This window comes from Dactylosporangium aurantiacum, assembly GCF_000716715.1.
GTDB classification, from domain to species: domain Bacteria; phylum Actinomycetota; class Actinomycetes; order Mycobacteriales; family Micromonosporaceae; genus Dactylosporangium; species Dactylosporangium aurantiacum.
In genome coordinates this window covers 56,191-152,351 of sequence record NZ_JNYJ01000025.1, presented here as the reverse complement: position 1 = coordinate 152,351, position 96,161 = coordinate 56,191, and the positions used below count along the sequence as shown (strand labels likewise).

The window sequence follows — 96,161 nt, the reverse complement described above, 5'->3', positions numbered from 1 at the left end:
CTGGGTGTAGGAGGAGCCGAAGCTGCCGGGGAAGTTGCCGATCGGCATGCTGGCCCGGTAGATCTTGCCGTTGTCACCGGCGAAGAACAGGTACATGTTCTGGCTGTCGCCGATGATCGTCTGGTCGATCGGACCGGTACCGGAGCCGGAGATGCTGCCGGAGAACAGCGTCTGCGGCGCCGACCAGCCGTTGGCGTTCGTCGGGTCCGACGACGTGCGGTAGGAGAACGCGGGGCCGCCCCACTGGTAGGTGAGCACCCAGATGTTCTTCGGCGCGAAGTAGAACAGCGTCGGTGCGACCGCACCGAAGCTCATCCCGTTCTGGCTGGCCGAGCCCATGTCGGACCAGTTGGTGAACAGGCCGAAGTTCATCGACCCCCACGTCGAGCCGGTGTTGTGCGTGGTGGCGTAGACCAGGTGCTTGCCCTGGTAGACGACGTTGGTGAAGTCCTTCAGCGACACCCAGCCGGACTTCGGGTTCGCCAGCGACCCCGTCGAGGTCCAGCTGTACCGCGTCGGCAGGGAGCACGACTGGCCCGGGCTGGTGCTGGTACTGGTACTGGGGCTCGGGCTGGTCGAGCCGGAGCTGCTCGACGCGCTCGGTGAGCCGCCGACGGGGCCGTTGCACGGCGTGCCGTTCAGCGAGAAGTTGGTGGGGATCGGGTTCGAGCCGTTCCAGGAGCCGTTGAACCCGAAGTTGGCGGTGCCGTTGGTGGGGATGCTGCCGTTGTAGTCGGCGTTGGTGACCGTGACCTGCGCGCCGGACTGGGTGACGGTGCCGCTCCAGAGCTGGGTGACGGTCTGCCCGGCGCCGAAGGACCAGGTGAGGTTCCAGCCGTTGACGGCGTCACCGTAGTTGGTGATGACGACGTTGGCGCTGAAGCCGCCCTGCCAGGAGCTGGGGACGGTGTATTCGACGCGGCAGCCGGCGGCCGCCTGGGCGGTGTTCGCGGTCAGCACCGCGGTGGCTCCGGCGGCGGCCAGGGTGGCGGCGCAGGCGGCCACCAGTAAGGGCCGGGAGTGAGGGAGCTGCATAAAGGTCCTCCGAGACGACGGATGTCGGGCGCGCGTCCGGCCCCGCCGCCGCTGACAAGAGACAGACGCAGGCGAATGTTATCGCTCACATGCGGACGAACAAGGCGGCCGTCGACCGTGCATCGTTCCTCCGCAGCTGGGGCATGAAACTTTCCGCGGATCCGGGGGTGTGATCGGTCACAGACGGGATCGCGGCCCTGGCAACCGGTATGCAGGTACAGGTTTATCGTCATGGGATGACGGGATTGCGAACCGGCGAGGTCGCCGAGCGGGCGGGCGTGAACATCCAGACCCTGCGCTACTACGAGCGCCGCGGGCTGCTGCGCGAGCCGTCCCGCTCGACCGGCGGGCACCGGCTCTACCCGCCGGACACCGTCGCCCTGCTCAACGTCATCAAGGCGGCGCAGCGGCTCGGGTTCACCCTCGACGAGGTGGCCGAGCTGCTCGACGCCGGCCGGCGCCGGCACCCGACCACGGACCTGCGGCAGCGGGCGATCCAGAAGATCGCCGAGATCGACGCCAGGATCGCCGACCTCGTCGCGATCCGCGGCACGCTGTCCGACGTCGTCGACGCCCGCTGCGACAGCCTGACCAACTGCACCTGCAGCGACTGCCCCATCCCGTTCCTCACGATCGGCACCGCCGCCCCCGACGCCGGCGGCGACGCATGACGATCATCCGGTCCGTCGTGCTGTTCGTGCTCGCCGCCGTCGCCGAGATCGGCGGTGCGTGGCTGGTCTGGCAGGGTGTCCGGGAGCACCGGGGGCTGCTGTGGATCGGCGCGGGCGTCGCCGCGCTCGGCGCCTACGGCTTCGTCGCCACCCTGCAGCCCGACGCCGACTTCGGCCGGATCCTCGCCGCCTACGGCGGCGTGTTCGTTGCCGGCTCCCTCGGCTGGGCGATGGCCTTCGACCGGTTCCGCCCGGACCGCTACGACCTCGCCGGCGCCGCCATCTGCCTGCTCGGCGTCGCGGTCATCATGTATGCGCCCCGCTCCTGACGTCATTCGCACGGCACGCCGGCATCGGATATTTGCAAGGCATGGCATGGATATTGCGTACGAATGACGACCGCTGTAATTTATGCCCCGTTGTCGATGCGAGGTGGGCGCCGCTGGAGTGCGCCTGGCGTCAGGCCACACGGGGAGGCACCATGGCGTTGGATTCCGCACGGGCGGATACGGGGCACCACCGCAACGCGTCGTCGCGGCCGGTCGTCCGGCTGCCGCTGGACGAGCTGGCCGGCCCGGTGTGCCCGCGCTCCGCCGGCGTCGACGAGGCCCACGCCCGCCTGCTCGCGGAGTCCGTCGAGGCGCTGCCCCCGATCGTCGTCCAGGCCGGCACCCTGCGGATCATCGACGGCATGCACCGCGTGCGGGCCGCCGTGCTCACCGGCCGGTCCGACATCGCGGCCGTGCTGTCCGACGAGAGCGACGACGACGCCTACCTCAGCGCGGTCGCCGCGAACATCGCCCACGGCCTGCCGCTCACCCTGGCCGACCGGCGCGCCGCGGCCGCCCGGGTCGTCGCCATGCACCCCGAATGGTCCGACCGCCGCGTCGCCAAGGCGGTCGGCCTGTCCGGCAAGACCGTCGGCGTGCTGCGCCGCGCCGCAGACGGGCCGGTCGCCGACGTGCGCGTCGGCACCGACGGGCGGGTCCGCCCGATCGACGCCGAACGCGGCCGCCAGATCGCCCTGGAGCTGCTCAGCAGCCGCCCCGAGGCGTCGCTGCGGGAGGTCGCCAGCGCGGCCGGGGTGTCGCCGTCGACGGTGCGCGGGGTCCGCGACCGCATCCGCCGCGGCGAGACCGCCGACGCCCGGCCGGTGCGGGACAACGTGCGGCCCATCAAGCCCCGCGCCGCCGACGACATCGACTGCGGCCGGCTGCTGCACAACCTGTCGCACGACCCGTCGCTGCGCTACACGGAGGTCGGCCGCACCCTGCTGCGGTGGCTGCACAACCAGCCGGCCACCGTCACCGTGGTCGAGGAGCTGCCCCCGCACTGCCTGCCGATCATCGCCCAGCTGACCCGCAAGTACGCGTCCCGCTGGGCCGACTTCGCCGAGCAGGCCGAACGCCGCGCCCGCGTCGAGCCCGCCTGACGCACCGGCGCCGACCGCACCAGCACGCGCCGAAGCCGCACCACACCGCCCCGGGCGTCCGCGCCCGCACCGCCACGCGTCCGGAGGAGAACCGTGCCCGACACCGCAGCCGCCTGGTGGCGCAGCGCCGTCATCTACCAGGTGTACCCGCGCAGCTTCGCCGACGCCGACGGTGACGGCGTCGGCGACCTCAACGGGTTCCGGTCCCGCCTGCCGTACCTGCGTGACCTCGGCGTCGACGCGGTCTGGTTCAGCCCCTGGTACCGCTCGCCGATGGCCGACGGCGGCTACGACGTCGCCGACCACTGCGACATCGACCCGACCCTGGGCACGCTCGCCGACGCCGAGGCGCTCATCCGCGAGGCGCACGCCGCCGGCATCAAGGTGATCATCGACGTGGTGCCCAACCACGCCTCGACCGAGCACCCGTGGTTCCGCGAGGCCCTCGCCGCCGGGCCGGGCTCGCCGGAGCGGGAGCTGTTCTACTTCCGGCCCGGCCGCGGCGAGCACGGCGAGATCGCCCCGAACACGTGGGTGTCGCCGTTCGCCGGCACCACCTGGACCAGGGTCCCGGACGGCGAGTGGTACCTGCACCTGTTCGACAGCTCCCAGCCGGACTTCAACTGGCGCCACCCGAAGGTCATCGAGTACTTCGACGACGTGCTGCGCTTCTGGTTCGACCGGGGCGTCGACGGCATCCGCATCGACTCCGCGCCGCTGGTCGACAAGGACCCGGCCCTGCCCGAGGTCGCCGACGTGCAGGAGCACCCGTACTCCGACCGCGACGACGCGCACGTCGTGTACCGGCGCTGGCGCCGCGTCGCCGAGGAGTACGGCGGCGACCGCGCCCTCATCGGCGAGGTGTGGCTGTACGACCCGGTCCGCTTCGCCAACTACCTGCGCCCCGACGAGATGCACGGCGCGTTCAACTTCGAGTTCCTGTGCAGCGAGTGGGGCGCCGACCGGCTGCGGAAGGTCATCGACGAGACGCTCGCCGCGCACGCCGAGGTCGGCGCCGCGGCCAGCTGGGTGCTCAACAACCACGACGTGACCCGCATCGTCAGCCGGTTCGGCCGGGCCGAGACCGGGTTCAGCGTCGCCACCCGCCGCCACGACACCCCCGTCGACGTCGAGCTCGGCACCCGCCGCGCCCGGGCCGCGATCATGCTCGCCCTGGCCCTGCCCGGCGCGGTCTACCTGTACCAGGGCGAGGAGCTGGGCCTCGGCGAGGTCGAGGACATCCCGTTCGAGCTGCGCACCGACCCGATGTTCCACCGGTCGAACCGGGTCGACCCCGGCCGCGACGGCTGCCGGGTGCCGCTGCCGTGGTCCGGTGACGCGCCACCGTTCGGGTTCAGCCCCGCCGGCGCCGCCCAGCCGTGGCTGCCGCAGCCGCCGGCGTGGAAGGCGTACACGGTGCAGGCGCAGGCCGGCGACCCCGACTCGATGCTGGAGTTCTACCGGCGCATGCTGCGGCTGCGCGCGGCGACCCCCGGCCTCGGCGACGGGCCCCTCGCCTGGCTGGACGCGCCGCCGCCGGTGCTCGCGTTCACCCGCGGCGACGGCTTCGCCTGCGTGGTCAACCTGGGCACGGAGCCGGTGCCGCTGCCGGTGTACCGGGAGCTGATCCTGGCCAGCTCACCGCTGACCGGCGGGCTCCTGCCGGTCGACGCGACCGTGTGGCTGCGGCTCGGTCAGTAGCGCCCGGATCCGGGCCCGGTCCGGCTTGCCGCTGGGCAGCGTCGGCAGGGCGGCCAGCACGTGGTAGCTGCGCGGGGCCATGGAGCGGGGCAGCACGGCGGCGCAGTGCGCCTCCAGCTGCCGCGGCAGGTCGTCGCCGGCACCGGCGGGGACGGTGACCGCGCACGCCAGCCGCAGCCCGTCCGCACCGTCCGGGACGGCCTCCACGAACGCCTGCCCGACGGCGGGGTGCCGCTCGACGCCGCGTTTCACCTCGTTGAGGTTGATCCGGTTGCCGCGGATCTTCACCTCGTCGTCGCGGCGGCCGTCGAAGCGGATCGCGCCGTCGGGGCCGCGGCTGCCGATGTCGCCGCTGCGGTAGTGCCGCACGCCGTGCACCTCGAGGAACGCCCGCCGCTCCTCCTCCGGCCGCTGGTGGTAGCCGGCCATCAGCTGGTCACCGGCGATGAGCAGCTCCCCGGGGCCGTCGGCGGAGCAGGTGCCGTCGGCGTCCAGGAAGCAGATGTGCGAGCCGGGCAGCTCCGGCCCGATCGGGTACGGCGCCGTGCGGCCCGGTTCCCGTTCGCTGATGCGCTGCGCGGTGACGATGACGGTGGTCTCCGTCGGGCCGTACCCGTTGAACACGGTCAGGTTCGGCGCCGCCGCCAGCCACGCCTGCACCGCGCCGGGGTGCACGATCTCGGCGCCGGTGAGCACCATCCGCAGCGCGGTCAGGTCCCGGGCGGCGAGGTCGCCACGCTGGGCGAGCAGGGCGAGGGTCGAGCCGATCGCCGTCATGTGCGTGATGCGCTCACCCTCGACGAGGTCCAGGACCAGCGACGGCGCCATCACCGCCGGTCCCAGGTTCAGCCGCGCCCCGACGGCCAGGGGCACCAGCAGGTCCACGACGGACCCGTCGAAGTGCAGCGGCAGCGTGTTGAGGCACCGCGCGGCGGCGTCGAACCCCAGCGACGGCACGACCGCGGCGACGAACGCGTCGAGCGCGCGGTGCGGGATCCGGACCCCCTTCGGCCGGCCGGTGCTGCCCGACGTGTAGATCATGTACGCGATGCGGTCCGGATCCTCGTGTACCGCCACCGCGGGGGAGCCCGAGGCGACCAGATCCTCGACGGTGACGACGGTGACGCCCTGCCGGCGCAGCGTGTCGGCCCGCCCGGCGGTGCACAGGATCGCCCGCGCGGCACAGTCCTCGAGCAGCCCGATGCGGTGCGCGGCCGGGGCGGTCGGGTCGATCGGCACGTACGCGGCACCGGCCCGCACGATCCCGACCAGCCCGGCGATGACCGCCGCCGTCTTCTCCGCGTGCACCGCGACCACGTCACCGGGGCGCACACCGGCCGCCGCCAGCCCCGCCGCGACGGCGGCGCTGTCGCGGTGCAGCCGCGCGTAGCTGAGCGTGGCGTCGGGCCCCACCAGCGCCACCTGGTCAGGCCGTTCGCGGGCGTGCGCCGTCAGCGCCCGGAGAAATCCGCTCATGCGGGCAGCCGGTCACGGACCAGGGCGGTGAGGCCGTGCAGGCTCTCCAGGGCGGCGAGGTCGGCGGGGTCCTTGCCGAACTCGACGCCGAGGTCCTTCTCCAGCCGGACGGACAGCTCGACCGTCTCCAGGGAGTCGAGGTTCAGCGCCCGCAGCGCGTTGTCGTCGGCGGCGAGATCGGGGGCGACGTCGCGGCCCTTGATGTCGCTGAGGAACCCGATGAGGGTGCCGGTGATCGGGTCGGGGGTTGCCATGGCGGCGGCTCCTGGAAGGTCGGATCGGAGGAAGGAAAAGCTCAGGCCCGGCGCGGCGTGCAGGCGATCCGCAGGCCGGGCACGACCCGGAACGTGCGCCCGTGCGGCACCGGATGCTCGGGGGCGGTCACGGTCAGGTCGCTCAGCCGCCGGCCCAGCGACGTCAGCAGCGTCTCCAGCTCCGCCTGCGCCAGCCCGCTGCCGAGGCAGTGGTGGCGCCCGTAGCCGAAGGTGAGCGGCAGCGGCCCGGCCCGGCCCGGCCGCCACTCGTCCGGGTCGCTGTACACCGCCGGGTCCCGGTTGGCGCTGGCCAGGCACGCCTGCACCGGCGCGCCGCGGGGGATCGTGGTGCCGGCGATCGTGACGTCCTCGGCCGCGTACCGCAGCGTCACGTGCAGCGGCGGCTCGTGCCGCAGCGTCTCCACGACGGTCGCGGTCACCTGCCGCGGCTGGTGCCCCGGCCCGGGCAGCGTCCCGGGGGTCGTGCCGACCCGGGCCAGGAGGTTGACGACGGACGCGCCGGTGGTCTTCGTCGCCGCCGCCATCAGCAGCATCGAGTTGCTGACGATCTCGCCCGTCTCCAGCGGCGCGTCGGCGTCACGCAGCAGCGCGAGCAGGCCACCTCCACTCCCACCGCCACCGTCGCCGGCGAGGTGCCGCTCCAGGTACGCGCGCAGCTCGTCGCGGCTGGCGAGCACCTCGGCGAGCGGGACCGGCGCGTGGTCGACGTAGTCGATGAGCGGCGCCATCAGCCGGTGCAGCAGCCCGGTGTCGGCGGCCGGCAGCCCCAGCACCGCGCAGATCACCCGCATCGGCAGCTCGTGGGCGAGCGTGGCGGGGATCAGGTCGGGGTCGCCGGCGAGGACCTCGTCCAGCAGCTGCTCCACGATCGGGGTGACGGCCCGCTCCGCGTGGGCGCGCACCGCCGGCGGCCGGAACGCGCCGGCCAGGGCGGAGCGCAGCCGGTCGTGCTCGGTCCCGTCGGTGTCCAGCAGCGACCCCCCGAACGTGGGGCGGCTGCGCCGGAACGGGTGGTAGGTGCCGAACTTCGGCGAGCCGAGCACCGCCCGCACGTTGGTGTAGCCGAACACGAAGTACACGCGCAGCTGCGGCGACCAGTGCACGGGCGAGTGCGTGCGGTACCAGTCGTACACCGGCCACGGCCGGGTCTGGAACGTGTGGTCGTCGAAGTCCAGCGGCGGTGCCGTGCCCTGCCCCATGGTGCTCATCCGCGGTGCCCCGGCTCAGCGTGCCCGGCCGAACGCCGGCGGCGCGTCGCGGAACCCCTCGGCGGCCCAGCGAACCAGGTCGTGCACGTGCCACAGCATCGGCTCGGCGAAGCCGTTCCAGCCGGTGTGCTCGTTCCAGCGCAGCATCAGCAGCGCCGAGCCGCCGGAGTGCTGCACGGCCAGCATGTGCCGGGGCCCGCGCAGCCGGGGCTCGGCGAAGGTCACCACGCCCTGCTGCTCGGGCGCCTGGTACGCGAGGCGTTCCCGGCTGAACGAGCGGGCGTTGGCGACCGTGCCGAGGACCGGGTCAGTGACGTAGCTGAACATCGGGAACGCCGCCGCGGTGCCGTACCGGTCGCCGAGGATGTCCTCGCAGTCCCGCGCCGCGACCGCAGAGTCCACATTGGACGCGCGGTGGTTCTGGAAGATCTGCGCCGCCACGTCGAGCACGTCGGCGCGGGTCGGGCCGGCCGGCCGGCGCGGCACGACGACGGGTGCGGGCATCGCCGAGAACCGCACGGAGGACTTCACCGGCAGCGACAGCCGGTTGACGCTGACGGCGTAGACGCCGACCGCCGGCAGGTCCTCCACCGCGCAGATCGCCGCCGCGTACGCGGTGAGCAGGATCGCCGACGGCGGGATCCGGTCCCGCTCGGTGAGCGTGGCCAGCGCGTCGGACAGCTCGGCGGTGCCGAGGAACGCGACGTGGTGCTTGGCGCCGGTCTCGTTGCGCTGCCCGAAGCGGGCGGCGGCCCCGTCGTCCCACGTCCACCCGCCCAGCGCGGTGCGCAGCCGGTGCGCCTGCCGCCGCCACAGCTGCAGTCCGCGCCGGTTCTCCGCCACGCCGTCCGGGGTGTCCTGCGCCGCGGCCGTGTCGACCGGCTGCTCCACCGGCGGCGCGTCCACGAACGGGTCGGCGAGCCCGCCGGCGCGCCCCGCCACGGCGAGGACCACGTCGCGCTGCAGCACCTGGAACCCCCACGCGTCGGTCGCGCTGTGGTCCACGACCAGACCGATCTCGCTCACCGTGCCGCCGTGGCGGAACAGCACGAACCGCGCCGGCCAGTCCTCGCCGATGACGAACGACGTGCCGGCCGCCGCGGTGAACACCGCACCGCCGGCGTCCTCGTCGCTGACGAGCACGACACCGCGCAGGTCGTCGACGGCGAAGACGCGCTGCACGTGCCCGTACGGCGTGGGCGCCCGGTCGATCAGGGTCCGCAGCCCCTCGTGGCGGGCCAGCACGTCACGCACGGCCGCCTCGGCCACCGCGACCGGCACCGCCCGCACCGGCAGCACGATGCTCAGGTTGTCCTCATAGGACGCCGCCTCGTCCGCCGGCACCCAGCGGGTCCACAGCTGCTGCGCCCAGGTGAGGCCGCCGCGGCGCACTTCTTGCGCAGAGCCGGATGCGTGCAACGGTGATCCTCCCCGTAGGACAGCGTGCGCCGGAACGCTAACCAACCGGTCCGGGTGGGCGCAATCGTGTGCGCGATCGTGTGCGTACCGCCGGTATTGACGCACGGCGCCGTGCTCGGCAGGCTGCGTGCTGGTCACCCCAGGGCGTGAACGCCGTCGATCGGTCGGGTCCGCCGGAGGGGGCCACCACGGGGAGGAATATCCGCATGGGCGAACACCGCCTGGCCGTGCTCATCTTCACCAACGAGGGTTTCCGTCAGGTCGACGGCGGCGTCGCCCGGGTCGTGCACGACATCCTCGACCTGCGCGCGGAGGCGGCACAGCTCGCGCACGCGCACGGCGCCGACGTGCGGTGGCACATCGCCGAACGGGCCTCGAACACCGGCTACGACACCGACCGGTGGGCGTACGCGGAACAGCGGTGGCTGCGCGACGGCGACGTCCAGTACCACCGCATGGCCGACCCGCGGGCGCACCCGTGGGAGATGGACCACTTCGAGCACTGCGTCGCCATGGGCGCCGCCAGCGGGCAGGTGATGCTGCGCGTCGCCGAGGAGGCCGACTCGGTGCTGGTGCTCACCGGCATGAGCATGTTCGCGATGGCGACCCGGTTCGTGGTGCGCGCCGCCGACCAGTTCCACATCCCGGCCACGGTCGTGCACCTCACCCACAACCCGGTGCTCAACGCCGGCGGCGACGCGGAGCTGCCCGAGACCTACGCCGACTCCGTCATGGGCCACCTCGCCCGCCACGACGAGCGCGTCACCGTCGGCTGGGAGTCCAGCTGGATGCGCGAGCAGTACCAGCAGGTGTACGGCATCCCCGACGACAAGTTCCTGTTCGCCTACAACGGCATCCGCCAGGACGCGCCGAAGTTCGACCGGATGGACCCGGCCGAGGTCGAGGCGATCCTGCGCTCGCTCGGCGTGCCGCTGGCCCAGGAGCTGGTCATCAGCTGGGGTCGCGGCGTGCCGGAGAAGGGCTTCGAACTGTTCCTGGAGGCGGCGAAGGAGGCGGGCGACGTCTTCCCGGTCGTGCTCAACCCGCGGCCGAACCCCGCGCTGGAGGAGTACCACCGCTCGCTCGGCTCACCCGGCCTGCTGCTGTCCGGCCAGGACGACCGGGTCCTCGCCGCGTTCTGCCAGTGGCGGCTCACCCTCGCCGCCGCGTTCCTGTCCGAGCGGGAGTCCGCGTCCATCACCGGCAACGAGGCGACCCTCATGAACGGCGGCAACGGGCTCGTCGTCATCGGCGTGCCGGCCGGTGTGTACCCGGAGCTCATCGACGACGGCGTCGACGGGGTCATGGCCAAGGAACGGACCGTTGCCGCGGTCGCCGACGCGCTGCGCTCCGTCGTGGCGATGCCGCTGGCCGAACGGGCCCGCATGAGCGCCGCCGCGCTGGAACGCACCCGCCGCACCCGCGACTACCGGACCAACTGGCTGCGGTCGTTCACCGGCATGCTCGACCGGCACTTCACCGTGATCGGCCGATCCGCCGGGCCGCTGACGTAGGGGAGCGGCGCAATCGACATCATCGGCCACGGATTCATCGCCCGCAGCCTGCAGCCGATCGCGCACCGCCACCCGGACACCGTCGTCTTCGCCGCCGGCGTTTCCAGCGTCGGCGCCGTCAGCGAGCAGCAGTTCGCCCGCGAGGCCGACCTGCTGTACCCGGTGCTGCGTGGCTGCGCCGCGCACGGCCGCCGCGTCGTGTACTTCTCCACGTCGTCGGCGAGCATGTACGGCGGGCAGGGCAGCACCGGCCGCGAATCCGACCCCGTCTACCCGCCCGACCCGTACGGGCGGCACAAACTCGCCCTGGAGAGCGTCGTGGCGGCCAGCGGCGCCGAGCACCTGCTGCTGCGCCTGTCGCACACGATCGGCGCCGGCCAGCCGCCGCACCAGCTGCTGCCGGCGCTCGTGCGGCAGATCACGGCCGGCCGGCTGCGGGTGTTCCGCGGCGCGCACCGCGACCTCATCGACGTCGCCGACGTGGTGCGCATCGTCGACGACCTGCTCACCGCCGGGGTCGTCAACGAGGTCGTCAACGTCGCCACCGGCGTCGGCGTGCCCGTGGAGGAGGTGCTCGACCACGTCGAGCGGCGGTTGCGGCCGGGCCGGCCGGTGACCCGCGAGTACGTGGACCGCCCCGGCACGCACGACGTGTCGATCGAGAAGCTGCGCCGGCTCATCCCGGGCGTCGACCGGCTGCGGTTCGGCCCCGACTACTTCCGCGCCGTCATCGACCGCTACCTCGACGCGACGCTCGGCGTGCCGTCCTGACCGTCGTCAACCGTGTGCCGTCGCAACCCTTGAGGGCGGTGCGCCGCCCTCAAGGGTCACGGGCGCAGCTGGCCACGGAGCCGGCCGACCGCCAAGTACAGGGCGGCGGCGCCGAGCAGGCCCAGGTACACCACGGCGATCAGCACCCCCTGGCCGAACGTGCCGAGCGCGACCCCGCGGACCAGCTCGATCGCCTGGTACAGCGGCAGGCACGCGATCAGCGGCCGCAGCGCCGCCGGGTACACCGACAGCGGGTAGAACGTGGTGGCGAACATGAACATCGGCAGCATCACCAGCTGGATGTACTGGAAGTCCTGCCAGTTGCGCAGGAACGTCGTCACGAGCATGCCGGCGCCGCCGAACGCGAACCCGATGAGGGCCGCGGCCGGCACCGCCAGCAGCGCCCACGCCGAGTGCAGCAGCCCCAGCACCGCGCTGGCGGCGAGGAACCCGGTCGCCGCGACCACCGCGCGCAGCACCGCCCAGCCGACCTCGCCGACCGCGACGTCGGCGACGCTGAGCGGGGTCACCAGGACCGACTCGTAGAAGCGTTCGTGCTTGATGCGCAGGAACACCCGGAACGTGGTCTCGCCGACCGCACCGTTCATCGCCGCCGCCGCGAGCAGCCCCGGCGCCACGTACGCCGGGTACGGCACGTCGGAGCCGGCGACCGAGCCGATGACGGCGCCCAGCCCGAACCCGATCGCGAGCAGGTACAGCAACGGCTCGAACAGCTCGAACGCCAGGTTGACCCAGGTGCGGGTGTTCACCAGGAGGTGGCGTTCGAGCAGCAGCGGCGCCCGGGCGCCCGGCCGCCGGCGCCGTGCCGGTGTCGCCGTCGTCATCGCGCAGTCCTTCCTAGGGGTGCAGGACCCGGCGGTACGTGATCCGCCCGGCGATCAGCCCGGCGGCGCACAACACCAGCAGGTAGGCCACGTGACCGGCGGCGCCGAGGAGCGTCGCGGTGCCCTCGTTCAGCGAGCGGCACAGCGTCACGGCGTGCCACAGCGGCAGGAGCTGCGCGACCGGGCGCACCGCCGCGGGCAGCGTGTCCACCGGGAAGAACGTGCCGGAGAACATGTACAGCGGCAGCATCACGAATCGGTACACCTGCGAGATGTTCTCCGGGTTCGGCACGATGATCGAGAACGCGGCCATCGGCGCCGCGAACGCCAGCCCGGTCAGCACTCCGACGGGCACCATCGCCGGCGCCCACGGTGAGCCGGTCACGCCGAGCGCGGCCATCACCGCGACGAAGAAGGTGGCGTTGCACGCGCTGAGCACCCCGACGTACAGCAGGTGGCCGAGGAAGATCTCCGACGGCCGCAGCGGGGTGTTCATCGCGGCCCGGTAGGCGCCGCCGGGCATCGCGGCGAGCCGGACCGCGCCGCCGGAGTCGACGAACGCCGCCTGCATCGCCGCCGCGGCCAGCAGCCCCGGCGCGAAGAAGTGCAGGTACGGCTGGCCGCCGGGCAGCCCGCCGGTGGTGTCGACGATGTGCCCGAGGCCGGCGCCGATCGCGAACAGGAACACCAGCGGGTTGAACACCGCCATCACCAGCGCGCCGCGCCACGTGCGCCGGTGGCGGTGCAGCCAGTAGCGCAGCCCGCGCAGCGACCGGGCGGTCCAGGTCGGGGTGGTCCTTGGGGTGGTGACGTCCGCGGTCATGTCAGTCGACCAGGGTCCGGCCGGTCAGCTTCAGGAACACGTCCTCCAGGGTCGAGCGCCGCACCAGCGTGCCGGCCGGCTCGAGCCCCTGGCCGTGCACCTCGCCGAGCGCCGCCTCGCCGTCGTCGGCGTACACGAGCAGCCGGTCCGGCAGGACCTCCACCCGCGCCGCCGCGCCGCGCAGCTTCTCGCCGGCCGCGGCCAGCTCGGCGCGGGGGAACCGCAGCTCCAGCACCTCGCGGGTGACGTGCGCCTCGATCAGCTCCCGGGGCGAGCCGGCCGCGACGATCCGGCCGCCGTCCATCACGACCAGCCGGTCGCACAGCTGCTCCGCCTCGTCCATGTAGTGCGTGGTGAGCAGCAGTGTGACGCCGCGCTCCTTGAGCTGGAACACCCGGTCCCACAGCAGGTGCCGCGCCTGCGGGTCCAACCCGGTGGTCGGCTCGTCCAGCATCACCAGGTCCGGCTCGTTGACCAGCGCCCGGGCGATCGTGAGCCGGCGGCGCATGCCACCGGACAGCTCCCCGACCTTCGCGCCGGCCTTCTCCGTCAGCTGCACGAACTCCAGCAGCTCCGCCGCGCGCCGCGCGAGGACCGGCTTGGCGATGCCGAAGTAGCGGCCGAAGACGGTGATGTTCTCCCGGACGCTGAGCTCCTGGTCCAGGCAGTCGTCCTGCGGCACCACCCCGAGCCGGGAGCGGATCCAGGCGTCGTCGACGGCCGGGTCGGCGCCCAGGACGCGCAGCACCCCCGAGCTGACCGGCGACGTGCAACCGATCATCCGCATCGTGCTGGACTTCCCGGCGCCGTTCGGGCCGAGGATGCCGAACACCTCGCCGCGGCGCACCTCGAGGTCGATGCCGTCGACGGCGTGCACCTCGGGCGCGCCCTTGCCGCGGTGGGTCTTGCGGAGGTTCTGCGCCCACACCATGGGCTCGTCGTCGGCGACCGCGTTCACTGCCACTCCGGGGTTCTCCTCGGCGCGGCCACGTCCCGGCCGTACGCTCGCCGCTTGCCTTGTGGTGCGCCGGTTTCCGGTGCGGCTGCCGTCACGGCCCGCCCGGTGTACCAGCGCAGCGAGACCCTACAGAGGCCGTGCCCGTTCAGTCGAGGCAGCCGGCGAAGCGCACCGCGCCGTCGTCGAGCACGGCGTCCTGCCACACCCGCAGCCCGTGCCGCAGCTCGTTGCCGGCGCCGACGCTCGCGTTGTCGCCGACCACCACCCCGTCCAGGACGCAGCCGGCGCCGATGCTCGCGCCGGCGCCCACCACGCTGTCGCGCACCTGCGCCCCGGCGCCGATGCGGGCACCGGCCCGCACCAGGCTGCCGTGCACGGCCGCGCCCGGCTCGACGCGGGCGCCCTCACCGATGACCGTGCCGCCGTCCAGCCGCGCGCCGTCGGCGACCGCGCCGGGCATCAGCCGGAACGGCCCTGGCGTGCCGCCGGCCGGGGAGCGCATCACCCCGAGCACCACGTCCGCGGACGCGCGCACCAGCGACTCCGGACGCCCCAGGTCCGACCAGTACCGCGTGCAGACGTACCCGTGCAGGTGCGCGCCGCCGGCCAGCAGCTCCGGGAACACCTCCCGCTCGGTGGAGACCGCCCGGCCGGCCGGGATCGCGTCGATGACCTCGCGCCGGAACACGTACATGGCGCCGTTGACGTACTTGCCGGTGTAGTCCTCGTCGGCCGGCTTCTCCACGAACGCCCGGACCCGGCCGGTGTCGTCGACGGTCACGCTGCCGAACTGCTTCGGATCCGGCACCTCGATCAGCTGCAGCGACACGTCCGCGCCGGCCGCGGCGTGCGCGGCGGCGAACCCGCGCAGGTCCAACGCGGTCAGGATGTCGCCGTTGACGACCAGCACCGACCCACCGTCACCGGGCAGTGCCCCGGCGGCGTGCCGCACCGCGCCGGCGGTGCCGAGCGGCTCCGGCTCGAACCGGTGCTCGACCCGCATCCCGTGCCGCTGACCCAGATACGCGCCGAAGACCTCGGCCTGGTACGCGGTGGCCAGCACCACGCGCTCGACCCCGGCGGCGCGCACCTGCGCGAGCTGGTGCGCCAGGATCGGCACCCCACCGACCGGCAGCAACGGCTTCGGCGTGCGCAGCGTCAACGGTCGCAGCCTGGTGCCGGCCCCGCCGACGAGAATGATCGCCTCGGTGACGCGGTCTGTCACGGCTGCCTCCCCCGATGTGCGCCACCGACATCATCGAAAGGCCCACCACGCGCCGTAAAGCGGTTGCGGCCAACTGAGGAAATTCCGCAGCCGCCCACCACAACCGTTGCCGCCCGCGGCATTGCGGGGGAGAGTATCGGCGGGGCGGTGTGCCCCGGCCGCCGACTGGTGCACGGCCGGGGCGCGCACGGCGCTACTTGTCGCGCGGTGGCTTCGCGGTCGGGTCGAGGCTCTCACCGGGGCGGGGCGCGCCGGTCGGCTTGACGCTCGGGTCGGTGCCGTCGCCGGGCGTGCCCAGGCCGGGCAGCTTCCCGGCCGGGGTCCGCTTGTCACCGGGGCTGCCGTGCCCCGGCGGCAGGGCGGTGGTGCACACCAGGGGCACGCCGGTGGGCACGATGCGCTCGACCGAGCCGGGGGTGCCGCCGGTGATCGCCAGCTGGGCCTGGTTCAGGTAGCCGATGAAGAGCTGCTTGCCGGCGGGGACGGCGGCCGGGTCGAAGATGAACGTGGCCTCGCCTTCGGTGTCGGCGGTGCGGCGCACCACGTCCTCGACGCCGGGGCCGGTGCCGTGCACGAGGGACGGGTCGTCGCCCGGGCCGAGGCAGAACTCGCCGACCTTGATGAGCACCGGGAAGCCCGCCTGCCGCAGCGCCGCCTCCAGGCCCGCCGGGTCCTCGATGTACTGCCGCTTCGTCCAGGTCACCTGCACGGTGCCGTCGGCCTGCTTGTCGACGGCGTAGGCGACGGTCCGCACGTGCACGTCGGCGCCGGTGCTGGACGGCGGGGCGGCCGACGGGTTCGCCAGCGCCGCGACGCCCAGGGCGAGACCGGTGACGGCCACGCTGCCCACCGCCACGGTGACCAGGCGGCGGTGCTGCCGGCGGGAGCGGCCGACCGTCACGATCTGCTCCAGCGGGGTGGACATGGTGACGTCGTCCAGCGCGTCGCGCAGGGTGTCCAGGACGTCGGTGTCGTGTTCGTTCATGACGGATCCTCCAGGGTCTGGGTGACGAGATGCCGGCGCAGCGTCGCGACCGCCCGGGACAGGTGGGCGGTGACGGTGCCCGGGGCCATGCCGAGTGCCTTGGCGGTGGCCGCGGTGTCCAGGTCGAGGAAGACCCGGAACGCGATCACCTCCCGCTGCCGTTGCGGCAGCCGGCGCAGCACCCGCAGCAGCGCCGGGTCGAAGCCGGCCGCGATGCCGGCCGCGTCGCCGGCGGCGGTGTCCGCGGTGTCGTGCTCGCCGTCGAGGGCGACCTCACGCCGCCGCCGGCGCCACCACGAGACCCGCAGGTTCAGCGCGGTCCGCACGATCCAGGCCCGCGGCGCCGGATGCCGGCGGACCTTGGACCAGGACATCCATGCCCGCGTGAACGCCTCGGCGACCAGGTCCTCGGCCAGCTGCCGGTCGCCGACGCCGGCGAGCACCGCCCTGAGGCACCGGTCGCGGTCGGACCGGTAGAACTCGGTGAACTCCAATTGCCGCACGCCCTGGATACGTCGCAGCCACCCGATCCGCTTACGTCATTCTCGCCGGTCCGGCGAAACGGGACGGTCCCGCCCGGCGCGTGGCGCGGGCGGGACCGTGATCGAACCGGGGCGGTGCTCAGCCGACGAGCGCCGGTGCGGCCGGCTCCGGCGCCGCCGCCGGCCGGCGCGCCAGGCGCCCCGGCCACCAGGTGAACCGGCCGAGGTGGACGCTCAACGCCGGGATCAGCAGGCTGCGCACCAGGAACGTGTCGATCAGCACCCCGGCGGCCACGATGACGCCGGTCTGCACCGAAGGGGTCAGCGGCAGGACCGTCAGCGCCGTGAACGTCGCCGCGAGGACCGCGCCGGCGCTGGTGATCACGCCGCCGGTGACGGTGAGGGCGTGCAGGACACCTGCGCGGGTACCGCGCTCGGCGGACTCCTCACGGGCCCGGGTCATCAGGAAGATGGTGTAGTCCACGCCGAGCGCGGTGATGAACAGGAAGGTCTGCAGCGGCAGCGGGCTCCACAGGTCCGGGTGGCCGATCGCGTCGAGGATCAGCCCCGCCGCGCCCAGCGCCGCCGCGTAGGACACCACCACGCTGACCAGCAGCAGCAGCGGCGCGACCAACGAGCGCAGCAGCAGCACCAGCACGACCAGCACCGCGGCCAGGATCAGCGGCATCACCACCACGTTGTCGCGGTCGGTGGTCACGCGGTTGTCCAGCTCGTACGCGGTGTCGCCGCCGACGAGCGCCGCCGCGCCGGGGACGGCGTGCACGGCGCCGCGCAGCCGCTCGACGATGTCCAGGGCCCGCTGCCCGGCGGGGTCGACGGCGAGGACCGCCTCCATGCGCACCCACCGCCGGTCCGCGGACGGCTGCGCGGCGCCGACCTCGGCGACGCCCGGGACCGACCGGGCGGCCGCGGCGACCTGATCGGCGCTGCCGGCCGCGGCGACGACGACGGCGGGTGCGACCACACCGCCGGGGTAGTGCTGCTCGATCAGGCGCTGGCCGGTGACCGAGCCGTACTCCTTGGTGTAGGTCTCGTTGCCGGGCAGGCCGACGCCGAGGCTGCCGATGCCGGCGGTGAGACCGGCCAGCACCAGCGCCGTGCCGATCCAGATCGCCCGCGGCCACCGGCCGACGAAGGCCGCGACGCGGGCCCACACGCCGTGGTCCCGGGCGACGTCGTGGCCGGTGAGCTGCGCGGAGAACCGCGGCACGAACGGCCAGAACACCCACCGCCCGCACAGCACGAGCACCGCCGGCAGCAGCGTCATCGTCGACACCAGGGTCGCCACCACCGCGATCGCGCCGACCGGGCCGAGCCCGTGGGTGGCGGGCAGCCGCGCGGCGAGCAGGCACAGCAGGCCGATCGTCACGGTGGCCGCCGACGCGCTGATCGCGGGCAGCGACCGGCGCAGCGCGACCGCCATCGCCGCGTGGCGGTCCTCGTGGCGGCGCAGCTCCTCGCGGTACCGGGCGATCAGCAGCAGCGCGTAGTCGACGCCGACGCCGACCACCAGGATCGTCATGATGTTCTGGCTCTGCAGGTCGACCGTGAGCGAGGTGTGCCGCACGATCAGGTACACCGTGGCGCTGGCGACCTGACTGGCCACCCCGGCGGTGAGCAGCGGGATGAGCCACAGCACCGGGCTGCGGTAGGTGAGCAGCAGCAGCAACGCGACCGCGGCGACGGTGACCAGCAGCAGCGTCACATCCATGCCGGCGAACGCGTCGGCGAGGTCGGCGTCGCCGCCGGCCGTGCCGGTGAGCGCGGTCCGCAGCCCGTCGGGCGCCCGCGCGGCGAGCAGCTCCTTGACCTTGACGCCGGCCGCGGACTGCTCCTCGGCGGTCCCGGCGAGCGGGAACACCACCAGCACGGCCTTGCCGTCGGCGCTGCGCTCGGGCTCGGCGACCGCGCCGTCCGCGGCGTACCGGGCGAACGCGCTCCGGTCGGCGGCGACCTTCGCCTCGTCGGCGGCGGTGAGGCCGGTATCACGCGCGTAGACGGCGACCGCGACGAGCGCGTCGGAGGTCGGGAACGCGGCCTTCACCCGCTCGGCGGCCCGGTGCGCCTCGGCGGTGTCCGGCAGGGCGCTCAGTGCGGCGTTGTCCTGCACGTCGGTGAGCTTGAGCGCGAGCGGCGTCAGCGCCGACACGAGGATGACCCACAGGGCGAGCATCGCGAACTTGGTGCGGCGACCCGATGGCAGCCGGGCCAGTCGGTGCATGGACATCGCGGTTCCTCCCTGGAACGTGACGGTGCGAGGTCTCGATTACACGTTCGGCGGGGGTGGCCGGTCAGGAGTGACAGGACCCTCGGGTGGGGGGAGCTAGCACCACCAGAGGCGGCTCGGTGCGGCACCTTCGGGGGGCAACGCGGCGTGGCATCCCCATGCCCGGGAGCAGATGATCGTGTCGTCGGGCCGGGTCACGGCCGGTCCGGCGGCGCGTCCCCGGCCGCTCACCACGTGTCGACCGGCCGCCAGCCGCCGGCCGGCCGCTCCGCACGGTCCGCCGCGGCCAGGGTCCGGCCGATCACGGACCGCGTGTCGGCCGGGTCGATCACGTCGTCGATCTCGAACAGGCGGGCGGCGTTGAGGGCCTTCGCGTGCTCGCGGTACTCCTCGGTCATCCGGCGCACCGCGCGCTCCCGCTCGGCCGGGTCCTCGATCGCGTCGAGCTCCTTGCGCCGGCCGAGCCGCACGGCCCCCTCCAGGCCCATCGGACCGAGATGCGCGCCCGGCCAGGCGACGGTCAGCACCGGCTCCTTCGTGCTGCCGCCGAGCATCGCCTGGGCGCCGAGGCCGTACCCGCGGCGCAGGACCACCCCGACCAGCGGCACCCGCAGCCGGGCACCGGCGACGAGCAGGCGCGAGGAGTGCCGCACCAGCGCCGTCTGCTCCGCGGCGGGGCCGACCATCATGCCCGGCGTGTCGACGAGGGAGACGACCGGGAAGCCGTACGCGTCGCACAGCTGCAGGAACCGGGCCGCCTTGTCGGCGCCGTCGCTGGTGATCGCGCCGGCCACGTGCATGGTCTGGTTGGCGATCACGCCGACGGTGCGGCCCTCGATCCGCGCGAGCGCGGTGACCAGCTCCGGGGCGAACCGCTCCCGCAGGAACGTCACCGAGCCGGCGTCGGCCAGGGTGACCACGATCGGCCGCACGTCGTACGCGCGGCGCTCGCCCTCCGGCACCATGCCGCGCAGCACCTGCTGGTCCGCCGCCGTGCCGGGCGGCGCCGTGCCCTGGAAGTAGCCGAGCAGCGTCCTGGCGACGGCGACCGCCTCGGCCTCGTCGCGCACCGCGACGTCCACGACGCCGTTGCGGGTCTGCACGTCGATCGGGCCGATCTCCTCCGGCGTGAACCGGCCCATGCCGCCGCCGGCGATCATCGCGGGTCCGGCCATGCCGAGGTTCGCGTTCGCGGTGGCGACGATGAGATCCGACGACCCAGCGATCACGGCGTTGCCGGCGAAGCAGCGCCCGGCGACGACCGCGATCCGCGGGACCACCCCGGACAGCCGGGCCCACAACGCGAACGTCCGCACGTCGAGCGCGGACACCACCGGGTGGTCGGTGTCGCCCGGCCGCCCGCCGCCGCCCTCGGCGAAGTACACCACCGGCAGCCGGAGCCGCTCGACGAGCCGCAGCAGTCGGTCGGTCTTCTGATGCCCGCGCAGGCCCTGGGTCCCGGCGAGCACCGTCGCGTCGTACGCGAGGACCGCGCACGCCGCGCCGCCGACCGTGGCCGTCCCGGCGACCAGGCCGTCGGCCGGGGTGCGGTCGATGAGCTCGTCGAGCGGTCGGCGCCGCTCCTGCGCGGCGACGGCGAACGCGCCGTACTCGACGAACGAACCGTCGTCGACGAGATCGGCGACGTTCTCGCGGGCCGTGCGCCCACCCCGGGCGTGGCGGGCGGCGACCGCGTCGGGGCGCGCGGCGTCCAGCGTGCGGGCCCGCCGCGCGGCGAGCTCGTCGGATGCGGAGGACTCCATCTGCCGAAGGGTATGGCAGCGGCGGCGGTTCAGCGGTCGTTGAGGGCGGGCACGATCTTGGCGGTGATGTCGCGCAGCCGGGTGACGTCGTCCTGGGTCAGGTGCTCGAAGATGCGCCGGCGGACCTCCGCGACGTGGCCGGGCGCGGCGGCGCGCAGCACGTCCATGCCGGCGTCGGTGAGCGCCGCGATCTGCCCCCGCTTGTCGGTGGCGCAGGCGCGGCGCCGCACCCAGCCGCGCTCCTCGAGGCTGGTGACGGCGTGCGAGAGCCGGGTCGTGGTGGTGCCGACGAGCCGCGCGAGGCTCGTCATCCGCATGGCGTGGTCCGGCTCGTCGCTGAGCGTGGCCAGGATCTGGTAGTACGCGTGCGGGATGCCGGCCTCCTCGCGCAGCTGCCGGTCCAGGGCGGTCGGCAGCAGCATGAGCACCTGCACGAGGTTCATCCACGTGTCGAGCTCGGTGCTGGTCAGCCAGCGTGGCTCGGCGGCGGGTCGGTCGTCGGTCACCAGTCCATCCTCCTCCCGACATGACGACGGTGCTGAGGCGGTCAGGCCGCGGGGCGGACCGGCAGCAGCAGGTGTTCGACCGGCAGCCGGTCGCGGGCGGCGAGCTCCCGACCGGCGAGCGGCGGGTCCAGCCGGAACGCCCCGTCGCGGCGGCCCACCGCCACGACCACCAGCGGCGTCACCCGCGCGGCACCGAGCAGCGCGGCGACCCGGTCCCGGTCGAAGCCGCCCATCTGGTGCACGACCAGGCCCTCGTGCTCGGCCTGCACCGACAGGTGCGCCACCGCCTGCCCGGCGTCGTAGACCGCCCACGGCCGGGCCGTGCCGTCCCCGGTGACCGTCTCGGCGGCCACCACGATCAGTGCGGACGCCGCGTGCGCCCACGCCCGGTTGCCGGCCGTGAGGGTGTCGAGGACCGCGGCGTGCTCGGCGCTGCCGCGGTGCGTGACGGCGAAGCGCCACGGCTGGGTGTTCGACGCGCTGGGCGCCCACCGGGCCGCCTCCAGCAGCGCGGTCACCTGCTGCGGGGTCAGCTCGTGCGCCTGGTCGAAGGCGCGTGGGCTCCACCGCCGGGCCAGCAGCGGATGCAGCGGTACCGACGTGGCCGCGGCCTTATCGACATGCTCCTGCAGGATCGTGATGGTGGTCATGCGGCGACTCCCGGCAGGGCGATGGTGTGGTGGGTGTGGATGACCTTCGCCGACAGGTAGCGGGCGTTGGCCTCGGACAGGTGCACCCCGGTCCGGATCCGGTCGGTGACCTGGACGCCGAGCGCGTCGAGCTGCACCGCCTTGTCCGGGTTGTTGCTCAGCAGGCGGATCCGGTCGACATCCAGTGCCCGCAGCATCTGCGCCGCCGCGGTGTAGTCCCGCTCGTCCTCGCCGCGCCCGAGCGCGACGTTCGCCTCGTACGTGTCCAGGCCGGTGTCCTGCAGCGCGTAGGCGTCGAGCTTGGCGTACAGGCCGATGCCGCGGCCCTCCTGGCGCAGGTACAGCAGGAACCCGCCGACCTCGGCGATCCGCTCGACGGCCTCGCGCAGCTGCGGACCGCAGTCGCAGCGCTGCGAGCCGAACACGTCGCCGGTGAGGCACTCGCTGTGCGGGCGCACCAGCGGGCCGGGCCCGTCGGTGGTGCGCGCGGCGGTGACCGCCGCCCGCCAGTCGCCGAGGCCGAGCGCGAGGTGCTCCAGACCGTCGACGAGGCCGGTGAAGGTGAACACGTCCGCGGTCGTGGCGTAGCCGTCCGGGAACCGCAGCGGCACCGTCACCCGCGTGCGGATCTGCGCCGGCGGCGCGTTGAGTCCGGTCGCCGCACCGATCGAGACCGTCATGCCGACCCCCAAGATTGTTGAACTTTCACGAACTAGCATCGGTCGCCGAGTTTGAAACTTCAACAATCTGGGGTGTGTCCCGCGCCACGGCGGTCCCGGCGCAGGTGCCCGGCGTCACCCGGTGAGCACGGCCGTGAGCATCGACAGGAGCGACTCGTGGGCGAGGCGCAGGTCGCCCAGATCGGCCTTCCCGAACCACGCCACGGCGTCGTGCTCCTCCGGCGCGGCGTTGACGGGTGTGCCGGTCCACCGCTCGACCAGCCAGATCTGCATGTCGAACGCCGCGGTCCGCAGCTCGTGCAGCGGCGGCCCGGGCGGCGCCGGTACGGTGATCGCCAGCTCCTCGCGAAGCTCGCGGACGAGGCTCTCCTGTGGAGCCTCCCCCTCCTCGACATGGCCACCCGGCACGTCCCAGACGTCCGGGTACCAGCGGCGGTCGACGAGGCCGGCCCGCAATGCGTCTTCGCGGAACTTCGCAATCGACGAACGGCAATTCCTATAAGCAAGCTGACCGGCGGGTATGGCGCGCGGTCGAGGCGGTCCCGGTGCAGTACAGCAGCACAAAGACCCAGGTGAACAGGGACAGGAGTCCCGAATTGTGTCCCGGCAGGTGTCCCGGGAACCGGGAAGAGAATGCGGGCTCGCGGATGCACTCCCGATTTCGTGCCACGGTCCGCGGCGCATTGTGGCGGCGGCCGCGCGCCATTCCTACATTCCTTCCGTCGCCGCTACGGGCGACGTGAGGCAAAGGAGAAAACGACGTGAGACGACACCTTCTCCGGCTCGGCGCGGTCGCGCTGGCCGGCCTGCTCAGCGCCGTGGTCATCCCCTCGGGCCCGGCCCACGCCGAGGCGATGTGCGACCGGCCCGTGCCGCCCCCGGCGTGCGGCGACGGCGGCGAGGACGACCCGCCGCCGGCCCCGCAGGACACCCCGGTCCACGGCACCCTCGACACCGTCACCTACATCGGCGGCGCCGTGCGGGTCACCGGCTGGGGCATCGACCAGGACAGCGGCGCCGCGCCGCTGATCGTCGACATCTACATCGACGGCGCCTGGAAGCAGACCATCACCGCCAACACCTACCGCCAGGACGTCGCCGACGCGTACCCGGCCTACGGGGCGTACCGCGGCTTCGATGCCACCGTCCCGGCCGGGCTCGGCACCCACGAGGTGTGCGCCTGGGCGATCAGCGTGGTGCCGGCCGGCGCGCCGAACCCGGGCAACCCGCGGCTGGGCTGCCGGACGTACACCGGCACCCTCGCGGCGCCGAGCAACGTGCGCAACATCTCCTGGGCGGACGACGGCACCACGGTGATCGGGTTCAAGGACAACTCCGTCGAGGAGACGTCCTTCCGGATCACCATCACCCGGCAGTACTGGGAGCCGTACACCGACCCGCGCTGGGGGCAACTGTACCGCGCCTACTACGTCAACCGGGAGATCACGGTGCCGGCGCAGGCGGGTACCGCCGAGGTGACCGCCACGACGGTGACCTCCGGCTCGGACTGCCGCAAGACGGTGGTCGCGGTCTCCGGCTCCTTCCAGAGCGCCCCGGTCTCCACCGGCTGGTGCTGATCCACGGCTGACGAACCGCAGCACAGGACCCGCCGGGAGGCACTGCCCTCCCGGCGGGTCGACCGTTGTCAGGCCGCGGCGGCGCCCGGGCCGGGCAGCAGGTCGACGTCGCCGCCGTGCATCGGCCGGCCGCAGTGCGCGCACCGCAGCTCCACATGGCTGATCTGACCGCACGCGTGATGGCGGTACAGCACCGGCGGGCCGGCCGGACCCGCCAGCCACCTGTCGCCCCAGCCGACCATCACCATCAGCAGGTCGAACAGCTCGGTGCCCTTCTCGGTCAGCACGTACTCGAACCGGGGCCGGCGGTCATAGGGGCGCCGCTCCAGCACCCCGTGCTCGACCAGGTGGTGCAACCGCTCGGTGAGCACCTTGCGGGAGATGCCGAGGTCGGCCTGGAGCTGCTCGAACCGGGTCAGCCCGACGTGCACGTCCCGCAGGATCAGCGGTGACCACGGCTCGCCGACGACGTCGAGCGTCCGGGCGATCGAGCAGGCCATCTCGCCGAAGTTCGTGCGCTGCATGCGGCCAATCTAGCAGTCTGGGTTCCTTCAGGGAACTCTCGGTGGTACGGTCACGGAGTCTCTTGAAGGAACTCGGAAGCGTCACCAACCCCTTGCTGAAGGAGCCCGCCATGCTCGACCCAGACGTCCGCCGCGTCCTGGACGGCGCCCCGATCGCCCACCTCGCCACCGTCCTGCCCGACGGCGCCCCGCACGCCATCCCCGTCTACGTCGGCACCCACGGCGACCACGCCGTCATCTTCACCGGCCCCGGCACCCGCAAAGCCCGCAACCTGCGCCGCGACCCACGCCTCGCGCTGTCCATCGCCCCGGCCGACAACCCCTTCACCCCCGTCGTCATCCGCGGCCGGGTCATCGACTGGCTCACCGGCGACGCGGCGTGGGACGTCATCGACCGGCTCGTCGCCAAGTACACCGACCAGCCGTACCCACGCGGCGAGGAACGCGTCGTGGCCGTCATCGCCCCCGACCACCAGCACGTCGGCGTCGGCTGAACCACCGATGAGCACCGTCTCGGCGCGGTGCCGGGACGGGCCCCGGTCCAACCCGCGCGGCAGGCCGGCCGGCATCGATGTGGATGCCGGCCGGGTCGTGATCCGCTGCCTCAGCAGCAGCCCTTCCAGCTGTTGATCAGCTGGCCGCCGACACCACCCTGGTAGACGCGGCAGTAAGCACCACACTGGTAGTACTGGTAACACTGGCTGCCGCCGCAGCCGGTGTACCGGTACACGCAGTAGCCGGCCGAGTCACCCACGCATGCCGAGGCCTTGGCGGTGGGCAGCAGCGCGGAGAGCATCCGGTCACCGAGACGGTTGAGGGTTCTGGTCACGATCGCGCACTCCCTTCGGTGGTCCGACACCCTGTGGACCGCTGACACGGTCACCCGGGCCACTAACGTTCCGCTAACGGTCGGCCGCCGATCGAGCCGGCGAGGGCGCGGATGCGGTGCCCGGGCGGGATGCCGAGCTCGTCGGCGAGGATGCGGCGCACCTGGCCGTAGGCGGCCAGCGCGGCGGCGGTACGACCCCGGCCGAGGTGCCCGCGCATGAGGTACTCCCAGGCCCGCTCCCGCAACGGCTGGCGCAGCACGAGCGCCTCGGTGACGTCGACGGCCTCGTCGTAGCGGTGCAGGGCGAGCATCGCCTCGGCGAGGTCCTCCTGGGCGCTCATGCGGCGCTCCTCCAGCCCGGCGGCGGCGGTCTGGATCGCCGGGGCGGGGATGTCGCCGCAGGCCGGGCCGCGCCACAGGGCGAGGGCGCGCAGCAGCAGCTCGGCGCGGTGGGCCGCGTGCGGTGCGCCGGTCAGGCGGGCGGCGCCGGCGGTGAGGGTGGTGAAGGCGTCGAGGTCGGTGGTGACGGCGGCGGCGTCCAGCCGGTACCCGGGGGCGCGGGTCTGCAGCGCGGCGGCGCCGGCGCGGCCCAGCTCGCGGCGCAGCGCGCAGATGTGGCCCTGGACCTTCGTGACCGCGGTGACCGGCGGGTCGTCGTCCCAGATGACGTCGACGAGCCGGGGCACGGCGACGACGGCGCCGCGTTCCAGGGCGAGGGCGGCGATGAGGGCGCGCCGGCCGGGCCCGCCGACCGCCGCGGCGCGGCCGTCGACGCGCAGCTCCAGCGGGCCGAGGAGCCCGACGTGGATCACTGCACGGGCTCCATCTGGTAGCCGCCGGCCTGGAGCCGGAACATGTCCGCGTACGTGCCGTCGGCGCGCATCAGCATGGCGTGCGTGCCGTGCTCGGCGATGACGCCGCCGTTGAGCACGGCGATCGCGTCGGCGTCGCGGACCGCGTTGAGCCGGTGCGAGATGAGCAGGCAGGTGCGCCTGCCCCGCAGCGCGGTGAGCCGGCGGTGGATCTCGTGTTCGGCGTACACGTCGAGGCCGGACGACGGCTCGTCGAGGATGAGCAGCTCGGCCCGGTCGCGCAGGGCGGCGCGGGCCAGGGCGAGCCGCTGCCACTGGCCGCCGGACAGCGCCACCCCGTCGTCGGTGTCGCCGGGGTCGTTGAACGTGCGGGTCAGTGGGGTGGCGAAGCCGCGGGGGAGGCGGTCGAGGGCCTCGTCGATGCCGGCCTCGGTGGCCGCGGCGCGCAGCCGCCGGTCGTCGCCGAGGGCGGTGAGGTCGCCGAGGGCGATGTTGTCGGCGGCGCTGAACTCGTACGCCATGCAGTCCTGGAACACGGCGCTCATCCTGGCGCGCAGGGCCGCCGGGTCGACGGTGCCGATGTCCGTGCCGTCCCAGAGGATCGTGCCGCGGGTCGGCGGGTAGAACCCGCACAGCAGTTTGACCACTGTGGACTTTCCGGCGCCGTTGTCCCCGACGAGCGCGAGGGAGTGCCCGGCCGGGACGGTGAAGGACACGCCGCGCAGGATCCACGCGTGCGCCGGGCTGTACCGGAACCACACGTCGCGGAACTCGATGACCGGTGCCCCGGTCGCGGGTGGTGCGGCGGCCGGTGCGGGCGCGGCGGGCGGTGCGGCGGTCACGGCCGTGTAGTGGCGGAACAGTGACAGGCTCTCCCCGGCGGCGGCGAGCTCGGCGACCACGCCGGCGAGGGTGCCCTGCAGCGCGGCGAGGGCGGCGACGAGGACCGACAGGTCGCCGACGGTGCCGTCACCGGCGCAGACGCGGGTGGTGAGGACGGCGAGCGCGGCGACGGACACGGCGCCGGCGAGGACGGCCAGGAGCCCGTCGACGCGCAGTGCCAGCCGGTCGGTGTCGCGCTCGGCGGCCTGCGCGCCGCGCAGCTCGGTGAGCATCCGGTCGCGGAAGAACCCGGCGAGGCCGAAGAGCCGGATCTCCTTGGCGGCGCGCATGTCCAGCAGCAGCTCGGCGTAGAACACCTGCCGGCGCAGGCCGGGGGTGATGCGCACGAGGGTGCGGCTGCGGTGCCGGCCGAGCCGCAGCTGGGCGAGCAGCGCCGGCACGGTGGACAGCAGCACGAGCCCGGCGACGAGGGGTGAGCCGGCGGCGAGGGTGGCGGTGAACCCGACGGTGGTGACGGTGGTCTGCGCGATCGACAGCACGGCGCCGGTGAGCTGTGCCGGGGCCATCTGGCTGGCCTGGCGGGCGAGCTGCAGCCGGTCGTGGAACGCCGGGCTCTCCAGCTCGGCGAGGCCGGGCGGGCGGGACACGGCGGTGAACAGCTCCAGCTGGGTGCGCAGCGTGACCCGGCGGGCGATCTCCTGTTCGAGGTACCGGCCGGCGTGGTTGGCGACGGCCCAGCCGGTGGCGACCCCGGCGATGCCGGCGACGGGCCACAGCGGGGTGCCGCCGTCGCCGTGCGCGAGCCGGTCGAGGAGCACCTTGGTACACCAGGCGATGGCGACCGGTGCGATGCCGCCGGCGACGGTGAGCACGCCGCGCAGGACCGCGGCGGCCGGAGCGGCCCGCAGGTAGAGGGCGGTGGCCGCGGCGAGCAGCCGCAGCCGCCCGGCGGTGCCGATCTCGTCGTCCACGGTCATGACCGGACGGGCAGCGGGACGTCGTCGACGGTGACCCCGCGGGCGGTCAGCGTCCCGGCGGCGTCGAAGTGCAGGAACGTCGGCGTGCCGAACGTGCTGAACGCGGTCATGAGCTCGCCCGGGCCGGTCTCGACGATGACCGGTCCGGCGGCGCCGAGCACGCGGGTCAGGGCGGTGGTGTCGTCGCCGGGCGCGGTCACCACGACGCTGACGACGCGGATGCCGGCGCCGGTGTACGCGGCGGCCCGCTCGGCGAGCAGTGCCGCCTGGTCGGGGCAGTACCGGCAGGTGGTGGAGAAGAACCCGAGGAGCAACGGGGTGGTGGCGAGGTCGGGGTGGTGCCGCAGCGCGGCGGCCGGCAGGGGCGCGCCGAGCGGCAGCCCGACGGGGGCGGCGTCGCGGTCGAGGCGGGCCTCGAGGTCGCGCAGGCGGCGCAGCACGGCGCCGCTGACGAGCAGGTCGGCGGCGACGGCCACCGTGAGCACCGCGGTGACGGCGTACAGCAGGGTCACGGATTCCTCCAGGGTGACGGCGGTGTGCCGGGGCGCCGGAGCAGCCAGGCGAGGGTGTCCAGGCCGGCGGCGACGGCGACGGCGGCCAGTGCGGTGCAGGCGTTGAGGAACAGGACCGCCGGGGGCTGACCGGCGGGGTCGAGGGCCCGTGGCGCGACGGCGGCGGCGACGGTACCGGCGGCGGCGAGCCCGGCGAGGGCCGCGGCCCTGGCGACGTGCCGGGCCGCGACGGGCTCCTTCGACGGCCCGAAGCAGTGGCAGGACCCGGCGGTGCCGGCGCGGCGGGCGACGGCCAGGACGGTGGTGAAGGCGCCGAACAGGGCCGTGGTCGCGGTCAGCGCGGGCAGCGCGAGCGGCCCGGGTGCGGCGACGGCGCCGGCGAGGGCGGCGGCCAGCGCCGTCTCGGTGGCCAGCACGGCAATGGCGGCCGGGGTGGCGAGGCGGCGCGGCAGGCGCCCGAGCGTGGCGGTGGCCGTGGCGAACCCGGTGAACGCGGCCCGCCCGCGCAGCTTCGCGGCCGCGGAGGTCGCGAGGGTGCCGAGCGGGATGAGGATCAGCAGGAACAGCACGGCGGCCCGCTCCGTTGACCGTATGCGGCGAATAATCGCATACTCCACGAATGTCGCAGATGTGGCTGTACGTGGTGATCGCCGCCGGAGTGTGTGGGCTGGCCGTGGTGCTGGCAGTGCGCCGGTCGCTGCTGATCGTGACGGTGGCCGGCGCGAGCATGGAGCCGACGTACCGGGACGGGGACCGGCTGCTGGTGAGCCGCCGGCGCCGGCCGGTCGTCGGGGCGGTGGTCGTGCTGCGGCAGGCGGCGCTGGCCGGTGCGGCCGCCGCGGCGGCGGTGCACCGCAACCCGTACCTGGTCAAGCGGCTGGTCGCGCTGCCCGGCGACGCCGTGCCCGACGCCGTGCTCCCGGCCCTCGACCGGCCCGCCGGCACCGAGGTGCCCGAGCCGCTCGAAGCGGCGGCACCGGCACCCCGCGCGGCCGCCCTGGTCCCGGCGGGCTCGATGGTGGTGCTCGGCGACAGCCCGCACAGCGTCGACTCGCGCGCCTGGGGCCTGCTGCCCCTGCGGCACGTCGTCGGTGTGGTCGTCGCTGATCTCCGGACCGCGGACCGGTGACCGGCGGCATCCGGCCACGCCGGTGGGCCGCCATTTCCCCCGTGGCATTGCCCTGCTCCCATCACCGCAGTGGCCGGCGTCAGGCCGGCCACTGCGGTCACGACTGCTTGATGTTAGCGCTCACTCAGTGAGCGACATGCAACACGAGCGTTCGTTGGATGTCAATACGATCGTTTTTCGTTATCGCATGATCGTTGATGTTGTCGGGCTTGACTGGGTAGGTGTGAGCGATAACATGCGAAGGCTCGTGGATCGGCCGCGCAACCGGGGGAGCCGCATGTCTCGATCGACGCCGCACACCGTGCTGGGCATGGCCGTCGCGCACTGGCGCCGGCAGGCCCGCCGGTCACTGGCGTTGCTGTCGATGATCACCGTGGCGGTCGTCGGGTTCACCGTGCTCACCGCCGCGGCCGTCACCGCCCGGCTGGACGCGGTCGGCACCGTGCAGGCCAATTTCCGCCCCGCGTACGACATCCTGATCCGCCCCGGCGGCAGCGCCCTGGAACTGGAGCGGCAACGCAACCTGGTGCAGTCCGGGCAGCTCGCCGGAATGCGCGGCGGTATCACCGTCGATCAATGGCGGGAGATCCAGGGCATTCGCGACGTGGCCGTGGCCGCGCCGGTCGCGGTCATCGGCTACATCATGCGGACCGTCCCGGTGAGGGTCGACCTCGCCGGCGACCTCGACCCGGCCGCGCAGCGGCAGGTGCTGCGCGTCCAGCCGACCTGGGTCACCGACGCCGGCCTGTCCCGCATCCCCGACGGGGCGGCGTACCTGTACGCCACCCGCAACGTGCTCTACCAGAAGCCGTTGTCGGAATGGCGCAGCGGCGAGGGCGCGCCGCCGCCGGAGGAGCTCGACCCGGACGGCGGCCGGACCCGGATCTGCCCGTACGTGCCGTCCATCGGCCAGCGGGACTGGATCGACCCGACCGACCCGCAGGGGCGCTCCTCGCTGACCTGCGTCGGCGGCCCCGGATCCGCCGACGAGCTGGGCCGGCCGGCCGTTCCGGCGGTGACCCTCGCGTGGTCGGTGCCGTTCCTGATGGCCGCCGTCGACCCGCAGGCGGAGGCGGCGCTCGCCGGGCTGGACAAGGCCGTCACGTCCGGCCGCTACTTCACCCCCGGCGAGGTACCGCCGCAGCGACGGCTCGACGGCATGCCGTACCCGTACTCGGCGCTGCCGATCCTCGTCGCCGACAGCCCGCAGATCGACGCCCGGCTGGAGCTGGACGTCCAGCGCATGGGCGGCGACGCGGTGCAGCTGGTCCGCACCGGCACCGACAACCAGGCGCTGCGCGCCGCCCTGCTCGGCCGGCCCGGCCGGTCGGTGCAGACCCGGACCGTGACCATCGACGGACCCTACCGCGACCTCGTCGACCGGATGCGGCACCCCCTGCAGCACGGCGCCGAGGACATGGCGGTGTCCAACACCGTGTGGCTGGACCGGTTCTGGACCGTCGGCCCCGCCGCGACCGACCCCGACGGCGACGGCCTGCGCACCCGCCAGGTCCCGTACGACCTGAAGATCTGGGGCCAGGGCGCCGACTCCGGCGACTCCGGCCACCCGGTGCCGATGGAGTTCGCCGACACCGGGGTGCGCGGGGGCGTCGCCGCCCACCCGAACATCGTCGCCGAGCACGACGTCGGCGTGGGCGACATCGTCATGCCCGACGTCACGATCGACGCCGTCGGCACGTTCGACCCGAAACGCATCCAGCTCGGCAGCGCCCTGTCCGCGGTGCCGATGGACACGTACTTCAACCCCGGTGCCGAAGGCGCCGACGACGCGTCCCGCCGCGCGCTGGGCGGCCGGCGCCTGGAGCCCAACGCCAACGTCAGCGGGCTGCTCAGCCAGCCGCCGCTCATGCTCACCACGATGGGCGCGCTGCCGGCCATCTTCGGCCCCGACGGCTACGGCACCGAGCCCGGCTACCCCGAGTACCAGCTCAACCGGGCCGCACCGATCAGCATGGTGCGCGTGCGGCTGGCGGGCGACATCGGCACCGACGCCGCCTCCCGGGAACGGGTCCGGCTCGTCGCCGAACGCATCGCCGAGCGCACCGGCCTGCAGGTCGACATCACCCTCGGCTCGTCGCCGACGGGCGTCACCGTGCACTACCCGGCGGGCCGCTTCGGCCGGCCCGACCTGGCCGTCGACGAGCCGTGGGTGAAGAAGGGCGTCGCGGCGGTGCTGGTGCGCGCCGCCGACCGCAAGAGCGCCCTGCTGTCCGGGCTGGTCCTGGCCGTGTGCGCGCTCGCCGTGCTCAACGCCACCAACGCCGCCACCCGCTCCCGCCGCGCCGACCTGGGCGTGCTGGCCTGCCTCGGCTGGAGCCGGCGGCAGCTGCTGCGGCTGCTGCTCACCGAGGTCGTCGGCGTCGGCCTGGCCGCCGGTGTGGCCGGCACGGTCCTGGCGGTGCCGATAGCCTTCGCCTTCGGGCTGGACATCGGCTGGCTGCACGCGCTGCTCGCGGTGCCGGTCGCCGTGCTGCTGTCCGTCGCGGCCGGGATCTGGCCCGCCTGGCGGGCGGCCCGCGCCGACCCGGCCGTCGCCGTGCGTCCCGCCGTGTCGGCGCCGTCGGCCCGCCGGCGGACCCCGCGCCGGGTGCCCGGGCTCGCCTTGGCGAACCTGGCCCGGACGCCCGGCCGCACCGCGCTCGGCGCGGCGAGCCTCGCCATCGGCGTCGCCGCGCTGACCATGCTGCTGGCCATCACGTTCGCGTTCCGCGGCGCCGTCGTGGGCACCCTGCTCGGCGAGGCCGTCGCGGTGCAGGCGCGCACCGTGGACTACCTCGCCGTCATCGTCACGATCGTGCTGGGCATCGCCTCGGTCAGCGACGTGCTGTACCTGAACATCTCCGAACGCGCGACGGAGCTGGCCCTGCTCGGCGCGACCGGCTGGCCCGACGCGACGCTGCGCCGCATGGTCGGCACCGAGGCGGTCACCATGGGCGCCTTCGGTGGGACCGCCGGCGCCGCCCTCGGGCTCGGCGCCGCCGCCGTCTTCGCCGGTGCCGTCACCGCGCCGCTGGTGTGGTGCGCGGTGGCCGCGTTCGCGGCCGGTGTGGTGGTGTCGACCCTGGCCATGTCGGTGCCGATCGCCATGCTGCACCGGCTGCCCACTGCCCAGCTCCTCGCGCAGGAGTAGCCGTCACCGGGTAGCCGTCACCGGCCGGGCGGCAGCAGGGTCGCGGTCAGGACGGTCGTCGTGCGGTCCTGCCACTCGTCGAGGGTCCAGCCGCAGACGTCGCTGAACTGCAGGTAGCTCTCCACGTTGCCGATGACGAAGGCGACGTCGCGGGCCTGCTCGGCGGTGAGTGCCGGGTTGAGCGCGCCGCGCTCGGCGAGCAGCTGCACGAGCATCGCGTACGCGGTGCGGGTCTGCTGCTGGTTGGTGTCCCACTGGGCGGCCAGCTCGGGGTCGGTGCCGGTGGCGCCGCGCACGACCCGCATCAGCGGGGCGACGCGCTGCACGATGGTGCGGCCGTGGGCGACCCACAGGGCGATGACGCGCCGCGGGTCGGGCTCCTGCCGCAGCTGCGCCACCCACGGCCGCTCCAGCACCGGGACCGGCTCGTCGTCGCCGGTGGCGGCGACGTCGAGGGCCTCCTTGAGCAGGGTGCGCTTGTTGCCGAAGTGGAAGTACACCGTCTGGATCGCGACGCCGGCCCGCTCGGCGACCTGGTCCAGCAGTGCCGCGCCGTAGCCGTGCGCGACGAACTGCTCGGTGGCCGCGGCGACGATGCGCCGGCGGGTGGCGCGCGCCTGCTCGGCCCGCTTCGTGCCGCGGGCCGGCCCCGGGGCACTGTCGGGTTTCTTCACGCGCTTGACAGCATCCGTCATTCGCTAGAGGCTACCCTAGTCAATTACTAGAGGCGCTTCTAGCGAAAGGATAGGCGCGATGCCCGACCTGTCCGGTTTTCACCACGTCAAGCTGCCCGTCTCGGACCTGGACCGCAGCCGCGCCTGGTACACGACCGTCCTCGGCCTGCACGTCGAGATCGAGTTCGTCGAGGAAGGCGTCGTCAAAGGGCTCGCCCTCGCCGCCGGCGGGATCCGGCTGGCGCTGCGCCACGACCCGCCACGGGCCGCGGCGCTCGCCGGCTTCGACCCGATCGCGCTCGCCGTGCCCACCAGGGACGCCGTCCAGGCGTGGCGGCACCGGCTCGACGAGCTCGGCCAGGCCCACGGCGGCGTCGTGACCGGTCACCGGGGCGGCGCCGTCCTCGTCGGGCTGCACGACCCCGACGGCATCGAGATCCGCCTGTACGCCGACGAGACCGCCTGACCAGAGGAGCAACGATCATGACACTCACCACCTGGACCATCGACGGCGCCGAGATCACCTACACCGACTCCGGCGGCGACGGCGCGCCCCTGCTGCTGATCCACGCCAGCGGGTCCGCGGACTGGTTCACGCCCCTGGCCGCCGAGCCGGCGCTGCGCGGATACCGCGTGATCCGCATGGTCCGCGCCGGCTACACCGGTGCACCCGCACCGGCCGGCCTGCGGATCGCGGACCACGCCCGGCACGCCGCCGCGCTGCTGCGCCACCTCGACGCCGCACCCGCACACGTGCTCGCCCACTCCTCGGGCAGCACCATCGCGCTGCAGCTCGCCCTCGACGACCCCGGGCTGGTCCGCACCCTCCTGCTCAGCGAACCCCCGCTGATCGAGACCCTGGCCGCGCCCGAGGACCACGAGACCCTCCGCGCCATGCTCGGCCCCGCCCTCGGCGGCGCCCTGGCCGCGGCCGCCCGCGGCGCCGTGCCGGACGCGTACGACCTGTTCATGACCGGCGTGTGCGGTCCCGCGTACCGCGAGGTCATGACCCGTGCCCTCGGCGCGGCGGCGGTGCGGCGCGCGCAGGAGCGCAGCGGATACCTGTTCAGCGACGAGATCCCGGCGATCAACGCGTACACCCTCGACGTGCCCGGCGTGACCCGGCTGCGCCTGCCGGTGCTGTTCATCCAGGGCGGCGCGAGCCCGGCGCCGTTCCACCGGCTCATCGCCCGGCTCGCCGGGCTCGTCCCCGGCGCCACCGTCGTCACCGTCGACGGCGACCACCTGTACCCGCTCACGGCGCCGGCGGCGCTCGCCGACCTCGTCGCCGGGTTCTGCCCGCCGGGACCCGCCCGGCCGGCCGCGGCGACCGCGGGCAGAGCCTGACCGCAGCGGGCCGGCCGCTAACCTCCGTGGATGGAGTGCTTCTCGTGCCGCATGAACCGCGACCTCGCCCAACTGCCGGCGGCGGAACGCGTCGCCGCCGACGAGCACTGGCGGGTCGCGCACTGCTTCGACACGGCGCTGCCCGGCTGGCTCGTGCTCGTGCCCCGCCGCCACGTCACGTCGATCGCCGAGCTGACCGACGCCGAGGCGGCCACGCTCGGCACCTGGCAGGTGCGGCTGTCCCGGGCGCTGCGGGCGGTGACCGGCTGCCCGAAGACCTACGTCGTGCAGTTCGCCGAGAAGGAAGGCTTCGCCCACGTGCACTTCCACGTGATCCCGCGCCCGGCCGACCTGCCCGCCGACCGGATCGGCCCGCGGATCTTCGGCCACCTCGGCGTGCCCGAGGACCAGCGGGTCGGCGACCAGCGCCGCGACGAGCTCGCCGCGGCCCTGGGCGCCCACCTCGCCGGCGCCGAACCGGCGCCCTGAGCGGCCGGGTCCACCCGGGACCCACCGCAACGACTAGGGTTCGGGGCGCATCGATGCGACGGGGGCGGGCGATGGGCAGCGGCGACGCCGGACTGGGAAGGTCGCTGCGCGCGGCGCGGCGGGAGGCGGGGCTCAGCCAGCGGCAGCTGGCCGAGCGGGCCGGGATGAGCCTCGCCGCGCTGCGCGACCTGGAGCAGGGCCGGACCCGCCGGCCGCAGCCCGCGTCGGCGGAAGGGCTGATCGCCGGGCTCGGCCTGACCGGCGCGCGGGCCGCGGCGCTGCGGCTGGCGGCGGCGGACGAGTCCCCGGCCCGGCCGGCCGCACCGGATCCGGCGCCGGCGGCACCCGAGGCCGCGGAGCCGGCCCGGGTGGCGGTCCTCGGGCCGCTGACCGTCCACCGTGGAGCCCGGCCGGTGGCGCTGGGCTCACGGCGGCAGCGGCTCCTACTCGGCCGGCTCGCCCTGGCCGGCGGCGCGGCCGTGCCACTGCCGGAGCTGGTGGACCTGCTGTGGGACACCGAGCCGCCCAGCGCGCCGGCGCACGCGGTGCAGACCTACGTGTCGCGCCTGCGCGCCGGCCTCGGCCCCGGCGGCTCAGGCCCGGCGATCAGCTGGACACCGGCCGGCTACCGGCTGCACCTCGGCGAGGACCGGCTCGACCTGGCCGGCTTCCGGCACCGCGTCGAACAGGCCCGCACCGCGTCCCCGGCCGGCGCCCTCGACCTGCTGGAGCGGGCGCTGTCGATGTGGCGGGGACACCCGCTCGCCGACGTGCCGCAGCTGCGGCACCACCCGCTGGTCACCGCCGTGGCGCAGGAACGGGTCACGGCAGCGCTGCGCTTCGCCGACCTGGCGGAGGCGGCCGGGCAGCCCGGCCGGTCCCTGCCGGTGCTGCGGGACCTCGCGGCGGCCGAGCCGTTGCACGAGCCGCTGCACGCCCGGCTCATCACCGCGCTCGCCGGCAGCGACCTGCAGGCGGCCGCGCTCGCCGCGTACGCCGAGATCCGCCACCGGCTCGTCGAGGACCTCGGCGTCGAACCCGGCCCCCACCTGCGCGACGCCCACCGGCGGGCGCTGCGCCGGGAGGCCGCGGCGCCGGGCGGCGTCCACCCGGGTGCCCCGGTCGTGCCGGCGCAGCTGCCCCCGGACGTGCCCGGGTTCGCCGGCCGGGCCGCGGAGCTGGCCGAACTGGACCGCATCGCCGCGACCGGCACCGCCGGACAGCCGACCGCCGCGATCATCGTCGCGATCTGCGGCACGGCCGGCGTCGGCAAGACCGCGCTCGCCGTGCGGTGGGCGCACCGGGTCCGCGACCGGTACCCCGACGGTCAGGTGTACCTGAACCTGCGCGGCTACGATCCCGACGAGCCGATGACCACCGCCGACGCGCTGCGCCGGCTGCTGCGCGCCGTCGGCGTCCCCGGCGCGGAGGTCCCCGCCGACGTCGACGAGGGCGCCGCCCGGCTGCGCAGCCAGGTCGCCGACCGGCGGATGCTGCTCGTGCTGGACAACGCCGCCTCGGCCGAGCACGTCCGGCCGTTGCTGCCCGGCACCGCGTCGTGCACCGTGCTGGTGACCAGCCGCGACCAGCTGGCCGGGCTGGTGGCCGTACACGGCGCGCACCGCATCGACCTGGGGCTGCTGACGGTCGTCGAGGCGGGGGCGTTGCTGCGCCGGCTGGTGGGTGCCCGGGCCGAGGCCGAGCCGGCCGCCGCCGTCACCGTCGCGCAGCTGTGCGCGCGGCTGCCGCTGGCGCTGCGGGTCGCCGCCGAGCTCGTCGTCTCCCGGCCGGCGGCGACCCTCGACCAGCTCGCCGCCGAGCTCGGCGACCAGCACCGGCGGCTGGCCCTGCTGGACGCCGGCGGCGACCCGCGCGGCTCGGTCGCCGCCGCGTTCTCGTGGTCGCTGCGGCACCTGCCGCCCCCGGCCGCGGACCTGTTCGGGCTGCTCGCGCTGCACCCCGGCGCCGACGTCGACGTGTACGCCGCGGCCGCCCTCGCCGGTGTCCCGGTGCCGCAGGCCCGGCGGACGCTGTGGCTGCTCGTGCGCGGCCACCTGCTGCAGGGCACCGCCGGGGAACGGTTCGCCATGCACGACCTGCTGCGCGCGTACGCCCTCGGCCTCGGCGGCGACGCGGCCGGGCACGCGGCGCGGACCCGGCTGTTCGAGCACAGCACGGCAGCGGCGGCCGCCGCGATGGACGTGCTGTTCCCCGCGGACCGGCGGCACCGCCCGCACGTGCCGCCGGCGGCCACGACCCCGCCGCTGCCCGACCGGGAGACCGCCCGGGCCTGGCTGGAGGCGGAGCTGCCCGGGCTGGTCGCGACGGTGCGGTACGCGGCCGGGCACGGCTGGCCGGCGCACGCCGTCGTGCTGGCCCGCACGCTGTACCGGTACCTGGTGGGCGGCGCCGCCGCCGAGGCGCTCGTCGTGCACGGCGCGGCCCGCGACGCCGCCGGACTGCTCGGCGACGGTCCCGGCATCGGGCACGCCGAGCTCGGGCTGGGCACGGCGCAGCAGCAGCTGGGGCGGCTCGCCGCGGCGGCCGGGCACTTCGCGCGGGCACGGGCCGCCTTCGAGGTGGCCGGCGACGCGACCGGGGTCGGCCGGGCCCGGTTCGGCCTCGGCGGCGTCGAGCAGCGGCTGCACCGGTACGAGCCGGCCACCGCCCACTACCGGGCGGCCCTCACGATCGCCCGGCGGCACGGCGACGACGCCGGTGTCGGGCGCACCCTGATCAACCTCGGCATGGCCGGCTACCAGCTCGGCGACTACGCGGCCGCGGCCGCGCACCAGCGGGAGGCGATCGCCGTGCACCGGCGCATCGGTGACCGGGCCGGCGAGGCGACCAGCCTCACCGACCTCGGCATCATCGAGGCGCGGCTCGGGCGGCCGGACGCCGCCGCCGAGCTGCACGCCCGCAGCCTCGCCCTGTTCCTCGAGGTGGGGGACCGGCACGGCGAGGCGTGGGCCCGCAACGGGCTCGGCGAGGCGGCCGCGGCGGCCGGGCGGACGGCGGACGCGCTGGCGCACCACACCGCCGCGCTCGACACCGCCGTGCGCGCCGGCGTCCGCGAGCAGCAGGCCCGGGCGCACGCCGGGCTCGGCCGGGCCCACCGCGCCGACGGCGACCCCGGCCGCGCCCGGGAACACTTCGCCCGGGCCCTCGCCCTGTATGACGACCTCGGCGTGCCCGAGGCCGCGCAACTGCGCCGAGACCTGGCCGCGACGACCGGCTGAGCCGGCCGGCGTCACCGGCGGGGCGGGTCAGTCCTGGGCGAGGACGCAGAGCTCGTGGCCGTCGGGGTCGGTCAGGCACGTCCACGCCACGTCGCCCTGCCCGACGTCCAGGTCGGCGGCGCCGAGGGCGCGCAGCCGGGCGACCTCGGCCGCGGGGTCCCCGCCGGGGAACGGCAGCAGGTCGAGATGCAGGCGGTCCGGCACGATCTTCGCGCCGGGCGCGCGCGGGAACTCCAGGTAGGGGCCGGTGCCCTCGGCGGAGCGCAGCACGGCGAACCCGTCGGTGACCTCGTGCACGGTCCAGCCCGTCGCCGCACCCCAGAACCGGGCCATGGCCCGCGGGTCGGTGCAGTCGACGACGACCGCGGCGACCGGACCGGTGTCCCGGTGCCGCTCCCGGGGCTCCAGCACGCAGAACTCGTTGCCCTCCGGGTCGGCCAGGACCGTCCACGGCACGTCGCCCTGGCCCACGTCGGCGGGCGTCGCGCCGAGCGCCAGCAGGCGGGCCACGAGGTCCGCCTGCTGGTCCGCGGAGGTGGTGGCCAGATCGAGGTGGGTCCGGTTCTTCACCGGGGTCCTGGGCTCCGGGACGGGCACGACGTCGAGGCCGATGACGACCGGGTCAGGCCACACCAGGCCGCCGGCGGGCCCGACATAGGTGGTCACGCCGGCGGCGCCGCGGTACGCGTGCCAGCCGAGCGCCTCGGCCCAGAACCGGCCGACCGCCGCGGCGTCGAGCGCCTTGATGATCACGTGAGCCGGTCGCAGCGCCATACCGGCGATCCTATGCGCGCACCGGCACCCCGCCGCACGACGCGGGCGGGGTGCCGGGTGCGCGGGACGGTCAGCTCCAGGCGGTCGCGGACCAGCCGTCGCTGGACCAGGTCCGCCCGGACCACGTGCCGGCCGACCAGGTCCGCCCGGACCAGGTGCGCCCGGACCACGCCGGGTCGCTCCAGCCGGTGGCGGCGCTGCCGGCCCACGGCGCGGCCGACCAGGTGCCGGCGGCCCACGTCTTCGACGCCCACGAGGTGCCGGTCCAGCCGTCGCCGGCCAGCCGGTACCCCAGCCACAGCCCGCCGCTCCACGACGTCGCGGCCGCCCACTGGATGCTGGAGAACGGGCCCCACACGGTGCGCTCGCCGGTGAGCTTGACGCCGTCGAGGGTGAGGTAGCTGGTGCCGCGGGAGCCCTGCAGGGAGCCGGCGCCGCTGGACGCCTGCAGCGCCGGCGGTGTCACGGTGGTGCCGGTGCGGGCCAGCGCCCCGTTGACGTTGAGCTCGGCCAGCCCGAGGGTCTTCGCGGTGCCGGTGCCGAGCGCGGTCGCCCCCTTGATCAGCCAGTCCTTGACCTGGTTCGGGGTCGCGGCCGGCTTGGCCTGCAGCAGCAGCGCCGCGGCGGCGCTGACCACGGCCGTCGCCTGGGAGGTGCCGCTGCCCTTGAACAGCGTCTCGCCGACCCGCGCCGACGGGTACAGGTTGTCGACGTTGGACCCGGGCACGCGCAGCGACGCGATCGACGTGCCGGGGGCGAGCAGGTCGACCTGACCGGCGACGCCAGCCGTGGTGGTCGAGGCCAGGTTCGTGAACGTGGCAAGGGTGTCGTCGCCGGTGGCGGTGGTGCCGTTCGTCGCGGTGGCGCCGACGGCGAGGACCCAGTCGTCGGTCGCCGGGTTGGTCAGCGTGCCCGCGGCGTTGCCGTTGTTGCCGGCAGCGGCGACCACCACGATCCCGGCCTTCCACGCCCGCTCCACCGCGAACTGCAGCGGGTCGGTCCACGACTGCCCGCTGCCGCCGGAGCCGTAGGAGAGGTTCAGCACCCGGATCGGGTTCGCCGGGTCGTCGTTGCGGTGCTGCACGACCCAGTCCAGCGCGGCGATCATCTGGGAGACGTCCACCGCCCCCGTGGCGGTCGGCCCGTTGACGATCTGCGCCGCCGGCAGCCCCGGCACGGACGCCACGCCCGTGTCGATGAGCGCCACGCCGACGCCCTTGCCGGTCAGGGTCGCCGCGGTGCCGGTGTCCGCGCCGATGACGGAGCGCACCTGGGCCAGGGTGGTCGCCCCCGCGGTGGTGTCCGCGGACGACACCACGGCCGACGCGGGTCCGCCGGTCAGCGCCAGCCCCGCCGGCACCGCGACCGCCGTGGCCACGGCTGCCCGCAGTCTTCTGCCGATGTTCATGAAATGGGTACTCCGTCCCTGGAGAACCAGATCTTCCAGGGCACAACCATGCCTGCGCCGCGACCCGCCGGCACCGGCCGCGACGCAACACTGCCCGACCACCCGACACGGTCGAACCGACCGGTGACGGCCGACCGGACGCACTTTCCCGGAAACCCTCAGATCCGGCCGGCGCCGGCCGAGATCAGGGAACTGGGCCGCGCGGCGCCACCCGATAGCGCCGATTTGCCGGCGCGGCCGCGGGCCGCAGCGCTATTTTGACGCTATGGGGTCAGTGCTGCTGGCCGAGGACAACGTCGACCATCAGCGCGCCATCACCGCGGTACTGCGGCGGCTCGGGCACGACGTGACGGCGGTGACGGACGGCGTCGAGGGGCTGGCGGCGGCCGCGGCGCACCGGCCGGACCTGGTCGTCGCCGACGTCGACATGCCCATGATGGACGGCCTGCGCATGTGCCGGGCGATGCGGGACGACCCCGCGCTGGCCGGCATCCCGGTGGTCGTGGTGACCGCGCTGCTCGGACCGTCCGATCCGCGGCTGGCCGGCAGCGGTGTCACCGCCGTGGTGCGCAAGCCGTTCAGCGTGCGGGAGCTCGCCGACGTGGTCACCGCGCAGCTGGCGACGGACCCGGCCGGACCGGACCCCGCAGCGGACGCCGCCGGACGGGACACCGCGCCGGACGCCGCCGGACGGGACACCGCGCCGGACGCCGCCGGACGGGACACCGCGCCGGACGCCGCCGGGCCGGACACCGCGCCGGACGCCGCTGGGCCGGACACCGCGCCGGACCCGCTCACCGAGGCGCTGCTGGGCACCGTCGAGGCCGGTGTCGTCGCCTGCGACACCCGCGGCCGGACGGTCGTGTCGAACACGTGGCTGCGCCGCACGTTCGGCGACGGCGCGCCGGAGCGAATGGCGCTGTGCCGGCGGGACGGCTCACCGGTCGCCGCCGGGCAACGGCCGCTCGCCCGCGCGCTCGCCGGAGAGCAGGTCCGCGACGGCGACCTGGTCGCGCACGACGCGGCCGGCCGGCTCCGGTCGCTGGCCGTCAACGCCCGGCCGGTCCGCGACCCGTCCGGCGCGCTCCTCGGCGCGGTCGCGGCGGTGCACGACGTCACCGCCGAAGACCTCGCCCGCCGCTGCTACGAATGCCAGAGCCAGGTGCTGCGGGTCCTGGCCACCGCGCCGGACACCGGCACCGCGACCGGGCAGCTGCTCGAAGCGATCGCCACCACGCTGGGCTGGCCGTACATGCGGTTCTGGCAGGTCGATCCGCTCACCGACCGGCTGCACCCGGTCGCGGCGTGGACCGCGCCGGGGGAGCGGCCGCTGCCGCTGCCGGACAGCTTCGCCCGCGGCGAAGGGCTCGCCGGGGCCGCCTGGCAGCGCGATGAACTGGTGTGGGTGCCGGACATCCGGGCGCCCGGCGCGCCCGTGCTGCCCGAGGTGGCCGCGGCGTGCGCGTACCAGGCGGCGGGCGCGGTGCCGGTGTGCAGCGGCGGCACCGTCACCGGCGTGATCACCTTCTTCTCCGACTGCCGGCAGGAGCCCGAGCCCTCGCTGGGCATCCTGCTCACCGGCGTCGCCGGCTGCATCGGCGCGTACCTGGAGCGCCGGCGCGCGGACGAGCTGGCCCTGCAGCTGGCGGCCAGCACCGAGCACTACATCGCGCTGGTCGGTCACGAGCTGCGCACCCCGCTGACGTCGATCGGCGTGTACACCGACCTCATCGCCGACTCGCCGGACACCACGGCACTCGGCGAGATCCGCGACCTGCTCGGCGTCATCCACCGCAACAACGCCCACCTGCGCGACCTCGTCGACCGGCTGATCGACCTGGCGGCGCTCGAGTCCGGCGACGCGGAGCTGACGATCGGCACCGTCGACCTGGCCGCGCTCACCGCGGCGGCGGCCGCCGACGTGGCCGCGACCGCCGAGCCACGTGGCATCACGGTCACCGTGGAGCTGCCCCCGCATCTGCCGGTGCCGGGCGACCAGCGCCGGCTGCGCCAGGCCGTCGACCAGGTGCTGCTCAACGCGGTCACCTACAGCCCCGACGGCGCCCGGGTCACCGTCGCCGGCCGGGCCGACGGCGACGTCGCCGTGGTGGCCGTCACCGACGCGGGCGGCGGCCTGCCGGCCGGGGAGCACGACGCGGTCTTCCGCCGGCTGCACCGCGGTAGCAACGCCCGGCACGCCGGCATCCCCGGCAGCGGCCTGGGCCTGGCACTGACCCGCGCGATCCTGCGCCGGCACCACGGGACCGTCGCGCTCACCCCGGCCAGCCCGGCCGGCCCGGCCGGCACGACCGCCACGATCCGCGTCCCGCGCGTGCCGCCCCGCCCGGCGTGATCACCGTCACCGCCCCCGTCGGGCTGCGGGAAGTGCCGGAGGCTCGTACCGTGATCGGCCGGGTATCGCCAACGGCACTGGAGCGCATATGAACACCACTGACGACGCCGGGGCGCTGGACGAGTACGCGGTGCCGGCGGTGGTGCAGACCCCGGCGCGGCGCCCGCCGCGCGGCGGGCCGGTGGCCCGGTGGCTGCTGCGGCACCGCGTGCAGCCGGTCGGGCCGGCGGCCGGCGAGGCGCACGCCGAGCAGCACGCCTGGTGGAAGGTGATGTGCCTGACCGGCGTCGACTACTTCTCCAGCCTCGCCTACGTGCCGGCGATCGCGGCGACCGCCGCCGGGGCCCTGTCCCCGCTGGCCACCCTGCTGATCGTGGCGCTGACACTGTTCGGGATGCTGCCGATGTACCGGCGGGTCGCCAAGGAGAGCCCGCACGGCGCCGGCTCGGTGTCGATGCTGGAGCAGCTGCTGCCGTTCTGGCGCGGCAAGATCTTCGTGCTGGTGCTGCTCGGGTTCGTGGCCACCTCGTGGATCATCACGATCACCCTGTCGGCGGCCGACGCCAGCCTGCACGTGCAAGAGAACCCACACGCCCCGGACTTCCTGCACGGCCACGCCGTCGCGCTCACCGTGATCCTGCTGCTGGTCCTCGGCGGGGTGTTCCTGCTCGGGTTCAGCGAGGCGGTCAGCGTCGCGATCCCGCTCGTGGCGGTGTTCCTTGCCCTCAACGCGGTCATCGTCGTCGCCGGCGTGATCGAGGTGGTGTCCACCCCGGACGCGTTGCCGACCTGGACGCACGCGCTGACCGCCGGCGGCACCGGCTTCGGCGACCTCGTGCTGCCCGCGGTCCTGGCGTTCCCGCTGCTCGTGCTGGGCCTGTCCGGCTTCGAGACCGGGGTGAGCATGATGCCGCTGATCGCCGCCGACGGCGCCGACCCGCAGGAGCGGCTGCGGGCCCGCATCCACAACGCCCGCAAGCTGCTCACCGCGGCCGCGCTCATCATGAGCGTCTACCTGCTGGCCAGCAGCTTCGTCACCACCGTGCTGATCCCGCCGGCCGAGTTCGCCGAAGGCGGCCAGGCCAACGGCCGGGCCCTCGCCTGGCTCGCCCACGAGCAGCTCGGCGAGGCGTTCGGCACCGTGTACGACCTCAGCACCGTGCTCATCCTGTGGTTCGCCGGCGCGTCGGCGATGGCCGGCCTGGTCAACATCGTGCCGCGCTACCTGCCCGGCTACGGCATGGCCCCGGAGTGGGGCCGGGCGGTGCGCCCGGTGGTGCTCGTCTACACCGCGATCACCGTCGCCATCACGATCGCGTTCGACGCCGACGTCGACGCGCAGGCCGGCGCGTACGCCACCGGCATCCTCGCCATGATGGTCTCCGGCGCGTTCGCCGTCACCGTGTCCGCGTTCCGGCGGCGCGCCACGGCGTCCGGCGCCGGATTCGGCCTGCTCACCGCCGTCCTCGCCTACGCCCTGGTGGAGAACATCCGCGACAAGCCCGACGGGCTCACCATCTCCGGGCTGTTCATCGCCGGCATCATCACCATCTCGCTGATCTCGAGGGTGTCGCGCACGACGGAGCTGCGCGCGGACCGCATCGAGTTCGACGACGCCGCCCGCCGGTTCATCACCGAGACCCTCGCCTACGACGGGCGGATCAACCTCCTGGCCAACCGCCCGGGCGCCGGCGACGCGGCCGAGTACACGGAGAAGGAGTTCGAGCAGCGGGGCGAGAACGCCGTCCCCGGCTCCGCCGACGTGATCTTCCTGGAGATCACGGTGGTCGACCCGTCCAGCTTCAGCGACACGCTCACCGTGCGCGGCGTCAAGGTCGACGGCCACCGGGTGCTGCGCGCCGACGCCCCGGCGGCGCCGAACGCCATCGCCGCGATCCTGCTCGCCCTGCGCGACACCACCGGCGTGCGCCCGCACTGCTACTTCGCCTGGGCCGAGGGCAGCCCGCTGGTCCACATGGTGCGGTACTTCCTGCTCGGCCGCGGCGACACCGCCCCCGTGACCAGGGAGATCATCCGGGAGCACGAGCCCGACCCGCAGCGCCGCCCGGGCGTCCACGTCGGCGCCTGACCACCCGCCGGCCCGGAAGCCGACACTGTCGCGCTCGACACACCGCCGCGCGGCCTGACGGGACACACACCGTGGCGGGACGGGTGCACAATCTGGATCGCACACGTCACGACGCGCGGGAGCGCGCGGCGGGCGGCGGATGGGGAGTGGCCGTGCGTGGTCAGTCGCTGGTCGGCAGGGTCGGCGTGGTGGTCACCGCAGTTCGCGGGGGAGACCGTCCCGGCGAGATCCGCATCGTGGTCCAGGGCGTCCCACACCACTACCTCGCATACGCCGCCGAGCCGGTGCCGTCCGGCACCCACGTGCTCGTCGTCCATTTCCGCGGCGCGCGTCAGGTCGACGTCGAACCGTGGTCACCGATGCCCGGGGACCACACCACCACTGGCTGAGAGAGGCCACCATGTTCGGTTACCGTGTGCCCGCGCCCAATGAGGCCCTGCTGATCAGCGGCCGCAAGCAGCGAGGGGCCGATGCGCTACCGTTCAAGATCGTCACGGGGCACGGCACGTTCGTCGTCCCGGTCTTCTCCAAGGCGACCCGGCTGACCCTGGCGATGCAGGAGGCCGAGGTCGAGGAGGACTGTTACACCCAGCAGGGACTCACCCTGCACGTCCAGGCCGTCATCGCGTTCAAGGTCGGCGACGACCACGAGTCGATCGCCGCGGCGGCCCGCCGCTTCCAGGGCGACCAGTCGCAGATGCCGGTCCTCGTCGGCCGGATCTTCAGCGGCCACCTGCGCAGCATCATCGGCAGCATGACCGTCGAGGCGATCATCCGGGAGCAGCAGACCCTGGCCGACGCGATCGTCGACGCCAGCAAGACCGAGATGGCCCGCATCGGCCTGGACATCGACTCGCTGCAGATCAGCAGCATCCACGACAAGGGCGTCGGCTACATCAAGGCCCTGGCCGCCCCGCACCAGGCGCGGGTCAACCAGGAGGCCAACGTGGCGCAGGCGATCGCCGACCAGGCCAGCGCGATGGCGCAGCAGGAGAGCAAGCGCAACCAGGCCGAGTACGCCCGGCAGACCGCCATCGCTCAGGCGCGCTACCAGGCCGAGATCGACCAGGCCCAGCAGACCGCCGCGCAGGCCGGCCCGCTCGCCGCCGCCCAGGCCCAGCAGCACGTCCTCGTCGAGCAGGCGATCGTCGCGCAGAAGCGTGCCGAGCTGCGCCAGGCGGAGCTGGTCACCGAGGTCATCCGCCCGGCGGAGGCCGAGGCCGAGCGGATCCGCACCCTCGCCCGTGCCGACGCCGACGCCACGAAGCTGTCCGCGGAGGCCGCCGCCGCCCAGGGCCGCATCGCCCTCGACCAGATGATGATCGAGCAGCTCCCGGACCTCCTCCGGGCCGCCGCCGAGGGCCTGCAGGGCGCCAACCTCACCGTGCTCAACGGCGCCGACGGGCTCAACAGCGTCGTGGCCTCCCTGGCCGCGCAGGGCACCGCGCTGCTGGAGGCGGTCCGCAAGGGCATGGCCACCCCGACCGCCACCGCCACCCCGACCGCCGCCGCGCCCCCGTCGACCGCGGTCGTGCGGCGCGACGCGGCCTGACCTGTATCGCCGGGCGCGCCGGCCTCACTTGCCTTCCGGCGAGCCGTCCGAGGTCATCGCGCCCTGGCCGGGCACGGCGGGCAGGAAGACGTGCGCGTGGCCGTGGCCGGCGTCGACGTTGAGCTGGTCGAGTTGGGTGCCGCCGACGGCCCAGGTCGCCACGGCGATGTCGCGCAGCTGCCCGGCGTGGGTCAGCTGCGCGGCCCTGGACGCCGGTGGCACCCGCAGCGCCTGCTCGTAGGCGATGACGGCCTCCTGCAGGGTGCGGGTGGCGGCGGCGAGGCCGGCGCGGGCGATGTTGACCCCGGTGCCGGCGGACGGCGGGTCGGCGAACCCTTCCACGGCCTTCGTCGTCGCGGTGCGCCACGTCGCGACCTGGTCGGTGGTGGCCTCCGGTCCGGGCACGGCGTTGGCGCCGGGCGGGACGGCGGCGGCGAACGCGTCGAGGACCGGGGCGAGCGCGTCACGGACCTGCCGCGCCTGCGTGGTCAGCGCGACGATCTGCTCGGCGTCGCGTTTGGCGTCCGCGGCCCGGATCGCGTCGATGGAGCGCTGCGTGTCGGAGCGCGGGTCGGCGGTGGCGGCGCCGATCGGCCCGCCGAGCAGGGCGCCGGCGGCCAGGGCCAGCACGATCCATACCCAGTGGACCCCGCCGCGGCGGTGCGGGACGGCGGTGGGACGGCGTTTGGTGTTGCCCACAGGTGTGCTCCTCGCTCAGGATGACAGCCGTCATCGAGGCGGCCCGCCGTGACCACCCGACATCGTGCGGTGCCCGCCGCGCGTCCCGGGCTCCCGCCGAGGAGCGCCGGGCCGCGCCGGGTGCGGGCCTGCGGACACGGTACGGGCCCGCCCCTCGACCGCGGAAGCCCGGTGCGGCGACACCGGGGCGCCGGCGGGTCAGGCGCGGCCGGCCACCGGCGCCGCCGTCCTGCCCGGCCGGCGGGTCCGCCGGCGGGTGAGCAGGCTGTCGCGGCGACCGACGAGCAGGGACACCGCGAAGCAGCCGGCGGCGGTGAGGCTGATCGCCGCGCCGGCCGCGACGTCCCAGCCGCGCGACAGCAGCAGCCCGCCGACCGTGCTGGCGACGGCGATACCGACCGACGCGGCGGTCATGGTGCCGATCCGGTCGGTCCACAGCCGGGCGGCGCCGGCCGGTGCGACGACCAGTGCCACGGTGAGGATGGTGCCGACGGCCGGCACGGCGGTGACGACGACCGCGGCGACGAGCAGCAGGACGCCGAGGTCGACGGTGCCCGTGCGGTACCCGGCGGCGCGGGCACCGTCGCGGTCGAACGCCGTGTACGTCAGCGCCCGGCCGGCCACGGCCACGCTGAGGGCGACGGCGGCCACGACGGTCGCGGCGGCGGCCAGGTCCTCGGTGGTGACGGTCAGGATCGACCCGACGAGGTAGGCGGTGAGGTCCCTGGTGAAGCCGCGCTGCGCGGACAGCAGCACGACGCCGAGCGCGAACCCGGCGGCGAGCGCCACCGCGGTCGCCGTGCTCGGGTCGTGGCCGCGGCGGCGGGACAGCGCGGCGACGGCGAGCGCGGCGGCGACCCCGGCCGCGGCACCGCCGAGGTACAGGTCGACACCGACGACCGCGGCCACGACGACGCCGGGGAACGTGGCGTGGGTCATCGCCATCGTGAAGAACGCCAGCCGCCGCAGCACGACCTGCACGCCGAGCAGCCCGGTGGCGACGCCGACCAGGACCGCCTCGACGAGGGCCCGGTGGAACGCGACGTCAGCCGACGGCATCGGCGCTCCCGCGGGTGGCGAGCCGGCGGACCGGCGCGACGAGCAGGGCCAGCAGGTACAGGGCGACGAGGGCGAGCACGACGGTGCCGCCGCCGGCCAGCCGCACCCCGTGGGTGACGGAGGCGTGGTAACTGACGGCGAGGCCGAGGTACCCGGCCAGCGCCGCGGCGGCGACCCCGACGGCGGCGATCACCGCGAGGCGGTCCGAGACGAGCCGTCCCGTCGCCGCCGGTACGACCAGCAGCGCCACCACGAGGATCGTGCCGACGGCCTGGGCGGCCGCGACGACGACGAGGGCGACGCCCAGGTTCAGGGTCAGGTCCAGCAGCCATACGCGGTAGCCCATGGCGGCCGCGGCCTGCGGGTCGAACGCCCGCAGCCGCAGCTCCTTGGCCAGCGCCGCGAGGGTGGCCAGCACGACGGCGGCCACCGCCGCGGTCTGCGCCAGCTGGGTGGGGGTGACGGTGAGAAGCCGGCCGAACAGGAACGCGGTGAGGTCGGCGCGGTAGGAGGCGCGCCGCGACACGAGCGCCACACCGACGGCGAACATGGCGGCGAGCAGCACGGCCAGGGCGGTGTCGTCGGTGACCCGCCGGGACCGGGTGAGCAGGGTCAGCAGCACCGCGGTGACGGCGGCGGCGGCGAGGGCGCCGGGGAAGACGCCCCCGGGGCCGCCGCTGAGGAACCCGACGACGACGCCGGGAAAGACGGTGTGGGTCATGGTGTCGGCGACGAACCCGAGGCGCCGGATGAGCACGAACGCGCTGACGACCCCGGCGAGCAGGGCGAGCAGCAGCAGCTCAGCGAGGGCCCGGCCCATGAACGGCACGGTGAACGGCTCAACGAGGACGGCGTGCACGGTGGCTCCTCACGGGCGGGCGACGATGACCCGGTCGCCGCGCAGGTCGAGGGCCTGGCTGCCGTACGCGGCGCGCAGCAGGGCCGGGGTGAGGACCTCCCGCACCGGTCCGAAGCCGTGCACGTGCCGGTTGAGCAGGCAGGCGGCGTCGCAGGCCAGGTGGGCGAGGGCGAGGTCGTGGGTGCTGATGACGGCGGCGGCGCCCTGCCGGATGAGGGCGCCGATCGCCGCCAGCAGCGCGTCCTGGCTGACGACGTCGACGCCGTTGAACGGCTCGTCGAGCAGGAGCAGTCGGGGCTGCTGGGCGATGGCCCGGGCGAGCAGGACGCGCTGGCGCTGCCCGCCGGAGAGGGCGCCGAACCGGACCCGGGCCCGGTCGGCGAGGCCGACCAGGTCCAGGGCGTCGGCGGCGATGCGCCGGTCGGTGCGGCCGGGGCGGCGCAGCCACCCGGTCCTGCGGTAGCGGCCCATGAGCACGACCTGGGCCACGGAGATCGGGAACTGCGGGTCGAGGGTGTCGGCCTGTGGGACGTAGGCGACGTCGCGGCGGGCAGCGGCCGGGGCCCGGCCGAGCACGGTGATCGTGCCGGCGGTGACCGGTACCAGGCCGAGGACCGCTTTGATGAGCGTGGACTTGCCGGCGCCGTTGGGGCCGATGAGCGCCACGGTCTCGCCGGCGCGGACCTGGCCGGTGACGTCCTGCAGGACCGGGGTGCCGTCGTAGCCGGCGGTGGCGTGCGCCAGGCGCAGGGCGAGGTCAGCCACCGAGGGCCCGCACGATCGTGTCGGTGTTGTGCTGCTCCATCTTGAGGTACGTGTCGCCGGCGGAGCCTTCCGGGCCGAGGCTGTCGCCGTACAGGGCGTCCTCGCCGGCGACGACCTTAACCCCGGCCTGCTTCGCGATCGCCTCGGCGGTCTTCGGGGGCAGCGAGCTCTCGGAGAACACGGCCTTGGCGCCGGTCTGCCTGATCCTGGCGACGATGTCGTCGACGTCCTTGGCGGACAGCTCGGCCGAGGTGTCGAAGCTGGGGATGATCGAGCCGACGAACTGCAGCTGGTACCGGTCGATGTAGTAGCCGAACGCGTCGTGGTTGGTGACGAGCTTGCGGTCCGCGGCGGGAAGCGCGCCGAGCTTGGCGGCGATGCCGGCGTCGAGCGCGTCGAGCTGCGCGCCGTAGCCGGCGAGGTTCCTGGCGAACGTGTCGGCGTCGCCGGGCGCGGCCGCGGCGAACGCCCGCTCGATGGTCTGGACCATGCGTTTGGCGTTGCGCGGGTCGTGCCAGATGTGCGGGTCGCCGTGCTCGGCCTCCTCGCCCTCGCCCTGGCGGATGCGCACGCCCGCGCTGGCGTCGACGGTGGTGCCCCGGAACCCGGCGGAGGCGATCGTCGCGTCGAGCCAGCCCTCCAGGCCGACGCCGTTCTTGACCAGGACCTTGGCGGCGCGGATGGCGGTGAGGTCGGCCGGGGTCGGCTCGTAGTCGTGCGGGTCGATGTTGGGCTGGATGATCTGGGTGACGGCGACCCGGTCACCGCCGATGACGCGGGCGAAGTCGGCGACCTGGGTGGTGGTCGCGACGACGGCGAGCCGGGCGCCGGCGCCGCTGCCGGCGCCGCTGCCGGGCTGCGCCGTGGTGGCCGGTCCGCCGCCGCACGCGGCGAGGGCGGCGGTGAGCGCGGTGAGGACGGTGGTGACAGCGAGTGATCGCCGGCGAGGCTGCATGTCGGTGGCTCCCTGAGGACGTGTCGGACCGCCCAGACGCTACCGGGTTTCATTTTCAATAACGAGCCGTCGCATCGCCATGTCCGCATGTGCGGGCCCGCCCGCACCCGGGCGGGCCCGCACCGGCGTCAGCAGTTGCGCAGCCCCGGCGACTGGTTGAGCAGCTGGCCGCGCGGGGAGACGAACGCCCGGTGCCGCTCGCCGCCGACGGCCGCCGGGGCGAACGCGGCGACGCGGTGGCAGTTCTGGAACGCGAGCCGCACCGCGAAGTGCCGCTCCAGGCCGCCGCGGATCGCGTCGCTGGCCAGCGCGCGCAGCAGCTGCCCGCGCTCGGCCTCGCCCGGCGGCGGGACCTCGTGGTCGGCGAAGTCGCCGCCGGAGGCGTGCAGGGTGCCGGCGACACCGCTGATCACACTCCAGGCGTACGGCAGGGAGTCGCGCACGCAGGCAACGAACTCCTCGTCGTCGACGGGGCCGGCCTCGGCCCGTTCGAGCAGGGCGGCGGGGACGTCGAGGGACATGGGATCTCCTTCGGTCGGTGCGCGGTGGTACGGGCGATCGTACGCACTTAGTGGTATCGGTTTTCATTTCCATCGTCAACCGGTTCGCCGGTTTCGTACCGCCGCGGGCGCGGAGCGCGGTGATGTCAAGCCACGTCGCACGATCGGGGTCGGGCATCCAGCGGATGCAGCGCCAACCGATCGGCCGTACGGTGCAGCCATGCTGACGGTTGACTCGGTGCATGACCTGGAGCGGGAGATCTCCCGCCTCACCGTCAGCGGCCACCTCACCGCGGACCGCCGGGACTACCTGCGGACCTGCCTGAGCAAGGCCCTCGCCGCGTGCCCGCGCGCGGTCATCGTCGACCTGCGCGACTTCGACGACGTCAGCGGCACCGCGGCGGCGCTGTTCGTCGCCGCGCAGGTCACCGCGCGGCAGGACTACGGCGTCGCCCTGCTGTGGGTGATGCCGGCGCGCGGCGCGCTGCGCACCAGGCTCGACGTGCCGCACTGGCGGCGCGCGCTGCGCCTGCACGACCGCCTCGACCAGGCCGTCGCGGCCCTGGACGCCGGCCCGCCAGCACCGGAGCAGTTCCGGGTCGTGCTGCGGCCGGACGCGCTCGCGGTCAGCCGGGCCCGCGCACTCGTGCACGAGGCCTGTGTCAGCCGGGGCGTGCCGCAGCTGGCCGCGACCGCGTGCCGGATCGTCGTCGAGCTGGCGCTCAACGCGGTCGTGCACGCCGGCACCGAGTGCACCGTCACGGCCGGCCGGCGCGGCGCCTACCTGTGGATCTCCGTCCGCGACGGCGACCCGGCACCGCCCCGGCTCCCGGCCGGCCGGCCGACCGGCCTGCACCTGCTGGAGCGGCGGGCCGCGGCCTGGGGCTGGCTGCGCGGCGCCGCCGGCAAGACGGTCTGGGCCGCCGTGCGCCTGCCCGCCTGAAATTTTCAGCGGCACGCGGGCCGGCGGGATCCTGCAACCATCCTGCGAACGTCTATGTCTTGCGCGGGGAAAACGCTTTCCTTAGGGTCCGATTTGTCGGCACGAAGGTCCGCCCTCCGTTCCCCGCCCGGAACGCCGCCGAGGGCCTCACCGTGCGCACCCGTGCGACACCCCCGACGTGCGCACCGTCATCCCGGAGGATTCATGCGTCTACAGATCGGATCCCGGCTGCGGTCACACCGGTGGCCGGCCGCCGCGGCCGCCGCCGTGACGGCCGCCGGCGTCGTGCTGGCCACCCAGGTCGCGTTCGCCGACACCGCGTTCACCGCGACGTTCGAGGACGGCTCCACCAGCGGCTGGTCGAAGTCCGGCGGCACCTGGAGCGTCGTCACCGACGGCAGCAAGGTCCTGCAGCAGTCCAACGCCGGCAGCGAGAACGCCCGCCAGTTCGCCGGCGACAGCGGCTGGACGAACTACACCGTGCAGGCCGCCGTGAAGCCGCTGTCGCTGGGCTCGGGCGGCTTCGTCGGCCTGCTCGCCCGCTCCACCAGCTCGACCACGTTCTACCGGCTCGCGCTGCTGCCCGGCAACGCGGTGCAGCTGCAGGCGGTCAACAGTGGCTCGGTCACCGTCCTGGGCAGCGCGTCGCGCAGCGTGGCGACCGGCACCTGGTACACCCTCGCGATCACGGTCAACGGCAGCACGATCAGCGGCACGGTCGACGGCGCCACGGTCGCCACCGCGACGAACGCGGCGATCACCAAGGGCCGCATCGGCCTGCAGACCGCTTACGCCAGCGCCAACTTCGACAACGTCACCGTCACCACCGGCGGCACCACCCCGACCCCGACGCAGACGACCGCCTCGCCGACCGCGTCGCCGACGCCGTCGCGCACCCCGAGCACGTCACCGTCCACGAGCCAGCCGCCGTCCTCCGCCCTGTACGTGGCGCCCAACGGCACCGCCGGTGCGGCCGGCACCCAGGCCAGCCCGACGACGCTCGCCTCGGCGATCACCCGGGTCACCGCCGGCGGCACGATCTACGTGCGCGGCGGCACCTACAACCAGTCCTCGACGATCACCATCGCCCCGGGCAACAACGGCACGTCGGGCGCGACCAAGAACATCACCGCCTACCCGGGCGAGACGCCGGTGTTCAACTTCTCCGCCCAGAGCGAGGACCCGGCCAACCGGGGCCTGGCCGTCAACGGCAACTACTGGCACATCACCGGCATCATCGTGGAGCGCGCCGGCGACAACGGCATCTTCGTCGGCGGCAGCAACAACACCGTCGAGCGGGTCATCACCCGGTTCAACCGCGACAGCGGCCTGCAGATCTCCCGCATCGCCTCCGACACGCCGAAGGCGCAGTGGCCGGCGAACAACCTCATCATCAGCTCCGAGTCGCACGACAACGCCGACTCCGACGGTGAGGACGCCGACGGCTTCGCCGCCAAGCTGACCGTCGGCACCGGCAACGTGTTCCGGTACACCGTGTCGCACAACAACATCGACGACGGCTGGGACCTGTACACCAAGACCGACACCGGCGCGATCGGCCCGGTCACCATCCAGGACTCGCTGTCCTACAACAACGGCACGCTCAGCAACGGCACGGTCAACACCAACGGCGACCGCAACGGCTACAAGCTCGGCGGCGAAAACATCGGCGTCAACCACGTCGTGCAGCGCAGCATCGCCTACCGCAACGGCAAGCACGGCTTCACGTACAACAGCAACCCGGGGTCGATGACCATCTCCAACAACCTGTCCATCGACAACGCCGAACGCAACTTCTCGTTCGACGCGGGTACGCACACGTACCGCAACAACACGTCGTGCCGCTTCAGCAGCGGCGGCTCCAACGACAAGACCATCGGCAACGCCGACAGCTCCAACCAGTTCTGGACCGGCACCAACGGCTCCCGCTGCACCACCTACAGCGGCGCCCTGGCCTGGTCCTTCGCCGCCGACGGCCACCTGGTGGTGACCCTCGGCGGGCGCACCGTCAGCCTCTGATCACACCCCGCGGCGGCCGGGTCAGGGGTACGCACGCCCCTGGCCCGGCCCGCCGGTCACCACGGCAGCGGCTCGCCGTCGCGGAACAGGCCGCCGCTCGGGCCGCCGTCGGGCAGGGTGGCCGCCCACACGATCCGCGCCGGCGCCGACCTGCGCCGCGGCGGCCTCGGCGGCACCCGGGTCGCGGGCGGCGAGCAGGACGCCGTGGCCGAGCTGTGCGAGCTGGCGGCCGGCTTCGCGGCCGATGCCGCGGCTGCTCCCCGCGCCGGCCGCCGCGGCGCTCGGCGGGCAGCTCGCCGTCCTGATCGACGGCGCCTACACCAGTGCCGCCCGCCTCGGCCCGGACGGCCCCGCCGCGGCCGGGCTGCACCTGGCGCGCGACCTGGTGCGTGCCGCGGCGACCGGAAACGGCTGATCACCGGCGCTGCCGCGGACATGGTCGTAGACTGAAACCGACGCAGAATTCGACGCAAGGTGGAACGGCTGGAGGGATCTCATGATCATCGTTCAGGATGCGGTACGCGTGGGAGTGCCGGCCGCGTCCGCCTACGCGCACCTGGTGCGGTTCGACGAGTACCCGCGGTTCATGTCCGGCGTGCTGGGCTGCACGCCGGTCGACGACGCCGCGGCCCACCTCACGCTCGACGTCGGCGGTTGCCGGGTCGAGCTGGACGCGGTCATCGCCGACACCGACCCCGACGCGTACGTGCACTGGGACGCCGCGACGCTCAGCGAGTCGTTCTGGCTGCAGGAGACCGCCGGGCACACCGACGTGACCGCGGTGCTGCGGCTGGACCAGCACAGCGTGCGGCTCTACGACGACCTGCCCGAGGACGTCCTGCGCCGCCGGCTGCGCATGGACCTCAAGGGCTTCCGGCGGCTGTGCGAGGAGTCCGGGGACGCGCGGTAGCGTGCCCGCCCCGATGCGCCGGCGCTGGCTGTTCGCCGACCAGCTCGGGCCGCACTTCCTCGACGACGGGCGGCAGCCGGTGCTGCTCGTGGAGGCGAGGTCGGTGTTCCGCCGGCGCGCCTTCCACCGCCAGAAGGCGCACCTGGTGCTGTCCGCGCTGCGCCACCGGGCCGCCGAGCTCGCCGGCCAGGCGGCGTTCGTGCAGGCCGAGACGTACGGCGCCGCGCTGCGCGGGACCGCCGACCGGCTCGACGTGTGCCACCCGACGTCCCGGCCGGCGCGGGAGCTGCTGCGCCGCCACCCGGCGATCGACGTGCTGCCGCCGCGCGGGTTCACCACCCGGCCGGAGGAGTTCGTGGCCTGGGCCGACGGCCGGCGCACACTCCGGCTGGAGGACTTCTACCGCGACGCGCGGACCCGGCTGGGCGTGCTGATGGACGGTGACGCCCCCGCCGGCGGACGGTGGAACTACGACACCGACAACCGCCTGCCGCCGCCGCGCGGGCACCGGACGCTGCCGGTACCCCCGCCGCCGCTGCCGACCGAGGACGACATCGACGCGCAGGTCCGCCGCGACCTCGACGCGTGGCAGGCCGACGGCGTGCGGTTCGTGGGCCGGGACGGCCCCCGGCTCTTCCCGGCCACCCGCGCCGAGGCGCTCGCCCGGCTGGAGCACTTCATCGCCCACCGGCTGCCGCAGTTCGGGCCGTACGAGGACGCGATGCTCGCCGAGGACCCGTGGATGGCGCACAGCACGCTGTCGTCGTCGCTGAACCTCGGGCTGCTCGACCCGATGGAGGTGGTCGCCGCCGCCGAGGACGCGTACCGGCGCGGCCTGGCCCCGGCCGCCGGCGTCGAGGGGTTCATCCGGCAGATCATCGGCTGGCGCGACTACGTCTGGCATTTGTACTGGTACCGCGGCGAGGACTACCCGCGCTCCAACGCGCTGCGCGCGACCCGGCCCCTGCCCGCCTGGTTCGCCCGGCTGGACGCGGACGCGGTGCAGGCCCGGTGCCTCGCCGACGTGCTCGCCGGGGTCCGCGACCGCGCCTGGGTGCACCACATCCCCCGACTGATGGTGCTGGGCAACTACGCGCTGCAGCGCGGCTGGCGCCCCGCCGCGGTCGCCGACTGGTTTCACCGCTGCTTCGTCGACGGCTACGCGTGGGTGATGACCGCCAACGTGATCGGCATGAGCCAGTACGCCGACGGCGGCACCATGAGCACCAAGCCGTACGCGGCCGGCGGGGCGTACCTGGACCGGATGAGCGACTACTGCCACGACTGCCGGTACCGCCCGCGGCAGCGGCTCGGCCCCGACGCGTGTCCCTACACGGCGGGCTACTGGGCGCTGCTGCACCGCACCAGCGAGCTCCTGGCCGGCAACCACCGCATGGCCCAGCCGCTGCGCGGCCTGGACCGGCTGGCGGACCTCGACGCCGTGGTGGCGCAGGAGCGCGACCGCGGCTCGCGCGCGCCCTGAGGCCGGGCGCCCGGCCGGCGCGTCTCTGTCAGTCGTGCTCGGGTGCGCCGGTGACGTGGTGGTCGGCCGCGTGCAGGGCCTCGGTCACCAGCCGGCGGACGTGGCCGCCGCGCACCCGGTACAGCACGCGCCGGCCGTCGCGGCGGGAGCTGACCAGGCCGGCCAGGAGCAGCTTCGCCAGGTGCTGGGAGACGGCCGGCCGGGACGCCTCCACGGCGGCGGTGAGCGTGGTGACGTCCTGCTCGCCGTGGCGCAGATGCCACAGCAGCCGCAGGCGGGTCGGGTCGGCCAGCATCCGCAGGGCGGTCACTGCCGCGTCGACCTGCGCGCCGCTGGGTGGTTGTTGCAGGTCAGCGGCAGGTGCAACGTTGTCGCGTGCGTACATGAGCACCTATCCTGCCAGTGCGGACCGCGCACCGCCACCACCGCCAGGGAGGGCCACCATGCACGAGCACCCCGCCCACCACGAGCACGAGCACCACCACCACGAGCACGGCCACGGTCACGGTCACGGGCACGGCTGGGCGCGGCGGCTGCGGCACCTGCTGACACCGCACTCCCACGACGCCGCCGGCAAGGTCGACGCCGCGATGGAGGCGTCCAGGGACGGCATCCGCGCCGTGTGGGTGTCGCTGCTGTTCCTCGGGGTCACCGCCGCCGCACAGGCCCTGATCGTGGTGGTGTCCGGCTCCGTGGCGCTGCTCGGCGACACCATGCACAACGTCGCCGATGCGCTCACCGCGGTCCCGCTCGGCGTCGCGTTCGTGGTCGGGCGGCGCGCGGCGACCGGCCGGTACACCTACGGCTTCGGCCGCGCCGAGGACCTCGCCGGGATCGTCATCGTGCTCACCGTCGCCGCCTCGGCCGGGTTCGCCGCGTACGAGGCCGTCGGCCGCCTGCTGCACCCGGCGCCCGTCAGCCACCTGCCGTGGGTCGCCGCCGCCGGCCTCGTCGGGTTCGCCGGGAACGAGGTCGTCGCCCGGTACCGCATCACGGTCGGCCGGCGGATCGGCTCGGCCGCGCTCGTAGCCGACGGGCTGCACGCCCGCACCGACGGGTTCACCTCGCTCGCCGTGCTGCTCGGCGCCGCCGGCGTTGCGGCCGGCCTGCCGTGGGCGGACCCGGTCGTGGGGCTCGGCATCACCGCCGCGATCCTGTTCGTGCTCAAGGACGCGGCCCGCGAGGTGTACCGGCGCCTCATGGACGCCGTCGACCCGGACCTGGTGACCGCGGCCGGCCACGCGCTCGCCGGCACCCCCGGGGTGCTCGCGGTCGGGGCGCTGCGGATGCGCTGGATCGGGCACCGCCTGCACGCCGAGACCGACGTGGTGGTGTCGCACACCCTGAGCGTCGTGGACGCCCACGCCATCGCCGTCGACGCCGAGCACCGCCTGCTGCACGCGGTGCCCCGGTTGACGGCGGCCACCATCCACACCGACCCGGACACCGCCGCGGCCGCCGCCCACGCCACGGTGGCACATCACCACTGACGGGCCGGATTCGCTCAACCCGGGCCGGGCCGCGCCGAACGGTACAAGGGGGACGGCGGACGGAGGCGGCGTACATGCGGTGGACCCTGGCACGACGCATCGGCGGTGTCGCCGCGGCGCTGACGCTGGCGACGGTGGCGCTGGCCGCGATCGGGTTCGCGCAGGCGTCGACCACCGGCCGGGAGGGCCGCGACGCCGTGGCGGCGTCGCAGCTGCTGTCGGAGGTCAACGACGCCCAGCACACCGCGTCGGTGATCCTGGCCAGCGCGTACACCCTCGCGACGCGGCTGGACGAGGCGGCCCGCGCGGCGGCGGTCGAGCGGTCCACCGAGCACGCCGGCGAGCTGCGCGAGCAGCTGGAGCACATCACCGCCGCCCGCTCCCGGTGGGGCACCGAGGCGGAGGTGGACGCGTTCGCCGCGACGGTCCGGGACGTGCTGGCGGTCGCCACCACGATCGAGGGGGCGAACGGGACGCTGAGCGTCCCGCAGGCCCAGGCCGCGCAGGCCGCGTGGGACGGCTTCGACGCCAGTAGCGACACGCTCAAGACGCACCTCGTCGACGTCGTCGCGCAGCAGCAGCGCATCGCCGCCGACGGCGAGACCCGCGCCCGGGTGCTGCTCGGCGTGGTCGGCGGGCTCACCGTGCCGGTCGTGCTCATCGCGATGTGGCTGCTGGCCCGCTCGATCATCCGGCCCGTCCGGTCGACCAAAGCGGTCCTGGAACAGGTCGCGACCGGCGACTTCACCCGGCGGGTGCCGGTCCGCGGCCGCGACGAGCTGGCCGACATGGCCCAGGCGTTGAACACGACCGTCGAGCACGTGGGCGCCGCCCTGTCCGGCATCACCGAGGAGTCCGGGGCGCTCACGTCCGCCTCCGGTGGCCTGCGCGACGTCAGCCGGCACCTGTCCAGCAGCGCCGACCGGCTCGCGGAGGAGTCGACGGTGGTGGCCGGCGCGATCGGCGCCGCCAGCCGGGAGGTGCGGGTCGCCTCCGACAGCACCCGCACCCTGCAGGACGCGGTCGACGACGTCGCGGCCCGGGTCGCGGAGGCCGCCCGGATCGCCGCCGACGCCGTGCAGGAGGCGGCGGTGGCCAACCGGACGATCTCCGAGCTCGACGCCTCCAGCGCGAGGATCAGCGAGGTAGCGTCGGTGATCACCGCGATCGCCGACCAGACGAACCTGCTCGCGCTCAACGCCACCATCGAGGCGTCCCGGGCGGGGGAGTCCGGCAAGGGCTTCGCGGTCGTCGCCAGCGAGGTCAAGGAGCTGGCGAAGCAGACCGCGAAGGCGACCAGCGACATCGGCGAGCGCATCGACGCGATCCAGGCCGACACCGCCTCCGCCGTCAGCGGCCTGCAGCGCGTCACCGAGACGATCAACCGGATCGTCGCCATCCAGGACACGATCGCGGAGTCGGCCCGTCAGCAGGCCGCCGCGGCCCAGGACATCGGCGCCAACGTCGCGCACGCGGCCGAGCAGTCGGCGACCGCCGCCGGCCGGATCAGCGGGGTGTCGGACGCCTCGCGCGAGGCGACCGCGTCCGCCGAGGAGACCCAGGCCGCCGCGGAGCGGCTGACCGCGACGGCCGGGCGGCTCGAGGCGGTGGTCAGCCGGTTCCGTATCGGCGACGGCACGCCACGCTGACGCTCGCCACGGTGCCGCGGCCGGTCGCGTCGCGGGTCGTGGCCGGCGCGGCGGAGGGGTGACCGCCGAGCCAGCGCAGCCACCGGTAGGCGGTGACGGCCCGGCCGTTCACCGCTGCCCGCCCTGAGGGCGCCGCTGCACCCGGAAGACCAGCGGGGGAGCGACGTCGTCCGGGCCGCCGCCCGGGACGGCGAGGGCGACGACGACGTACGCCGAGTCGTAGCGGTGTCGGTCTGCGGTGGGTGGACGTTTGCGGGCACGCGGTGCTGACATCACGGTTCCTCACGAAGTTGGGTGTGGTGAAACGGCGCTCAGCGCGGCGACGGTGCGCCGGGAGCGCGCGAGGGAGAGGGCGCGGGTCAGGCGGGACAGGAGGCGGACCACACTCGACCGAAGTCGATGTGATCGCGGGTCCACAGTGGCGTGCGTGCCATGCCGACAGTGCAGCAGCGCCGGTATCGCAGTGTCAACGCCGTTTCCCGTGCTTTGTCGCCCTTGTCACCGCACCGGGTCCCCGCGTGGACTAAACACTACTAAGAAGATAGGATTGATAGGGACTGTGCCGCCGGGCGCACCCAGCCGCCTGGCGCCGCGCACCCGCCGGTACCTCGGCCGGGACCGGCTGCACTCCGTCGAATTCACCGGCGGTCCGCGAGTCCTCAGGCATCGGCGGGCGCGGCCGATGAGCGGGACGTGCTGAGGATCCTGGCGGTTGCGGCCGTCGCCGTGCTCACGATCACGGGCTGCGCCCGCGGCGACGGTGAGACGCCGCAGGACGTCGGCTACGCCCCGGACCGGCCGCCGGTCACCATCGACTTCTGGTACATGCCGTCCGGCGGGCCGCTGCAGGACCAGGTCATCGCCGGCGAGGCCGCACAGTTCCACGCCGCGCACCCCAACATCACCGTCAACCCGGTGCGGATCGTCTGGGAGGACGCGCTCACCAGGCTCAGCACCGCCTCGTCCAGCGGCGAGGGACCCGACGTCACCCAGCTCGGCACCACCTGGGTCGGCGGGTTCAGCGAGCTTGGGGCGCTGCGCCCCTACACCGCCGCCGAGATCGCCGCGGTCGGCGGGCAGTCGGCGTTCACCGCCGCCAGCTGGAGCTCCAGCCACCTGATCGGCTCGCCGGACACGACCGCCATGCCGTGGCTGGTCGACATCCGTGCGCTGTTCTACCGCACCGACGTGCTCGCCGCCGCCGGGATCGACCCGGCCACCGCGTTCGCCACCTGGGAGTCGCTGGAGGCGACGCTGCGACGCATCCACGACGCCGGCGGCCCGGTCGCGCCGCTGGCGATCGGCAACGAGAACACGTTCGGCATCATCCACAACGTCGCCCCGTTCGTGTGGAGCGCCGGCGGTGACCTGCTCAACGCCTCCGGCACCGCGTCCCGGCTCGCCGAGCCGGCCGCCGTCGACGCCGTGCAGTACTACCAGCGGCTCGTCGCCCGGTACAACGATCCGACCGTGGCCAGGATGGTCAACAACGACGTGCCGGCCGCGTTCGCCGCCGGCCGCGGCGCCGTCACCATCGACAGCTCCCAGTCCGTCGGCGACTTCCTGGCCAACCCCGACCGCGCCGGCCTGCGCGCCGGCTGGTCGACCGCGCCGCTGCCCGCGGGCCGGGCCGGCCGGTTCGGCTTCCTCGGCGGCTCCAACCTCGCGATCCTCAAGGACGCCGCGCACCCCGACGCCGCCTTCGAATGGGTCAGGTTCCTCACGGGAAAGCAGAGCCAGCAACGGTACGCCGTCAGCACCGGCCTCTGGCCCGCCCGCACCGAAGCCGTCGCCGGCACGAAACTGGAGACCGAACCCGCGTACGGCGCGTTCCGCGAGATGATCGGCCACGGCCGCATGTACCCGTCGGTCGCCGCCTGGATCGTCGTGGAGAGCGTCATCGCCAAGGACTTCGCCGAGCTGTGGCACGCCCCCGGCGAACTGTCCCGCGACGAGATCCAGGCGATCCTGACCCGCACCAGCGCCGACATCGACGACACGCTCGCCGCCCCGGGCCGCACCGGCATCAACGACTGACGGCCGGACATGCACCGCAGCCGCAACCCGCCGGGATGCTCAAGTGCACCCGCGCGGTGCCGATGGAAGGGCATATCCGTCGCACTCTGAGGGGATGCTTTGGGTCTGTTGCGTGCACGTGGCCGGGACCAGCGGGCCGCGGCGCCCGTCCCGCGGGACGTGGAGTCACTGGAGCAGCTGATCATCGCGCTGGACGGCGCCCCTGACGAGGCCGCGACCTGGCGGATCACCGTGGAGTCGCTCGTCCGGTCACACCAGTTCATGTACGGCGCCGTGTGGCTGCCCGATCCCGAGGGTCACCTGCGCGTCGGCTTCGAGACCGGCGACATCGCCGGCGAGCTGCGGGCCGTCACGGCCGGGCGGGACCTGCCGGTCGGCATGGGCCTCGTCGGCCGGGCGCAGCAGAGCCGCCAGCCGATCTACATCGACGACGCCCGCGACGTGCACGACTGCCCGCGCTGCCAGGCGGCGGTGCGGGCGGGCGCCGTCTCCGCCGTGACCATCCCGGTGGTCAAGGCCGGGCGGGTCATCGCGGTCCTGGAGTACTACTCCCGGCACCAGCTGGGCGTCGACGGCCCCCGGACGGAGAAGTGGAACGCCATCGCCCGCATCGCCGAGCAGGCCCGCAACCAGGCGCTCGCGACGATCGAGCTGAAGCAGCTCGCCGCCGACCGGCTCGCCGTCACCACGGTCGTCAGCGCGCTCGGCAAGGCGCACGACGTGCCGAGCACCATCCGCGCCGCCCTCGACACCGTCCGCAGCGCGTTCGGGTGGGCGTACGGCTCCTACTGGGAGGTCGACCCGAGCGGGCGCGAGCTGCGGTTCCACACGGAGTCCGGCTCCGCCGGCGAGGAGTTCCGCAAGGTCACCCTCGAGGCCACCTTCGCCGAGGGCGTCGGGCTGTCGGGGCGCGCGTGGCGCACCCGCGACCTGGTTTTCGTCCGCGACCTGGCCGAGCTCACCGACTGCGTGCGGGCGCCCGCCGCGCAGCGCGCCGGGGTCCGGTCCGGCATCTGCTTCCCGGTGCTGAGCGGCGAGCGGGTCGTCGGCACGATGGACTTCTTCACCAGCGAGTACGTCGAGCTCAGCGAGTCCCGCGCGTCGGCGCTGCGCAACGTGCAGCAACTGGTCTCGCAGCGCCTCGACATCGTGCGGGCCGGCGAGTCCGCCGCCGAGAACGCCCGGCAGCTGTTGGACTCGATCTCCCGCCTGCGCGCCGCCAGCCAGGACGCGACCAGGGTCGCCCGGGAGGCGGTGGCCCGCGCCTCGGAGATGACCACGGACGTCACCGCCCTGAGCGAGTCGTCGACCGCCATCGGCGACGTCATCAAAATCATCTCCTCGATCGCCGACCAGACGAACCTGCTGGCGCTCAACGCCACCATCGAGGCCGCCCGCGCCGGCGACGTCGGCAAGGGCTTCGCGGTCGTCGCCGGCGAGGTCAAGGACCTGGCCCGGGAGACCGCCACCGCGACGCAGAAGGTCGCCGACCAGATCGCCGGCATCCAGACCAACGCCCGGTCCGTCACCGACGGCATCCACGTCACCAGCGAGACCATCGGTCAGATGGACACCGTGCAGGCGCGCATCAACGAGGTCCTCGAGGATCAGGCGCGCATGGCGCAGCTGCTGGAACGTTCCTGACCCGTCACCAGACGCAGGCGACCCGGAAGTCGTCGGCGTAGACGACCCCGACGCCGCCCTCGCCGAGCACCGCGAGCCGGATCGTGACGTCCCGGGGCCCGGGTGTCCAGCTGCCGGCGGAGAAGTTGGCGTACGTGGTGTTCGTCAGGTGATACGTGCGGATGGTCTCGTACGTCCAGCTCGACGTCCCGATCACCTCGACGTTCACCGTGGCGTCGTTGGTCGAGGAGCGGATGGCGACCCGCATGCTGCACAGCACGGCGTCGGCGGGTATCCGGACCCGGCGGCCGAAGGACCGCCACGCGCCCGGGGTGCCGGCCGTCGAGCCGATCACGGCGGAGTGGGTGCCGGTCTGGGCCGACGGGGCGTACGAGCTGACGTACGCGGGGTCGCACGTGACGTAGGCGGGGCAGCGGTAGCCGCAGCCTTCGCAGTCGCCGTACCACGCGGTCGTGCTGCCCTCGAAGCCGTCGTCGAACACCCACGACGACGACGCGACCGCGCGCCCGCCCGTGCCGAGCAGGATCGCGCCGACGGTCAGTACCGTGACGATCGCCGTGCGTAGATGACGATGCATGGCCGCGGACGCTAAGCCCGCCGCCGCCGCGCCGGCAACCACCGGCGCCGCCCGCGACCCCGGTACCAGCACCGCACGCCTGAAAGTTTCACGCCGGGCACGCGCCGGAGGTTTCCGCCGCCCGGCACCGGGCACCCACTGGGCATCGTCACAACCGTCGATCACCTGGGAGGCGTCATGAGTTTCGGAGACAAGATCGAGCACAAGGCCGAGGAAGTCAAGGGCGCGGCGAAGGAGCAGTACGGCGACGCCACCGACGACGAGCAGCTGCAGGCCGAAGGGCAGGCCGACCAGGACGCGGCCAACGCCAAGCAGGCCGGCGACAAGCTCAAGGACGCCGCGCACGACGTCAAGGACGCCTTCACCGGCTGACCGGCCCAACCCATGACGAAGGCCCGGCCGGACCGGCCGGGCCTTCGCCGTCGGGTCACTTGCCGGAGCCGGACTTCGGCGCCTTCTGCGACAGCGCGCTGCCCGCGGCCTGCTTGTCCTCAGTGGACGAGTTCGGGTCGCGCAGCACGTCGCTGGCCGCCGAGGCCGCCTTCGCGCTGGTCTGCTTGTGGTTCTCAGCCATCGATCCGCTCCTCACAGTCGCTCGATCAGTGACGGCCGTGCGGGCCGCTGTAAGGAAGGTTGCCCCGAAGCCGGGCAGTTCAATCTTGACCGCGGCCGATATGTTGCTGCCATGCAGCCGTGGCAGGTCTCGCTCGGGGTCGATCTGGGCACCACCCACACCATCGCCGTCCTGGCCACGCCGGACGGGCGGGACCAGCCGCTGCTGTTCGACTCCAGCCCGCTGCTGCCCTCCGCCGTGTACGGTGGCGCCGACCGCCGGCTCCTCGTCGGCCGGGACGCGCTGCGCGAGGGGCGGCTGGCGCCGCAGCGGCTGGAGCAGCATCCGAAGCGCCGCGTCGACGACGGCGCGATCCTGCTCGGCGACGAGGAGTTCCACGTCGTCGACATCTTCGCCGCGCTGCTGCGCCGGGTGGGGGAGGAGGCGGTGCGCGCCGCCGGCAGCCCGTCCCGGGTCGTGCTCACCCACCCCGCCACCTGGGCCGCACCGCGCCGGCAGGTGCTGGCCGAGGCCGCGCGGGCCGCCGGGTTCGGGGCCGTGACGCTCGTGCCGGAGCCGGTCGCCGCGGCCGTCTACTTCACCACCGTCCTGCGCCGGCCCGTCCCCGACGGTCACGCGCTGGTCGTGTTCGACCTCGGGGCGGGCACCTTCGACACCAGCGTCGTCGCGCGCCGCCCCGGCGGCGGCTGGGACGTGCTGGGCGCCGACGGCTCCGACACCCTCGGCGGCGTCGACCTCGACGCCGCGGTCGTCGACTGGATCGGCCGGCCCCTCGCCGGACGCGACCCGGCGCTGTGGAACCGGCTCATCCACTCCCCGGACGTCGAGGACCGGCGCCGGCGGCAGCAGCTGTACGACGAGGCCCGCGTCGCCAAGGAGCAGCTCTCCCGCCAGCCGACGGCGACGGTCCGGGTGCCGCTGTTCGACACCGACGTGCAGCTCACCCGCGAGGAGTTCGAGCACCTGGCCCGGCCCCTGCTGGAGCAGGCGGTGGCGCTGACCGCGGCGACCCTGACCCGGGCCGGGCTGCGACCGGACCGCATCGCCGGGCTGTTCCTCGTCGGCGGGTCGAGCCGGATCCCCCTCGCCGCGACGCTGCTGCACCAGCGGCTCGGGGTCGCGCCGACGCTGATCGAGCAGCCGGAGCTCGTGGTCGCCTACGGCAGCCTCAGGTCGACGGCCGACCCGGCCCAGCCGCCGCCACGGCCGGTCGCGCCAATGGCCGGCGCTCCCATCTCGGGTGCCCCCATGCCCGCTGCTCCCATGTCGGGTGCCCCGATGTCGGCCGCTCCGATGTCGGCCGCTCCGATGTCGGCCGCTCCGATGTCGGCCGCTCCGATGTCGGCCGCTCCGATGTCGGCCGCTCCGATGTCCGGTGTGCCGATGTCGGGTGCTCCCATGGCGGGGGCGCAGGTCGGGTCGCCGCCACCGTTTCCACCGGTCCCGCCGCCGGGCGCCCCGCGCACGCCGGGCCGGCGCCCGCTGACGCTGGCCCTCGCCGGAGCGCTCGCCCTCGTCCTGCTCGCGGCCGCCGGGTACGCCATCCGGCGGCAGACCGACACGGGCCGCGCCGACAACCAGGGCAGCGGCCTCACCGGCACCGGCGGCGGCGCGGGCGGCGGCAGCAGCGCCCCCGGCAAGCCCGGCGGCGGGCAGCAGCTCACCGTGTCCCGCGTCGTGTGGTACGCGGCGGCCAAGTTCACCTTCCGCACGGTCACCTACCAGCCGCCGGCCGGCGCCGGTGACGGTACCCTCACCGCCGACGTCACCGTGGAGAACCTGTCGTCGTACCCGTTCACCCGCAACGTCTTCGCCACCTACCGCAGCGGCGACGGCCGCACCACCAAGGGCCGGCTCGCCGACACCGGCCAGATCCCGGCGAAGACCACCAACCCCGGCCGGTTCACCTTCGACCTCGACCCGTCCGAGGTCGGCGACCTCAAGGCCGGCACGATCAGCATCGGCGAGGGCACCGAGACGCCGGCGGTCGTGCCGTTCGCCGAGCAGGCGCAGGCGACCACGCTCGAGCCGCGCGAGGTGCTGCCCGCCGCCCGCCGGACCGTCGGCCGGCTCCAGTTCGACGGCCTGGCCTGCACCCTCAGCGCCGCGCTCCTGGAGGGCGACGACCGCAACGACGCCCACACCCAGGTCAAGGACGGCTACCGGTACGTCGCCTGCCGCTTCGACGTGCGGGCGCTGGGCCAGGTCGGTTACGGCGGGCAGGACGTCGGCCCGCCGAACTTCCGGCTCGTGCCCCCCGACGGCACCCCGCTGGCCCCGATGAACGTCTCCGCCAGGGCGCTCGGCCAGGACGAGGTCTGGCGCGACCGGTGGTACTGGTTCGAGGTGCCGTTCCCGCTGCGACCCGGCGCGTACACGCTCCAGCTGCGCTACCTGGGACCGTCCAACAAGGACGCCCCGTCGCCGGCGAACACGGTGACGGCCGAGCTCAGCATGGCCTGAGCCGGCGGTCAGAAGGTGGCGATCGGGTTGACCGGGCTGCCGGACGTACCGGCGAAACGGACCGGCGCGACGGTGAGGTGGAAGTCCCACTGGTCCAGCTCGGCGGCTGTCGCCGCGCACAGCTCCAGGTCGCAGTTGTCGAGCAGCCACAGGCCCATCGCGACGAGTCCGACGGCGTGCACCGGCATCAGCACGGCGTCATACCCCGACGGCTGCACGTCCTGCGGGGTGTCGGCGCCGATCAGCGCGACGCCCCGCTCGTGCAGCCACGGCAGGCAGGAGGCGTGCCACCCGGGCTGCGTGACACCGCCGGCCGGACCGGCCTCGTGGCGGCGCCGGCCGTGGCCGGTGCGCAGCAGCACCGCGTCACCGGGGCGCACCCGCACGCCCTGACGGCGCTCGGCCGCTTCCAGGTCCTCGGGGTACACGCCCTGCCCCGGCTCCAGCCACGGCACGTCGCGGACGGCGGCGACGTCCAGCAGCACACCGCGGGTGACGATCCCGTCCGCCGCCGCCGTGACGGCCGCCCACGCCGATCCCGTCGTGGCGTCGATCATCGAGTGCGGCCGCCCGTTGTACATCGTGCCGTCCCAGAGGATGTGGCAGGGCGAGTCGAGGTGGGTGACGGTGTTGCCGTGGAACATGACGCCGAGCCGCTCGTTGGAGAACCCCCACCGCCGGTCGGCGTGGAACGCGGCCGGCATGTGCTCCGCGCCCGGCATGTCCGCGGCGCACGGGCAGACCGTCGTGGACCGCTCCATCTCCTGCGGGACGGCGACCTCCCACGCGCACGACACGCTCCGGCCGTGGCGCACGGCCCGCGCCGCCGCCAGCCGGACCTCGTCGCTGATGTGGTTCAAGGTCCCGCGCTCGTCGTCGTCGCCCCACCGGCCCCAGTTCGAGAGCGTGTCGAAGTACCCGAGCACGTCGTCCTGCGTCGGCATCTGCATCGGCTCCTCTGTCCCGCGGCTCCAGTCACCGCTGGTCAGGGTATGCCGCCGGCGCCGGGGCGCGCGACGCGGCGCGCGCCGTCGGTAAGCTCGGGCCGGTGACCGAGCCGTACCCCGTGCCCGTGCCCCGCCCCACGCTCACCCACGCCAACTGCGTGGTGTCGGCCCCGCTGGGGTACCGGCCGCTGCACCTGGACCTGCACGTGCCGCCGGGCGACGGCCCGTTCCCGGCCGTGCTGTGGCTGCACGGCGGCGCCTGGGTCACCGGGAGCCGGGTGTGGACCGTCGACCAGCGCTTCCACGAGCGGATGGTGGCCCGGGGGTATGCGGTCGCCGACGTCGACTACCGGCTGGCGCTGGAGGCCAGCTACCCCGCCCAGCAGGCCGACGTCACCGCCGCGATCCGCTGGCTGCGCCACCACGCCGCGGCGCTGCGCATCGACCCTGCCCGGTTCGCCGCCCTCGGCGAGTCCGCCGGCGGCCAGCTCGCCGCGATCGCCGGGCTCACCGGCACCGGCGACGCCGCGCTGCAGGCCGTCATCGTCTGGTACGGCCCCGCCGACCTCGGCGCCGTCGCGGACCAGCACGACCCGTTCACGGAGCCGGCGATCCTGCTCGGCGGACCGGTCGCTGAACGCGCCGCCCTGGCCCGCCTGGCCAGCCCCGTGCACAACGTCCATCCCGCGGCGCCGCCGTTCCTGATCATCCACGGCACCGAGGACGACGACGTGCCGTACACCGACGCCGTCATCCTCACCGAGGCGCTGCGCGCCCACGGCGTGCGCTGCGACCTGCTGCCCGTCGAGGGGGCCGGGCACGTGTTCGCCGGCGCCACCGTCGACGTCGGCACCTTCACCGAGGCCGGCGCCGACTTCCTCGACGACGTGCTGCGCCGCGTCTGAGGCTCGCGGACGGTGCCGCCCGTCATGATCCTTGCGGCGGGCCCGGCTCGTCCGGACCGAGCACCGTCACGTCCTGGTGCCGGCGGTGGGCCACGGCTTTGCCGGCCGAGGCGAGCCTTGCCTCCGCGACGGGCAGTCCCTGCTTCGGTTCGCTCCACATCTGGTCGAGCGCGGTCGCGGTCCGCCAGGCCTCGTACGCCTTGCGATCGGCCGCACAGGTGTCCGCGAGCCGTTCATAGTGCTTCGGCCCCTGGAGCAGCTTTTCCACCAGCGGGCTTCGTTGGAGGTGGCCGGACCTCCGGCAGCCTCTGACGCCCGCGGCGGGTGCCGTGGCGCGGCAAGGGTGACCGCGCCACGGCACCCGGTCCTACGGGGCGATCTGCCAGAGCTGGCAGGTGTTGTTCAACCACATCCACAGCTGCACCTTGGTGCCGTTCGCGGTGCCGCAGTTCTGGTCGTCCAGCACCATGCCGCTGTTCTCGACGACCAGCTCGTACCGGCCGTTGCCGGCGGGGATGACCGCCCACTGCTGGCAGGTGTTGCCCAGCGACTGCCACAGGTTCGTGGCCGTGCCCAGGGCCAGGCCGCAGTTGACGGCGTCGAGGACCTTGTTGGCGTTGACGTTCGTCACGGTCCACTTGTTGGGTCCGACGCTGTTGAACCGCCACTGCTGGCAGGTGTTGCCCAGGGCCTGCCACACGTCGATCTGCGTGCCGTTGGCGGTGCCGCAGTTGACCGCGTCGAGGACCTTGCCGCTGGCGAGGTTCGTCAGCCGGTAGGTGGCGCCGTTGACCGGGAACGTCACGCTCTTGCCGTACCCGACGGCCACGATGTTGGCCTGCACCGCGTTCTCGGTGGCATCGCTGGGGTACCCGCTGGTCATGACGCCCTCGAAGAAGGAGCCGACCGAGCCGTTGCTGTTGTCGCCGCCGATGCCGAGGATGATGGCGCCCTGCTTGGTCATCGGCCGGTAGCCGGACTGGGTGGGCAGCCCGCCGTCGTAGCGGGTGGCGAGCCCGCCGGACTGCGCGTTGCCGTCCTTGATGGCGTACGTGGTGGTGCCGTTGTTCTTCAGCATCGCCGTCACGAACGCGCTGTTGCGGCCGGTGTTGGCCGTCCAGGAGCCGTTGCCGCCGGCGAACAGCCCGTTCTCCAGGTCGGCCGCGACCCTCGGCCCGCCCGCGCAGGGGGAGAACCAGCACAGGGTGCCGAAGTAGATGGCGTCCATGTCGCCGTTGCCGGTGTCCATGTTGTTCGTCTCGGCGTTGCCGTAGTCGAAGCAGCAGCGGTCGTTGACGTGGGTGCCCTCGGTGACCATGTACATGCCCTCGGGCTGGCTGCCCGTGGCGATGCCGTTGGTGGCGTTGTTGCGGTACCCGTTGCCGGCGGAGATGTACACGCCGTACACCTTGTGCCCGCCGGCGGTGACCGGCAGCGCCGCGGCGTTCGCGCCCTGGTCGGCGGTGGGGTTGGCGCCGCCGCCGGGCGCGATGGTGAGGTCGTTGTGCCGCGACGTCTGGTCGTAGATGCGCACGATCGTGCAGTAGGTGCCGGCGCAGAACGAGTCCTGCGCGGCGGCGTTGGCGTAGCCGCCGGCGCTGAGCAGGCCGATGTTCGCCGTCGCGCCGTCCGACCAGCGCCGCACCTGGTACAGCGGGCCGTTGTACGCGCCGAACAGCGCCCGGGTCGTGCTGTGCGCGGCGACGCACGGGGTGCCGCCGCCGGCGTAGATGTCGCAGGACGACGTGCCGGCCGCCTGCGCGGCGGTGTTCGGCAGGGCGGTCAGCGCCGCGGCGACGAGCACCGTGGCGGCGGCGAAGGCTGTTCGCCGCAGGGAGCGCAGATGCATTGATGCGCCTTTCAGGGGGTGTACGGCGGCGTCGTGCGTGACCGGGGTCGCGCCGCCGCGGCGGGATGTGAGCGTTAACAAGTCGAATCGCGCGCACGGTGAGGCAAGAACGCCAGTTGCCTGTTTGGCGGTGGCTACTGGCGCGGGCGGCCGCCTGAATGATGAGTGTTATCGCTCACATAGACGATGTCAAGTGAAGTTTCGAAACTGCCGGCTGTCGCCGACCGCACCGGTGTTCAGTCGCCGATCCGACCGGATCGGCCGGATCGAGTCGCTAGGCTCGGCGGCCGTTGCCCGTACGTCTGGAGGTCTGACGCGTGGAGCCCTGGATCATCGCGGTGGTCGCGGGTGCGGTGCTGCTGCCCATCGGCATCCTGGTGGCCGTGTCCCGGGCCACGTTCCGGGCCGTGGCGCCGGCCGGCGCGTCCGGCGGCTTCGGCCTGCTCCCGGGCCGCGCGATGCGCGACGGCCTGGCCGCCGGCTGGGAACAGGAGCGCGCCCTCATGACCGCCGTGCTCCGCGACGACCTGCGGTCCGTGCGCGCCGGGGCGGCCTCGCACCCGGAGGCCGCCGCGCACCTGCAGGCCGCCGAGCGGGCCGTCGACCTGTTCGCGGCCAACGAGGACTGGGCCGACAACATGCGCGCCGCCACCGCCGCGATGGGCCGCGCCAACCGCGCCGTGGCCGGCACCGACCGGCCGCCGTGCCTGTTCAACCCCGCGCACGGCCCGTCCGCCGCCGAGGTCGAGTGGGCCCCCCGCAGCGGCGCCGCCCGCCGCCGCGTCCCGGTGTGCGCCGAGGACGCCGCCCGGCTGTGCGCCGGCACCCCGCCCCAGGCCCGCACCGTCCAGACCGACGAGGGTGTCGTGCCGTACTACGCCGCCCACGGCCGGTACGTGGACTGGCTGCTCGGCTGGTACGACGGCTTCGACCCGTACCTGACCGCCCGCCTCCTCGCCGGCACCGCCATCGGCAGCCACCTGCCCGGCCGCATCCGGGCCATCCACGGCGCCGGCAGCGACCCGCTCGGCGAGTTCGGCTCCATCCACGACGACTGACGGTCTTCCGTTCGCGGCGACCTCCGTCCACGACGGCCGGCGGGTCAGGGTTCGCCCCGCGGCGGCAGGAGCCACGACACCTGCCGCCGGGTGAGCCCCAGCTCGCTCAGCACCTCGTCGAGCACGCCGGCAGGCTCCCGCCGGCCGAACTGCACCAGCTCCACCCCACCGGCCGGATCCAGCTCCACGACCGCGAACCCCACCAGCGTGCCGTCCGCCAACCGCCCGAGCGCGATGACCGCCGGCGACACGTCGTTGTCCACCGCCGCGAACCGCAGCCCGAACCGCTGCTCCAGGTCACCCCGCGTCAGGGCCAGCCTGGCGATGACCTCGGGCGCCCCACGCCCCACCCCGCTGCCGACCGCCTCCACGCCGCCTCAACCCTCCACCGCGCGCCCGACGAGCGCCTGTGCCCATGCCGCCCGGCCTGCCATCGGTCAGCAGCTGAGGTCGACGTCGAGGACCGCGACGTCGGACGGGCCGACGAAGACCACGGTGCCGGTGAAATCGTCGTCCTCGGCCTGGTCCTCGGGCATCGTCACGGGCAGGTAGCCGGTGACGAACAGCTGCGGCAGGTGGTCGGCGCCGGCGGTGCGGGTCAGCAGCAGGTCGAGCAGGTCGCGGTACAGGTAGCGGGTCAGATGGCCCGGCGGGACGTGCGGCCACTCCTCGATGCCGCTCCAGCTGCCGTCGAACAGCTCCGCCAAGGAGCCGCGCACCACCGTGTACATGCCCTGGTCGAGTTCGTCGGCGGTGAGCGGGCGCAGCTGCGGCGGCTCGGCGGGCTCCTCCTCGCGGGTGCGGGTCCACCAGCCGGCGGCGGCCTCGAGGGGGTCGGCCGAGCCCCGCGGGCCGGCCCAGACGCGGAACGTGACCGGGTTGTTGTTGTTCACCCACAGCTCGGCGCTGAGCAGGGTGAGCAGGCAGGCGAGCCGGGTGCGCAGCGCCGCGTCGGCGCCGTCGGCGGCGATGACCGGCGGCTCGGTGACCGGTGCGGGCCCGACGCTCAGGCGCAGCGCCCGGCCGCTGGAGTCGCGCTGCAACAGGTGCAGCTCGTCGCCGCCGGTCCACACCCGCAGCAGGTCCGTGTACGGTCCGGTGAGGTGTTCGGCGAGGTACGCCAGCAGCGCCGTGCCCCGCGCGTCGCTGACCCGGACGTGTTCGCCCAGCAGCGCGACCAGCTCCGCGGTCACCTCCCCGGGCGGGCGGGTCGGCTCGTACGGGCGGCGCTCGGCGGGCTGGACCAGGCTGATGAGCACCGTGGCGGCCGACGGCTCGGCGTCGAAGCGGCCGGCGGCGGCGATCTCGGCCGGTGGCGGCGGCTCCGGCCACGGCTGCGTCCCACGCTCCCGCGCGGTGCCGATGACGCACTCGCTGCGCCACCCCGGCGCCCCGCTGCCGCCGGTCCACGCCGCGAGCAGCCACACCGCCGCGAAGACCGGCCACTGCGCCGACGTCGCCCCGCCGCCGAGGGAGACCGGTGGCGGCTGCCGGTGCCAGCTGTCGCCGTACGCCGTCGTGCGCTCCACGCCTACCGCTCCCGCTCGAATGCCCGGTGCAGCTCCTGGTGGAACGCCTCGGTCTCCTCGCGGGTCGCGGGGTCCAGGTTGCGGTGGACGGTGAGCTTCGCCTCGGCCAGGCCACCACCGGTCGCGTCCGCGACCGCCTTGATGGCCTGCAGCCGCGAGTCGGTGTGCCGCAGCGGCTCCGCGGCCACCGCGTCCGCGCCGGCGCCCGCGGCGAGCATCGCCCGGGCCCGGCCGGTCAGCGACCGGACCTCCTCGTGCCACGCCGCCGGCTCGGCCTCATCCACCATGCCGCGCAGCCTATCGCCGTCCCGACGCGTGCGGTCGGGTGCACGTCGCGAGCGGGGTGGGGGCGGCGGCCGGACGGCAGCCCGGCCAGTCGGTGCGTGGCCATCGCGGGTCCCTTCTGCGGGCGGCGGGTCGGGCGTTGCCTGCGATGAAACGCGCCCGGGCCCGCACGGTCAGGAGTGCCACGTCCCGGACCGGGGGTGGTACCAGCACCACCGCCGTGCCAGGGCGTCCCGGGTGAGAATGAACCCGTGGACCGACCGAACCCGCTGCCGGCGTGGCTGCCGGGGCCCGTGCGCGCGGCGCTCACCCCGGCGGTGCTCGCCTGGCTGACGCGCGGCCTGCTCGCCGCCGTGCGCGGCGTGCTGCTCGCCGTCGGCACCCTGTCGGTGAACATCACCCTGTTCGTGCTGTTCGTCGTGTCGGCGGCGCTCAGCGTCGTCGGCGTCGGCATCCTGCTCGTGCCGCTCGTCGCGACCGCGGTGCGGGCCGTCACCGATCTGCACCGGCGGTTCCTGGCGCAGTGGACCGGTGTCGCCATCCCCGGCCCGTACCGGCCGCGCCCCGGCGGCGCCGGCGTGTGGCGCCTGTACCGGTGGGTGGTGACCGACCCGGCGACCTGGCGCGACCTCGCCTGGCTGCTGCTGTCCGTCCTGCTCACCGGGCTGCTGCTGATCGCGCCGGCGGCCGTCGTCGGGTACGGCGTCGAAGGCGTCCTCGGCGTGCCGGTCCTGCTGTACTTCCTGCTCGACTGGTGGGGCTACGGCGTCTTCTGGCCCATGGACAACCTCGCCGAGGCGCTGCTGAGCTGGCCGCAGGCCGCGCTGATCCTGCCCGCCGGGCTGACGCTCGCCCCGTACGCGCTGCGCGGCTACGCGCTGTTCACCCGCTGGCTGCTCGCCCCGACCCGCGCGGCGGCCCTGGAGCAGCGGGTCGACCGGCTCACCCGCACCCGCACCGACACCGTCGACGCCCAGGCCACCGAGCTGCGCCGCATCGAACGCGACCTGCACGACGGCGCCCAGGCCCGCCTCGTCGCGGTCAGCATGAAGATCGGCCTCGCCGAGGAGCTCATGGCCCGCGACCCGGAGGCCGCGCTGCGGCTGATGGCGCAGGCCCGCGAGCACAGCGGCCTGGCCCTCGCCGAGCTGCGCGACCTCGTGCGGGGCATCCACCCGCCGGTCCTCGCCGAACGTGGCCTCGACGGCGCCGTGCGGGCCCTCGCGCTGAGCGCGCCGCTGCCCGTCGACGTCGACGTGGACCTGCCCGGGCGGCCCGAGGCGCCGGTGGAGTCCGCGGCGTACTTCGCGGTCGCCGAGGCGCTCACCAACGTCGCGAAGCACGCCCACGCGACCCGGGTGTCGCTGCGGCTGGCGCATCGCGACGGGCGGCTCGGCATCGTGGTGCGTGACGACGGCCGCGGCGGCGCCGACCCGGCCGCCGGCAGCGGCCTGCGGGGGATCGAGCGCCGCCTCGCCGCGTTTGATGGCACCATGTCCGTGGCCAGTCCGCCCGGCGGACCCACCACCGTGACGATGGAGCTGCCGTGCGCGTTGTCATCGCCGAGGACCTCGCCCTCCTCCGGGACGGCCTGATCCACATCCTGCAGGCGTTCGACCACGAGGTCGTCGCCTCCGTCGACAACGGCCCGGCGCTGCTGCCGGCGCTGCTGCGGCACCGTCCCGACGTCGCGGTCGTCGACGTGCGGCTGCCGCCCACGTTCACCGACGAGGGCCTGCAGGCCGCGATCGCCGCCCGCGCCGAGGTCCCCGGCCTGCCGATCCTGGTGCTGTCCCAGCACGTCGAGCAGCTGTACGCCCGGGAGCTGCTCGCCGCCGGCGTGGGCGGCATCGGGTACCTGCTCAAGGACCGCGTCTCCCACGTCGGGCAGTTCATCGACGCGGTCGGCCGGGTCGCCGGCGGCGGCACCGTCATGGACCCGGAGGTCATCGCGCTGCTGCTGGCCCGCCGCCCGGACACCGGCCCCCTCGACGGGCTCACCGCCCGCGAACGCGAGGTGCTCGCCCTGATGGCGGAGGGCCGCTCTAACGCCGCGATCGCCGGCCGGCTGTTCGTGACCGAGAAGGCCGTCAGCAAGCACATCAACAGCATCTTCAGCAAGCTCGGCCTGCCCCCGTCCGGCGACGACAACCGCCGCGTCATGGCGGTGCTCACGTACCTGGACCAGTAACGGGCGGCGACCGGGCGTCGTCCGGACGGTGCGACATTGATCCATCCGGCGGGTGCGGCGGTGATCGATGTACGACATGATGACGCTGTGCCAGGGACCCGACCACGGCGAGTGCCGAGACTGCGCTGGCGGTGGCTGGCGACCGCCGGAGTCCTGACCGGGACGCTGACCGTCGCGTGGGCCCTGCAGCCGTTCGGGCGTGCGGTCAACACGGTCACGCTGCTGCTGGGGCTCGGCCAGTTGGTCTTCGCGGCCATCGCCTGGTGGCAGGCCGTCACGGCGGCCGGCGGCGGGCGCACCGAGCAGGAGCGCCTGCTGGACGCCGCGGACACCTTGCACCGGCAGATCACCCAGCAGTGGGGCCGTGAGGTCGGCGTGCGCCGGCTGCGCCACCCGCGCCCGCTGCAGCTGCGGTGGAAATCCGCGGCGGACGACCTGCCGCAGTCGCTCACGATCACGCCCGGCAGCCTCGTCGACGACCTGACCGGCCGGTCGCCGGCCGCCGGACTGGTGGACGCCTACCGGCGTCTGCCGCACCGCCAGCTGGTCATCCTCGGCGAACCGGGCGCCGGCAAGTCGACCGTGGCGATGCTGTTCGTGCTGGCCGCCGCCGAACGCGGCACCGAGCCGGTGTCGGCCCAGCACCCGGTCCCGGTCCTGCTCACGCTCGCCGCCTGGCGCGCCGACCAGGAGTCGCTGCCGGACTGGATCGCCCGCCGGATGGTCGAGGACTACCCGGAGCTGGCCGACGCCAAGCGGTACGGCCCGGACGTCTGCGCCCGCCTGGTCGCCGCCGGGCTCGTCCTTCCGGTGCTCGACGGCCTGGACGAGATGCCGACCGGTCTGCTGCCGGACGTGTTCGACCAGCTCAACGACGTCGCCGGGGTCGGCGGGCTGCAGACGGTGGTCACCTGCCGCCGGGCGGAGTTCGAGGCCGCCCGGGGACAGGTCGCGCCACTGCGGCTGGCGGCGCTGGCCGTCATCCGGCCCATCCGGGTCGCCGACTCGATCGCGTTCATCACCGGCGAGCAGGTCGACGCCGCCCGGTGGCACGACGTCGTGGAGCGGATGCGGGCCGACCCGACCGGCCCGCTGGCGACCGCGCTGTCGACGCCGTTGATGACCGCGCTCGCCCGCGCCGTGTACGAGCGGCCGGACACCAGACCGGCCGAGCTGTGCGACTTCGGTGACGTGGCCGCCGTCCAGCGACACCTGCTGGACCGGATCCTGCCGACGGTGTACCGGCCCGAGCAGCTGCCGGCGGCGGACCGCGCACTGTCCTTCCTGGCCGCGCACCTGCACGAGCGGCTGGCCACCCCGAACCTCGCCTGGTGGCATCTCGCCCGTGCGGTGCCGACCGCGGTGGTGGTGTGGTGCGTCGCCGCGGTGATCGCCGCGGTGGGCGCGGCCGCGACGGCCTACACGCAGCCCTTCGGTGTCGGCACCGGCCCCGACGCGCTGTTCGGCGCGGGGATCGGGCTGGCCGCCGGCACCGTCGCCGGGCTCAACGCCGCCCGTGGCATGTACGCCCCGGACACGCCGCCGACCGGGCGCCGCCGCTGGACCGCGCTCGCCGGTGCGGCGTTCCGCGACGGGCTCGCCGGGGCGCTGGTCGTCTGCGCGACGACCGGCTGGTACTTCGCCGACCGCGCGACGACGGGCGGCATCGGCCTGCTGTACCTGCTCATCCAGCTGCTCGTGTTCGGCACCGGCGTAGGGATGGCGCTCAGCGTGATCCTGCAGGGCCTCGCGCTGGGCCGGGGATCCACCCCGAACCGTGCCGCGCCCCGGGCCGGGCTGCTGCTGCCGAGCCTGGCCTCCGGTCTCGGCATGGGCATGATCCTCGGCCTGCCGGTCGGGCTCACGCTGGGCGTGGTGGCCGGCGTGTCCGAGCGTGACATCCGCAGCGGCCTGATCACCGGCCTGCTCACGGCGCTCGTGGTGGGTTCGACCGTCGGCCTGCCGGTCGGCGTCGGGCGCTGGTTCGCCACGCCGGTCGAGGCGGACACCCCGCTCACCCCGCGCACCGTCCTGCGCGGCGACCTGATCAGCCTGCTCGTCACCGCGCTGAGCTGCGCGGTCACGGCCGGCGTCGGCGACGCGCTGCTCACCAAGGTCACCGCGGACCTCACCGGCGGGTCGCTGGTGCGCTTCGGCGGCCTGTACACCAATGACCCGTACGAGGCGGCGCCATGGGCGGGGCTCGTCGCATTCGGCGCGGTGCTGCTCGGCTCCGGCGCGCCCAGCGTCTCCTACGCGGTCGCGCACGCCTGGCTCGCGACGTGGCGGCGGCTGCCGTGGCGGCTGTTCGAGTTCCTCGAGGACGCCCACGAGCGCGCGTCGCTGCTGCGCCAGCTCGGCGCCGTGTACCAGTTCCGGCACGCCCGCCTGATGGAGCGCCTGGCCGACCGGCACCGTCCGGGCGCGGCCGGCCGGCTGGTGGAGACCGGCGCGGAGGTCGGCGCCATCCTGCGCGGCCAGCGACCACCACCGCGCCGCGTGGCCCGCCTCGGCGCGACCGTGGTCGCCACGGCGGTCCTGCCGGCGCTGCTCGTGGCGGTGTCGTTCCCGGTCGCCCGCGACCGTTTCCAGGCCGCCATCGCCGCCGAACGCAGCAACGCCGCCAACCACCTCATCGCCCAGGCCGACGAACTGCAGGAGAACGACCGGCTCACCGCCCTGCGCCTGCGCGCCGCCGCCGCCGAGCTCGACTCGGACCAGTCGTCGCTGCTGGACCTGAGCACGGTGCTGGACATCCTCAACACCGGCGAGGTGCTGACCTGGCGCCGGACCTCTGACCCGGCGGTGGAGGGCGACCGTTGGCTGGTGCTCAACGACGACGAAGGTCGTGGCACCGCGTGGGGGCCGGCCGGCGGCCCGGTGGGACCGGTCTCGCTGGGCACGACGGGGTCGCTGACCGATGTGTCCGAGCGTGGTAGCTGGGCGGTGTCCGGCAAGAAGCCCCGCACGGTATGGCGGCTGTCCGACGCCATGCTGCGCCCCGTGCACGTCGACGACGGCGCCGACCTCCGTGCCGGCCCCGGCGGCTGGCTGCTGTGCCGGTACCCGGACGGACGGCTGACCGCGTTCGACCCGCGGCTCTGGCCGAGCCGGGAGGTGCCGGTGGCCACCGGCGTCGACGACACCACGTGGCCGGACCGTGGCCGGTGGGTGTACGCGTCCGACGAGGACGACGCGAACATCCGCGTGGTCGACTTCGGGGTTGACCCGCCGGCGGTCACCGCGCTGCCCGACCCGGCCGCACAGTTCGACAGCGCCAGCGCCGACCTGCTGGTCACGACGGCAGCGAAGGACACCTACTCGGTCTGGGACCCGTCCGACCTCAGCCGCCCCCGGTGGACGGGCCGGGCCGACGCGTCACCGGACCTGATGAGCCGGCGGCTTATCGTCGCCGGCGACCGGCTGGTCGACCTGGCCGGTGCGACGCCGCGCTCGACGCAGGTGGACGAGGTCGTGGCGGTCGCGCCGGGGCGTGCCGATCTGGCGGTGGTGCTGGACGGGTCCGCCGTCGTGACGGTCGACTTCAGCACCGACCCGCCCACCCGCCGGACCGTGCTCGCCGATGTCGTCGCGAGCCACGTCGAGGACGGCACGGTGCTGCTGTCCGACACCGGCTCGAGGACGACGTACCTCATGGAGACGAGCGTGTTCCCGCCGCGCATCACCACGCTGGGATCGCACATCAATGACGGCGTGTACGACGACGGCGGCGGGCACTGGATGATCGACAACGGGCCGTCGCCGCCGGTGCGCGTCACCGCGAGCGACCGGTCGATCAATCCGGCGATCGCGGTGGGTGACAGCGTGGCGGTCCTGCCGCAAAGCGACGGCACGGTACGCGTCGTCGACCTCGTCACCGGCCGGGTGACCGCCGTCGGCGTCGCCGGCACCGTGACAGACACCGATGTCAGCGACGACGGCAGGTCGGCGTTCGTCATCACGGCGAACACGGTGACCGCGGTGGACGTCGCCAGCGGCGAGCAGCACAATTTGGGCAAGGCCCCGGTGCGGTACCGCGAGCTGTACATGACGAGGACCTACGCCAACCTCGACGGCTGGATCGCCGTGTGGAAGGAGCCGACGGTGTCCGGTCCGCCACCGACCCTGCGCCATGTCGGTGGCGAAGCCATCGACGCCGTGTGCCGGATCGTCCAGCGGTCGCTGTCGCGGCAGGAGTGGAGCAGGTACGCACCGGGACAGCCCTACACCGACACGTGTCCGGGACGGTGAGCGATGCCGACGATCCGACCGTTCGGGACCGGGGACGCGGACGTGGTCGCGGGGATCATCGTCCGCTGCCTGCGGGAGGTGAACAGCCGCGACTACCCGCCCGACATCATCGACCGGATGTGCGCGCACTTCACGCCCGGCACGGTCGAGGAGCTGGCCGGCACGCGGCAGATGTTCGTGGCGGTGGTGGACGGCGAAGTCGTCGGCACGATCTCCCGCGACGGCAACCGGGTGTACACGATGTTCGTGCGGCCCGACGCCGCGGGGCGGGGGATCGGGCGGCTGCTGCTGCGGCACGTCGAGGCGCTCGCCGCCGCCGACGGGCACGACGTCATGGAGACCGGTGCCAGCATCACCGGGCACGGGTTCTACCAGCGGCTCGGGTATCACGACGTGTACCGCGTCGACACCGACTTCGGGCTGAACTACATCCTGCGCCGCGCGCTGCGCTGACCGCTACAGGCGGGTGGCGGCGTGGACGAGGCCGGCGACGGCGCGGGACCTGCTGTGCGGTGGCCAGGCGATCACCGTGGTGACCTTCGGTGCGTCCAGGACCGGCACGGCGGTCAGGTCGTGCCGCAGGTGGGCGCGGCACGAGTCGGGCAGGACGGCGACGGCGCGGCGCAGCGCGATCAGCTGGAACAGCTGCACGTTGTCGCGGACCTGCGGGCCGGGGCCGTCGGGGTAGCTGCCGTCGCGGCACGGCCAGCGGGGCAGCGGCAGGTCGGGCAGGCCGGTGACGTCGGCCATGCGCAGGGTCGTGCGGGTGGTGAGCGGGTGCCCGGCGGGCAGGACCGCGACCTGCCCCTCGCAGGTCAGCTCCTCGGTGTCGAGGCCGGACGTGGAGTCGAACGGCAGGTGCAGCAGCGCCACGTCGGCGCGGCCGTCGCGCAGCAGCCGCTCCTGCTCGCCGATGCCGCACAGCACGACGTCGACGGCGACGGCGCCGGGTTCGGCCGCGTACGCGTCGAGCAGCTTCGCCAGCAGCTCGCCGGAGGCGCCGGCCTTGGTGACGAGGACCAGGCCGGGCTCGCCGGTAGCGGCGAGGGCGGCGCGGCGGGTGCGGCGGCCGGCGGCGTCGACCGCGTCGAGGGCGGCGCGCCCCTCGCGCAGCAGCACCGCACCGGCCTCGGTCAGGGTCACCGATCGGCTGGTGCGCACCAGCAGGTCGACGCCGAGGCGCCGCTCCAGCTGGCGGATCGCCCGGGACAGCGGCGGCTGGGCGATGCCGAGCCGCTGCGCGGCCCGCCCGAAGTGCAGCTCCTCGGCGACCGCGACGAAATAGCGCAGCTCCCGCGTCTCCATGTCGCCCAACAATACCCGCAGGGTATCGCCGGCTACCCAGACGGTGTTGGTCGCCTGGCGGGCCGCGGCCAGGATCGAGCCATGACCGAATCGAAGATCGCGCTGGTGACCGGCGCGAACAAGGGCATCGGGTACGAGATCGCGGCCGGGCTCGGCGCGCTCGGCTGGAGCGTCGGCGTCGGCGCCCGCGACGAGCACCGGCGCGAGGCCGCCGTGGAGAAGCTGCGGGCCGCGGGCGTCGACGCGTTCGGCGTGCCGCTCGACGTGACCGACGACGCGAGCGTCACCGCCGCCGCGCGACTGCTGCGGGAGCGGGCCGGCCGGCTCGACGCGCTCGTGAACAACGCCGCCATCACCGGCGGTGTGCCGCAGCACCCGACGGCCGTGTCGCCGCAGGTGCTGCGTACCGTCGTGGAGACCAACGTCATCGGGGTGGTCCGGGTGACCAACGCGATGCTGCCGCTGCTGCGCCGGGCCGCGTCGCCGCGCATCGTCAACATGTCCAGCGGCGTCGGCTCCCTCACCCGGCAGACCGAGGCCGGCGCGTCCGAGCTGACGATCGGCCCGCTGTCGGCCGCCTACTCGCCGTCCAAGACGTTCCTCAACGCCGTCACCATCCAGTACGCCAAGGAGCTGCGGGACACCAACATCCTGATCAACGCGGCCTGCCCCGGCTACGTCGCCACGGACCTCAACGGCTTCCGCGGGGTGCGCACGCCCGAGCAGGGCGCGGCCGTGGCGATCCGGCTGGCGACCCTGCCCGACGGCGGCCCGACCGGTTCGTTCTTCGAGGACGCCGGCGTCGTGCCATGGTGACCACGCGCCTCAGCCGGCGAACGTCTCCTTGACCGACGGGTCCAGGGACCGGCCGGTCACCGGCTCGATGAACAGCTCGGCGAGCAGCAGGTCCGCGACGTGACCCGGGTTGATCCCGGACTCCTTGCGGCCGAGGGCCTGCAGCCCGCCGCCGAGGCGGGTCGCGCCGCGCATCACGGCGGCGGGCAGGCGGCGGACCTTGCGCGGGCGCCCGACCGCCGCCGCGATCCGCGCCAGCATCACGTCCCAGGTGAGGTTCTCGTCGGCGATCGGGATGTCGTCGCCCCGGCGCTCCTCGAGCGCGTCGGCGGCGACGATCGCGACGCTGCGGGCCGAGGCCGCCGCCGAGCCGCCGACGGGCGCCAGCAGCGGCGAGCGCGAACGTGCCCACCGCTCCAACGGCCCGGACCAGTTCGGCAACCGGTCGCCGGCCCGGCCGAACACGAACGGCAGCTCCAGCACCGCGACCGGCAGGTCCGGCCCGGCGGCGGTGCGCGCCTCCTGCGCCTGTTCGACCCGGCAGCGGATGTACGTGTGCCGCTGCGGCAGCCGCCACTGCGGGTGCGACCGGTCGAAGTACGTGTAGTACGAGCCCATCACCACGCCACGGGTGAGCCCTTCGAGGCGGGCCGCGGTGAACAGCCGCACCACCGGCTCGACGAGATCGGCCCGGAACACCGGGTAGATCGGCTTGCGCAACGCCTGCTGCTCGTCGGTGCGGGCGGCGTACACCACGCCGTCGTGCCCGGCGAGCAGCGCCCGGAACTGCTCGACGGTCGCGCCGCCCACGTCGAGCAGCTCGTCGCTGCCCGGTTGTGCCGTGCGCGCCGTCGCGGTCACCGCGTGCCCGCGCTCCCGCAGCACCTCCGCCACGTGCGCACCGATCAGACCACTGCCACCCACCACGAGAATCCGCACGCCAAATCGTCCACTGTGGACCCACCCCTTTGTCAAGGCACGATTGTCGCCGATCCCGGTGGCGGCTGTCAGTCGAGCAGGTGGCGCAGGTACCGGTCGGGCCGCTCCAGGAACGCCCGGGTGTGCCCCACGACGGCGAGGTCCGCCCATGCCGTGGTCCGGATGCCGTGCTCGCCGAGCTCCAGGACGGTCGCCGCCGGCAACGCGGCGAGCGCCGGCGAGTGGGTCGCACTTACCGGCCGTCCGCCGCGGCCCGGCAGCGTCACCCCACGGGGCCCGGCGCCGCCGCGGCCACGGTCCTGAACTGCTCCGGTGTCCGGCCGGTCCAACCGTGGAACGCCCGGTAGAAGGAGTTCGTGTCGTCGTAGCCGAGCAGGTAGGCGATCTCGGCCGGGTTCATCCGTGACGTGGACAGGTAGTGCCTGGCCAGCGCCTCCCGGGTCCGGCGCAGCACGTCCTGGAACGCGGTCCCCTCCAGCTGCAGCCGGCGCTGCAGCGTCCGGGCGCTGACCGCCAGCTCCCGCGCCACCGCGTCCAGCGTCGCCGTGCCCGCCGGCAGCAGCCGCAGCAGCACCTGGCGGACCAGCTCGGTGGCTGACGGCTGGGTCTCGAACTCGGTGAGCCGCCGGCGCAGGCCGGGCTCGAAGTACTCCCACATCCGCTCGTTCGCGGTCAGGAAGGGTCGCTCGGCGTCGGCGCGGGAGAACGTGACGGTCGCGACGGCCGAGCGCTCGACCGGGGCGCCGAGATAGTCCCGGTACGCCGCGGCCTGCCCGGGCGTCGTGCCGGCGGGCGCGGCGAACCGCAACGGCCGGACCTCCTCGCGGGTGGCGATGCGGGCCAGCGCCACCCAGAAGATCAGCTCAGTGAGCACCAGGGCCGCCGGGGCGGTCTCCGCCTCGGGCCAGTGCATCGCGATCGTCAGGGCGCCGCCGCCCTCGCCGACCTCCAGCCGCAGCGGGCCGATCAGCTTCTTGTACGTGGCGAGCCGCGCCGCGGCGACGCTGAGGTCCGGGCTGCAGAACGCCGCGAACAGCGGCGGGTCGAAGACCTCCGCGCGCATCGCCCGGCCGATCCGGATCGGCAGCAGCGGGTCACCGGCCTCCTCGTCCAGCGCGCGCCAGAAGGCGTAGTACTCGGCGGTGCTGAGCTCGGCGGTCCCGTGCGTGTAGACCGCCGTCGGCAGCCTCGCCCGGCGCAGCACGCCGGCCAGGTCGACGCCGAGGTCGGCGAGCAGCGCCCGGCCCGAGGGACCGACCGTGAAACGATCCGAGCTCATCGGTGCATCCCGCCTACAACCGAGCCATGATCGACCGGTCGTACACCCGGTCGCCGAGCCACTTTCGCGTGGCCATGAGTATCTTCGCGTACCGGCCGGCGGCGTAGCGCGTCCTCGGCCGGCGCGCGGTGACGGCCTTCTCGATCACGTCCGCGATCACCGACGGCGGCGTGGCGCCACCGGCGTACATCTTCCGCGTGCTGTCGGCCACCTTGGTCGCGAGGGTGGCGTACGCCCCGGCCGCGGACCGCGCCAGCAACGGCCCGGTGACCACGTCGGCGAACTCCGTGTCGATCAGGCCCGGCTCGATGACGATCACGTCGATGCCCAGCGGCGCGAGCTCCAGCCGCAGGCAGTCCGACCAGCCCTCCACCGCGTGCTTCGTGGCATGGTACCAGGCGCCGAGCGGGGTGTAGATCTTGCCGCCCATCGACGACATGTTCACGATCCGCCCCGACCCGCGCCGCCGCATGCCCGGCAGCACCAGCTGGGTGAGGCGGGCCAGCCCGAACAGGTTCACCTCGAACTGTCGGCGCGCGTCGTCCAGGGACACGTCCTCCACGGCCCCGTACAGCCCGAAGCCGGCGTTGTTGACCAGCACGTCGACGCCGCCCCGCTCGGCGGTCACCCGCTCCACCAGTCGCACCAGGTCGTCGTCGACCGTGACGTCCGCCGCCACCACGACGGCGCCGAGCGCGGCAAGATCCCGCATCCGCTCCTCCCGCCGCGCCACCGCGTAGACGGCGTGCCCCTCGGCCAGCAGCTTCACCGCCACGGCCTTGCCCATCCCGGACGACGCCCCGGTCACCAGCACAGTCAGCACAGCTCTTCCCCCAGCCCGGCGGCCCTTGGCGACCGCGTGCCTCCAACGCTAGGAGGCCACCGGCCCCGGTTCACTCGCCGAACCCGCCATCTCACTCGCCGATCGCGCCAGCACGGCCGGTGGGTCTGCGGCGGTCATACCGTGCGACCCTGCGGAAACGACGCGTGGCGTGAGCGGCCTGTCGTCGCGTGCGGCATCAGTGCGTTGCCCGGGCGGGCGGGCGGTGCACGACCCCGGGCATCCCGGCGGCGGTGCTGACTCGTCGCTCCTGGCTGCCGCCGGCCAGCGACCGGGCCCGCAGATGCTGCGGGACGAAATGCTCGGTGTACTGCACGTAGGTGTACGCGCCGGGTGCCGAGACGGCGTCGCCCAGGGCGGAGACGAGGGTGTCCTTCAACGCCAGGACGCCGCCGAGCATGGTCGCGTACTTCAGCGAGGCGGCGTTGCGGGACAGGTAGTCGAGGGTGGCGGGGCTGAGCGTGCCGGGGGCGGACAGCAGCAGCGGGCCGTGGTTGGCGCCGACCATCGCGCCGCCGGTCAGCGCGTCGAACCAGGTCGTCGCGGTCGCGACAGCGGCGGTGCGGGGGGCGTCGAAGAAGAAGTCGGCGACGGCGGCCGCGGTCTCGAACTCGGTCGCGCCGAACACCGGCCAGTAGTGCAGCGTATCGGGCCAGGACGGCATCTGGTCGGCCTGGTAGCCGCCGAGCAGCGCCCGGACCCCGGGGCCGCCGACGCCGATCATCCGGGTGCCGGTGTTCGGGTCGGGGTTGAGCGAGTTGAGGTAGGCGGCGGTCGCGGCGGGCATGGTGTCGCCGGCGGTGAGCACGATGACGGTGCCGGGGTTGGCGCCGGCCGCGGCGCCGGCGGCCAGCGCGTCGTAGTACTGCAGTGCGGTGGCCAGGATGACCGCGTTCGGCCTGGGCTCGATCTCCTTGGCGATGGCGATGGCGGTGTCGTACTCGGTGGCGCCCCACAGCCGCACGACGGTGTAGCCGAGCGCCGTGACCTGGCTCTCCACCTTCGCCGACAGCGCGACGGTGCCGCCGAGCAGGTACACCGTGCCGCCCGGGGCGAGGATGCGCTGCAGCTCGGCCCTGGTCGAGGCGTGCAGCCCGCCGGGCGGGGTGATCAGCAGCGGGCCCTGCTTGCGCACGGCGAGCGCGGAACCGCCGAGCGCGTCGAGGTACACGTCGTCGCGGGACAGCACCACCGCCTTGGCCGGCCCGCGCACGCCGTCGTCGACCCCGTGGTCGGCCCAGTTGTAGCGGGACGTGGCGACCGCGGTGTCCAACGCCGTCTGCCCCCAGACCCGCTCCACCACGTTGGTCGTGACCGGCTGCCACGTGGGCAGCGAGCCGTACGCGGCGACCGTGACCACCGTCTTGGTGGCCAGGTCCATGCGTTTGACCTGGGGATCCCCGTGGACCGTGTAGCTGGTGAAGAGCATGGCGTCGCCCGCCGGTGACCACGCCGGGTCCTGGTTGTGGGTGCTGCCGGCGTTCTCCTCGGTGGTCAGCTGCACCTGGTTGCCGCCGTCGGCGTCGGCGATCCAGATCTGGCGGTGCTGCCCGTACGTGCGGACGAACGCGATCCGGGTGCTGTCCGGGGCGAAGTCCGCACCCCAGCCGTTCTGGATGATCCTAGTGACGGCGGTGTCGCCGTCGACCCGGTAGATGTCGCCGGTCTCGTAGTCGTACGCGGTGCTCGCCAGGTGGCGCTGGAAGACGATGGTGCCGTCGCCGGCGACGGCGGGCCGGCTGTCCCAGAGCCCTGGCTCCCCGGGCGCGTCGAACAGCGGCGCCCCCGACGACCAGGTGCCGCTGCTGCTCGCGATGAGCAGCCGTCCGTAGGTGGAGTACACGACGTACCGGCCGTCGGGGGTGTACACCGGCTCGTTCGAGGAGAGGGTGGTGCCCGGGGTGAGCGCGTTGCGGTTGGTGCCGTCCGCCCGGATCGACTGCGGACCGTCAGGGTTGAAGGGGAAGACGAACCGGCTCCCGTCCGGCGCCCACCCGCCGGAGCCGGCCCAGGCGCTCGGCACCAGCTCCCGTGCCGCGGAGCCGTCGGCGTCCGCGATCCATACGGCGCTGACCTTCCGGTACGTGATCCGTCCGGGCGCGCCGGGCAGCGACGCACGGGCGGCCCTCGGCCGCCCGAGGACCGCCGGCGCGACGACGGCAGCGGTGGCGGCGGCGACGACACCGCGCATGGCGGCGCGACGCGAGAGCGCGAACGACACGACATCCTCCTCGATGATCATCGAGGAGTGTACGGACACGTCGTGGCCTCCGACAGGAGCCGAACGACCGAAGGAGCGCGCCCGCTATTCCCGCCCGGCGCTGTGATCAGCCCGATGTCGCCGGCGGTGGCGGTACCGCACGAGAATGACCGGCATGACTGAAGCACGGGGGCACGTCGCTGCGGGGTTCGAAGCGGTCCGCGAGGAGTTCGCCGCCTTCCTCGCCGCGGAGCCGGAGGGCACCGGCTCACAACTGGCGGTCTACCACCGGGGCGTCCAGGTCGTCGACCTGTGGGGCGCCGACGTCGACGGCGACACGCTGACCGGCGTGTTCTCCGTGACCAAGGGCGCCGCGCACCTCGTCGCCGCGCTGCTGGTGCAGGAGGGCGCGCTGGAGCTCGACGCGCCGGCGCGGAGCCTGCCGTTCCCGCTGACGGTCCGCGAGCTGCTCGGGCACCGCTCCGGGCTGATCGGCGTCGACGGCGGGTTCAGCATCGCCGAGGCGGCCGACGACCGGGTGGTCGCGGCCCGGCTCGCGGACCAGAAACCGTTCTGGGAGCCCGGCACCGCCTACGGCTACCACGCCATCACCATGGGCGCGCTGCTGGACGCCGAGGTCCGCGCCGTCACCGGCCGCCCGGTGCGGCAGTGGTACGAGGAGCGGCTGCGCGCCCCGTACGGCCTCGACCTGTGGCTGGGCCTGCCCGAGGAGCTGGAGCAGCGGTTCCGGCCGCTGCTGCCGGCGCCCGGCCCGGCGTTCACCCCGGACCCGGCGTCGTTCCTGGCGATCGCGTTCAACACGTCGTTCGACCTGCTGGACTTCGGCAACACCCGGCAGGTCCGCGCCCTCGGCCCGGCGTCGGCCGGCGGTGTCGGCAACGCCCGCGGCGTGGCCAGGATGTATGCCGCCGCGACCGGCCCGCTCGACGGCCGCCCCGCGCTGCTGGAGCCCGCCACGGTCACCGAGTTCGCGGCGCCGTACTCGCTCGGCGTGGACCTGGTGACCGGCGAGGCGGACCACTTCGCGCTCGGCTTCGAGCACCTCCCGGCGACGCATCCGTACCTCGGGCCCCGCACCATCGGGCACATCGGCGCGACCGGTTCGCTCGGCTGGGCCGACCCCGACGCGGGCGTCGCCTACGGCTACGTCCGGCGCCGGTTCGGCTACCCCGCCCCGGAGAACGCCCGCCTCGGCGCCGCCGTCCTCGCCGCCGCGGCAGCGGCGGCCTGACCGGTCGCCGGGGCCGCCGCGCGGCCGGCCCCGGCGGGCCGTGCGTGCACCGTCGCGCCGGCGAAGGAGCCTCAGGCGGCCGTGCGTGCACCGTCGCGCTGGTGAAGGAGTCTCAGGCGGCCGCGCGGTCGGCCGGGCGGCGGCGGCGCAGCAGCGGGTCGGCGAGCGACGGGGGGCGCCAGGCGCCGTCGGCGCGGTACAGGTCGGTGCCCGGCGGGACGATCTCGTCGACGCGGTCCAGGGTGGCGTCGTCCAGCGCGAGGTCGGCGCCGCGCAGGGCGGCGTCGAGCTGGGCCATGGTGCGCGGGCCGATGATGACCGAGGTGACCGCGGGCTGCGCGACCGGGAACGCCAGCGCCAGCTCCGGCAGGGTGCGGCCGAGATCGCCGGCGAGCGCCACCAGCCGCTCGACCACGTCGAGCTTGCGCGCGTTCTCCGGCAGCGCCGGGTCGAAGCGGGCCGGGGCGAGCGCGGCGCGGCCGGTCGACAGGTCCACCGGCGTGCCCTTGCGGTACCGGCCGGTCAGGAAGCCGGACGCCAGAGGGCTCCAGGTGAGCACGCCCATGCCGTAGCGTTCGGCGACCGGCAGGAGGTCCTTCTCGACGCCGCGGGCCAGCAGCGAGTACGGCGGCTGCTCCGTGCGGAACCCGGACAGCCCGTGCCGCAGCGCCACGTGGTGCGCCTCGACGACCTGCTCGGCGGGGAACGTCGAGCAGCCGAACGCGCGGATCTTGCCCTGGCGCTCCAGGTCGGTGAGGGCCGACAGCGTCTCCTCGACGCCGGTGGTCGCGTCGGGGCGGTGCACCTGGTAGAGGTCGATCCAGTCGGTGCCGAGCCGGCGCAGGCTGTCCTCGACCGCGCGGACGATCCAGCGCCGCGAGTTGCCGCCCCGGTTGGGTCCCTCGCCCATCGGGAAGTGGACCTTCGTGGCGAGCACGACGTCGTCGCGGCGCCCCCGCAACGCCGCGCCGACGATCCGCTCCGACTCGCCGGCGGAGTACATGTCGGCGGTGTCGACGAAGTTGATGCCCCGATCGAGCGCGGCGTGGATGACGCGCACGCACTCGTCGTGGTCGGGGTTGCCCACCGCGCCGAACATCATCGTGCCGAGGCAGTGGACGCTGACCTGGATGCCGGTCCGGCCGAGCGTGCGGTACCGCATGAGGGCTCCTTCGAGACGTGGACCGCAGCAGGCTAGGACCTGGAGCCGACTCTAGGTCAACACCTACGATGTACGGCATGTCCGACATCGAGCGACGGCTCAGCATCGGCGACGTCGCCGCACGCACCGGCCTGAGCGTGCACGCGCTGCGCTTCTACGAGCGTGAAGGTCTGCTCGCCGGCCCGGTCGAGCGCGACCCCGCCGGCCGGCGGGTGTACGGCGAGGACGACCTCGGCTGGCTCACCGTCTGCGTGATCCTGCGCGGCTCCGGCATGCCACTGCCGCAGATCCGCCGGTACACCGAGCTGGTGCGCGCCGGCGAGGGCAACGAGCCGCAGCGGCTGGACCTGCTGCGTGAGCACCGGCAGCGGGTCCTGGAGCAGATTGACCAGCTCACCAAGTGCCTGGACCTGATCAACTACAAGGTCGCCGTATACGAGGACATCCTCGACGCGACAGGATGACGGGTTTGCCGGAGGGTACCGCGGGGCAGCAGGTACTGATCGATCCGGCCCGGACGCGACGGTGACCGCCGCTGCCCGGCCGGGCGTGTCGAGTGAGATGGCATCGAGATGAGCGTCGCTGTGTCCCTGCGAAGCGTAGAGTCCGCCCTTGTGATCGGTCGCCACCGTGCGTGAGCCGCGCGGACTCGTCGTCGTCGGCGCCTCCGCGGGCGGCGTGGAGGCGTTGCGGTCGTTCGTGGCCGCGCTGCCCGGCTCGCTGGCCGCGGCCGTGTGCGTGGTGCTGCACATCCCGCGGTCCGGCACCAGCGCGCTGCCGCACATCCTGGGCCGGGCCGGCCGGCTGCCGGTGCGGCACGCGACCGACAGCTGCCCGCTGGAGGCCGGGACGATCTACGTCGCCCCGCCGAACTTCCATGTGCTCGTGGTCGACGGCAAGCTGCGGCTGTCGCGCGGCCCGACGGAGAACGGGCACCGTCCCGCCGTCGACCCGCTGTTCCGGTCCGCGGCGCGGGCGTGGGGCAGGGCCGTCGTCGGCGTGGTGCTGTCCGGCAGCCGCGACGACGGCGCGTTCGGCCTGGCGACCATCGTCGAGCACGGCGGGGCCGGACTCGTGCAGGCGCCGGCCGAGGCATTGCACCCGTCCATGCCGGTCCAGGCCGCCGAACTCGTCCCGGACGCGCGGGTCATGCCGGTGGCGGCGATGGGCGCCGCGCTCGCGGAGATGACGGACGGGATGACCGGCCCCGCGCCGGTGCCGTTGTCAGGAGACGCCCAGGTGGTTGCGGAGGACGCGATGGCTGCCATGGAGGACCTGACCGCCGAGAGCGCCGGTGGGGTGCCCGCCGGATTCGGCTGTCCCAGCTGCCACGGCGCACTCTTCGAGCTGCCGGGCGGTCACCGGCCACCCCGGTTCCGCTGCCGGGTCGGCCACGCCTGGAGCGCGCTGGGCCTGATCGAGGAGCAGGGCGAGGCCCTGGAGGGCGCGCTCTGGATGGCTTTGCGCAGCCTGGAGGAGAAGGCCGCGCTCAGCCGCCGCATGGCCGACTCCGCGTCGATGCGGGGCAGCGTGATGACCGCCGAGCGGTACAACGAGGTCAGCCGCGCCGCCGACGACGCCGGGCGGATCATCCGTCAGCTCATCGAGCAGCTCGGGTCGGTGGAGGACAAGCCATTGGTGGCGGACGAGCTATGACGACCCTCGCCTGCATCCTGGAGCGGGAATTTCCTATCTGCCACCTCCGGCTGCGTGGCACGCTCAGCCTCGCGACGGTGCCGCAGCTGCGCGCCACGGGGCTCAAGGCGTTCGCCGACCAGCCGGACCTCGTCCTCATCGACGTGAGCGGGCTGGAGGTCGAGGACGACGTCACCCTGACCGCGTTTCCGGCGCTGGTACACCAGGGCAGCGCCGACAATGTGTCGGTGATGCTGTACGGCGTCCGGCCCGCCCTCGCGGTCCAGCTCGACAGGATCGTGGTGGCCCGGCAGGTGCCGACGTTCGAGACGCGGGAGCAGGCCCTCGCCGCGCACGCCCGTTGGCCCGCCCCGACCCGGGCGCAGATCGACCTGGCGCCGGACCGGGACGCGACCGCCCTGGCCCGGGACCTCGTCGACCGCTGCTGCGAGCGGTGGGGGGTGCGGCACGTCGCCGACGACGCCGCGCTGGTCGTGACCGAGCTGGTCGCCAACGCGGTGCAGCACGCCCGGACCGGCAGCACCGTGGTCGTCACGCTGCGGGAGCGCTACCTGCACGTGGCCGTGCGCGACCGCAGCTCGCGGCGGCCGCGAAGGATCACCGCGGACAACGAGCTCGAGTCCGGCCGCGGGCTGCTCATCGTCGATGGTGTCGCCACCTCCTGGGGCGTGATCGACACGGTCGGCGGCAAGGTGGTGTGGGCGACGCTGCGGCTGCGACGGGGACGATAACGTAGCGGGTCGACAGTGACGCGGAAGGACGCGGTGGTGACCGAGACGAACCCCGACTTCGAGGCGTTGCTGGTGTACCTGAAAGAGGCCCGAGGCTTCGACTTCACCGGCTACAAGCGCTCCAGTCTCATGCGCCGCGTCGACCGCCGCATGGCTCAGGTCGACCTGCACGACTACGGCGACTACCTGGACTACCTCCAGGTGCACCCGGACGAGTTCACGGCGCTGTTCAACACCGTGCTCATCAACGTGACCGCGTTCTTCCGCGACACGGACGCGTGGACCGCGCTGAGCCAGCGGGTGCTGCCCGAGCTGCTCGCCCAGCGCAACGGCATGATCCGGGTCTGGAGCGCCGGGTGCGCCTCCGGCGAGGAGACCTACACCCTGGCGATCGTGCTGGCCGAAGCGCTGGGGGTCGACGCCTTCCGGGAGCGGGTCAAGATCTACGCCACCGACGTCGACGAAGAGGGCCTCGCGCACGCCCGCCAGGCCATCTACACCGAGCGCGACCTGCAGACCGTGCCCCGGGAGCTGGTCGAGCGTTACTTCGAGGCCAACGCCGGGCGGTACGTGTTCCGCAAGGACCTGCGCCGCTCGGTGATCTTCGGCCGCAACGACCTGGTCCAGGACGCCCCGATCTCCCGCATCGACCTGCTCGTGTGCCGCAACGCGCTGATGTACTTCAACGCCGAGACCCAGACCCGCATCCTGTCGCGGTTCCACTTCGCGCTGGCCCCCAACGGCGTGCTGTTCCTGGGCAAGGCCGAGATGCTGCTCAGCCACGCCAGTATGTTCACCCCCATCGACCTGAAGCGGCGGATGTTCCACAAGGTCGCCCGGACCATGGTCAACGGCGGCGGCTACTTCGCCGAGACGTATCCGCCACCGATCAGGCCGGAGATGCACGCGCTGGACCGGCTGCGCAACGAGGCGTTCCAGGCCAGCCCGGTCGCGCAGGTCGTGGTGACCGCCGAGGGCCTCGTCGCGCTGACCAACCGGCACGCCGAGACTCTCTTCGGCGTGTCGCCCCGCGACATCGGCCGGCCGTTCCGGGACCTCGACCTGTCCTACCGGCCGGTCGAGCTGCGCGGCTACATCGAGCAGGCGCAGCTGGAGCGGCGGGTCGTCAAGATTGACAACGTTGAGCTCGGCACGGGGACCGCCGAGAGCATCCATCTCAATATCCAGATCAACCCGCTCGTCGACTCCGACGCGGCACTGCTCGGGGTCGTCATCATCTTCCAGGACATGACCGCCGCCCGCCGGTTGCAGGACGAGCTGGAGATCGCCAACCGGCAGCTGGAGACCGCCTACGAGGAGCTGCAGTCCACCAACGAGGAGCTGGAGACCACCAACGAGGAGCTGCAGTCGACGGTCGAGGAGCTGGAGACGACCAACGAGGAGCTGCAGTCCACCAACGAGGAGCTCGAGACGATGAACGAGGAGCTGCAGTCGACCAACGACGAGCTGCAGTCCATCAACGACGAGCTGCGTGACCGCACCAACCAGCTCAACGACACCAACTCGTTCATGGACGCCGTGCTGAGCAGCCTGCAGGCTGGTGTCGTCGTGCTCAACCGCGAGATGCACATCCTGGTGTGGAACCGTCGCGCCGAGGACATGTGGGGACTGCGTGCCGACGAGGCCGTCAACCAGCACTTCCTCAACCTCGACATCGGCCTGCCGACCGCCCAGCTGCGCCCGGTCATCCGTGAGGTGCTCACCGGCGGCCAGCAGCGCCAGGCGCCGCCGCTCAGCGCGGTCAACCGCCGTGGGCGCACCGTGACGCTGCGCGTCGTGTGCAGCCCGCTGGTCAGCGAGGCGGCCGGCCCGATCGGGGTGATTCTCGTCATGGAAGCCCTCGGCGAGGTGGAAACGGCGACTCACCCGGCGGAGCGCGGCCCGGAGACGTAGAGTCGGGTGAGGTCGGAGGGGGTCCGGTGCACCTGACCATCGCTGTGTCCAGCCGCGACGCCAGGACGCTGATGGAGCTGACCGGTGTGCTCGACTACGCCTCGGCGCCCTACCTGCGCCAGGCGGCCTTCGACCTGTTCGACGGCGGCGCCCGCGACGTCACCATCGAGGTGTCCCGCCTGCGGCTGCTCGACGCGGCGTCGATCAAGGTGCTGCTGTACCTGCGGACCAAGGCCGAGCACCTCGGCGCCGGTCTGCGGGTGGCCGGGGCGGCCGGCCGGGTGCTGACCGCGCTGGAGATCTCCGGTGTGGCGAAGCAGCTGCGCGTCTACGACGAGCTGGACTGGCCGGTGGGGCAGCGGGACCGTCAGGAGGTCGCGCTCGACGAGCTACGGGTCACGCACGGCCAGTGGCCGCCCGCGGTCACCGGGCTGCTCGGCGACCTCGGCGCGATGGACCCCGATGACCCGCGCCGCGAGCGGATCCGCGAGCAGGCCATCGAGCTGTGCCTGCCGGTCGCGCGCCGGCTGGCCCGCCGCTACGGCGGCGGCGCCGAGTCCGCCGCCGACCTGCTGCAGGTCGCCTCAGTGGGACTGGTCAAGGCCGTCGACGGTTTCGACGCCGGCCTCGGCGTGGAGTTCGGCGCCTACGCGACGCCGACGATCGTCGGCGAGCTCAAGCGCCACTTCCGCGACCGCACGTGGGGCATCCGCGTCCCACGCCGCCTGCAGGAGCTGCGCATCGCGGTGAACAAGGTCCGCGACGAGCTCACCCAGACGCTGGGCCGCTCCCCGACGGTCACCGATCTCGCGCGGCGTCTCGACGTCGACGAGGAGCAGATCATCGAGATGCTCGGCACCGGGTCGGCGTACCGGCCGCTGTCGCTGGACACGCCGGTCTCCGTCGGCGACGACGAGACGACCCTGCTCGACGGGCTCAGCGTCGACGCGCCCGAGTACGGCATGGTCGAGGCCCGCGAGTCGCTGCGGGTCGCCATGGCCCGGCTGCCTGAGCGCGAGCAGCGGATCCTGTCCCTGCGCTTCTACGGCAACCTGTCGCAGGCGGAGATCGCCGAACGGGTCGGGCTGTCGCAGATGCACGTGTCGCGCCTGCTCAGCCAGGCGCTGGCGGTGCTGCGCCGGCGGCTGACCCAGTAACTTCACACGCGGCGGCCGTCGTCGGGTCCGGGGTTGCGTCCGGGCCGCGCCCGCGCGGCGGCTATGGTGGGGCGGCGCGGCGTGATTGGAGAGACCGTAGGTGGACCTGTCGTTGACGATCCTGCCGGCTGAACGCTGCACCGTGGTGCAGGTCGCCGGGGTCCTGGACCTGGGCACGCTGCCCGAGCTGCGCACGTGCCTGGAGCAGGTGATCGACGACGGCGCGCTGCGGATCGTGCTCGACCTCGCCGGAGTGCGGCTCATCGACTCCAGCGCCCTCGGCGCGCTCGTGTCCGCGTCGCAGCAGCTGCGGCAGCGCTCCGGGCTGCTGTGCCTGGCCTGC

92 protein-coding genes (1 of these 92 running past the window's edge) are annotated in these 96,161 nt (G+C 74.1%); 43 read left to right on the top strand and 49 right to left on the bottom strand.

The genetic code is table 11. The features are described from left to right. Window positions 1–1,035 (bottom strand): non-reducing end alpha-L-arabinofuranosidase family hydrolase (locus OP18_RS27750; RefSeq protein WP_033362020.1); only part of this gene is annotated, 1,035 nt, incomplete at its 3' end. A 236-nt stretch (window positions 1,036–1,271) separates the two neighbouring features. On the opposite strand from OP18_RS27750, the gene OP18_RS27745 reads away from it, so the two are divergent. From OP18_RS27745 to OP18_RS27730, 4 genes are all read left to right on the top strand, one after another. Continuing rightward, complete coding sequence (locus OP18_RS27745) at window positions 1,272–1,706, top strand: MerR family transcriptional regulator (protein WP_033361962.1); 435 nt, start codon at window positions 1,272–1,274, stop codon at window positions 1,704–1,706. Beyond that, on the top strand, window positions 1,703–2,035 hold the full coding sequence (locus tag OP18_RS27740) for a YnfA family protein (RefSeq protein ID WP_033361961.1): 333 nt from the start codon (window positions 1,703–1,705) through the stop codon (window positions 2,033–2,035). The genes OP18_RS27745 and OP18_RS27740 overlap by 4 nt, the downstream gene beginning before the upstream one ends. A 152-nt stretch (window positions 2,036–2,187) precedes the next feature. Then, on the top strand, window positions 2,188–3,138 hold the full coding sequence (locus OP18_RS27735) for a ParB/RepB/Spo0J family partition protein (protein ID WP_052387439.1): 951 nt from the start codon (window positions 2,188–2,190) through the stop codon (window positions 3,136–3,138). Window positions 3,139–3,231: 93 nt separating this feature from the next. Next, window positions 3,232–4,839, top strand: a complete 1,608-nt coding sequence (locus tag OP18_RS27730; protein ID WP_033361960.1) for a glycoside hydrolase family 13 protein — start codon at window positions 3,232–3,234, stop codon at window positions 4,837–4,839. Here OP18_RS27730 and OP18_RS53160 read toward each other — a convergent pair. From OP18_RS53160 to OP18_RS27710, 4 genes are read right to left on the bottom strand one after another with little or no spacing between them, the layout of a single operon-like run. Further along, window positions 4,777–6,315, bottom strand: a complete 1,539-nt coding sequence (locus OP18_RS53160; RefSeq protein WP_081971176.1) for an amino acid adenylation domain-containing protein — start codon at window positions 6,313–6,315, stop codon at window positions 4,777–4,779. The two genes, OP18_RS27730 and OP18_RS53160, sit on opposite strands and share 63 nt — an antisense overlap. Further along, window positions 6,312–6,569, bottom strand: a complete 258-nt coding sequence (locus OP18_RS27720; protein ID WP_033361959.1) for an acyl carrier protein — start codon at window positions 6,567–6,569, stop codon at window positions 6,312–6,314. The genes OP18_RS53160 and OP18_RS27720 overlap by 4 nt, the downstream gene beginning before the upstream one ends. A gap of 41 nt (window positions 6,570–6,610) precedes the next feature. Continuing rightward, window positions 6,611–7,798 (bottom strand): cytochrome P450, encoded by a 1,188-nt coding sequence (locus OP18_RS27715; protein WP_156089825.1) that lies wholly within the window; start codon window positions 7,796–7,798, stop codon window positions 6,611–6,613. 15 nt (window positions 7,799–7,813) lie between these two features. After that, window positions 7,814–9,217 (bottom strand): condensation domain-containing protein, encoded by a 1,404-nt coding sequence (locus OP18_RS27710; protein ID WP_156089824.1) that lies wholly within the window; start codon window positions 9,215–9,217, stop codon window positions 7,814–7,816. Window positions 9,218–9,423: 206 nt separating this feature from the next. Here OP18_RS27710 and OP18_RS27705 point away from each other — a divergent pair, with 206 nt between their 5' ends. Continuing rightward, window positions 9,424–10,731 carry a glycosyltransferase family protein gene (locus OP18_RS27705; RefSeq protein ID WP_033361956.1) on the top strand — a complete coding sequence of 436 codons (1,308 nt, stop codon included), beginning with the start codon at window positions 9,424–9,426 and terminating at the stop codon, window positions 10,729–10,731. A 12-nt stretch (window positions 10,732–10,743) separates the two neighbouring features. Then, window positions 10,744–11,502, top strand: a complete 759-nt coding sequence (locus OP18_RS27700) for an NAD-dependent epimerase/dehydratase family protein (protein WP_033361955.1) — start codon at window positions 10,744–10,746, stop codon at window positions 11,500–11,502. A gap of 56 nt (window positions 11,503–11,558) precedes the next feature. Here OP18_RS27700 and OP18_RS27695 read toward each other — a convergent pair whose 3' ends face one another. The 12 genes from OP18_RS27695 to OP18_RS59840 all read right to left on the bottom strand — a co-directional run bounded on the left by OP18_RS27695 (window position 11,559) and on the right by OP18_RS59840 (window position 23,123). Then, complete coding sequence (locus tag OP18_RS27695) at window positions 11,559–12,347, bottom strand: ABC transporter permease (RefSeq protein ID WP_052387437.1); 789 nt, start codon at window positions 12,345–12,347, stop codon at window positions 11,559–11,561. A 13-nt stretch (window positions 12,348–12,360) separates the two neighbouring features. Continuing rightward, the gene (locus tag OP18_RS27690; RefSeq protein ID WP_052387436.1) at window positions 12,361–13,170 is read right to left on the bottom strand and encodes an ABC transporter permease; all 810 of its coding nucleotides are present in this window, start codon (window positions 13,168–13,170) and stop codon (window positions 12,361–12,363) included. A gap of 1 nt (window position 13,171) precedes the next feature. Then, on the bottom strand, window positions 13,172–14,101 hold the full coding sequence (locus OP18_RS27685) for an ABC transporter ATP-binding protein (RefSeq protein ID WP_033362015.1): 930 nt from the start codon (window positions 14,099–14,101) through the stop codon (window positions 13,172–13,174). Window positions 14,102–14,273: 172 nt separating this feature from the next. Beyond that, entirely contained in the window at window positions 14,274–15,353 is a 1,080-nt protein-coding gene (locus OP18_RS27680) for a nucleotidyltransferase family protein (RefSeq protein WP_033361954.1), read from the bottom strand. A gap of 193 nt (window positions 15,354–15,546) precedes the next feature. Next, a complete protein-coding gene (locus tag OP18_RS27675) occupies window positions 15,547–16,338 on the bottom strand; it encodes a hypothetical protein (protein WP_033361953.1) in 792 nt (263 codons plus the stop codon). After that, complete coding sequence (locus tag OP18_RS27670; protein ID WP_033361952.1) at window positions 16,335–16,841, bottom strand: sigma-70 family RNA polymerase sigma factor; 507 nt, start codon at window positions 16,839–16,841, stop codon at window positions 16,335–16,337. Before OP18_RS27670 ends, OP18_RS27675 begins: the two co-directional genes overlap by 4 nt. 118 nt (window positions 16,842–16,959) lie before the next feature. After that, the gene (locus OP18_RS27665) at window positions 16,960–19,068 is read right to left on the bottom strand and encodes an MMPL family transporter (protein ID WP_063745604.1); all 2,109 of its coding nucleotides are present in this window, start codon (window positions 19,066–19,068) and stop codon (window positions 16,960–16,962) included. A gap of 227 nt (window positions 19,069–19,295) precedes the next feature. After that, on the bottom strand, window positions 19,296–20,831 hold the full coding sequence (locus OP18_RS27660) for an acyl-CoA carboxylase subunit beta (RefSeq protein ID WP_033361951.1): 1,536 nt from the start codon (window positions 20,829–20,831) through the stop codon (window positions 19,296–19,298). 29 nt (window positions 20,832–20,860) lie between these two features. After that, entirely contained in the window at window positions 20,861–21,337 is a 477-nt protein-coding gene (locus OP18_RS27655; protein WP_033361950.1) for a MarR family winged helix-turn-helix transcriptional regulator, read from the bottom strand. 41 nt (window positions 21,338–21,378) lie between these two features. Beyond that, window positions 21,379–21,987, bottom strand: coding sequence for a nitroreductase family protein (locus OP18_RS27650; RefSeq protein WP_033361949.1), 609 nt, complete (start codon window positions 21,985–21,987; stop codon window positions 21,379–21,381). Then, window positions 21,984–22,667 carry a GTP cyclohydrolase II gene (locus OP18_RS27645; protein ID WP_052387445.1) on the bottom strand — a complete coding sequence of 228 codons (684 nt, stop codon included), beginning with the start codon at window positions 22,665–22,667 and terminating at the stop codon, window positions 21,984–21,986. The genes OP18_RS27650 and OP18_RS27645 overlap by 4 nt, the downstream gene beginning before the upstream one ends. 114 nt (window positions 22,668–22,781) lie before the next feature. Continuing rightward, window positions 22,782–23,123: an NUDIX domain-containing protein gene (locus OP18_RS59840; protein WP_211273692.1), complete on the bottom strand. Its 342-nt coding sequence runs from the start codon at window positions 23,121–23,123 to the stop codon at window positions 22,782–22,784. 305 nt (window positions 23,124–23,428) lie between these two features. Between OP18_RS59840 and OP18_RS27635 the strand changes: the two genes are divergently transcribed. Further along, a complete protein-coding gene (locus tag OP18_RS27635) occupies window positions 23,429–24,244 on the top strand; it encodes a hypothetical protein (protein ID WP_033361948.1) in 816 nt (271 codons plus the stop codon). 68 nt (window positions 24,245–24,312) lie between these two features. On the opposite strand, the gene OP18_RS27630 is transcribed toward OP18_RS27635, so the two are convergent. Beyond that, entirely contained in the window at window positions 24,313–24,768 is a 456-nt protein-coding gene (locus tag OP18_RS27630; protein ID WP_033361947.1) for a winged helix-turn-helix transcriptional regulator, read from the bottom strand. Window positions 24,769–24,878: 110 nt separating this feature from the next. On the opposite strand from OP18_RS27630, the gene OP18_RS27625 reads away from it, so the two are divergent. Beyond that, complete coding sequence (locus OP18_RS27625; protein WP_033362011.1) at window positions 24,879–25,262, top strand: TIGR03618 family F420-dependent PPOX class oxidoreductase; 384 nt, start codon at window positions 24,879–24,881, stop codon at window positions 25,260–25,262. A gap of 110 nt (window positions 25,263–25,372) precedes the next feature. On the opposite strand, the gene OP18_RS27620 is transcribed toward OP18_RS27625, so the two are convergent. The 5 genes from OP18_RS27620 to OP18_RS53155 all read right to left on the bottom strand — a co-directional run bounded on the left by OP18_RS27620 (window position 25,373) and on the right by OP18_RS53155 (window position 29,310). Beyond that, a complete protein-coding gene (locus OP18_RS27620; RefSeq protein WP_156089823.1) occupies window positions 25,373–25,597 on the bottom strand; it encodes a hypothetical protein in 225 nt (74 codons plus the stop codon). A gap of 62 nt (window positions 25,598–25,659) precedes the next feature. Then, the gene (locus tag OP18_RS27615) at window positions 25,660–26,409 is read right to left on the bottom strand and encodes an AfsR/SARP family transcriptional regulator (RefSeq protein WP_052387434.1); all 750 of its coding nucleotides are present in this window, start codon (window positions 26,407–26,409) and stop codon (window positions 25,660–25,662) included. After that, window positions 26,406–28,229, bottom strand: coding sequence for an ABC transporter ATP-binding protein (locus OP18_RS27610; protein ID WP_063745603.1), 1,824 nt, complete (start codon window positions 28,227–28,229; stop codon window positions 26,406–26,408). The genes OP18_RS27615 and OP18_RS27610 overlap by 4 nt, the downstream gene beginning before the upstream one ends. Continuing rightward, window positions 28,226–28,741 (bottom strand): TlpA family protein disulfide reductase, encoded by a 516-nt coding sequence (locus OP18_RS27605; RefSeq protein ID WP_033361945.1) that lies wholly within the window; start codon window positions 28,739–28,741, stop codon window positions 28,226–28,228. Before OP18_RS27605 ends, OP18_RS27610 begins: the two co-directional genes overlap by 4 nt. Beyond that, window positions 28,738–29,310, bottom strand: coding sequence for a MauE/DoxX family redox-associated membrane protein (locus OP18_RS53155; protein ID WP_052387433.1), 573 nt, complete (start codon window positions 29,308–29,310; stop codon window positions 28,738–28,740). Before OP18_RS53155 ends, OP18_RS27605 begins: the two co-directional genes overlap by 4 nt. A 50-nt stretch (window positions 29,311–29,360) precedes the next feature. Between OP18_RS53155 and lepB the strand changes: the two genes are divergently transcribed. Further along, the gene (lepB, locus tag OP18_RS27595) at window positions 29,361–29,870 is read left to right on the top strand and encodes a signal peptidase I (RefSeq protein WP_052387432.1); all 510 of its coding nucleotides are present in this window, start codon (window positions 29,361–29,363) and stop codon (window positions 29,868–29,870) included. Between the two features lie 277 nt (window positions 29,871–30,147). Further along, window positions 30,148–33,021 carry an ABC transporter permease gene (locus OP18_RS27590; protein WP_156089822.1) on the top strand — a complete coding sequence of 958 codons (2,874 nt, stop codon included), beginning with the start codon at window positions 30,148–30,150 and terminating at the stop codon, window positions 33,019–33,021. A gap of 17 nt (window positions 33,022–33,038) precedes the next feature. On the opposite strand, the gene OP18_RS27585 is transcribed toward OP18_RS27590, so the two are convergent. Then, window positions 33,039–33,716, bottom strand: coding sequence for a TetR/AcrR family transcriptional regulator (locus tag OP18_RS27585; RefSeq protein ID WP_033361944.1), 678 nt, complete (start codon window positions 33,714–33,716; stop codon window positions 33,039–33,041). A gap of 58 nt (window positions 33,717–33,774) precedes the next feature. On the opposite strand from OP18_RS27585, the gene OP18_RS27580 reads away from it, so the two are divergent. From OP18_RS27580 to OP18_RS27565, 4 genes are read left to right on the top strand one after another with little or no spacing between them, the layout of a single operon-like run. Next, window positions 33,775–34,161, top strand: a complete 387-nt coding sequence (locus tag OP18_RS27580) for a VOC family protein (RefSeq protein WP_033361943.1) — start codon at window positions 33,775–33,777, stop codon at window positions 34,159–34,161. Window positions 34,162–34,178: 17 nt separating this feature from the next. Then, complete coding sequence (locus tag OP18_RS27575; protein WP_211273691.1) at window positions 34,179–35,042, top strand: alpha/beta fold hydrolase; 864 nt, start codon at window positions 34,179–34,181, stop codon at window positions 35,040–35,042. Between the two features lie 30 nt (window positions 35,043–35,072). Then, window positions 35,073–35,531: an HIT family protein gene (locus OP18_RS27570; RefSeq protein ID WP_033361942.1), complete on the top strand. Its 459-nt coding sequence runs from the start codon at window positions 35,073–35,075 to the stop codon at window positions 35,529–35,531. Between the two features lie 53 nt (window positions 35,532–35,584). Then, window positions 35,585–38,770: a tetratricopeptide repeat protein gene (locus OP18_RS27565; protein ID WP_156089821.1), complete on the top strand. Its 3,186-nt coding sequence runs from the start codon at window positions 35,585–35,587 to the stop codon at window positions 38,768–38,770. 27 nt (window positions 38,771–38,797) lie between these two features. On the opposite strand, the gene OP18_RS27560 is transcribed toward OP18_RS27565, so the two are convergent. Both OP18_RS27560 and OP18_RS53150 read right to left on the bottom strand, forming a co-directional pair. Continuing rightward, window positions 38,798–39,544, bottom strand: a complete 747-nt coding sequence (locus OP18_RS27560) for a VOC family protein (RefSeq protein WP_033361940.1) — start codon at window positions 39,542–39,544, stop codon at window positions 38,798–38,800. A 70-nt stretch (window positions 39,545–39,614) separates the two neighbouring features. Then, the gene (locus tag OP18_RS53150) at window positions 39,615–40,952 is read right to left on the bottom strand and encodes a S8 family serine peptidase (protein WP_081971174.1); all 1,338 of its coding nucleotides are present in this window, start codon (window positions 40,950–40,952) and stop codon (window positions 39,615–39,617) included. A gap of 265 nt (window positions 40,953–41,217) precedes the next feature. On the opposite strand from OP18_RS53150, the gene OP18_RS27550 reads away from it, so the two are divergent. The 4 genes from OP18_RS27550 to OP18_RS27535 all read left to right on the top strand — a co-directional run bounded on the left by OP18_RS27550 (window position 41,218) and on the right by OP18_RS27535 (window position 46,946). Further along, window positions 41,218–43,305: an ATP-binding protein gene (locus OP18_RS27550; protein ID WP_081971173.1), complete on the top strand. Its 2,088-nt coding sequence runs from the start codon at window positions 41,218–41,220 to the stop codon at window positions 43,303–43,305. An 88-nt stretch (window positions 43,306–43,393) separates the two neighbouring features. After that, on the top strand, window positions 43,394–45,394 hold the full coding sequence (locus tag OP18_RS27545) for an APC family permease (protein ID WP_033361939.1): 2,001 nt from the start codon (window positions 43,394–43,396) through the stop codon (window positions 45,392–45,394). A gap of 83 nt (window positions 45,395–45,477) precedes the next feature. Continuing rightward, complete coding sequence (locus OP18_RS27540; RefSeq protein ID WP_245635539.1) at window positions 45,478–45,783, top strand: YqiJ family protein; 306 nt, start codon at window positions 45,478–45,480, stop codon at window positions 45,781–45,783. A gap of 11 nt (window positions 45,784–45,794) precedes the next feature. Continuing rightward, window positions 45,795–46,946, top strand: coding sequence for an SPFH domain-containing protein (locus tag OP18_RS27535; RefSeq protein ID WP_081971172.1), 1,152 nt, complete (start codon window positions 45,795–45,797; stop codon window positions 46,944–46,946). A gap of 24 nt (window positions 46,947–46,970) precedes the next feature. Here the strand turns inward: OP18_RS27535 and OP18_RS53145 are convergent, their stop codons facing one another. The 6 genes from OP18_RS53145 to OP18_RS27505 all read right to left on the bottom strand — a co-directional run bounded on the left by OP18_RS53145 (window position 46,971) and on the right by OP18_RS27505 (window position 51,804). Further along, the gene (locus tag OP18_RS53145; RefSeq protein WP_052387428.1) at window positions 46,971–47,645 is read right to left on the bottom strand and encodes a hypothetical protein; all 675 of its coding nucleotides are present in this window, start codon (window positions 47,643–47,645) and stop codon (window positions 46,971–46,973) included. A gap of 198 nt (window positions 47,646–47,843) precedes the next feature. Next, the gene (locus OP18_RS27525) at window positions 47,844–48,704 is read right to left on the bottom strand and encodes a metal ABC transporter permease (protein WP_033361938.1); all 861 of its coding nucleotides are present in this window, start codon (window positions 48,702–48,704) and stop codon (window positions 47,844–47,846) included. After that, complete coding sequence (locus OP18_RS27520) at window positions 48,691–49,563, bottom strand: metal ABC transporter permease (protein WP_245635538.1); 873 nt, start codon at window positions 49,561–49,563, stop codon at window positions 48,691–48,693. Before OP18_RS27520 ends, OP18_RS27525 begins: the two co-directional genes overlap by 14 nt. A 9-nt stretch (window positions 49,564–49,572) precedes the next feature. Continuing rightward, window positions 49,573–50,328: a metal ABC transporter ATP-binding protein gene (locus tag OP18_RS27515; RefSeq protein WP_052387427.1), complete on the bottom strand. Its 756-nt coding sequence runs from the start codon at window positions 50,326–50,328 to the stop codon at window positions 49,573–49,575. Next, on the bottom strand, window positions 50,321–51,283 hold the full coding sequence (locus OP18_RS27510; RefSeq protein WP_033361937.1) for a metal ABC transporter substrate-binding protein: 963 nt from the start codon (window positions 51,281–51,283) through the stop codon (window positions 50,321–50,323). The genes OP18_RS27515 and OP18_RS27510 overlap by 8 nt, the downstream gene beginning before the upstream one ends. 128 nt (window positions 51,284–51,411) lie before the next feature. Then, on the bottom strand, window positions 51,412–51,804 hold the full coding sequence (locus tag OP18_RS27505) for an SCO5389 family protein (protein WP_033361936.1): 393 nt from the start codon (window positions 51,802–51,804) through the stop codon (window positions 51,412–51,414). Window positions 51,805–52,003: 199 nt separating this feature from the next. Between OP18_RS27505 and OP18_RS53140 the strand changes: the two genes are divergently transcribed. The 5 genes from OP18_RS53140 to OP18_RS27485 all read left to right on the top strand — a co-directional run bounded on the left by OP18_RS53140 (window position 52,004) and on the right by OP18_RS27485 (window position 57,138). Continuing rightward, window positions 52,004–52,726 (top strand): ATP-binding protein, encoded by a 723-nt coding sequence (locus OP18_RS53140; RefSeq protein WP_052387426.1) that lies wholly within the window; start codon window positions 52,004–52,006, stop codon window positions 52,724–52,726. A 204-nt stretch (window positions 52,727–52,930) separates the two neighbouring features. Beyond that, window positions 52,931–54,745 (top strand): 3-keto-alpha-glucoside-1,2-lyase-like domain-containing protein, encoded by a 1,815-nt coding sequence (locus OP18_RS27495; RefSeq protein WP_052387425.1) that lies wholly within the window; start codon window positions 52,931–52,933, stop codon window positions 54,743–54,745. A gap of 244 nt (window positions 54,746–54,989) precedes the next feature. Next, entirely contained in the window at window positions 54,990–55,160 is a 171-nt protein-coding gene (locus tag OP18_RS57635) for a hypothetical protein (RefSeq protein WP_156089820.1), read from the top strand. Between the two features lie 81 nt (window positions 55,161–55,241). After that, a complete protein-coding gene (locus tag OP18_RS27490) occupies window positions 55,242–55,655 on the top strand; it encodes an SRPBCC family protein (RefSeq protein WP_081971171.1) in 414 nt (137 codons plus the stop codon). A gap of 13 nt (window positions 55,656–55,668) precedes the next feature. Continuing rightward, window positions 55,669–57,138, top strand: coding sequence for a cryptochrome/photolyase family protein (locus tag OP18_RS27485; protein WP_033361995.1), 1,470 nt, complete (start codon window positions 55,669–55,671; stop codon window positions 57,136–57,138). A 28-nt stretch (window positions 57,139–57,166) separates the two neighbouring features. Here the strand turns inward: OP18_RS27485 and OP18_RS27480 are convergent, their stop codons facing one another. Beyond that, window positions 57,167–57,523 (bottom strand): ArsR/SmtB family transcription factor, encoded by a 357-nt coding sequence (locus tag OP18_RS27480; protein WP_052387424.1) that lies wholly within the window; start codon window positions 57,521–57,523, stop codon window positions 57,167–57,169. A 58-nt stretch (window positions 57,524–57,581) separates the two neighbouring features. Between OP18_RS27480 and OP18_RS27475 the strand changes: the two genes are divergently transcribed. Next, the gene (locus OP18_RS27475) at window positions 57,582–58,628 is read left to right on the top strand and encodes a cation diffusion facilitator family transporter (protein ID WP_033361934.1); all 1,047 of its coding nucleotides are present in this window, start codon (window positions 57,582–57,584) and stop codon (window positions 58,626–58,628) included. Between the two features lie 74 nt (window positions 58,629–58,702). After that, window positions 58,703–60,277, top strand: coding sequence for a methyl-accepting chemotaxis protein (locus tag OP18_RS27470; protein WP_052387423.1), 1,575 nt, complete (start codon window positions 58,703–58,705; stop codon window positions 60,275–60,277). Window positions 60,278–60,385: 108 nt separating this feature from the next. Here OP18_RS27470 and OP18_RS57630 read toward each other — a convergent pair whose 3' ends face one another. Continuing rightward, window positions 60,386–60,550: a hypothetical protein gene (locus OP18_RS57630; protein ID WP_156089819.1), complete on the bottom strand. Its 165-nt coding sequence runs from the start codon at window positions 60,548–60,550 to the stop codon at window positions 60,386–60,388. A 420-nt stretch (window positions 60,551–60,970) separates the two neighbouring features. On the opposite strand from OP18_RS57630, the gene OP18_RS27465 reads away from it, so the two are divergent. Further along, window positions 60,971–62,314 carry an extracellular solute-binding protein gene (locus tag OP18_RS27465; RefSeq protein ID WP_033361933.1) on the top strand — a complete coding sequence of 448 codons (1,344 nt, stop codon included), beginning with the start codon at window positions 60,971–60,973 and terminating at the stop codon, window positions 62,312–62,314. 108 nt (window positions 62,315–62,422) lie between these two features. Continuing rightward, the gene (locus OP18_RS27460) at window positions 62,423–63,958 is read left to right on the top strand and encodes a GAF domain-containing protein (RefSeq protein WP_033361992.1); all 1,536 of its coding nucleotides are present in this window, start codon (window positions 62,423–62,425) and stop codon (window positions 63,956–63,958) included. A gap of 4 nt (window positions 63,959–63,962) precedes the next feature. Here the strand turns inward: OP18_RS27460 and OP18_RS27455 are convergent, their stop codons facing one another. Further along, a complete protein-coding gene (locus tag OP18_RS27455) occupies window positions 63,963–64,535 on the bottom strand; it encodes a hypothetical protein (protein WP_033361932.1) in 573 nt (190 codons plus the stop codon). A 177-nt stretch (window positions 64,536–64,712) separates the two neighbouring features. On the opposite strand from OP18_RS27455, the gene OP18_RS27450 reads away from it, so the two are divergent. Then, window positions 64,713–64,907 carry a CsbD family protein gene (locus tag OP18_RS27450; protein WP_033361931.1) on the top strand — a complete coding sequence of 65 codons (195 nt, stop codon included), beginning with the start codon at window positions 64,713–64,715 and terminating at the stop codon, window positions 64,905–64,907. A 55-nt stretch (window positions 64,908–64,962) separates the two neighbouring features. Here the strand turns inward: OP18_RS27450 and OP18_RS59190 are convergent, their stop codons facing one another. Further along, window positions 64,963–65,109 carry a hypothetical protein gene (locus tag OP18_RS59190; RefSeq protein ID WP_169788965.1) on the bottom strand — a complete coding sequence of 49 codons (147 nt, stop codon included), beginning with the start codon at window positions 65,107–65,109 and terminating at the stop codon, window positions 64,963–64,965. Window positions 65,110–65,220: 111 nt separating this feature from the next. Between OP18_RS59190 and OP18_RS53135 the strand changes: the two genes are divergently transcribed. Further along, complete coding sequence (locus OP18_RS53135; protein WP_052387421.1) at window positions 65,221–67,572, top strand: Hsp70 family protein; 2,352 nt, start codon at window positions 65,221–65,223, stop codon at window positions 67,570–67,572. 8 nt (window positions 67,573–67,580) lie between these two features. Here OP18_RS53135 and OP18_RS27440 read toward each other — a convergent pair whose 3' ends face one another. Then, window positions 67,581–68,522 (bottom strand): cyclase family protein, encoded by a 942-nt coding sequence (locus OP18_RS27440; RefSeq protein ID WP_245635537.1) that lies wholly within the window; start codon window positions 68,520–68,522, stop codon window positions 67,581–67,583. A gap of 98 nt (window positions 68,523–68,620) precedes the next feature. Here OP18_RS27440 and OP18_RS27435 point away from each other — a divergent pair, with 98 nt between their 5' ends. Then, on the top strand, window positions 68,621–69,424 hold the full coding sequence (locus OP18_RS27435; protein WP_033361930.1) for an alpha/beta hydrolase: 804 nt from the start codon (window positions 68,621–68,623) through the stop codon (window positions 69,422–69,424). A gap of 22 nt (window positions 69,425–69,446) precedes the next feature. Here the strand turns inward: OP18_RS27435 and OP18_RS27430 are convergent, their stop codons facing one another. Beyond that, on the bottom strand, window positions 69,447–69,692 hold the full coding sequence (locus OP18_RS27430) for a hypothetical protein (RefSeq protein ID WP_033361929.1): 246 nt from the start codon (window positions 69,690–69,692) through the stop codon (window positions 69,447–69,449). A 99-nt stretch (window positions 69,693–69,791) separates the two neighbouring features. After that, on the bottom strand, window positions 69,792–71,273 hold the full coding sequence (locus OP18_RS27425) for an arabinofuranosidase catalytic domain-containing protein (RefSeq protein ID WP_033361928.1): 1,482 nt from the start codon (window positions 71,271–71,273) through the stop codon (window positions 69,792–69,794). 317 nt (window positions 71,274–71,590) lie between these two features. Here OP18_RS27425 and OP18_RS53130 point away from each other — a divergent pair, with 317 nt between their 5' ends. Further along, window positions 71,591–72,331 carry a hypothetical protein gene (locus OP18_RS53130; protein WP_052387420.1) on the top strand — a complete coding sequence of 247 codons (741 nt, stop codon included), beginning with the start codon at window positions 71,591–71,593 and terminating at the stop codon, window positions 72,329–72,331. A 44-nt stretch (window positions 72,332–72,375) separates the two neighbouring features. Here the strand turns inward: OP18_RS53130 and OP18_RS27415 are convergent, their stop codons facing one another. From OP18_RS27415 to OP18_RS27405, 3 genes are all read right to left on the bottom strand, one after another. Next, window positions 72,376–72,702 carry a hypothetical protein gene (locus tag OP18_RS27415; protein ID WP_033361927.1) on the bottom strand — a complete coding sequence of 109 codons (327 nt, stop codon included), beginning with the start codon at window positions 72,700–72,702 and terminating at the stop codon, window positions 72,376–72,378. Between the two features lie 66 nt (window positions 72,703–72,768). Continuing rightward, a complete protein-coding gene (locus OP18_RS27410) occupies window positions 72,769–73,860 on the bottom strand; it encodes a hypothetical protein (RefSeq protein WP_033361926.1) in 1,092 nt (363 codons plus the stop codon). Between the two features lie 2 nt (window positions 73,861–73,862). Beyond that, window positions 73,863–74,147, bottom strand: a complete 285-nt coding sequence (locus OP18_RS27405; RefSeq protein WP_033361925.1) for a hypothetical protein — start codon at window positions 74,145–74,147, stop codon at window positions 73,863–73,865. 249 nt (window positions 74,148–74,396) lie between these two features. On the opposite strand from OP18_RS27405, the gene OP18_RS27400 reads away from it, so the two are divergent. The 4 genes from OP18_RS27400 to OP18_RS27385 all read left to right on the top strand — a co-directional run bounded on the left by OP18_RS27400 (window position 74,397) and on the right by OP18_RS27385 (window position 81,040). Then, the gene (locus OP18_RS27400; protein WP_313900976.1) at window positions 74,397–75,740 is read left to right on the top strand and encodes a sensor histidine kinase; all 1,344 of its coding nucleotides are present in this window, start codon (window positions 74,397–74,399) and stop codon (window positions 75,738–75,740) included. Then, window positions 75,692–76,336, top strand: coding sequence for a LuxR C-terminal-related transcriptional regulator (locus tag OP18_RS27395; protein ID WP_033361924.1), 645 nt, complete (start codon window positions 75,692–75,694; stop codon window positions 76,334–76,336). Before OP18_RS27400 ends, OP18_RS27395 begins: the two co-directional genes overlap by 49 nt. Window positions 76,337–76,447: 111 nt before the next feature. After that, window positions 76,448–80,587, top strand: a complete 4,140-nt coding sequence (locus OP18_RS27390; protein WP_033361923.1) for a hypothetical protein — start codon at window positions 76,448–76,450, stop codon at window positions 80,585–80,587. 3 nt (window positions 80,588–80,590) lie between these two features. Beyond that, complete coding sequence (locus OP18_RS27385; protein WP_033361922.1) at window positions 80,591–81,040, top strand: GNAT family N-acetyltransferase; 450 nt, start codon at window positions 80,591–80,593, stop codon at window positions 81,038–81,040. A gap of 3 nt (window positions 81,041–81,043) precedes the next feature. Here OP18_RS27385 and OP18_RS27380 read toward each other — a convergent pair whose 3' ends face one another. Then, window positions 81,044–81,892: a LysR family transcriptional regulator gene (locus OP18_RS27380; protein ID WP_033361921.1), complete on the bottom strand. Its 849-nt coding sequence runs from the start codon at window positions 81,890–81,892 to the stop codon at window positions 81,044–81,046. Between the two features lie 81 nt (window positions 81,893–81,973). On the opposite strand from OP18_RS27380, the gene OP18_RS27375 reads away from it, so the two are divergent. Continuing rightward, complete coding sequence (locus OP18_RS27375) at window positions 81,974–82,708, top strand: SDR family oxidoreductase (protein WP_033361920.1); 735 nt, start codon at window positions 81,974–81,976, stop codon at window positions 82,706–82,708. 9 nt (window positions 82,709–82,717) lie between these two features. Here OP18_RS27375 and OP18_RS27370 read toward each other — a convergent pair whose 3' ends face one another. The 5 genes from OP18_RS27370 to OP18_RS27350 form a co-directional block, all read right to left on the bottom strand. Beyond that, window positions 82,718–83,626, bottom strand: a complete 909-nt coding sequence (locus tag OP18_RS27370; protein ID WP_033361919.1) for an NAD-dependent epimerase/dehydratase family protein — start codon at window positions 83,624–83,626, stop codon at window positions 82,718–82,720. A gap of 68 nt (window positions 83,627–83,694) precedes the next feature. Then, entirely contained in the window at window positions 83,695–83,829 is a 135-nt protein-coding gene (locus OP18_RS61960; RefSeq protein ID WP_260710588.1) for a hypothetical protein, read from the bottom strand. A gap of 59 nt (window positions 83,830–83,888) precedes the next feature. Next, window positions 83,889–84,905, bottom strand: a complete 1,017-nt coding sequence (locus tag OP18_RS27360; RefSeq protein ID WP_033361917.1) for an AraC family transcriptional regulator — start codon at window positions 84,903–84,905, stop codon at window positions 83,889–83,891. A gap of 13 nt (window positions 84,906–84,918) precedes the next feature. After that, window positions 84,919–85,728 (bottom strand): oxidoreductase, encoded by an 810-nt coding sequence (locus OP18_RS27355; RefSeq protein WP_033361916.1) that lies wholly within the window; start codon window positions 85,726–85,728, stop codon window positions 84,919–84,921. Window positions 85,729–85,924: 196 nt separating this feature from the next. Beyond that, the gene (locus OP18_RS27350; protein WP_156089818.1) at window positions 85,925–88,006 is read right to left on the bottom strand and encodes a cell wall-binding repeat-containing protein; all 2,082 of its coding nucleotides are present in this window, start codon (window positions 88,004–88,006) and stop codon (window positions 85,925–85,927) included. Window positions 88,007–88,121: 115 nt separating this feature from the next. Between OP18_RS27350 and OP18_RS27345 the strand changes: the two genes are divergently transcribed. Continuing rightward, window positions 88,122–89,198, top strand: coding sequence for a serine hydrolase domain-containing protein (locus OP18_RS27345; protein WP_156089817.1), 1,077 nt, complete (start codon window positions 88,122–88,124; stop codon window positions 89,196–89,198). A 112-nt stretch (window positions 89,199–89,310) separates the two neighbouring features. Here the strand turns inward: OP18_RS27345 and OP18_RS27340 are convergent, their stop codons facing one another. Continuing rightward, a complete protein-coding gene (locus tag OP18_RS27340; protein ID WP_033361913.1) occupies window positions 89,311–90,360 on the bottom strand; it encodes an aldo/keto reductase in 1,050 nt (349 codons plus the stop codon). Between the two features lie 77 nt (window positions 90,361–90,437). On the opposite strand from OP18_RS27340, the gene OP18_RS27335 reads away from it, so the two are divergent. The 6 genes from OP18_RS27335 to OP18_RS27310 all read left to right on the top strand — a co-directional run. Next, window positions 90,438–90,824: a MerR family transcriptional regulator gene (locus OP18_RS27335; protein WP_033361987.1), complete on the top strand. Its 387-nt coding sequence runs from the start codon at window positions 90,438–90,440 to the stop codon at window positions 90,822–90,824. A 166-nt stretch (window positions 90,825–90,990) separates the two neighbouring features. Continuing rightward, the gene (locus OP18_RS27330) at window positions 90,991–92,016 is read left to right on the top strand and encodes a chemotaxis protein CheB (RefSeq protein ID WP_033361912.1); all 1,026 of its coding nucleotides are present in this window, start codon (window positions 90,991–90,993) and stop codon (window positions 92,014–92,016) included. Continuing rightward, on the top strand, window positions 92,013–92,747 hold the full coding sequence (locus OP18_RS53125; RefSeq protein ID WP_052387418.1) for an ATP-binding protein: 735 nt from the start codon (window positions 92,013–92,015) through the stop codon (window positions 92,745–92,747). The genes OP18_RS27330 and OP18_RS53125 overlap by 4 nt, the downstream gene beginning before the upstream one ends. Window positions 92,748–92,783: 36 nt before the next feature. Further along, the gene (locus OP18_RS27320) at window positions 92,784–94,661 is read left to right on the top strand and encodes a CheR family methyltransferase (RefSeq protein WP_033361985.1); all 1,878 of its coding nucleotides are present in this window, start codon (window positions 92,784–92,786) and stop codon (window positions 94,659–94,661) included. Between the two features lie 26 nt (window positions 94,662–94,687). Beyond that, window positions 94,688–95,818: a SigB/SigF/SigG family RNA polymerase sigma factor gene (locus OP18_RS55580; RefSeq protein ID WP_081971169.1), complete on the top strand. Its 1,131-nt coding sequence runs from the start codon at window positions 94,688–94,690 to the stop codon at window positions 95,816–95,818. 100 nt (window positions 95,819–95,918) lie between these two features. After that, window positions 95,919–96,161 carry the 5' portion of an STAS domain-containing protein gene (locus OP18_RS27310; protein ID WP_052387417.1) on the top strand. Its footprint extends 114 nt past the window's final position, so 243 of the gene's 357 nt are visible here — the first part of the coding sequence; the start codon lies at window positions 95,919–95,921; its stop codon lies off the right edge, out of view.

Coding starts and splice junctions, on each gene's coding strand:
- OP18_RS27745 (WP_033361962.1), top strand. CDS start 1,272: ATGACGGGATTGCGAACCGGCGAGGTCGCCGAGCGGGCGGGCGTGAAC.
- OP18_RS27740 (WP_033361961.1), top strand. CDS start 1,703: ATGACGATCATCCGGTCCGTCGTGCTGTTCGTGCTCGCCGCCGTCGCC.
- OP18_RS27735 (WP_052387439.1), top strand. CDS start 2,188: ATGGCGTTGGATTCCGCACGGGCGGATACGGGGCACCACCGCAACGCG.
- OP18_RS53160 (WP_081971176.1), bottom strand. CDS start 6,315: ATGAGCGGATTTCTCCGGGCGCTGACGGCGCACGCCCGCGAACGGCCT.
- OP18_RS27720 (WP_033361959.1), bottom strand. CDS start 6,569: ATGGCAACCCCCGACCCGATCACCGGCACCCTCATCGGGTTCCTCAGC.
- OP18_RS27715 (WP_156089825.1), bottom strand. CDS start 7,798: ATGAGCACCATGGGGCAGGGCACGGCACCGCCGCTGGACTTCGACGAC.
- OP18_RS27705 (WP_033361956.1), top strand. CDS start 9,424: ATGGGCGAACACCGCCTGGCCGTGCTCATCTTCACCAACGAGGGTTTC.
- OP18_RS27695 (WP_052387437.1), bottom strand. CDS start 12,347: ATGACGACGGCGACACCGGCACGGCGCCGGCGGCCGGGCGCCCGGGCG.
- OP18_RS27690 (WP_052387436.1), bottom strand. CDS start 13,170: ATGACCGCGGACGTCACCACCCCAAGGACCACCCCGACCTGGACCGCC.
- OP18_RS27685 (WP_033362015.1), bottom strand. CDS start 14,101: ATGGTGTGGGCGCAGAACCTCCGCAAGACCCACCGCGGCAAGGGCGCG.
- OP18_RS27675 (WP_033361953.1), bottom strand. CDS start 16,338: ATGAACGAACACGACACCGACGTCCTGGACACCCTGCGCGACGCGCTG.
- OP18_RS27665 (WP_063745604.1), bottom strand. CDS start 19,068: ATGTCCATGCACCGACTGGCCCGGCTGCCATCGGGTCGCCGCACCAAG.
- OP18_RS27660 (WP_033361951.1), bottom strand. CDS start 20,831: ATGGAGTCCTCCGCATCCGACGAGCTCGCCGCGCGGCGGGCCCGCACG.
- OP18_RS27650 (WP_033361949.1), bottom strand. CDS start 21,987: ATGACCACCATCACGATCCTGCAGGAGCATGTCGATAAGGCCGCGGCC.
- OP18_RS27645 (WP_052387445.1), bottom strand. CDS start 22,667: ATGACGGTCTCGATCGGTGCGGCGACCGGACTCAACGCGCCGCCGGCG.
- OP18_RS27630 (WP_033361947.1), bottom strand. CDS start 24,768: ATGCAGCGCACGAACTTCGGCGAGATGGCCTGCTCGATCGCCCGGACG.
- OP18_RS27625 (WP_033362011.1), top strand. CDS start 24,879: ATGCTCGACCCAGACGTCCGCCGCGTCCTGGACGGCGCCCCGATCGCC.
- OP18_RS27610 (WP_063745603.1), bottom strand. CDS start 28,229: ATGACCGTGGACGACGAGATCGGCACCGCCGGGCGGCTGCGGCTGCTC.
- lepB (WP_052387432.1), top strand. CDS start 29,361: ATGTCGCAGATGTGGCTGTACGTGGTGATCGCCGCCGGAGTGTGTGGG.
- OP18_RS27590 (WP_156089822.1), top strand. CDS start 30,148: ATGTCTCGATCGACGCCGCACACCGTGCTGGGCATGGCCGTCGCGCAC.
- OP18_RS27585 (WP_033361944.1), bottom strand. CDS start 33,716: ATGACGGATGCTGTCAAGCGCGTGAAGAAACCCGACAGTGCCCCGGGG.
- OP18_RS27580 (WP_033361943.1), top strand. CDS start 33,775: ATGCCCGACCTGTCCGGTTTTCACCACGTCAAGCTGCCCGTCTCGGAC.
- OP18_RS27575 (WP_211273691.1), top strand. CDS start 34,179: ATGACACTCACCACCTGGACCATCGACGGCGCCGAGATCACCTACACC.
- OP18_RS27570 (WP_033361942.1), top strand. CDS start 35,073: ATGGAGTGCTTCTCGTGCCGCATGAACCGCGACCTCGCCCAACTGCCG.
- OP18_RS27565 (WP_156089821.1), top strand. CDS start 35,585: ATGCGACGGGGGCGGGCGATGGGCAGCGGCGACGCCGGACTGGGAAGG.
- OP18_RS27560 (WP_033361940.1), bottom strand. CDS start 39,544: ATGGCGCTGCGACCGGCTCACGTGATCATCAAGGCGCTCGACGCCGCG.
- OP18_RS53150 (WP_081971174.1), bottom strand. CDS start 40,952: ATGAACATCGGCAGAAGACTGCGGGCAGCCGTGGCCACGGCGGTCGCG.
- OP18_RS27550 (WP_081971173.1), top strand. CDS start 41,218: ATGGGGTCAGTGCTGCTGGCCGAGGACAACGTCGACCATCAGCGCGCC.
- OP18_RS27545 (WP_033361939.1), top strand. CDS start 43,394: ATGAACACCACTGACGACGCCGGGGCGCTGGACGAGTACGCGGTGCCG.
- OP18_RS27535 (WP_081971172.1), top strand. CDS start 45,795: ATGTTCGGTTACCGTGTGCCCGCGCCCAATGAGGCCCTGCTGATCAGC.
- OP18_RS27525 (WP_033361938.1), bottom strand. CDS start 48,704: ATGCCGTCGGCTGACGTCGCGTTCCACCGGGCCCTCGTCGAGGCGGTC.
- OP18_RS27510 (WP_033361937.1), bottom strand. CDS start 51,283: ATGCAGCCTCGCCGGCGATCACTCGCTGTCACCACCGTCCTCACCGCG.
- OP18_RS27505 (WP_033361936.1), bottom strand. CDS start 51,804: ATGTCCCTCGACGTCCCCGCCGCCCTGCTCGAACGGGCCGAGGCCGGC.
- OP18_RS53140 (WP_052387426.1), top strand. CDS start 52,004: ATGCTGACGGTTGACTCGGTGCATGACCTGGAGCGGGAGATCTCCCGC.
- OP18_RS27495 (WP_052387425.1), top strand. CDS start 52,931: ATGCGTCTACAGATCGGATCCCGGCTGCGGTCACACCGGTGGCCGGCC.
- OP18_RS57635 (WP_156089820.1), top strand. CDS start 54,990: ATGCCGCGGCTGCTCCCCGCGCCGGCCGCCGCGGCGCTCGGCGGGCAG.
- OP18_RS27490 (WP_081971171.1), top strand. CDS start 55,242: ATGATCATCGTTCAGGATGCGGTACGCGTGGGAGTGCCGGCCGCGTCC.
- OP18_RS27485 (WP_033361995.1), top strand. CDS start 55,669: ATGCGCCGGCGCTGGCTGTTCGCCGACCAGCTCGGGCCGCACTTCCTC.
- OP18_RS27480 (WP_052387424.1), bottom strand. CDS start 57,523: ATGTACGCACGCGACAACGTTGCACCTGCCGCTGACCTGCAACAACCA.
- OP18_RS27475 (WP_033361934.1), top strand. CDS start 57,582: ATGCACGAGCACCCCGCCCACCACGAGCACGAGCACCACCACCACGAG.
- OP18_RS27470 (WP_052387423.1), top strand. CDS start 58,703: ATGCGGTGGACCCTGGCACGACGCATCGGCGGTGTCGCCGCGGCGCTG.
- OP18_RS57630 (WP_156089819.1), bottom strand. CDS start 60,550: ATGTCAGCACCGCGTGCCCGCAAACGTCCACCCACCGCAGACCGACAC.
- OP18_RS27455 (WP_033361932.1), bottom strand. CDS start 64,535: ATGCATCGTCATCTACGCACGGCGATCGTCACGGTACTGACCGTCGGC.
- OP18_RS27450 (WP_033361931.1), top strand. CDS start 64,713: ATGAGTTTCGGAGACAAGATCGAGCACAAGGCCGAGGAAGTCAAGGGC.
- OP18_RS59190 (WP_169788965.1), bottom strand. CDS start 65,109: ATGGCTGAGAACCACAAGCAGACCAGCGCGAAGGCGGCCTCGGCGGCC.
- OP18_RS53135 (WP_052387421.1), top strand. CDS start 65,221: ATGCAGCCGTGGCAGGTCTCGCTCGGGGTCGATCTGGGCACCACCCAC.
- OP18_RS27440 (WP_245635537.1), bottom strand. CDS start 68,522: ATGCAGATGCCGACGCAGGACGACGTGCTCGGGTACTTCGACACGCTC.
- OP18_RS27425 (WP_033361928.1), bottom strand. CDS start 71,273: ATGCATCTGCGCTCCCTGCGGCGAACAGCCTTCGCCGCCGCCACGGTG.
- OP18_RS27405 (WP_033361925.1), bottom strand. CDS start 74,147: ATGGTGGATGAGGCCGAGCCGGCGGCGTGGCACGAGGAGGTCCGGTCG.
- OP18_RS27385 (WP_033361922.1), top strand. CDS start 80,591: ATGCCGACGATCCGACCGTTCGGGACCGGGGACGCGGACGTGGTCGCG.
- OP18_RS27380 (WP_033361921.1), bottom strand. CDS start 81,892: ATGGAGACGCGGGAGCTGCGCTATTTCGTCGCGGTCGCCGAGGAGCTG.
- OP18_RS27375 (WP_033361920.1), top strand. CDS start 81,974: ATGACCGAATCGAAGATCGCGCTGGTGACCGGCGCGAACAAGGGCATC.
- OP18_RS27360 (WP_033361917.1), bottom strand. CDS start 84,905: ATGAGCTCGGATCGTTTCACGGTCGGTCCCTCGGGCCGGGCGCTGCTC.
- OP18_RS27345 (WP_156089817.1), top strand. CDS start 88,122: ATGACTGAAGCACGGGGGCACGTCGCTGCGGGGTTCGAAGCGGTCCGC.
- OP18_RS27340 (WP_033361913.1), bottom strand. CDS start 90,360: ATGCGGTACCGCACGCTCGGCCGGACCGGCATCCAGGTCAGCGTCCAC.
- OP18_RS27335 (WP_033361987.1), top strand. CDS start 90,438: ATGTCCGACATCGAGCGACGGCTCAGCATCGGCGACGTCGCCGCACGC.
- OP18_RS53125 (WP_052387418.1), top strand. CDS start 92,013: ATGACGACCCTCGCCTGCATCCTGGAGCGGGAATTTCCTATCTGCCAC.